A 111,157-nucleotide genomic window follows, 5' to 3' on the forward strand; every position below is an offset into this window, starting at 1 on the left:
CCGGTCATTGCGTTCGCCCGGGGCGGGGCGCTCGAAACGGTAGTGCCGGTCGGCGACCCGCACCCGACCGGCGTTTTCTTCGCGCGTCAGACGGCGGTGTCAATGCTCGACGCGATCGACCGCTTCGAGCGGCTGAGCGCGTACATCACGCCGGCGGCCTGTCGCGCGAATGCCGAGCGGTTTTCGCCTCAGGTGTTCCGGCGGGCGTTCATGGCCGAGGTCACGCGCACGATTGCGGCGGTCGCTCAGGGTCTGCCGGCGATGGAACTGGGGGAGCCGGTGAGGTGGGCGCAGCCCGATCTCGCGACCCGGGAACTCGGCATCGCCAGCGACACGGCGCCGAAAAGCAGGTGGAGGCAATGAGGTGAGGGTGTTTCGCCGTTCTCGCCTCGGGGAGTTTTCGATAGGAGAGAAAGAGGTTTTCGTCGTCATGCAGTGATTTCGCAACGGGCAGTAACGAGCCGTTCTGACCAACGCGTCCGGGCGGCTCTTGGTGTGGGCGCGTCCGCTTCGCGCTTTGTGTCGGCAGCGCGTATCGCGTATCGCGCGATAGGCGCCGCGGGTGCAAGGCCAGCCGCGGCGGGTCATTGTCAAGCAAGCAGTATTGGACTTCAAAAAACCACATCGGGGTGCGCGCCACGCGCTATGGGCGAGATATTCGCTGGCGCGGCATGCCTCGCGTGGCCATAACGACCTGAAGCAGACGTTCGCTATCGTGATCGCTGAATTTCCTCACTGCGAAGTTCGCCGTGCCGGCAATTCGGCGTGTCACGGCGATTCACTACAACAGGCAGTCGTCATTCGCGCGTCACCGATTAACGCGCCGACGGCTTTTGGACGAGGACGAATTAAAACTCATGAATGCCGATCGCCTTCCGGGACCCTTTCCCGACATCTCCGCAACGTGGGCTGCGCTGAAGAGCCAGTTGCCGATCACGCCGATTCGCACCGAAGAGGATTATCACCAGATGGTGCGAGTCGCCAATTCGCTGTCCGATCATCTAAGCGGCAACGACAACGATCCGCTCGCCGATCTGCACGCGATCGTGACGGAACTGGTCGGTCATTGGCAAGCGCGCAACCTGACGATTCCAAAAGCGGAGCCGCGCGAGGTCCTGCGCCATCTGCTGATCACGCATGGTCTCAAGCAGAAGGATCTGGCCGGCATCGCGTCGCCGACCGTGGTCAGCGATATTCTCGCGGGGCGCCGCGCGATCAGCAAGAAAGTCGCCAAGGCGCTCGCGGTACGGTTTCAGACCGATGTCAGCGCGTTCCTGTAGAGGCGGTGTCGCGCGGCGGACCCGTCCATGACGTGGTCCGTCGCGGCTGCTCATCTTGCGTCAACCACGGCGGCTGTCGATCGGGCCGCCGGCGTTGGCGCTTCTATTCGCAGCGGCGTGTACGCGTTGTTGCCCGGTTGGGTGTTTTTCTCGAATGGAACGCAGGCGCATTCCGGCGATCCTTCAGCGCACCGCCTTCAGTACCCGCACTTCGCATGCGCCGCAGTGCCGGCACGATGACCGACACTCCCGGATGCGATTGCCTCGATGGCGTGGTCAGAACGCGTTGCGGCCGACAAAGCCCTTGAAAATCGTGATGAAGACGATCTTCATGTCGAACCAGAACGACCAGTTCTGGATATAGAAGAGATCGAACTTCACGCGCGCTTCCATCTTCTCGACCTTGGTGGTCGCGCCGCGATAGCCGTTGACCTGGGCCCAGCCGGTGATGCCGGGCTTGATGCGGTAACGGTGCATGTAGCCGTATACCTGGTCCTTGTACAGATCATCGTGTTCGACCGCATGCGGACGCGGACCCACCACCGACATCTGACCGAGCAGCACGTTCAGAAACTGCGGCAGCTCGTCGAGACTCGTGCGACGCATGAAGCTGCCGAGCTTCGTCACGCGCAAGTCGTTGCGGGTCGCCTGCGTGATCTGGCCGTGCTCTTCCTGGTGCACGGTCATCGAGCGGAACTTGTAGATGCCGAACGGCTGGCCGTCGACGCCCTTGCGGATCTGCCGGAAAAACACCGGTCCCGGCGACGTGAGCTTGATGCCGATCGCGAGCACGGCGAACACCGGCGCGAGCACGATGAGCGCGAGCACGGCGAACAGGCGGTCGAACATCAGCTTGGGCCACATCTGCGGCGACGAGAATGGCGTCGCGCTCAGATTCAGCGTCGGCAAACCGACGACATCGACGATCGCTTGATTGAACAGCGACAGACTGCGCACGTCGGGAATGAAGCGCAGATTGACGAAGTCGTGTCTGAAGGTGCGCGTGAAGCGGTAGATCGTGTGTTCCTCGGAAAGCGGCAACGCGAGCCACACTTCGTTCACGCGGTCATTGCGTACCTTCGTCGCGAACGCTTCCAGATCCGTCAGCACGGGTAGGCGGGTCAGACGCGCGCCATACGCGTCGTGGCCTTGCACGCTGGTGTCGAACACGCACACCGGTTTGAAGCCCGCTTGCGGCGCATGCTCGAGATGCGCGAGCAGCGTGCGCGCAAACCCCGGTGCGCCGACGATCGCGACGGTGCGCGCGTTCATGCCGCGGCGACGTACGAAGCGCAGCACCACGTGCATGATGCAGCGTGTCGCGATGATCAACGCGCCGGAGATCAGCGTCGAGTAGCCGAGCCACAGGCGCGACACCGCATCCGTCCGATGCAGCGTGAACGCGAGCAGGAGCGCGGTCGCGACCACCGTGAGCCACGCGGCGGCGATTCGCGCGAGCACCGGCGCGAGCGCCTTGCCGCGCCACGTCTCATAGACCCCGAAGCCCGGAAACAGCAACAGAACCAGCACACACTTGAACGCGATCAGAAGACGCTCGGTATCGGCGAACGCGATCGGCGCGGAAAAGCGCATCCAGTGGGCGAGCAGACCGCCTGCAATCACGAACAGTGCGTCGAGACATCGAGCAGTAATCCTGAACATAGGCAAATCGACCCCGGTCATCGAGCCGCGTGCCGCTTATTCGACGGTCTCGGCCTGGCGCAGTCGCGGCAGCAGACGATCGAATTCGCGTTTCACGAGGCCGTAGCATTCGCACGCGCGGGCTTCGAGGCCCTTGCGGTCGAGCACCTTGATATGACCGCGGCTATGATGAATCAGGCCTTCGTCGTGCAGCTTGCCGGCCGCTTCGGTGATGCCTTCGCGGCGCACGCCGAGCATGTCGGCAATCAGCTGCTGCGTGACGATCAGATCGTTCGACGCCACGCGGTCCACCTCGATCAGCAGCCAGCGGCACAGTTGCTTGTTGAGCGAGTGATGGCGGTTGCACGCGGCGGTCTGCGCGACCTGGGTCAGAAGAGCGTGCATATACAGCAGCATCAGGCGGCGCAGAAAGTCGGAGCGCGCGAACTGCTGCTTGAGCGCCTGCGCGCTCATCCGGTAGGCGAAGCCCGCGCATTGCACCTGTACGCGGTTGGGCATGGTTTCGCCGCCCGTGAGGACCGGCACGCCGGTCATGCCTTCGCGGCCGACCGCGGCGATCTCGACGGAGCTGCCGTCTTCCATCGTCGAGAGCATCGAGATGATCGCGGTGGTGGGGAAGTACACATGATGGATCCGTTGACCCGAGTCGCATAGCAGTTGCTCGGTGCGCAGATGAACCAGTTCGAGGTGGGGAGCTAGTGCCTGCCATTCGTGCGACGGCATTGCGCCCAGCAGATGGTTACCGTGCAAATCGGATTGAAGTGTCAACATGATCGGTCCTCGCATGAAAGTCGCGCCTCGCGCGACTCTCTCCGTTTATTTGATCCGATGCCCGCATCCTCGGGAGTGGGCTGCCCGGCGAGCAGCCTGGATGAACACATCGGCCCCGTTTTAGGCCTGTCTGCCACCGCCTCTGTTGTTGCGCTCGTGTGCGGTGACACTCTGTTGCGTGGAGGTAGTAGCGAGGACCGTGCCAACGTTAGGGAAAACGCCTGCTGATGCGGCGCAGCGAAGAAACCCGGAGCGCGTCGGGAGAGTAAAAGCGGCTTTTTGTTTCAGTTCTGCACACCCCTGCCGGATGGGGAATGCATCGTATGAAAGCTTCGGGTTTGGGCGAATCCCTTGATATCAAAGGCTTCACGGCCAAAAACTGGGTGCTGTCGAAGCTGTCTCAGATTTGAACCTGGCGCCGCATGCACGTTTTGAAGCGCTCCTCGTGAAGTGCCGGAAATGATTCAGAAGTGTTAAATGGAGTGCGTGCGCTGTCGCACGTAAGGCCTCTCAAAGCAGGCAACAGTCGCGTTCGAGCCAACAGTGAGCGAGCCGGGCAGACAGTTCGAGACCTGCGAAGCGAGCTTTGGGGCGCTTCGCGTACGTGCGACTAGTTCGGAATGACCACTAGCCGTAGAAGATGGCGGATAGCGCATTGATCGCGCGGACTTCCCCCTGGGGTGCCCCGCATGTTTCATCCACTTTAAAGGCCGCGTTTGATGCAGGAGCAACGAGTTCTTGCGGCGACGCCGCGAAGGCGGTCGGCAGCAGCGGTTCGAGCGCATGCAGCGGCACGATACAGCGCCGGTTCGGCGCGAGATGGAACCAGTCGCGCACCGCGCGATAACGAGGGTCAATGATATGAACGAAGCGCGCAAAGCGCTTCGTTTCGATCGCAAGCTGCCAGCCGCTGCCGTCGTCACGACGTTCGACCTCGACGGTCATACCGAGGTCATCACGCGCGTGCACGCTACGCTCGGGCAGATGAAACGCTTCGGACACGATCTCGCCACTCGCGGCATCGTAGAGCGTTGCAATCGTGACATCGTGCGCGCGTGGGCCGAAGCGGTACGCATGCGTGAAATCGAAGAACTGGCCCAGATGCGCGGCCGCACTGATGCGTTGCAGGCTGCGCGGGGCAAGCGTCAGCGCGCGTCGCGCGGACGTGACCTTCACGCTGCCGTCGCGCAGACAGACCAGTTCGAGTTCGCCGCAAAACGTTTGTGCGCGCTCGTTGATCAGATGAATATCGAGGCCGTTCAGGCCTTCGTCGGTGAGCGTGATCTGCAACGGCTGCAGTGTCTGCGCGAAGCCGTGCAGCGCGCTTTTCGGCCGTCCCGTCGCGTCGATCACGCCCCAGCCCGCGCCCGCGCGCAGATCCTGCAACTGCCACACGAGGCCGCCGCCGCACGACGAGCCCGCGCGCCGCCACTCGGCGAACACGTCGCCGATCAGCTCGGCAACCACCGCGCGCGACAGATCGAGATAACGCGCCGCATCTTCATAGCGCAAGCGCGCCGGCTCGACGCCGTAAAGCGCCTGCAAATAATGATCGCGCACGTCGTCGAAATCCCAGCCTGCGCCAGGATCGCGCGGCACGGCGGCTTTCCAGCGCGGATCGTGCGTGTGGATCGTGCCGAGCGCGTCGTGCAGCGTCGCCTCGTCGGGGACGTTGGCGAATGCCAGGCATTCGGCCGCGAAGCGCACCTGCGCGCGGCGCACGTCGGCGAGCGGGCGCTGATACGCGCCGACGCCGTAGTAGTGCGTGACGCCCTCGTTGGTCGAGAACGGCCACGCGCCGCCCGATGGCGAATTGCTGACATAGGGCACGTCCTCACGTTCGCGCGCGACGAGCGCGGGCAGCAGCTCGGTAAACAACGCTTGCGCGCGCTGCGCCGCGGGCAGTCCGAACATCGCCGCCTGCTGGTCGACCTCGCTGCCGCCGCACAGCACCGCGAGCGAGGCAAAGCGACGCGTGCGGCTCAGGAACTGGCTCGCTTCGCGCTCGATCAATGCGCTGAACGCGGCATCGTTCGGGTAGTCGAAATTCGCCAGCGCGAAGTCCTGCCAGATCAACAGGCCGTACTCGTCGGCGAGCGCATAAAACAGATCGGACTCATAGAGCATCGTGCCGCCGACGCGCAGCATGTTCATGCCAGCGGCGCGCGCGAGCTCGAACGTATGGCGCAATTGCGTTTCGGTGCCTGCTAGCGTGACGAGATCGGCGCTGGTCCAGCATGCGCCGCGACAGAATACGGGCACTTCATTCACGCGCAAGGCGAAACCCGCAGCATCGGCGCCGCGGTCCACTTCGATACGACGAAAGCCGATCGAGCCCAGAGACTGAGAGATCACGTTGCCGTCGACGAGCTGCAACGTCAGAGGATATAAAGTGGGCTCTCCATGCGTATGCGGCCACCAGCGTTTCGCGTGGGGCACGCGCACGTCGCCGGTGAGTGTATATGCATCGTGCCATTGCAAAGACGAAACATGGTCGCCGCAAGAAAGTGTCGCGCGGCAGGCCGCGACGTCGTGGGGGCGTACGAAACGTAAAGTCAACGAAACAACCCCATCCTCTTGCTGGAGCCGGCTGGTCAGATCAATCGTGTCGAATGCGTGCGGCGCGTCGCCGAGCATTTCGATCGGACGCCACGGGCCGACCGTCTGAATCGACGGACACCAGCCGGGCATATGGCCGAGCAGCGTGGTGCGCACGCTGCGAAGCGTCGGCGGCGACACGAGCCGCGGCCGCCAGCGCGCACGCGAGCGTTTGGCCGCCAACGCTGGCGTCAGTGAGCGAAAGCACAGCACGAGCGTCGCGCGGCCATCGAGGTCGATATCCAGATCATGGGCGATGAACATCGATGCGGAATCGAGCCGCTTCACATCGTCGAGCCACACTTGCGCGAGCGTCGCGAGTCCATGAAAACGCAAGCGGCGCCGCCCCGTACCGATCAGCGTGACGCGATACCAGTGATCGTCGAATGCGAGCGGTGGCGGGTGATCGACATCGAGCAGACCGGCGGCGAGCCGCGCGCTCGCGACGGTGCCGGGCACCTGCGCGGCGAGCCAGCCTTGCGCGGGCAGATCGGCCGGCGACTCATAGGCGTGCGGCGGGGTGCTCAGACAGGCCCAGCCGGTGTCGAGCCGTTGCGGCCATAGCGAGGGCGCGGCGCGGGCAGTGCCTGCATCATGCGCTTGCGCGATCGCGCCGGTCGCGCGCGCACGGCCAGCATCGCCCTCGTCAGCGGGCGGATCGAGTGTCGATACATCCACGGTCAATTCCCGGAAAAACCGCGCGGCACGAAGTGCGCGCAACCACGCATCACCGTATTAGCGCACCAGAGCGGCCAGCGGTGGCAGCGTTTTTTCATAAGCGCTTTCAAGCACGTCGAAGCAGTCTTCGCAGGTATCGAGACGGCCGCGCGCGATCGCGCGAATGAGCCGGAACTGCATCACCATCGACTCCGACGCGATGCTTTGCGCGGCGGCCGGTATCGTCGGCGGGATCTCGAAGCCTTGCGCGAACAGCCACTGCAGATACTTCGACAGGAACTCGAAGTTCGCGCCGAGCTGCCGCATCAGATTGAACGAGTACAGATGGAAGTACGCCTCGTCGCGCTCGAACAGCGTATCGAGATGCGCGGGAAACGCGGCACGCCATTGCGAAATCGGATTGGTCAACGGACGCCGTTCCAGATGCGCGCACAGCAGTTCCGCCGACGCCTCCGCGAGCGCGGTGCCTTCGAGCGCGGGCCGCGCCTGCTTGGCGAACTCGACGTAGGGAAACAGCAGATCGGGCTGCGCGGTGAAATGCGGCAGCTTGCGAAACACGCCGTCGTAGTCGTCGCCCTCGAGCCGGTGGTAGCCGGTGTTGTGGAAATAGCCGAGGCGGCGCGCGGCGGTGTCGACGAAGTCGATGCCGATCGTGGTCTTCGGATGCTCGCGGCGATACGAGGTCGCGCGCGTATCGGGGAGGTAGTAGCCGTCGACCTCGACGAGCACGGTGTGGCCGCGCAGCGTCTGCGCGAGCACGCGTTCTTCGAGCGAGTCGTAGATCGCGAGCTCCTGCACCTGGGTGCCATACAGATGTTCGAGATCGTCGAGCGGAAACTTGAAGAACGTGAACTGATCGCCTTCGAAATCCTGCGTGACCGTGAACGCGAGCGCCGCACGCGGATCGAGCCCGAAGCCGTGCAGCAGCTCGATCCACAGATCGACATAGCAGTTGGTCTCCTGCCACACGCGTTCGCCTTGATGCAGCGCGTGCGCTACGTGCTCGCGCAACTGCGTGCCGGCACCGGGCACCGCGTGGGTCTGCTGATGCGTCGGCGGATCGCCTGCGCGTCGCGGCAACGACGAGTTGGCGAGCGCGCCGGCAAGCGCCGAAGTCGGCGATGGATTCATGCGCGCTCCCCGGCGACGGTCGCCGTTGGCGTCGCCTGCGTTGCCTGCAGCGCATCCGCGACGCGGGTCTCGGTATCGCCCCACAGCAGCGCGCGCACCTCGTCGGGCCACGCGTCGACGTCGAGCCCATGATGACGGAACAGCGCGAGCGTGATGCGTTCCATGCCGAAGCCGACACAGCCCGTATGCGCGGTCGCGCCGTCTTCGCAGGCGATCTTCCAGATCGCGCCGAAGTGGTCCATGTGATAGTTGAACGACAGGCAGGCCGTCTTGCCGCGCGGATCGGCGACCGCGATCAGCAACTCGAACTTGAGCGCCTGCGCGCGCTGACTATCGGCGACGATCTTGCCGCCGCGGCCGAAGAACGGATCGTTCGCGAGATCGACTTCGACCGGCAAGCCTAGCAGCTTCACAAGCAGCGAGCCGCGCTCGATCCACATCTGCCGGAACGCCATCACCTGCTCGGGGCTGCCGAGACGCACGTATTCCCGTTGACGGAACATCTGCATGCGGCCCGGATCGAGCGACGGCTCATGACGGAAGCAGTACGACAGCACGTCGACGGTGCGGCCGTCGGCGGGCAGCGCGCCGCGCCGCGCCATCACCGGATAGATCGGATAGCAGGCGGCCGGCGTCAGCACGACGCGCGTCGGTTTCTGTTGCGCGAGCCACGCGTCGCCGCGGTCGTCGTCGCTGTCGGCCATCGCATCGTCGAGCGCGCGCAGCAGACGGTGGTGGCCCATGTCGTCGCCGCAAAACGAATGGATGGTGCCCGCGAGATTCGGAAAGCTCTTCAGGTATTCGCTATCCTCGAAGTCGGTGCGGCGCATCGCGGGCGGAAAACGCAATACTTCGGCTTGCTGATCTTTACCCAGCTGCGTAATCGCGAGGTTCAGTCGCTCGATCACATCCTCGAAAACCTGGCTGCGGCCATACAGTCCGTTTTCACCGGTGTCGATCAGCAGGCCGGCGGCCAGCATCTCGTCGCGCAGCGTGAGCGAAGGCCCCACGTCCGTGGCGGCGGCGGCCGCGGCGATAGCGGCGGTATCGGTCATCAGCTTCATTCAGGGTCTCCCCGGCGCGGCAGGACGTTGCGCGAGCAGCAGACTCGCGGTGTTCTGCGCGATACGGTCGTTATTGATCATCAAGGGCGCCGAGTGCAGGTCGCGCAGATGGCGGCCGACGCTATAGGGCGTGCCGTTCTTGTAGCCCGCCATGCCGCAAATCATCAGCACTTCCTGTACCACCTGCAGCGCGGTGGTCGAAATGCTGGTCTTCAGCGTGTTCATGTCCGACGCGAAACCGAGCATCGCCGCGAGCGGGGCGTCCGCCTGGGTCGCGCCCTCGCGTGCCTGATGCGCGGCGCGCGCGGCCTCCAGCGCGACCGATAGACGCGCCTGCATCATCTGCAGCAGCCCGACCGCTTCGGCGAGCCGCAGGCCCGCCGGCGGCATCGTGCCGGGCTTCGCGCGCGCCTGCGCGCGGAAGAACGCTTTCGCGCGATTGACCGCGTCGACGGTGATGCCGGTCCATACCGAGGCCCACAGCGTGTGCGACACGGGCAGCATGGTCTGATCGGCGATGTCGGCGAACGGCGTCGCGAGGATCTGTTCGGCCAGTCCCGTCGCGACGAGCCGGAAGCCCTCGCTGCAGGTGCCGCGCATGCCCATCGCGTCCCAGCCGCCACGCCGCTCGAGCTGCGTATCGGCGCGCAGCGCGACGATCAGCACCTGGTCGGACGCGGCCGCGTCGGCGGTGCGCCGCGCGGTCACGAGGATGCCGTCGGCGTGCGCGCCGTACGAGATCGTCGGGGCGAGCTTTTCGATCCGAAAACGCGCGCCATCGAGCTCCACCGAGCACGCGCTCGTGCGCATGTTGCCGCCGATCGTCTCTTCCGACGTCGCCGACGCGAGCAGCCACTGCTGCTCGGCCAGTTGTGCAAGCAGGCTCGCTTGCCAGGCGGAGGCGCCGCGATGAGAGTCGATGCACGCGACCTGGATCTGATGCATCGCATAGATCATCGCGGTCGATGCGCAGCCCTGCGCGAGCGTTTCGCAGATCGCACCGATATCGGCAAGCGACAGGCCCGCGCCGCCGAAAGCGGTCGGCACCATCGCCGACAACAAACGCTCGGCCTTGAGCGCGTCGAACGCCTCGACCGGAAAGCGCGCCTCGCGGTCCACGGCGTCCGCGTACTGCGCGGCGATCGCCGCGCAACGATGCGCTGCAGCACGCCATTCGGGACCGGTATCGAGCGCGCTCAGCGTCCCGGTGGCAGCGCCCTGGCCAGCGCCGGTCCGTGCGTCGGTAGTCGAGTTCGAGGCCGCCCCGCAGGCCGCTGCGGCGGCCTGATCCAGCAGCGGCGCACTCATGCTGCCGCCTTGGCCTGCTGCAACTCCGTCATCGCGGCGGCCATCGAGTCGAGGCTCGAGAACAGACGGCGCGTCAGCATACGGTCAGGAATTTCGACGTTGAATTCGTCTTCCATGGCAAGCATCAGATGCACGGTCGCGAGCGATGAGAGTCCGGCAGCATAGAGGTCGGCGTCGTCGGCGAGGCTTTCCAGCGGGACATCCAGGCGTGCGGATTCGGAAAGGATGCGTCTCAATGCAGTTTTCATGCAGTGCTCCCTTATGGTCAAAGGTCTGCCGATGGGTGCCGAGGTCGAATGACGTCGGCACCTGATTTTCGTGTGTAGTTTCGTGCGGTGCGAAGACCGCGGCGTGCGTTCGCGATGGTGCAGTGCAGTGTTGCAGGCGGGCCTGCGTGAAGCCATCTGCGATACCGGGCGAACGTGGCAAGGCTGCGCTTCGTTGGCTCGTATTTAAGGATCGTCAACCCCGAGCGTCAGTGCGATGGCGCACGGAAGCACATCTTTAGCGCACGTTACCGTGTAGTCGATGATGAGGGACCGTCATGGATCGGCCTGCCGTCGCGCACGGCAGGCATCGCCGGGCCCGCCGAAAATTTTGACAGCCGGGGGCGTGATGAACTGGAAAACGCTGGAGTTCGATCAGCTATCTGCACGTGAGTTGTATGTCGTGCTGCGTGCGCGCAGTGCGGTATTCGTCGTCGAGCAGTCGCATGTGTGCCTCGACGCGGACGGTCGCGACGAGCAGGCCTTGCATGTGTTCGCGGTCGAAGACATGGCGCGGCCGATGCCGGTGCTCGCCTATGCGCGGGTGCAGCCCGGCGATTCCGAAGATCCGGAAGTGACGATCGACAAGGTGCTGACGAGTCCGCTGCGGCGCGGCGACGGCACCGCCGAGATGCTGATCGAGCGTGTGCTCGAAGCGGTCGCCCAACGCTGGCCGGGCCGCGCCACGCGCGTGAGCGCACCGCTTGACTTGCGCGGGTTCTACGAGCAGTTCGGCTTTCGCAAGACGGAGGGACCGTACCTCGAACACGGTATGCCGTTCATCGGTCTCACGCGTCAGGTGCGCGGCGCTCAGGCGCGCTTCGGTCCGAGGCGCCGCGAGCGCGACGGCGCACCGTTCGTCAATACGTTCGAACTGTTGTGATGCCGGGTCGGTTGGGTACGTGTTTTCAGCCTTGGCATCCAGGTCCACCGACCGTGAAGAAGCGGTGGACCGGCGTCATTGATTGCGCGCGCCGGGACTCAGCCTCGTGCCCGTCCGGACGACGGCGCGCAACGCAGCCAGAGCCTGTAAAGCGCGTCGCGCAACTCGCTCGACCCGCGCAGCGACATGCCGAAGTTCGCCGCGCTCAACGCGAGCGCGACGACGATCGCCAGCAGCAACGCGCTGATCGAATCCGCGAGCGCGAGCGCGACGAGCAGAAACGCGAGATGCGCGAGCATGTTGCGCACGATCGTCCATGCATGCAGCCCTGAGAACGCGAGCAACACCGAGTAATCGAGCAGCACCTTCAGCACGACGACGACCGCCGCGCCCATGATGCCGAACCAGTGGATGCCGCACCATAACGCGCCGGTAAAGAACGGCAACTGAAGCCAGCTGACGCTCGCCACTGCCACGGGATGGGTCTGCGCCTGCAACAGGCTGCCGAGGATGCTCGACTGGCCGCTCAGCCACACGCCGAGGATCAGCACGCTCGCGACCGGCGCCGCGGCGGCGAGCTGCGGTCCGAGCCACAGCAGCAAAAACGGCTTCAGGGCGAACAGCGCGATGATCACGCATGGCGTAAATGCTCCATTGAGAAACGCGAGCGCGTTGTGCGCGAGCGCATCCGCATCCTCGCGCGACGCCGCCGACAGTCGCGGAAACAGGGTGCGCACCATCGCGAGCGGCAGCAGGTTCAATCGATTGATCAGGTTTTGCGGCGTCGCGTAGTAAGTGACGAAGCGCGCGCCGAGCAGTCCGCCGATGAACACGCGGTCGAGCGTCGACGCGATCATGTTGGCGCCGGAAAACATCAGCAGCCAGCGGCCGTTGCGGAACAGCCCGATCATCAAGCGCCATTGCGGCATCCGCATACGGCGAATGCCGAGCGCGCGAATGGCGGCCACGCCCAGCATCAGGCCGCCGACGAAACGCGCGATCACGGCGGCTGGAATCGCGATCGCCAGTGACGGCGAAAAGCAGAGGACCGCCGCGATCGGCAGCAACTGGAACAGCGCGGTGCCGAGCGTCTGGTTGATGTTGTAGCTCGTGAAGCACTCGACGCCGGTAATCGCGCCCGCGAACACCCAGGTCACGTTCGCGATCGGCACAGCGACCGCGATCCACGGCAGGCTCGCCATCACTTCATGCTGGAACGTCGGCTCGATTTTCACGCCGTAGGTGATGTAGACAATGGCTCCGGCATAGATCAGCGCGCCGCCGATGATGCCGGTACCGAGATTCATGAACCACGCACTCCAGAAAATCGGTTCGATCGAATCGTCGCTGGCCGCGCGAGCCTTGGCGATCTGGTTTTCGGTCGCCAGACTGGTGCCCAGATCGAGGACGCTGAAGTAGCCGATCAGCGCCCACACCAGATTGATCACCCCGTAACGCTCGGCGCCCAGCAGATGAATGTAGGTGGGCACGGTCACGAGGGAAACGAAGGTCGGCGCGACGGCGCCGGCAAGGTTGATGAAGATGTTCCTGACGATGCTTCGTTCCATGTTCCATTGCCGGGCCGGTGAGAAGGGCCGCGCGGACATACGCGGCGGCATCAACGCGTCGCAGGTCTTGCATCTTGCCCCCGGGCGCCGCGTGACTGTGTGGGTGGCCGTACAGATAGCCGCGATCGGCAGGGGGTTAAATGGCAAAGCTCATAGGGTAGCGCAGTGGTTAGCCACGAGCCGGCCGCGCGCACCGCATTGCGGAGCATTCCTAAGCGCGCCCGCGCCGTCTCCATCACGTAATGCTCGCGGCACGCTGCACGCAGCCGCCGGCATCGACCACAGCGCATGACCGACGCGATCCGCCGCGCGTCGGTCCACGCGCGGGGCATGCTGCACTGCACAGCGCGCTCATCGACACACGCCAGCGCAGCGCGATTCGGAACCCAAACTAATGTGGCGCGACGCACATATGCGCGAGAGCACCTTTGTTGTAATCATTTGAAAAGGAAGAGTAAGGAGCGGACCGTGAGACCCATCGTCTTCGACGGCAAATTCGGCTGGTTGCATCCAGCGAACGGCCCGGATGGCGTTGTGATGTGTTCCCCGTTTGGCTACGACACGCTGTGCACGTATCGCGGCATGCGCCGGCTCGCCGAGCGCCTCGCCGCGCGCGGCATGCCGGTGCTGCGCTTCGACTACCCGGCGACCGGCGATTCAGCCGGCGACCCGACCGACGCCGGCCTGTGGCGCGCATGGATCGACAGCGTGAAGCAGGCGGTCGCGCAACTGCGCGAGGCGACCGGCGTCGAGCGTGTCAGCGTGTGCGGTCTGCGTCTCGGCGGCATGCTGGCCGCGCTTGCCGCGCAGGAACTTGGCGATGTGCACGGTCTCGTACTGATGTCGCCGGTGCTGTCGGGCAAGACTTACCAGCGCGAATTGCGCGCGCATTACCGGCAGTGGTTGAACGATCCGGCCGCGATGGATTGCGTGGTCGAGCCCGATACCGACGAGTTCGTCGAAGCGTATGGCTTCCGCATGTATCGCGACACGCTGCAAAGCCTGCACGCGGCGGATCTGTATCGCGCGACGAGCCGGCCGGCCGCGCGCGTGCTGCTGCTCGATTCACTGAACCCGGCTCGCGCCGGTGCGCTCGCCGCGCATTACAGCGAACATGGCGTCGAGCTCGAGCGTCACCCGTTCGACGAATACAGCCGCTTCATGATGGAACCGCTCGAAAGCGAAATACCGCACGCCGCGTTCGAGACCATCGAGAACTGGCTGCTGGCGGGGAGCGCGCAAACGGCCCAAACGGCCCAAACGGTGGCGCGCGTGCCCGAGCGAGGCGAAGAGCCGGCGGGCGGGCACTATGTCGCGCCGAGGCTGCACGAGACGCCGGTATGGCTGAACGAGGGCAAGGTGTTCGGCATCTACTGCCGGCCCGACGGCGCCGCGGCGGCGCGCGCCCCGGCGGTGCTGCTGCTCAATACCGGCGCGGTGTCGCGGATCGGCAATGGGCGTTTCGGCGTACATTTCGCGCGGCGTCTCGCACGCCAGGGGATCGCGTCGCTGCGCATCGACGTCCGAGGTGTCGGCGACAGCATGCCGTCGTGCGACACGTTGAGCCTCGACGCGCTGTACTCTCAGTCGAGTGTCGGCGACGCCGCGTACGCGGCGCGCTGGCTTGCCGCGCGCGGTCATGCGGGCGCGCTGCTGCTCGGCATCTGCTCGGGCGCCTACACCGGCCTGCATGCGGCGATGCGCGAAGCGGCGGTGATGGGCGCGGTGATCGTCAACGTGCAGAAGTTCAGATGGCGTAACGTCTGCGACGAACACGGCAAGCCGATGATCCCGGTGTCCGCGTTCGGCTCGACGCGCAACTACATGCGCTCGATGAAGCAGCCGGGCAAATGGCTGCGCGTGCTCAAGGGCGAGACGGGCGGCTGGGGCCTCGTGCGCGAGCTGGTGGTACGCCAGCTCGCGCGGACCGGCGAAACGCTGGCCGACCGGATCGAGCAACTGTGTGGCCTCGAATTCGGCGCGCGTGACGAGCGGCATCTGTTCGCGAACCTGGAAGCACGGGGCGTCGACACGCACCTCGTGTTCGGTGTGCTGGACGAAGGCGTCGAGGAACTCGAGCGCTACTTCGGCGTGCGCGGCACGCGGCTTGCGCGCTTCACGCGCATTCACGTGGCCTTCTGCAAGCACACCGATCACGCAATCCTGTCGTCGGTGGCGCAGGAAAACATCATGTCCTACGTCGAGAACGTCTATCGCGGCGGCTTCACGAAGCTGCGTCAGCCCGACAGCGCGGCGCTCGACGGCGAGCTGCACAGGCACGATGAGCATCGCGCCGCGGGGGCGTTGCGTCCGTTCGGAGAAGCATAGGGAGCACGCGGACAGACAGGGGCGCCCAGGCCGCAGTGTGTGTCGCGCGCATACGACTGAACACGCTTGCGACCACGAGGCACTTGCTGGCGTCATGCCGGCCCGTGAACAGGATCTGGATTCGACAGGATCGCAAATGAATCGAATGGTAGAACCAGGTAATTCGCCCGCGAATCCGCCCGCGCCGCAGGCTGGGACCGCCGCCGCGCTGCGCGAACTGACCGTGCAACCGGTGATTCTCGCGAGCGGCTCCGGTGCGAGGCTGTGGCCGCTGTCGCGCGAACGCAATCCGAAGCAGCGGATCGGGCTGATGGGCGACCAGTCGCTGCTCGAAGCGACGCTGCGCCGGCTCGACGACGCGTTCGACCCGGCCGCGCCCGACGCGGCCCGCACCACGCCGCCCGCCGCGCCGCTGGTGGTCTGCTGCGAGGCACTGCGGCTACCGACGCTCGAGCGCCTCGAGCAGTACCGCAAGCCGGTGCGCATACTGCTCGAACCGATGGCGCGCAACACCGCTCCGGCGCTGACCGTCGCGGCGCTCGCCGCGCGCGCATCGGCCGCGGCCGGCGACGATCCGATGCTGGTCGCGCTGCCCGCCGATCATCCGATCGCCGATCAAGCGGCGTTCGGCGCGGCGCTCAAGGAAGCGCTCGCGCATGCTTCGCGGGGCGCGATCGTCACGCTCGGCGTGCCGCCGCAGCGCGCGGCGACCGGCTACAGCTATATCCGCACCGCCGCGGCCTTGGGAAACCGGGGCGCGCGGACGATCGAGCGCTTCGTCGAGAAGCCCGATGCCGAGCTGGCCGAGCGCTACTTCGCGTCGGGCGAGTACTGGTGGAACAGTGGCATGTTCGTGGTGCGCGCGTCGGTGTGGCTCGACGCGATCGGCCTGTGCCGTCCGCTGATCGCGGCGGCCTGCAAGGACGCATTCGCGGGCGCGAGCATCGACGAGGCCGGCGCGCTGCATCTCGCGCGCGACGCGTTCGCCGCGTGTCCGTCCGACTCGGTCGACTATGCGGTGATGGAGCGCATCGGCACCGACGCGCGTCTCGTCGGCGTGACGGTGCCGCTCGACGCGGGCTGGTCGGACACCGGCGCCTGGGACTCGGTGTGGGACGCGTCGAGCAAGGACGGCGACGAGCGCTTCCTGCTGTCGGAGAATCAGTCGACGTTGATTCCGCTGGGCGTCAGGCATCGGCTCGAAAATGCTGGCAAGACGCCGCTGGAAATCATCGAGGTGCATTCGGACGGCGATCCCGGCGAAGACGACATCGTGCGCTTGCACGGCTGATGGACGCCGAGCTGTTCGGCGTCAGCGTGCTGTCGGAGGCGCAGGAGCCGATCTTTGTTGCGCCGGAACACGCAGGCGTCCGACCACGTCCGTGCAAATCAGACAATTTCATCACGCCAACGTGCGAATGCGCACAATTCAAACCCCACAACGCAGGCACGCTTTGACGAGCGAGCTTTGTGCCTGGCGAAACAGATGGCGTTACACGAACGAAACAAATCTTCAGAGGGATAACCCTGTCAGGAAGTGTCCCACTGGCGCATCCGTTTCGAAGCTTGCAACGTATCGGAAAACGATTCTATTGGCATAACAGATACGTACGGGCCCTTCAATCAACAGGCCACGCGGGGTCAACACCGCTTCGGGGATATGTCATGGAACACGCAAACAAGGATCGCTCGTTGGTGAGCAAAGTCATGGACGGGCTCGTCAGCGGCATCGTCGAGGAAAAATACGGCGCGATTCTGCCGCCGCAGGATGTGCTGTCGAAGGAATTCGATGTAAGTCGCACCGTGATGCGCGAGGCGCTATCGATGCTGCTCGCGCGCGACATGCTCGACGTGCGGCCGAAGATCGGCACGCGCATCCGGCCGATGAGCGACTGGCGCATGATCGACGAGGACGTCGTCAATTGGCGTTTCCGCGCAAAGCCCGATCCGATGTTTCTGCGTGACGTGATCGAGTTTCGCATGCTGATCGAACCGCGCGCGTCGGCGCAGGCGGCCGCGCGCGGCAGTGCCGCGGAAGTCGCGGCGATTCGCGAGGCGTTCGAGGCGTTTCGCATGATCCGTCCGGGCGAGGCCGGCTATCAGGAAGCCGACGAGCTGTTCCATACGCGCATCGTGATCGCGAGCGGCAACCAGTTCTTTAAGCAGATGGCGGCGATCATTCGCGGCGCGCTGTCGACCCTCAATCCGATCGTGCACGACCGGGAAGGGCTGTGGGAGAGTGCGATCGCATCGCATCAGCGCGTCATCGAAGCGATCGAGCGGCGCGATCCGAAGGAGGCCGAGATCGCTGCGCTCGCGATGATCGATTACGCGGCCGAGGAGGTCGGCGGGCGGTTTTCCGCGGAGCCGCCGGCGCGGGTTTGAGCGTGATTGCGAGCGCGGGCTGAGCGTATCTGTCAATGTCCGGCCGCGGGAGCGGCGGGGTGGGGTGTCGAAGGTCGGTGCGCGGCAGTGATGCCGCATGGTTCGATCGGCCGGGTTCGCCGCGTTCGCAAGCGGCATCGGTGACAATAGCGGCTGTTCCGAACCGCATGGACCTTTGCACACACGATGACAGATACGACAGCGGCACCGCACGCAGCCAGCACCCAACCGACCGATCGGGCAGCGCAGGGCACCGCTTCATCGCGCGAGATCCGCTGGGGGATCGTCGGCACCGGCCGGATTGCGCGCCGCTTCGCGCAAGGGCTCGCGTTCGTGCCGCGGACGCGGCTCGCGGCGCTGTGGTCGCGTCGCGTGGAACCGGCCCAGGCGTTCGCCGATGAATTCGGCGGCGCCGTCTGCGACAGTTTCGACACGCTGCTCGCGAGCGGCATCGACGCGCTCTATATCGCGACGCTGCAGGACAGTCACGCCGACTATGCGATCGCCGCGTTGCAAGCGGGGCTGCACGTGCTGTGCGAGAAACCCGCGTGTATCAATCGTCCGCAGCTCGAGCGCGTGCTCGACTCCGCGCGCGCTTCGCAACGGCTCTTCATGGAAGCGATGAAGCCGCCGTTCTATCCGCTCTACAGAAGGTTGCGCGAGCGCCTCGCGGCCGAGCCGATCGGCGAGGTCGGGCTCGTGCGCGCGGGCTGCTCGGTGCCGGGCGTGCCGGCCGATCATCCGTCGCTGTCGTTCGAGCATGCGGGCGGCGCGCTGCTCGATATCGGCATCTACGAGATGTTTCTCGCGGTCGACTGGCTCGGCGCGCCACGCGACGTGCAGACCTTCGGCCGGCTTGGCGCGACCGGCGTCGATACGTTCGCGAGTCTGAACAGCCAGCACGAGCGCGGTGGTATCGCGCAGCTATTCTGCGGGCTCGATCTGCATGGCAAGGGCGATGCGCTGCTGATGGCCCAAGGCGGTCACGTGACGCTGCACGAGCCGTGGTGGAACCCGTCGCGCGCGACGATCCGTTATGCGGATGGCCGCGTCGTCGAACTCGACGAACCGTTCGAAGGCGGCGGCTTGAACTACGAGACCGCGCACTTTTGCGAGCTGATCCGCGCGGGTGTGCTGGAGAGTCCGCTGATGCCGCACGACACGTCGCGACAGATGATCGCGATGGCCGACGCGGCGCGCGCGGCGTTGGGGCTCAAGTTCGCAGGGGAATGAGCCGCTGGGGGCAACGAAAAGGAGCGGGCGGCGCTCAGTGCCGCGTCGGCAGCGACAGCCGCCGCTCGTACCAGCGCTGCGCCCACTCGAGCACCTGACACAGCACCCAGTACACGGCCGCGGCCGCAAGATAAAGCGGCAGCGGCTGGTAGGTCGACGCGATGATTTCCTGCGCGCTGCGCAGCAACTCGGTCACCGTGATGACGGACACGAGCGAGGTGTCCTTGATCAGGCTGATCAGGCTGTTCGACAGACTCGGCACCGCGATGCGCAGCGCCTGCGGCGCGATCACGTAGCGCAGCGTCTGACGCCGCGACAGCCCGAGGCTGTACGAGGCGAGCCACTGGCCCTGGTGGATGCCCAGAATCGCGCCGCGCATGCTCTCGGACAGATACGCGGCGACGTTCGCCGACAGCGCGATCACGCCGGCCGGCGTCGGATCGAGCGAAATGCCGAAGCTCGGCAGACCGTAGTAAATCACGAAGATCTGCACGAGCAGCGGCGTGCCGCGCATCACGCTCACATAGACGCGCGCGATCCAGTTCAGCGGACGGCTGTGGCTGATGCCCATCAGCGCGAGCATGGCGCCGCCGATCAGGCCGAAGATCATCGACAGGATCGCGAACTTGATCGTCAGCAGCGCGCCTTGTGCGAGCACCGGCACCGATTGGAGCAGCAGGGATGTGATGGACATGGGCAGTGTTCTTATTGACGCACAAAGCGCACATCATAAACTTTGGCGCGCGTTCAGGCGCGGGCCGCGCGATGCGGCTCGGGGTATACGCGGCGCGCGGTTCGGCTCCCGCGGCTCCCGCAACTCGCGTGGGCCGCAAAAGCGCGAAGGGCGGCATCGTGATCGATGCCGCCCTTCGTTCGACTCCACGCGTGTTACTTGATCGGCTTGCTGACGTCGATGCCGAACCACTTGTCCGAGATCTTCGTGAAGGTGCCGTCCGCTTCGAGCTGGGTCATTGCGTCGTCGATCGCCTGCGCGAACTTCGGGTTGCCCTTTCTGAACGGAATGCCCGACGGGTTGCCCGGGCCGACGTTCGCGCCGGTGCGCAGCGGCAGGTTCGAGTTCTTCAGCAGGTACGCGAGCATCAGACGGTCGTTCAACGCCGCGTCGAGCCGGCCGGCGGCCAGATCACGCAGGTATTCGGGTGCGCCCGGGTAGGTCTTCACGTCGATGCCCGGCACTGCCTTCGCCATGTCCATGTAGTTCGTGCCGAGACCGACGCCGAGCTTCTTGCCCTTCAGGTCTTCGAGCGAGGTGAACTGGCGCGTGTCGTTCTTGCGCTGGATCAGTTGCGCCGCCGAGTACGTGTACGCCGGCGAGAAGTCGAGCGTCTGCTTGCGCGCGTCGGTGATGCCGACCTGGTTGACGATCACATCGAACTTGCCCGCCTGCAGACCGGCGATGATGCCGCTCCACTCGGTCGTGACGAACTCGGGCTTCACGCCGAGCCTGGCCGCGACCGCCTTGGCGATGTCGACGTCATAGCCGACCAGCTCGCCCGACGGCGCTTTCGAGTTGAACGGCGGGAAGGTGCCTTCGAGACCGATACGCAGCGTGCCGCGCTGCTTGACCTGGTCGAGCAGGTCTTCCGCGTGCGCGGTAACGGCGCTCAGCGACATGCCGATCAGCGCGGTGGCGAGGAGCTTCTTCAATAGGCCGAATTTCATCGTGTTCCTTGTACGTCTGATGTTTTGACGGTCGAGAGCATAGCAAACGAGCCTATCGCCACCTAAATACCGTTTGTTTATGTCTATATGCGGCGGCGCGGATGCCTAGCGCAACGCCTGCGCGCATTCGGCGACGAGCGCCGGACCGCGGTAGATGAAACCAGTATAAAGCTGCACCAGCGACGCGCCGGCCGCGAGCTTCGCGCGCGCGTCGTCGCCCGAGAAAATGCCGCCGACGCCGATGATCGGCACGGCCTCGCCGACTTCGGCGCGCAACTTGCGGATCACCTCGTTCGACGCGTCGAACACCGGCTTGCCCGACAGGCCGCCGGCTTCGTCAGCATGCTGCATGCCGGCGACGGCGGTGCGCGAGAGCGTAGTGTTGGTCGCGATGACGCCTTCGAATTTGTGGCGCAGCAAGGTGTCGGCGATCGACTTGACCTGCTCGTCGTCGAGGTCGGGCGCGATCTTCAGTGCGAGCGGCACGAGCTTGCCGTGCATGTCGGCGAGTCTTTGCTGCTTGTCCTTCAGCGCGGCGAGCAGCGCGTCGAGTTCGTCGGCGCCCTGCAGCTGGCGCAGGTTCTTCGTATTCGGCGACGAAATGTTGACCGTCACGTAGCTCGCGAACGGGTACACGCGCTCGAGGCAGTACAGATAGTCTTCAGCGGCGCGCTCGATCGGCGTGTCGGCGTTCTTGCCGATGTTAAGACCGAGGATGCCGCGATAGCGCGCGGCCTGGACGTTCTTCACGAACTGGTCGACGCCGGCGTTGTTAAAGCCCATCCGGTTGATCACCGCGTTCGCCTGCGGCAGCCGGAACATGCGCGGACGCGGATTGCCCGGCTGCGCGCGCGGCGTCACGGTGCCCACTTCGATGAAGCCGAAGCCGAGCGCCGCCAGACCGTCGATGCACGCGCCGTCTTTGTCGAGGCCCGCCGCGAGTCCGACCGGGTTTCGGAACGTCAGGCCCATCAGGGTGCGCGGCGAATCCGGCACGCGCGACGCGAGCGCGCCGGCGAGGCCGGTGCGACCGGCGGCGCCGAGCATGCGCAAAGTCAGATGGTGAGCGTCTTCCGCGTCCATGCGAAAGAGTTGGGCGCGAACGAGCGGATAAAGGGAGCTGAGCACGGGATGAAGCCGGACGGCCGGAAAATGGGAACCCGCTATTTTACCGGCTTTGGGCTTTGATGAGACTGGTGGGGGCGTTGCCGGCGACGCAGGACCCGGCAACGACTCGACGGACGGCGCCTCGACTACGGCCTGAGCGGCCCGCGTCGTCCATGCATCGCGAAATCGACCGGCGGCAGGTCGATGCTGGCCGGATCGAGCACGCGCCACGCGCCGTCGATCAAGCCTTCGAGCGGCCGGAAATTCGCCTTGTACGCCATTTTCGGGCTTTCGCGAATCCAGTAGCCGAGATACACGTAGGGCAGGTTCAGGCTGCGCGCCTGCTCGATCTGCCAGAAGATGTTGTAGGTGCCGAAGCTCGCGTGCGGCAGGCTCGGCTCGAAGAACGTGTACACCGACGACAACCCGTCGCCGAGGATATCGATCATGCTGATCATGCGCAGCGCGCCCCGCGCGTCAGGTCGCCCGTCAGGTCGCCCATCGGGCTGCAGCGGCGGTGGCTCACGAAACTCGACGAGCCGCGAGTTGATCCGGCTTTGCAGCAGGAACTGCTCGTACTGGTCGCGGCTGTCGCGATCCATGCCGCCGCCCGCGTGGCGCGCCGACTGGTAGCGCATATACAGCGCGTAATGCTCCTCGTCGTAGTGCAGCGGCGCGACGGTCGCAATCAGGTCGCCGTGCTTTCTCCATACACGCCGCTGCGTGCGGTTCGGCTGAAAACGCTCGACCGGCACGCGCACCGGCACGCACGCGCGGCAGCCGTCGCAATACGGGCGATACGTGAACACGCCCGAGCGCCGGAAGCCCGCCTTGACGAGGTCGGTGTAGACGTCCGAATTGATCAGGTGACTGGGTGTGGCGACCTGCGAGCGCGCGATGCGGCCGTCCAGGTAACTGCAGGGATAGGGCGCCGTTGCATAAAATTGCAGCGCGGAAAGCGGAGAAAGAGGCAGCTCGTTGGGATGAGTCACGTTGGCAGCTCTCGAAGCGTCTCTGGTAATGCAAACCCGGCACGCCCGGCGGTTGATGCCGCTATTCGATGGGCGGCGGACCGGATTCGGCCTGATTTTTCCTACGCCGCCTGCGCGAGGATGTCGAGCAGGGTGGTCTTGTCGAAGCGCCACGGGATAGCCGGCGCGCCGACAGACGCGCGAACATGCGCGACAAACGCCTTGCGCGCTATCTCGCGGCCGCCGAGCGACGCCAGATGCGACGTGTTCTGCTGGCAGTCTATCATTTCTATTTCGTGACGTCGCAAGTGGCCGACCAGCGCGGCCAGCGCCATTTTCGAGCCGTCGGTGACGTCGGTGTACATCGATTCGCCGAAGAACATCCGCCCGAGCGACACGCCATACAATCCCGCTACACGCTTGCCCTCGAGCCAGGTTTCGATGCTGTGCGCGTCGCCCAGGCGGTGCAGCGACGAATAGGCTTCGACGACGTCGGCGGTGATCCACGTGCCGCGCTGACCGTGGCGCGGCGCCTGCGCGCAGGCGCGCATCACGGCGGCGAAATCGTGATCGACGCGGATTTCCCACGCGTCGTCGCGCAACACGCGCTTGAGCGTCTTGCGCAGCGATGGCGACACCTTGAACTCGGCGGGGCGCAGGATCATGCGCGGATCGGGGCTCCACCACAACACCGGCTGGCCGTCCGAATACCATGGGAAGATGCCGCGCCGATACGCGTCGATGAGGCGCGACGGCAGCAGATCGCCGCTTGCCGCCAGCAGACCGGGCGCGCCGCTCGCGGCGCCGAGCGCGCGCTCGACGGGCGGAAACGGGTCGTCAGCTCCGAGCCAGGGAACCATGCGCGCCGCTCAGCCTTCGCGCAGGGAGCGGAAGATGTCGCCGGTATGCAGGCCGAAACTGCCGGCCGCGCGGTCGGCGAAAAAAAAGCGCAGCGTCTGGCCGACGGTCGGAAACGCGATCTCATCCCACGGAATCTCGTGCTCCTCGAACAGCTTCACTTCGAGGCTTTCGTCGCCGGCGACGACGTCGAGATCGAGCAGCCGCGCCATGTAGAACAGATGTACCTGATGCACGTGCGGCACATTCAGCAGCGAAAACAGGTTCTGCACCTCGACGCGGGCGCCGGCTTCCTCGAGCGTTTCGCGCGAGGCGGCTTCGGCCGTCGTTTCTCCCATTTCCATGAAGCCGGCGGGCAGTGTCCAGTAACCGTAGCGCGGCTCGATCGCGCGACGGCACAGCAGCACCTTGTCGTCCCACACGGGAACGGTGCCGACCACGTTACGCGGATTCTGATAATGCACGGTGCCGCAACTGCCGCATACGAAGCGCTCGCGATTGTCGCCCGGCGGAATGCTCAGACTGACGCCGTGGCCGCAGACAGAACAGAATTTCATTGGAAAGGGGACGAGAAAGGGTGATAGGAGTTTATCACCGGGGCGAGGGATTACTGAGGCGCCGACAGGGGCTGCGCGAGACGACGTCCAAGGCGGCGAGCGCCGTCGTGTCCGACATTGATTGACAGTCGATTTTTGGATGCGCTGATGGCATCGGTCCTGATGGTTGAGATGGAGGCCACCGCGTCCACCGCAGTCATCTTTTCTCTCTTGTACATTGCCCCGTAGCTTGGCGCGTCATTCAGTTGACGCGTTTTTTTCGCCTGAGGGAGGGGCGGTCAAGGGGATCACCAGACCAAGGCCACAAAAACAAAAAAGGGTTACACGCCGATGCGTTGTAACCCTTCAATGATTTCGGTTGGTTGCGGGGGTAGGATTTGAACCTACGACCTTCGGGTTATGAGCCCGACGAGCTGCCAGACTGCTCCACCCCGCGTCCGTCGAAGAAAAGATTATAGACCAGCCAGACGGCCAGCGCAATAGCCATGTAAGAATTGGCTTCATTGCGCTTCGCTCTGCCCGCGCGACGTCGCTTATCGGAAAGGCTCTGGAAAGCCGTGCGCGGACGCTGCGCTAGAATTCAGATTCTCCACGCGGCTCGCCGGATCTTCACGACGGCGGCCCCTTTGACTCTGATGCCCCGACCCGTTCTGAACCCCATGGATATCGCTCACGACCTGCAGGTCATCGCCATTCAGGAAAAAACCCTCGTGTTTCCCCGCTTCGATGCCGACCGCGCGTGGCAAGTCGGCGCGTATCTGCACGAAGTCGCGAAAGCGCGCGGCATTGCCGCTGCGATCGACGTGCGCACGTTCGGCCAGCCGCTGTTCTTCAGCCTGCTCGACGGCGCGACGCCCGACAACGTCGACTGGGCGCGCCGCAAGGGCAGCACCGTCGCGCAATTTCGCCGTAGCTCGTACGCGATCGGTCTGAAAATGCAGCTCGCGGGCGCGACGCTCGCCGACAAGCACGGACTGCCGGCCACCGAGTACGCGTCGCACGGCGGCGCGTTTCCGCTGGCGGTGGAAGGGGCGGGCGTGATCGGTTCGATCACGGTGTCCGGTCTGCCGCAGCGCGCCGATCATGAACTCGTGGTCGAAGCGCTGTGCGCGCATCTCGGTCACGACTACGGCAAGCTCGCGCTCGCGAAAAACTGACGCGATGCGCGTACCCCCGTATGCGCTGCTCGCGATCGCGATCGTCGCCGAAGTGATCGCGACTTCCGCGATGCGGGCCTCGGACGGCTTTTCACGGCTGCTGCCGTCGATGGTCGTCGTGCTCGGCTACGGCATCGCGTTCTATTGCCTGTCGTTGACGCTCCGAAGCATTCCAGTTGGCATCGTCTACGCGATCTGGTCCGGCGCGGGCATCGTGCTGATCACGCTGGTCGCGCTAGTGCTGTACCGGCAGGTACCCGACGTGCCGGCGATCATCGGGCTGGGATTGATCGTCGCTGGCGTCGCGGTGTTGAATCTCTTCTCGAAGATGCAGGCGCATTGAGCGCCCGCGCCAGCCGCCGCGATTGCCGCCAGGCACGTAAATCGGCTTACTTGCAGCGCACGATCATCGAGCGGCCCTTCACGTTCGCCGACGCCACGTTCGTGACGCTGCCGCCGGCAGTGCCGCCTTCGTCGTTGTCCTTCGACACGATGTCGTAGCCGGTCGCGCCGCAGGCCTTACCCGCTTGCACGTAGCACGAGGCCCAACTCGAGCCGGCGTCGGCGCCGCTGCAGTTGACCGCGAAGCCGGTCTGGCCGTTGGGCAGATTGATCAGCGTGGTCGTGTTCGACGACGCGCAGCCGCCCAGTCCCGCGGCGAGCAGCAGCGCGGCGGGCAAGGCGGCCGACAGCGACGCGCGACGCACGAGGGCAAGCGCGGCGCTGGATCGGAGGCGGTGGAATCGGCCGGCGCGTCGCGGTTGCGTCGTGAATTGCATCGTGTTGTGTCCTTTCATTCAGATAGAGGGGGCTGCCGGGTCGGGTCGGCCGCTGTGGAGCGCGAGGGCGCGCGTCACGGCTCAGGTCATTTCGACCGTGATGCCCGCTGCGTTGAGGAGCCGCCGGGCTTCCGCGCCTTCTTCAGTGGCTGCGTCTTCCCAGATGCCGATCGCTTTCGGGATGTCGATGCCGTGACTTTCGGCGTACTCGAACCAGCGGTTCGCCGCATCCGGCTCGGGCAGTTCATGATCCTGCAGAAAATATTTTCCCATATTGCGCTCGCTGGCCTCGAAATGGCGTCGTAACAGGTACCGTGCGACAGCATGGAGCATGCCGGTATGGACCGTTCGACCAGCGCGCGCGGCTGAAGTGCGGCGCGGTTCTTTGGCGCGGTTCTTTGGCGCGGATCTTTTGGCGCGGCGCGGGGGGCGCGTCTCGCGAGCAGAACTTATCGCGCTGCAACGCGCCTTATCGTTGTGGGACGGCTGCCCGCACACACCCAGTGCAGCGGCGCGCCGCATGCTGAAGCATCAGGGCGGCGCCGTTGCGACTGGCGCCAGCTCTGCAACCGCAACAGGAGGACGAAGATGGCTGAACGGGTCAGTGGCCCTTATCGCGGCTATTACATCAGCGCCGCCGCGCGCCTCGTGCCAGGGGGCAGCACGTCGGGCCCGTCGGGCGACGCGCACACCAAAGCGGACGGTACCTACGTCGGCACGGTCAGCCTCGCCGAGCTCGGCCCGGACGATCCGCACCGGATGGAAACGCTGCTCGAGCTCGGCGACCGGCAACGCTTCGACAGTGAAGAAGAGGCGCTCGCGTTCGTCGAACGGGCGGCCCGCGAGTATGTCGACCGATTGCTGGATGGGCCGTGAGCGTGTCGGCGATTTCCGTGCAAAGGGCTCGCCAAGGCAGCGCGCGATGCCCTGAATCAGGCGCCCGCGCGCGCTGGACCGTGATCCGGCGGCGCGAGTACCATAGCGGGACTTGCGAGGATCGGCGGCGCGCAGGGCCTTCCGCGCAAGCTACGTTCCCGCCGCCAACTTCTGACGAGGCGACCATGAAGATCCGTTTTCCCGAAGACGCGCCTGCTTACCGCGACTCCAACCTGACCGTCGTGTTTTCCGCGCTGGTGGACGGTGAGCCGGTGCCGTGCGCGATCTCGGTGGAAGCGCTCGAGGATCATTTCGGCGCTTACAGCGAGAACCTCGACGGCTGGCTGCGCGCGTTCGATGCGGGCCGGCCGCGCATCGAGGCCGTTGCGCGTGAGCATCTGCAGATCAGTAACGGCACACCCGTGCTGCTCAAGAGTGGCCACTTTCCGCCGGGGCAGATGGCAGGCTAAGCGGACCTGCCGACGGACCGTCGGCGCCAGAGGCCGGGTGCAGGTCCATCTCTGCGGTTTTCACTTCACCTACGCATCGCCAACGCCTTGCCGCTAATTCATGTCGCGTGCCGGCACTACCTCGCGCGCCGCTTCGAAGCACCGCCTGATCCCTTCCTGATACGACGTCTTCCTGAGCGGCCCGATCAACGTCGCGAGCGCCGAATCATCGAGCACGACCGGCTCGGTCATCAGATAGTTCATCTCGACCAACTCGCGCATCAGCGGATTGAATAGCCCGAGCACGCGCAGCATGCCCTTGCCGGCCACCATCAGCTTCGGCCCGGAGCCCGCAAGCGCGTAGGCCTCGCGAGCCACCTCGCGCTGCGTGATCGTGCCGGCGCCCGCGAGATGCCACCAGCGACCGTAGGCTTCGGGCGTGCGCGTAAGTCGTTCGATCACGGGACCGACATCCGGCAGATAGATGAATTCGTGCGGTACGTCGACGGGACCGAGCACCTGCGCGCGCTTGCCGGTAGCGGCGCCAACGAAGACACCGTGCAACAGGCTGCGCTCGACCCCCGGTCCGTAGAAATCGGGCAGTCGCAATACCAGCGTTTCGAGACCTTTCTGGCCATGCGCGGCCAGCACGAGCTTTTCCTGTTCAAGCCGCATGCGGCCCTTGAACGTGTGCGGCTCGCGCGGATGATCTTCGCGGACCGGGTTGCCGCGCGCGCGGCCATACGGATACACGGTGCCGATCAGAATGAAGCGCTCGACACCGGCGGCCGTCACGCCAGCCAGCGTTTTCTCCATCAACGGCGGGTGCTGCGCGAACTGGTCGTAGGGCACGCCGACGAGGTAGATCACGGTCTGAAGACCTGCGGCCGCGGCGCGGATCGAGGCGGGGTCGTCGGGGTTCCAGGTGACGATCTCCGCGTGCGGGTCGTCACCGAAAGTCCTTTGCAATACCTCGCGCGAGCGGCCGACCACCCGGTAATCGCGGCCCGCCGCGCCAAGCGCCGTCGCGATGCTTTGACCCGCAGCGCCCGCTGCACCGAATAAACCGACCTTTCCCGTGGCTTGCATGACGATTCCCTCAGATGGCGGCGCGACATCGTCGCGCGCTCGTGGCTGCTCGATTTGACAGATGAAAATTTACTGAACATTGTTCAGTAAACGATGTTCAGTTTAAATTGACTTTTCAGTTTGTCAATCTGAAAATTGCGAGTCATGGGAATCGCCGAACGAAAAAACCGCCAGAAGCAGGCACTGCGCGAACGCATCCTCGATGCCGCGCGGCGCATCGTCGTGGGCGAGGGCTTTGCCGCGCTGTCGATGCGCAAGATCGCTGACGCGATCGAATATTCGCCCGCCACGTTGTATCTGCATTTCGCGAGTCGCGACGACATCGCGCGGGCCTTGTGCGCCGAAGGCTACGCGCAGTTGCTCGCGACCTTCGTGCCGCTCGTGCAGATCGCGGACCCCGCCGAACGGCTGAAGGCGCTCGGGCGCGCGTACGTCGCGTTTGGCGTCGAGCATCCTGAAACGTACCGGCTGATTTTCATGGAGGACCCGAGCTATACCGGCGCGGCGCTCGGTGGCGGGGTGGGCACTGGCAAACACGACGGCAACACGGGCGACACAAGCGCGAACGCCGGGACCGCTGGTTCAATCGCCTCCCTGGGCAACGCCGCCGGCGGCGTTGCCGACGACGATCCCGGCGACGCCGCGCTGCACATCATGATCGACGCGCTCGACGAGTTGCGAGCAGCGGGGCGTCTGTCGGCGTCGGTCGCATCGATGGAGCCGGCCATCTGGGCCGAGGCGTTGTGGGCGAGTCTGCATGGCATCGTCGCGCTGAATCTCACGTGCCCGGTGTTTCCGAGCGTGCCGCTCGAGACGCTCGTCGGCGTGACGCTCGACGCATGGCTCGGTGTGCCGCAGGCCGTGGCGGCGGGCGCATCGAACAGCGCCGCAGTCCGCGGCAAAAAAACCGTCGCGCGGCGCCACGCCAAGTCGGCCGGCTCCACGGACCCGGCCCGCGAGCTCCCCACCAAACGCAAAGCGGCAGGCCCGTGATAACGTTCGGTTCCACCTCATGCCGCGCCGCCGCGCCCAGTTCTCCATGTCCACGTCCGCCTTGCCCGCCACTAGCGACGAAATCGCGACCCACGTAGCCAACCGCATCGGTCTCATCGAACTGGAGCGGCCGAAAGCGCTGAACGCGCTGTCGACCGGCATGATCCGCGCGATCCACGCGGCGCTCGACCAGTGGCGCGAGGACCCCGAGGTGCTGGCCGTCGTCGTGCGCAGCCGGCACGAGCGCGCGTTCTGCGCGGGCGGCGACATCCGCTTCATGTACGAAGCGGCGCAAACCGGCGACCAGGAGGCGCGCGATACGTTCTTCAGCGAGGAATACCGGCTCAATCACGCGATCTTCGTGTATCCGAAGCCGTATATCGCGTTGATGAACGGCATCGTGATGGGCGGCGGCGTGGGCATTTCGCAGGGCGCACATCGCACCGGCGGCCTGCGCGTCGTCACGCCATCGACGAAGATGGCGATGCCCGAAACCCGTATCGGCCTCTTTCCGGATGTCGGCGCGAGCTGGTTTCTCGCGCGCACGCCCGGCGCGATCGGCCGCTATCTGGCGGTGACCGGCGCGACGATCGGCGCGGCCGACGCGCTGTACGCGGGCCTCGCCGATGCCTACATCGACGACGCGGCGTTGCCCGCGCTCGTCGATAGGTTGAGCCGCGAACCGTTCGAGCGCGGTGCTGATGTGGTTGCGTGCGTCGAGCGCGAGACGCTCGCGTATCAGGTCGCGCCGCGGCCCGAGGAGAGCGCGCTCGCGAAGGCGCGGACGTTGATCGACCGGCATTTCGCGCTGCCCGACGTCGCGCGGATACTCAAGTCGCTCGAACAGGAACGCGAGCGCGGTGGCGACGCGGCGGAGTGGGCCGAGCAGACGATCGCGGTGCTGCGCGAGCGCTCGCCGCTGTCGATGGCGGTCTCGCTCGAAGTGGTCACGCGCGCGGAAGGGTCGATGGCCGACGTGCTGCGCACTGATCTCGATCTGACGCGCTCGAGCTTTCTGCGCGGCGATACGGTGGAAGGCATTCGCGCACGCATCATCGATAAGGACAACGCGCCGCGCTGGCGTTTCGCGCGCATCGAGGACGTCAACCGGGCCGATGTCGAGCAGATGTTCGACAGCCCGTGGCCGGCGAACGAGCACCCGCTGGGCGCTCTGCGCGGCTGAACGCGCGGCCTCGCGAACCCGCCCGCGCGAATCTACGCGTTGCGCGAATTCATGTTCGCCGCGCTTATTCCTCTGCCTCGCTCGCCATGAACGCGCGCATGAACACGAGCGCACCCCAGCCCCACATCGCGTTCGCCGTGAAGCCCACCGCGAGGCGCGGCAGCATATTGCCGCTCGGCCAGATGCCGCGCAGCGGATCGACGACGAACACGCTCGCCGCCGTCAGCACGATGCCGCCGAACACGAACGCGGGTACCCACGGCGCGCGCCGATGCGGCGCGACGCGCAGCAGCCAGGCCATCAGCACGGCCCAGCACGCGCTCCAGATTGCGTTCGCGATGAACTCAGGCAGGCCGAGCGGCAAAAACGGCGCGGTCGAAAAACCGCTGGGGTCGATCATGCCGGCAGCGTGCATCAGCGCCAGCGTCGATTCGCGAAAGAACAAAGAAGCCAGAAAACCGGCGACGAACGGCAGAATAATTTTTTGCATGCATTGCACCGGCAACGTACAGGCGACGCGACTCGCAAGACCTGTACCGGGTGATTGGAAACGAGCGCCATTATATCGACCGGGGTTCGGCGGCCGGGGCCGCGTGTATAAAGCGCAACAACTGTATGCGGTAGAACCGGGCTAATCACGAAAGCGGAAATCCTAAGCTCAATAAAATCGTTCAAAAGCCGCGGACCGCTCCATAGACTGTTTCCTCATGCAGACGGCTCGGGTGTCGCCGTCATCCGATAAATCGAGCGCATCACGCGCACGTTGGTCGAGGAAAGCCGTCGCAATGTCGAGCCTCACACCGAATCTCCGTTGTCGCAGGGCTCACGCGCGGTCGTGTTCGCGGTGTCGTCCGCCAGGCGCATAGCCTTCATCGATTTGACGCAGTTGCCGATGGCCTGAGTCCATCGTCCGTTTCTCAATCCTTCAACGCGTCGCAGCGCCTTGCCGGTTGCCGGCTCGATGCGCGCGGCCGGCGCTCGCGCTCACCGTTTTCATTACGTCAGGGACAGACAGGAGTAACAACATGAATGTGTTCTGGTTCATTCCGACTCACGGCGACAGCCGCTATCTCGGTACGTCCCACGGCGCACGCGCAGCCGACTACGACTACTTCCGGCAGATCGCCGTCGCCGCCGACACGCTCGGCTACGAGGGCGTGTTGCTGCCGACCGGCCGCTCGTGCGAGGACGCCTGGGTCGTCGCGTCGAGCCTGATTGCCGCGACGCAGCGGCTGAAGTTCCTCGTCGCGATTCGCCCGGGGCTGTCGTCGCCGGGACTCGCCGCGCGTATGGCGGCGACGTTCGACCGGCTGTCGAACGGGCGTCTGTTGATCAACGTGGTGACGGGCGGCGACGCGGCCGAACTGGCCGGCGACGGCGTGTTCGTCGATCACGACACGCGCTACGAAATCACCGACGAATTCCTGCATATCTGGCGCAAGCTGCTCGCCGCGTCGCACAGCAACGAAGCGATCGATTTCGACGGCAAGCATTTGCGGTCGAAGGGCGGCAAGGCGCTATATCCGCCGGTGCAAAACCCGCATCCGCCGCTGTGGTTCGGCGGCTCGTCGGCGGCCGCGCACGATATCGCGGCCGAGCACATCGACACCTATCTGACGTGGGGCGAGCCGCCCGAAGCGGTCGCGAAGAAGATCGCCGACATTCGCGCACGCGCCGCGGCGCGCGGCCGGCAGATCCGCTTCGGCATCCGTCTGCACGTGATCGTGCGCGAGACCGAGGAGGAAGCGTGGGCCGCGGCCGACAAGCTGATCAGCAAGCTCGACGACGACACGGTCGCGCGTGCGCAGGCGTCGTTCGCGAAGATGGATTCGGAAGGGCAGCGCCGTATGGCCGCGCTGCACGGCGGCAAGCGCGGCGGGCGCGAGCAGCTCGAGGTCTATCCGAACCTATGGGCGGGCGTGGGGCTCGTGCGCGGCGGCGCGGGCACCGCGCTGGTCGGCAGTCCGGAGCAGGTGGCCGCGCGTATGAAGGAGTACGCGGCGCTCGGCATCGAGACGTTCATCCTGTCGGGCTATCCGCATCTCGAGGAATCCTACCGCTTCGCCGAACTTGTGTTTCCGCTGCTGCCGCAACGCTTCAGCAAGATTGCCAACGGGCCGTTGTCGGGGCCGTTCGGCGAAATCGTCGGCACCAGCTATCTGCCGAAGGCGGCGAGCGCGAGTTGAGCGCGCGCATAGCGTGGGTCGCGCGGCTTGCGCGACACGCGCACGACGATCGACAGGCAAGGAGAAAAGCCAACATGAGTGATACCACTTTGAGCGCGGGAACGGCGGTAACCCCGCAGCCCGCGTCCACGGCGCGCGCTGCCGCGCTGCGCCGTTTCGGCGCGCATCTGCTGCCGTGGCTCGCGCCGATCGCGATCCTGCTCGCGTGGGAAATCGCCGCGCGCAGCGGAGCGCTGTCGACGCGCGTGCTGCCCGAGCCGCTCGCGGTTGTGAAGGCCGCATGGTCGCTGATCCAGTCCGGCGAAATGTGGGCCGACGTGAAGGTCAGCACCTGGCGCGCGGTGTCGGGCTTCGCGATCGGCGGCGGCATCGGTTTCGTGCTCGGACTGGCGACGGGTCTCTTCAAACCCGCGGAAATCGTGCTCGATTCGACCGTACAGATGATCCGCAACATTCCCGCGCTCGCGATGATTCCGCTCGTGATCCTGTGGTTCGGCATCGAGGAACAAGCGAAGGTGTTCCTCGTCGCGCTCGGCGTGTTCTTCCCGGTCTATGTGAACACGTTTCACGGCATCCGTTCGGTCGACGCGAACCTGATCGAGATGGCGCGCAGCTATGGCGTCAAAGGTTTCGCGCTGTACCGCCACGTGATTCTGCCGGGTGCGCTGCCGTCGATTCTGGTCGGCGTGCGTTTCGCGTTCGGTCTGATGTGGGTCACGCTGATCGTCGCCGAGACCATTTCCGCGCAATCGGGCATCGGCTACATGACGATGAACGCGCGCGAATTCCTGCAAACCGATGTGGTGGTGGTCGGCATTCTGCTGTACGCGGCGCTCGGCAAACTCGCGGACATGCTCGCGAAGAGCCTCGAGCGCGTGTCGCTGCGCTGGCATCCGGCCTATCAGCGAGGAGCAAAAGCATGAGCGCAACGACGCTATCGACGACGTTCGGCGGTATCGCGGGCAGCGATCTCGAGACCGAACTCGCGCAGCCGCGGCTCGCGGATCACGACGCGAACGAGGCTGCGCTGGTTGAGCGGGACGGGGCGGCGGTGGCGCATTGCGGCTCGCAACCGAGCTTGCAACCCGCCACCGCGCTGGCCCGCAGCGACGCGCGTCCCGCGAGCGACTACGCGGTGCAATTGCGCGGCGTCGGCAAGCGCTATGGCGAGCGCGAGGTGCTGTCGGGCTTCGATCTGTCGATCGAGCGGGGCAGCTTCGTCGCGATCGTCGGCCGCAGCGGTTGCGGCAAGTCGACCTTGTTGCGGCTCGTCGCGGGTCTCGAAGAAGCCAGCTCGGGTGTGCTCGAAAAGCGCGCCGGGAACGGCGGTCCGCTCGACACCCGCATCATGTTTCAGGATGCGCGTCTGCTGCCGTGGAAAAGCGTGCTGCAAAACGTGATGCTCGGCCTGGGCCGCGGCGCGCGCGACGATGCGCGCGCGGTGCTCGCCGAAGTCGGCCTGCTCGAACGCGCGAACGACTGGCCCGCGCAACTATCGGGCGGTCAGCGGCAGCGCGTCGCGCTCGCGCGGGCGCTCGTGCATCGTCCGCAATTGCTGCTGCTCGACGAGCCGCTCGGCGCGCTCGATGCGTTGACGCGCATCGAAATGCACGCGCTGATCGAAAGGCTGTGGCGCGAGCATCGCTTCACCGCGCTGCTCGTCACGCACGACGTGCACGAAGCCGTCGCGCTCGGCGAGCGGATTCTGCTGATCGAGGAAGGCCGCATCGCGCTCGATCAGCCGGTCGCGCTCGCACGTCCGCGCGCGCGGGCGTCGGCGGGCTTCGCCGCACTCGAAGACCACGTGCTGCAACGCGTGCTGAACAACGCGCCGAACGACGACACGCTGGCGCATCGCGCGTATCAGCCCTATGACCCGGATGGCTTGCCCGAACCCGGTCGTCTCACGCGGCCGACCGAAGTGCGCTGGGCCGTCTGAGTTTTCCTGGCAAATCGATCCGATTCCGTTATCAACTGCTTCTGTGGAGTGATCTGAAATGAGCATTTCCGCCATCAACGTGCGCAATCAGTTCAAAGGCAAGGTCAAGGAAATCATCCGCGGCTCGGTGGTGTCCGAGGTCGACGTAGAGACGCCGTTCGGCATCGTCACGTCGGTGATCACGACGCGCTCGGTCGACGAACTCGAACTGAAAGTCGGCTCGGAGGTGGTCGCGCTCGTGAAGTCGACCGAGGTGTCGATCGCGCGGCTTTGATGACGCTCCGCCAGTGCGAGCGGCGTGCGCAACGGCTATTTCGCGTTTGCGCCGCTTGCGGGCGGCTCGTGCGACATGTGGTCGTTGGTTGGCTTCGCCGGCCGCTTGATCGGCATGTTGTCCGGGTTGCTCGAACTGCCGGCGCCCGATGCCGCCTCGGGCGGTTTGGCCATCGGCGCATGGCTGTCCGGCGGCGCGCTGGGCGCCGTCTGCGCGACGGCGCTCGCGCCGCTCGCGAAGAGCGCTGCCAGCGCGGCGGCGGTGGCCGTCAACGTGGCCCAATTGCCTCGCTTCATGTCGTTCTCCTTCGATGTCGCGTGCCGTCTGCAGACACGCGGCTGTGTGCACAATTAGCTAGTAGCAGGCCGCGTTCCGGGGCCGCTGCTGGCGCGTTGAGGCGTGCTCCTAACGGTCATGCCGGTTTCAGACGCCAATTGCCGGGCTCGACGCTCCGGGGAGCGGGCTCGTCAGGCGCACACCTGCATCCGCCGATGAAACTTGCTACGATGAATTGAGCATTCCGACGGAGACGGCCATGTCGAAGTCCTTGAGTCCTGAAGCGGTGGAAGCGTTGCGGCGTCTGAACGACGTCGGCGTCGGACAGACGGCGCCCGAAGTCGCGCAGTCCGTTGCGGCGGAGTTGCTGGCATGCGACCTGGTTGCCGAAGCGGGCAGCGGTGGGGTCGAAATCAACTGCAACGGCCGGCAGTATCTTTCCGGCGATTGCAACTGATCCGCTGATCGGCGGCCGGCCGCACGGCCGGTGTGTAGAGCGAGGCGGCGCGTCGCGGCTGAGTCGCGAGCAGGTGATTGGCCAGCGCGACGCCAGCTGGACGCGCGCGTCCGCCTACCCGCGATCAGCGAAACCACGGAGACGAGCATGGAGCCGAAGGGCGTCGACATGGGCGACTATCAGGCGCGCTATGGCGACTACGACATCGAGGTGGCGGTGGAACAGGTACTGACCGGCGTCAAGGCGCATTTCCGGGTGCTGCGCGACGATTCGACGGTGGTCGACTGGCAGCTCGTGCATATCGATAGCTTGTGGTCCACCGAGCATGCGGCCGCCGAGGCGGCTTTTCGCGCGGCGCGCGAGTTGATCGATGCGGGGCTGGCGAGTTAGACGCGGATAGTCGCCTCGCGACGGAAGGGGACGTCGTGTTCGGATGAGGCAAGGAAGCGGCAGGCGCACGAGACAACGGTTGCAAACCGAAGGCTACCCGGGCAACGTACCGGGTACCACGGCTGCCGTAAATGCAACTGGGCGCCGGCATCGATACTGCATGCGCGGCGCCCAGTTTGATCGCTGCCTTCAGAGGCAGCGGATCTGACGGTACTGCTGGCGGCTTAGTGGCCGAAGAACACCGATTGCGGACCCGACGTGGGTTCGCTGCGCGTGCCCGATTGCGTCGACACGCTATTCACGCCGCCGTATGCATTCGATTGCGCGTTGGCGCGTTCGGCAGCGACGGTCTGCGCGTTCTGGCCTTGTTGCGAAGCCGGCGCGCCAACCGACGGACGGTAGTACGGTGCCGGACCATAGCCGCTGGCGAAAGCGGGAGCGGCGATAGAGGCGGAAGCGGCAACCAGCAGGGCGGCGATAAACTTGGTCTTCATGGTAGGACTCCGATAACGTTTCGACTGCATTTCAGGAAGATGTTGCAGGAGCCAGTGAACCAGGTGTCTGCAACGTCGATGGAAGCCAGTGTATACCCCTACTATTGAAAATTTGTGCCGATAATCTGAAATTACTATTCCCGACGAAGAAACAATCGTTCAGACGTACGCGCCGCAAGGCGGACCGGTGATCCGGCCCTGTTGGCCAAGCGGTTTTTGAGAGGCGGAAGAAGGCGGGAAGGGGTGATTGCGGTGCGGAAAACCGCACAGACATCATGGAAAATGCAGAAGGCCGTCAGCAAAACAAAAACGGCGTTGTGATTGCTCACAACGCCGTTTGCTTGAATTCTGTGGGGTGGCTGATGGGACTCGAACCCACGACGACAGGAATCACAATCCTGGACTCTACCAACTGAGCTACAGCCACCACTAACATCCGCTTGACTTACTCTAAAAACCTGTCTCGCCGACGAAGAAACGAGATTATAGGGACTAGGTGGTGGTTTGCCTAGTCCTTTATTCAAAAATTTCGATGGGCTCGCGCAGATGCTGTCTTGCTTCGTCGAAGATGGTCAGATCACGGGCCGCAAGTCGCTTGCTGTCGGACAAAACTCGACGCCAACCACGCGCACCCGCTTCGCCGCGATACAGCCCAAGCGCATGGCGCATGATCGCGCCGAGATAGGTGCCGCGCGCCATTTCGGTCGCGCAATACTCGATCAGTTTCGCTTCGACCTGCTCGCGCGTCAGCGGCGCCTGCGCGGAGTCGTAGAAGCGCGCGTCGACATCGGCGAGCAGGTAGGGGTTGTGATACGCCTCGCGCCCGAGCATCACGCCGTCGACGTGCTGAAGATGCGCGTCGACTTCGTCGAGCGTCTTGATACCGCCATTGATGACGATTTCCAGCTGCGGAAAATCGCGCTTCAACTGATACGCGTAGTCGTACTTGAGCGGCGGAATCTCGCGGTTTTCCTTCGGGCTCAGGCCCTTCAGTATCGCGTTGCGCGCATGAACGATGAAGACCTCACAGCCGGCTTGCGCGATCGTGCCGACAAAATCGCGGACGAAGCCGTATTCCTCGACCGTATCGACGCCGATGCGGTGCTTGACCGTGACTGGCACCGATACGACGTCGCGCATCGCCTTCACGCAATCGGCGACGAGTTGCGGCTCGTTCATCAGGCATGCGCCGAACGCGCCGCGTTGCACGCGCTCGGATGGGCAGCCGCAATTCAGGTTGATTTCGTCATAGCCCCATTGCTCGCCGAGCTTGGCCGAACGCGCGAGATCGTCGGGCTCGCTGCCGCCGAGTTGCAGCGCGACCGGCGCTTCGTCGGGCGTGAATGCGAGATGACGCGGCACGTCGCCGTGCAGCAGCGCGCCGGTCGTCACCATTTCCGTGTAAAGCCAGGTATGGCGCGAAATCATTCGATGCAGCGAGCGGCAATGACGATCCGTCCAGTCCATCATCGGGGCAACGGACACGCGGCGGGGGCTGGGAGTGCGAGGTAAAGACATGGAGCGGCCAGGCGGCTTGAATCAAAACAATAATTTTACCGCAAGGCCAGAAACCGCCGGGCGCTGGAGCCATATCACTGTCGCGACAGAGGCGGGCACCGGTTCGTCAATGCGTCAATGCGTGAATGCGTCAATGCTTTAATGTCCATGTCCCCCCGTCCCGCCGCCACTGCTCCACGAGCTGCTGCCGCCGTGCATGCCGCCGTATCCGCCACCGTGCCATCCGCCGTCCCCGCCATGCCATCCGCCGTGCCCGCCACCGCCATGCCATCCGCCGCGCCCGTGCCAATACCCATGTCCGTAATAGCAGCACGACCCTCCGAAACCGCCATAGATACCAACCGAGCCGTACGCCGGTCCGTAGTAAGGCGGTCCATACGCGTAGGGATAGTAGGGTTGCGCATAGCCGTAGTCCGCTGGCGGCGCGACGACGCATCCAGTGATGCTCGCTGCCGCGGCCGCTAGCAGCGTCATCGATGCAATGAGCCTGGTCACGATTTTCTCCTTCACGTAAACCTCAGAAAAACCGCGCGCAACTGAGTTCAGCCGCGTTTGTGTCCGAGCGTTACCCGCGCCGGCGCGGCGGTGCGCGCTCGGGGCTTCGACCACGCGAGCCGTTGCCGCGACGTTCGACCGTTTCGCCAATCTTCTCGCGTATTACCGAGCGGTGTTGCGGTAACACTTCGTTAACGATCTGATACGTTACTGACGGGCGTGGCTGCTAACTTCCATCGGACGATTCGTCGTTTAAGTCGGAAGCGATTCGCGTGCCCGCCCCGTTCGATCATCTGCTCAAAGGCAACGTGCTGTATCGCCAGGGCATGCGCGACAACGAGGCGGAATCGCTTGGCGCGCTCGCGCGCTTTGCCGACAAATACCCGTTCAACTTCATCAACGTCGGCCTCATTCATCTCGCGCTGCCGAACGCGCGCATCGATCATGGCCGCCACTCGCGATTACAGACCTGTCTATCGATTTTCTCGCGCATTTTTACGACGTGCCGTTCGGCTGCCACCTCGGCGAGCTGGGCCGCTGTCAGCGCGCGTACGATGCGTTGATAACGCGCTGGCGGCGCGTTCTACTCGCGGGCGTGATGATCGAGATCGAGCACGAGGAGCTGGTCGACGCTTGCGAAACGAACGTGCGTCGCATGCTCGCGCATTGCGGGCTCGAGTGAGACGAACGTTGCCTCGCATTTCGCGAGACGATGCGGCGTGTCAGTACCGCGAGTTCCGCACAGATGCGCCGACCGTTGTATCGAACGTCGATGCGGCGCTGGCAGCCGCGAGGCGGATTGCGTGAACCGCTATGGGAAGGTCTCGGACCCCACCTGGCGGCGGCCGACGCTCAACGCGCGATCACCGACACGTGATGCAGCCACGGGTACACGCCGGCAATGAACGCCGCGTAGATCGCGGCCATCGTCACGCCGGCGGCCGTGCCCCAAATGTCGCGCGAGGCCGCGCCCTGGCGAAAATGCACAGGCAGTCCGACCACGACGTAGCCGATCACGAAGAACAGGATGACCGCGCGCACCGGCGACAGATCGTGGCCGATGAATTCGAGCAACGCCGACAGGCTGAATTGCGACATGGATATGCAGGGAGTCACGAAGGCGGGGGATCGCACGGCGCCGGAACACATCGAAATTGTTCAGCGAATGACGACTGATCCGCTTCACTCTCGACGTTTCACAGCGCGACGACCTATGCCGATTAAAGGCCACGCAAACGCGATCCGCAAGAAAAAACCTGTATGAATTTGTACTGTCCTACATTGCTTGCAGTTTGCCTGCGCCGCGACTTTCAGCCGGCCTGGCAACGCTTTCACGGCGACGGTCTCAACGCTCCAGGGGCTTCGGTTTGCGCAAGGGATCGAGCAGCGGTTTCAAGCCGTTGTGATCGATCTCGTGCATCAACGCGAGCAGACGGCCAATCTCGCCGGGCGGAAAGCCCTGGCTCGCGAACCAGTTCAGATAGTGGCCGGGCAGGTCGGCGATCACGCGGCCTTTATATTTCCCGTAGGGCATCACGCGCGTGACCAGCAATTCGAGGTGTTCGTGATTCATGGCAACGAAGTCATGATGAAACGCGCATCGAGAGCGCAAAGCGCGCAACGCGCAAGCACCAGGCGGCGCGCTGCAACGCATGGCCCCGCATTCTAGCCTTGCTGCAGGTAATGCGTCGGCGTGGTAACGTCTGCGCTTTCCGTTCACCTCTTCAACAGGACAAGTTAGATGGAATACCGCAGACTCGGCGACTCCGACGTGCAGGTTAGCCTGATTGGTCTCGGCACGATGACGTGGGGCGAGCAGAACACCGAGCAGGAAGCGCACGCGCAGATCGACTACGCGCTCGATCACGGCGTGAACCTGATCGACACCGCGGAAATGTATCCGGTGCCGCCGCGCGCCGAAACGCAAGGCTCGACGGAGCGCTACATCGGCACGTGGCTCGCGCAGCACAAGAGCGCGCGCGAGAAGATCGTGCTCGCCACCAAGATCGCGGGCCCCGCGCGTCAGCCGCACAATCCGCGTCATATTCGCGGCGAGGGCAACCAGTTCGATCGCAAGAACCTGACCGAGGCGCTCAACGGCAGCCTCGAACGTCTGCAAACGGACTACGTCGATCTGTATCAGCTGCACTGGCCCGATCGCAGCACGATGACGTTCGGCCGTCCGTCGTATCCGTGGGTCGACGACGCGTACACGGTGCCGATCGAGGAAACGCTGACGGTACTCGCCGAATTCGTGAAGGCTGGCAAGGTGCGCCATATCGGCGTGTCGAACGAAACGCCGTGGGGCATCGCGCAGTTTCTGCGCGCGGCCGAAAGACTCGGCTTGCCGCGCATCGTCAGCATCCAGAATCCGTACAGCCTGTTGAACCGCACGTACGAAGTGGGTCTGTCCGAGTACGCGCATCGCGACAACATCGGTCTGCTCGCGTATTCACCGCTCGCGTTCGGCTGGCTGTCGGGCAAGTACGAAGGCGGCGCGCGTCCTGCGGGCGCGCGCATCACGCTGTTCGAGCGCTTCCAGCGCTATAGCAAGCCGCAAGCCGTGCAGGCGACCACGCGTTACGTCGAGCTCGCGAAGCGCCACGGCATGACCCCCGCGCAATTCGCGCTCGCGTTCGTCAATAGCCGGCCATTCGTGACCAGCAATCTGATCGGCGCGACCTCGCTCGAACAATTGAAGGAAAACATCGCCAGCGCGGACGTGAAGCTGTCGCCGGAAGTGCTGGCGGAAATCGACAGGCTGCACGAGCTGCAGCCGAATCCGGCGCCTTGATGTCGAGGTAAGCGCGACGCGCTTGCCGCGGTGGCCCCGGTCGATTGCCGGGGCGGCCGCGCAAGGCGCGGCGAATCACTCGGCGTCGGCCGAACTCAACCCGCGGCCTTTGTCGTATCCACCGTCTCGCGCTTCGCCGCAAGCGGCGAATTCTCGCCGAGATCCCAGAACAGTCCCGCCATCATCTGCAGGCCCTCGCGCACCACCGGAGCCAGAAGGTGCTCGTTCGGCGCATGCTGCGAGCAGGCCGGATAAGAATGCGGTACCCAGATCGTCGGCAGACCGAGCGTGTCGGCGAATACCTCGTTCGGCAGCGTGCCGCCGAGATTCGGCAGCAGCGCGGTCTTCTTGCCGGTGGTTGCTTCGAGCGACGCGATCGCCCACGTGACCCACGGATCGTCGGGATCCAGCCGCGTGGCTGGCGCGCCGCGTTCGACGTCGATTTCGACCAGCTGAAAACCGTGCGCATCGAGATGCGCGCGCAGGTGCTCGCCGAGGTTTTCCCAATCGGTGCCGACCACGAAACGCAACTGGCAGACCGCGAACGCCTTCGGCGGAATCGCGTTGACCGGGTTCTCCGGATTGCCCGCCTTGAAAGCCAGCACTTCGAAGCTGTTCCAGCCGAACACGCGCTCGGGCGCGGAAAGACCCGGCTCGCCCCAGTTATCGTCGACGGTGGGGTCGCCCGGACCGTTGCCCACCGTGATGTCGGCAAGTGCGCGGCGCACGGCCTCGGGGATCGGCGGCGGACGCAGGCCGTCGACTGCGATCACGCCGCGCGCATCGACGAGACTCGCGAGCGCGTTGGCGAGCATCGTCGCCGGATTGCGCAGCAAGCCGCCCCAGTTGCCCGAGTGATGCGCGCCGTCGCGCAGCTTCAGCGACAGCCTGAAATTGACCGCGCCGCGCGAGCCGAGAAACACGGTCGGACGACGCGCTGCGAGACGCGGACCGTCGGAGGCGATCAGCACGTCGGCGGCGAGTTCGTCGCGATGCGCATGGCAGATCGCGTCGAGCCCCGGCGAGCCGGTTTCCTCGCCCATCTCGATCAACAGCTTCGTGTTGAAGCCGAGTTTGCCGTCGCGCGCGGCGAGCGTGCTCGCGAGCGCGGCGAGGTTGATCGAGTGCTGGCCTTTGTTGTCGGCGGTGCCGCGACCGAACCAGCGCTCGCCTTCCACGGTCACCGCCCACGGCGTCAGCGGCGCGCGCCACTGGCTGTCGTAGCCGCGCACGACGTCGCCGTGGCCGTAGATCAGCACGGTCGGCAGATGATCGCCTTCGTGACGGTTGGCGATCAGGAACGGACCGAAGCCATCGACCGGGTTATCGACGATGCGCGTGCTGAAGCCGAGGCGCTCCGCTTCGGGCTGGATTTCGTCGGTCAGATAGGACAGCAGCAGTGCGCCGCGATCGCTTTCCTGGCTTTCGGTGCGAAAACCGACGCGACGGTTCAGATCGGCGAGAAAAGCGCCGGATTCGAAGTGCCGGGTGGCAAGCTCGATGGCCTGGTTGCGGCTCATGTCGATGTCTCCGATGCGGGGGATGGGTGAAGGGGCGGAGGGCCGCGAGGCTCGATGGCTCGATGCTCGGCGCGGCGTTCAGGCGAATCGTCTGCAACGTGATTGCGACCGATTCTAGAAGCGCGCCATTTTTGTCACAATGATCATGTTTCGAAGCTTGCCTTGCCGGAAAAGCAAAGCGTCGCGCGTCGGCTCGAACCGCGGCACCCGCCCACCCAGGGCACCGTTGCAACTGATTCGATCGAGGCGTCCAGGATGGCACGTTCACTGCATGGCATCGCGTTGCGTTATTTCGTCGAAGTCGCGCGCGGCGGCTCGCTGAGCGACGCGTCCGAGCGGCTGCACGTCGCGGTATCGGCGATCAGCCGGCAAATCGTGCGGCTCGAAAGCGAGCTCGGCGTGACGCTGTTCGAGCGGCGTCCGCGCGGCATGACGCTGTCCGAGGCCGGTGAGCGGCTGCTTGCGTACGCGCAACGCAGCCTGCTCGAAGCCGAGCACGTGATGAAAGAGATTAGCGGCCTCGCGAGCTTGCACGGCAGCCGGATCAAGATCGCGACCGCCGAGGGCTTTGCGGTCGACTTCCTGCCCGCCGCGATTGCGGATTTCCACGCCGAGCACCCCGGCATCGATTTCACGCTGACCGTGATGTCGCCGGCCGACGCCACTCGCCACGTGCGCGACGGCGACGTCGATATCGCGCTGTCGTTCAGCCTCGCGCCGGAGAAGGGCGTGAAGGTCGAGCACGCCGAACGCGCGCCGGTGTTCGTGCTGCTGCGCGCCGATCATCCCCTTGCGGCGCGCGCGAAACTGTCGCTCGCCGAGGTGAGTCGCTATCCGCTCGTGTTGTCGGAGACGGGCACCACGATTCGCCAGTTGATCGACATCACGTGCGCGCTCGAAGGCATCCTCCTCGAGCCGGACCTGATCTGCAACAACAGCGGCGCGAGTTATCGCTACGCGCAGCGATCCGGAGCGATCATGTTCACGGGGCTGCTATCGGTGCGCGACCGCTATGCCGACGACGGCTTCGTCGTGATTCCGCTCACCGACCCGCAGATGCGCCAGCGCAGCATCCAGGTGCAGACGATGGCGGGGCGCGAGTTGCCCCCGTCGGTGCGCACGTTTCGCGACCATCTGATCGCGCGGATCGCGGATGCGAAGCCGGCTGGGGCGCAGGCGTCGAAGCTCGCCGGTGGACGCGGTAAACGTACGCCGCGGCGCCCGCGAGCCGATGCATGAAATGCGACACATGCCACCCACTAAGTGGCAAATGTTCTCCCGGAATCCGAATCACGACCTAAACTGTGGTGGACGGCAAGGACGGCCCTGAGAAAACGACCCTGATGGTGCGCGCCACGATCAGGGGAAACGCGGAACAATGACAGTCGAACCGCGGACCTGCCGCCCAGCCCGCGATGCTGCAATGCACACAAGCGGCACTAGATGGACCCAAATAGAAACGCGGCGCGTCGTCCCGATGGCGCGTTGCCCACGACAGAGCGATAGGACCAACACAGCCATGGCGCAACAGAAAACCAATCCAAAACTCGAGCAGGCTCTCACGCGCGGTGATCTCGCGATCCGTCAGGCGAACTCGGCGCGAGCGACCGCCTTGTTGCGTGCGCTTGCCAAGATGATCGTCGATGCGTCGGCGACCATCGGCGTGGAAGCCTTCACGCTGATTCACGACGGCGACAAGATCTACGATCCCGCCGATGGTCTATGGCCACAGGCGCTGCTGATTTCGCTCGACGGTCCGGTCGAGGACGCCGATCCCGACGAATTGCGCACGGTGCGGCTGATCGCGGATGATCCGGTCACCGTGTTCCGGGTGGAATGGCAGCGCGCCGATGGCAAGATCGGGCGTCACGAGGGCGGCCCGTTCGCGACGGTCGCGTTCATCTCCGACGTCGATATTCCGTGGACCGATGACGAGGACTGAGCGCGCACAACGATAGCAAACACGCCGTGCGACGACCGACGCGGCGTCGTCTTGCGCGGGTGCAGGCGCAACGCGCCGCCCGCGCGTTCGGCTTACTTCATCATGCGACGCCGAAACAGGATCGCCGACACGATGAAGCCGCCGACTGCATAAGCGGCCAGCACGCTCACATGGAGCGCCGCGTGCTCCATCGGCCGACCGAGCATCGCCGGGCGCATCAGATCGACCGCATTGGCGAGCGGCAGCGCGACAGTCACCGCTTGCGCGGCGCCGGGCAGTTGCGAGATCGGAAAGAACACGCCGGAGAGCAGCAGCATCGGCGTGAGCACGAGCGTCTGATAGAACATGAAAAAGTCGTATGACGGCGCGAGCGCCGTCACGATCATCGCGAGGCTCGCGAACGCGAGACCGGCCAGCACGATGACCGGCAGCGCGAGCAGCATCGACGGAAAACTCGCATAGCCGAGTGCGCCCGCCACCAGCATGATCGCCACACCCGACAACACCGATTTGCTGGCGGCCCACACCACCTCGCCGAGCACGATATCGCCGAGCGTGAGCGGCGTATGCATGATCGCCTCCCACGTGCGCTGCACGTGCATGCGCGAAAAGCCCGAATACATCGACTCGAAGCTCGCCGACATCATCACGCTCGACGCCACCGTGCCCGCCGCGAGGAACGAGATATACGACACGCCGTCGACGTGCCCGACCATCAGCCCGAGTCCGAGGCCGAGACCGAACAGATAGATCATCGGATCGGCGAAGTTGCCGAACATCGACGCGATCGCGAGCTTTTTCCACACCAGGTAATTGCGGCGCCACACCGCGATCCAGTTCGTGGCATTGGCGGGGAAGGCACCGAACGGTTCTTGCGCCGATGGCGTGCCGTCGTGGGTTTCGTAAGTACGTGCGTCCATCAAGTGTCTCGCTATGGGTTCAGTCCTGCATTTCGCGACCGGTGAGCCGCAGAAACACATCCTCGAGATTCGCCGGCCGATGCAGATAGCGCAAATCGGCGCGCTGCTTGAGGCGCATATGCACGGGCTGCGCGTCGTTCACATAACAGAACAGCGTCTCGCCGCTGATCTCGGTGCGCTCGGCGAGCGGCGCGAGTTCGTCGCGCAACGCAAACGGATCGGGGCCGTAGATCTCGATCACGTCGCAGCCGATTTCGGACTCGATCAACTCGCGCGGCGCGCCTTCGGCGATCTTGCGGCCTTCCTCGATCACGCACAGGCGATGACAGAGCCGTTCGGCTTCTTCCATGAAGTGCGTGGTCAGCAGAATGGTCTTGCCGCGCGCGAGCAGCGAGCGCAGCCGCTCCCAGATCAGATGGCGTGCTTGCGGATCGAGACCGGTGGTCGGCTCGTCCATGATCAGCACGTCGGGATCGTTGATCAGCGCGCGCGCGAGCGTGAGGCGCCGCTTCATGCCGCCCGACAGTTCGCTCACGCGCGCGTCCGCCTTGTTCTCGAGGCGAGCGAATTCGAGCAGACCCGGCACCGCCGCGCGACACTGCGCGGCGCTCATACCGAAGTAGCGACCGAATACGAGCAGATTTTCGCGCACCGTGAAATCGGGATCGAGGTTGTCGAACTGCGGCACCACGCCGACGCGCGAGCGCGCGAGGCGCGCGCGGCCCGGGATCGGCTCGTCGCACAGCCGGATCGCGCCGGCGTCGGGCGCCGCAATGCCGAGCAGCATGCGCAATGTCGTGGTCTTACCGGCGCCGTTGGGGCCGAGCAGCCCGAAGCATTCGCCGGTGTTCACATGAAATGACAATCCGTCGACGACCGTTTTTTCGCCGTAGCTTTTCCTGACCTGATGGAATTCGATGGGGGCGGTGGGCATGGCTCGAGCAAGGCTCCGGAAAAAGACACAACGTACGCGCAAGACACAACATACCTGCGATGCACGCATTGCGCACGCGAAGCCGCTTACTCCAGGTATCGGATCGCTGATGCGAGCGGGTGTCCGGGAACGCGTCATGCGTGGGGTGCGATGCGCTCGTCGGTGTCGATTGGCGCCGCTGATTGGCCGTGGCACGACTGGCACGTCAACCGGTCCGCAGTGTGTCGACGCAGCGTTCGCAAACGAAGTTTTGCATTGCGGCATCCGTGTGCAAACGCTGCGTCGGGTCGCCCAACGCTTGTGCAGACTGGATCGGCATGCACCGAGTATGCACTTAGCGTTTTCCATCCCTTGCAAGCCGAATTGCGGCGCACCATGATTGATTCAGACCGCGCTTTCCGCGCGAATGGAGAAAACAGATGGCGAGCTACCAGAAAATCCTGTTGTGCTACGACGGCTCGCGCGAAGGCCGGAAAGCCCTGCGTTGCGGTGCCGATCTGGCGTTGGAACTGAAGGCGGAAACGCATCTGCTGTCGGTCGTCGACATGCGTTCGAGCATCGCGCAGAGCGCGGGCCTGTTGACGGACGTCGCCTGCAGCAGCTTCGAAAAAACGGCCCGCGAGATTCTGCAGGAGGGCGTGAACTGGCTGACCGAGCGAGGCGTGAGCGCGCAAGGGCATTTCGCATTCGGTCATCCGATCGACGAGATCGCCAATCTTGCCAACGAGTTGCAGGTCGACCTCGTGGTGGTGGGTCATCGCTGCAGGACTGGTTTGTCGCGGTGGTGGATGGGGGCGGGCAACACGCCGCTGCTCGACCGCGTGTCGTGCAGCATTCTGGTGGCGTGCTCGTCCGCGCAGGAGCAGCAGCAGGCGGCTGCGGCGTAATGGGCTAGTGAGGGACGCGAACTCGCGCGCCCCGTCATCTAGCCCAGATGTGAGTAGACCCTGTCGCGTGGCCGGCCCCGATGGCCAGCCACGCATCCCATCCGGCCAGGCTTCAATCTCACTCGTTCAGATTGATCGCCGCGAGTTTCCACGTGACCAGACCTTCGCGACGAAAGATTGCCGAATAATTCGCGTTACCTTCGCCACGCCGGTACGTGATGACAAACTCGTTGAGACTGCGATAGCCGGCCGTGCTTTGACGCCCGGGCGGCGGTGCGCTCGCCTGCGTGGTGGTGTCGCCCGCGGCTGGTGCGGCCGGCGCTTCGCCGCCCGCGGCTGGCGGCGCGGACGGTTGCTCGCCCGGCGTGCCACGCGGCGGCATGCCGTTCAGCAGCGCCGCGACGCCGTCGGGTGTCGCATAGGCATCGACGAGCGGGCCGATCAGCGTCACGCCGATCACCGCGCCGATCGTGGCCATCTTGTTGCCGGCATCCGCCTCGAGCCGGCGTGTCAGCATGGCGCCCACCTGTTGCTTCAAGCTATCGCGTAGCGCGGGAAAGTCCACGTACTGATTGACGGTTTGCACGTCGCGCGCATCGGCGGCGCGTTTGAGATTGTTCACCGCGAGATACGGTGACGCATAAATAAAGCCCAGCGCGGCAATCACGATCACCACGATCAGCGTGATCAGCAGCGGCCGGGTGGCGCTGCCCTGTATGCGTTTCCGAATTGTCATCGAATGGGACTCCACGTCAGTGATGATCTAACGTCGACCACGGCGAGGTCGGAACGATCCCATCCCACGCGAATCTCTGAACATCCGAAGTGCTTGTTGCATGCGTACTCAGGATTCGCTCAGGCTTCGAACACCGCGCCGTGCACGTTGGCTTCGTCGGCTATGCAGCGATCGATCATACGGCATACGGCGTCGACCGTGCCGACCATGATCAGTCGCGACGGTCCATGATAGACCCGCACCGGCGCGCGACGCGCGGGCTCGGCGATGTTCAGCGCCGAATTCAGCGACACGCGCGCGAACGCCGGCAACGACGACGGTAGACCGGAAGCTTCGGCAGCCGCGTCGAACAGCGACGGCGTGCGCGCAGCGGGCGCCTCGATTAGCGCGCAGGGCGTGAGCTTGCGCAGATGGCGCAGACGGCCGAACTGGCGAAAGGGCAACAGGCGGGCAAGGCGTTCCATGAGTCTCTCCAGGCGATTCGGCGTAGATGCGGGCGTAGATGCAGGCGTAAATGCGGCTTGGGTCGGACAAACCGGCGCAAGCGTTCTGGCGACAGCGAAAGATCAGAACTCGCTGGGGCGGATCAGCCCGACCGCGATCCCTTCGAGCGCGAAATCGGCGCTGCCGGTTTCCACGAAGATGTTGTCGTAATCGGGGTTTTCGGCGATCAGTTCGATGCCATTCGGCCGGCGCTTCAGACGCTTGACCGTCACGTCGTCGCCAAGCCGCGCAATGATGATCTGGCCGTCCTTCGCTTCGGTGCGCTTTTGCACCGCGAGCAGGTCGCCGTCGAGAATGCCCGCGTCGCGCATCGACAGGCCGCGCACCTTCAGCAGGTAGTCGGGCTTGCTCGAGAACAGCGCCGGGTCACACGCGTAGTGCTGCGAGATATGTTCCTGCGCGAGGATCGGGCTACCCGCCGCGACCCGGCCGATCAACGGCAACGACAACTGCATCAGGCCCGCATGCGGCAGGGTGAACTGATACGGCGCGTCCTCCTGCCCGGACAGCAGACGGATGCCGCGCGACGCGCCGGCCGCGAGTTCGATCACGCCCTTGCGCGCCAGCGCGCGCAGATGCTCTTCCGCGGAATTGGCCGAGCTGAACCCGAGTTCGGCGGCAATTTCCGCGCGAGTGGGCGGAAAGCCGGTGCGTTCGATCGCGCGGCGGATCAGATCGAAAACCTGCTGCTGTCGTGCGGTGAGTTTTGTCATGGCCACTGTATGTATGAACAGGTGACTGTATTTTTATACAGTATTCGGCGCATTTCAAGCTTTACTTTAAGTTCGGCGCAAGAGTCGCGCTGGGGCGTCGTTTGTCGGCGACATGGCGGCGTTGTCGGCGTCCCAACCGCCGGCGCATCTGTCGTTACCACTTTTAAGCATTAAAAAATGAAGAAACATTATTTTTAATCATGAAAGCGCTTCGATAGACTGGCCTCCGGTTGGCGCTCATGTGCACGTGACCGCGACGCAGAACAACACCAGACGCTCATCAGCGGACATCACGCGGAGAAAAATTGAAATGAACCATCGGCATATGGGGCTTGCGGCTCGAACCAGAAAATTGATCGCGGCGCTCGCCGTGGGCGCGGCGGGTGCGTTCGGCATGTTGGGCGCAAGCGGCGTCGCGCACGCCGACACCACGCTGTTGAACGTGTCCTACGATCCGACGCGCGAGCTGTATCAGGACATCAATCAGGTATTCGGCAAGGAATGGAAGGCCAGGACCGGCGAAGCCGTCACCTTCAGGCAGTCGCACGGCGGCTCGGGCGCGCAGGCTCGCTCGGTGCTCGACGGACTGCAGGCCGACGTCGTGACGCTTGCGCTCGCCTATGACATCGACGCGCTCGCGAACAAGGGGCTCGTCGACAGGAACTGGCAAAAGCGTCTGCCGGACAACGCATCGCCGTACACGTCGACGATCGTGTTTCTGGTGCGCAAGGGCAACCCGAAGCACATCAAGGATTGGGACGATCTGGTGAAACCGGGCGTGTCGATCGTGACGCCGAATCCGAAGACCTCGGGCGGCGCGCGCTGGAACTACCTGGCCGCGTGGGCGTACGCCGAGCATCAACCGGGCGGCAACGACCAGAAGGCCAGGGAGTTCGTCGGCAAGCTGTACAGGAACGCTGGCGTGCTCGATTCGGGCGCGCGCGGCGCGACCACGAGCTTCGTGCAGCGCGGTATCGGCGACGTGCTGATCGCGTGGGAAAACGAGGCGTTCCTGTCGCTGAAGGAGTTTGGTCCGGACAGGTTCGAGATCGTGGTGCCGTCGGTGAGCATTCTGGCCGAGCCGCCGGTCGCGGTGGTCGACAAGGTCGTCGACAAACACGGCACGCGCAAGCTGGCCGAAGCGTATCTGAACTTCCTGTATAGCGAGCAAGGTCAGGAGATCGCCGCGCGCAATTTCTATCGTCCGCGTTCCAGCAAGGTGCCCGCCGATCTGACCGCGAAGTTTCCGAAGCTGAAGCTCTACACGATCGACGATTCGTTCGGCGGTTGGACCAACGCGCAGAAGACCCATTTCGCGGACGGCGGCGTGTTCGATTCAATTTATCAGCCGCAGTAAGAACCACCGCCCGAATCACAGCCAGGGAAAAAGGGCGCGCCCAATGGGCGCGCTTTCGGCTAACCGGGGTCCGGTGGCCAGCGGTGCGGCAGTACCGCAGTACGGCAGCACGGCAAAACGAACAACCGCGCGAGCATCAACCATGAACGAGTATCCAGCATGACCACGTTGACCTTCCGCAAGCCGAGCGCATTGCCCGGTTTTGGCCTGACACTCGGCATCACGGTGGCTTATCTGAGCCTCGTGGTGCTGATTCCATTGGCGGCGACCTTTCTGAAAACCGCGACGCTCGACTGGGATCAGTTCGTGCGCGCGGTCACGTCGCCGCGTGTGCTCGCGTCGTATCGGCTGACGTTTTTCTCGGCGCTAGGCGGCGCGCTGATCAACGCGGTGTTCGGCTTTCTCGTCGCGTGGGTGCTGGTGCGCTACACGTTTCCGTTCAAGCGTATCGTCGATGCGGTCGTCGATCTGCCATTCGCGTTGCCCACCTCGGTGGCGGGCATTTCGCTCGCGGCCGTGTATGCGGGCAACGGCTGGATCGGCCAGTTCCTCGCGCCGCTCGGCATCAAGATCGCGTTCACGCCGGCGGGCGTGCTGGTCGCGCTGACGTTCATCGGCCTGCCGTTCGTCGTGCGCACCGTGCAACCGGTGCTCGAGGAGTTCGAGCGCGAGCAGGAGGAGGCGGCCGCGTGTCTCGGCGCGTCGCGCTGGCTCACGTTTCGCCGCGTCGTGCTGCCGGCCGTGTTGCCGGCACTGCTGACCGGCTTCGCGCTCGCCTTTGCGCGCGCGCTCGGCGAATACGGCTCGGTAATCTTCATCGCCGGCAATGTGCCGATGAAGTCGGAGATCACGTCGCTCCTGATCATCACGAAGCTCGAGCAATACGACTATGCGGGCGCGACGGCGCTCGCGGTCGTGATGCTGGTCGTGTCGTTCCTGATGCTGCTGTCGATCAACACGCTGCAGTGGTATCTGCAGCGGCGCACGAGCCGCGGCAAGACGGGATCGGCGCCAGTGGCCACGAGCGTCGCCGCTATCGGTGGGGGTGTGCAATGAGCCGCGTTCCGACCCACCCGGCGAGCGTGGCGCGTCGCCCCGATCCGGTCAGCGAGCCGGCGGTCGTGCGCTGGCTGCTGATCGGCCTCGCGCTGCTGTTTCTCGCGCTGTTTCTGGTCGTGCCGCTCGCCGCGGTGTTCTACCAGGCGCTGAACAAGGGGCTGCGTTTTTACTTCGAAGCGCTCGCCGATCCGGATGCGCTGTCGGCGATCAAACTGACGCTGCTCACCGCGGCGATCGCGGTGCCGCTGAACCTCGTGTTCGGCCTCGCGGCGTCGTGGTGTATCGCGAAGTTCGAATTCCGTGGCAAGGCGCTGCTGACCACGTTGATCGATCTGCCGTTTTCGGTGTCGCCGGTGATCTCCGGTCTGATCTACGTGCTGATGTTCGGCGCGCAGGGCTGGTTCGGCCCGTGGCTCGAAGATCACAACGTGCAGATCATCTTCGCGGTGCCGGGCATCGTGCTCGCGACGATCTTCGTCACGTTCCCGTTCGTCGCGCGCGAGCTGATTCCGCTGATGCAGGCGCAGGGCAACGACGAGGAAGAAGCCGCGCACGTGCTCGGCGCATCGGGCTGGCAGACGTTCCGTCGCGTCACGCTGCCGAACGTCAAGTGGGGTCTGCTGTACGGCGTGATTCTGTGCAATGCGCGCGCAATGGGCGAGTTCGGCGCGGTGTCGGTCGTGTCGGGCCATATTCGCGGGCAGACCGACACGATGCCGCTGCACGTCGAAATCCTCTACAACGAGTACAACTTCTCGGCCGCGTTCGCCGTGGCCTCGCTGCTCGCGCTGCTGGCGCTGGTTACGCTGGGGCTCAAGCTGCTGGCCGGGCGTCATATGTCGGCGGAACTGTCGGCGGCGCGCGAAGTGCCTGCGTATGCGGGGCACGTGTCGCCGTCCGGCGCTTCGCAGGCCAATAGCGCGCAGTCCGCTTCGCATTCGTTTTTCGTCAACGCCACGCCTGCGTCGCAGCGACATCCGCTCAAGCAAGGAGAGCTGTAAATGGGTATCACCGTTCGTAACCTGCAAAAGCGCTTCGGCGATTTCGTCGCGCTCGACAACGTGTCGCTCGACTTTCCGCCGGGCGAACTCGTCGCGCTGCTCGGGCCGTCGGGTTGCGGCAAGACGACGTTGCTGCGTGTGATCGCCGGCCTCGAATACGCGGACGGCGGCCGGGTCGAGCTGCAAGGCCAGGATGTCGCGGCGGTCGGCGCGCGTGAGCGCGAGGTGGGTTTCGTGTTCCAGCACTACGCGCTGTTCCGGCATATGACGGTGTTCGAAAACGTCGCGTTCGGGCTGCGCGTGAAGCCGCGCAAGGAACGTCCGTCCGAGAAGGTGATTCGTGAGAAGGTGCATGAGTTGCTGAAGCTCGTGCAGCTCGACTGGCTCGCGCAGCGCTATCCGTCGGAGCTGTCCGGCGGCCAGCGCCAGCGCATCGCGCTCGCACGTGCGTTGGCCGTGGAGCCGAAGGTGCTGTTGCTCGACGAGCCGTTCGGCGCGCTCGACGCGAAGGTGCGCAAGGAACTGCGCAGCTGGTTGCGTCGCCTGCACGACGATCTGCATATTTCGACGATCTTCGTCACGCACGATCAGGAAGAAGCGCTCGAAGTGGCGGACCGCATCGTCGTGCTCAATCGCGGGCATGTCGAGCAGGTCGGCAGCCCACAGGAGGTGTACGACCATCCGCAGACGCCGTTCGTCTACGAGTTTCTCGGCGCGGCGAACCGTCTGCACGGCAGCGTCGATGCGCAAGGCTTCGTCGTCGATGGCGCGGCGCTGCCGGTCGCTATCGCGGCGGGTTTTAGGGGCCCGGCGTTCGCCTATGTGCGGCCGCACGATCTGCAGTTGTATCCGCAGGCGGCGGGGCATCGCGAGGGCATTGTCGTCGACGTGCGGCGCGTGGTGACGCTCGGCGGTTCGGTGCGCGTCGAGCTCGCCGGTCGCGAGGGCAATCTGCTCGAAGCCGAACTCGATCGCGAAACGTGGCGTGATCTGCAACTCGCGGTCGGCGACGGCGTGACCGCGGTGCCGCGCGCGCTGCGGGTGTTTCCGGCGCAGTGAGATGGCGGCGCCGCTGTGCGGCGCTGTGGACAGGAGAGAACGTATCAGCCGTACCGCGTGGATCGCCTGGCATGTGCGGCTCCAATAACTCAACTCTGGCGGAACCGGAGACACAACGATGAATTTCCAGCAATTGCGCTTCGTGCGCGAAGCCGTGCGGCAGAACATGAACCTGACCGAAGCGGCGAACGTGCTCTACACGTCGCAGTCGGGCGTATCGAAGCAGATCAAGGATCTCGAGGACGAACTCGGGGTCGACATCTTCATCCGCCGCGGCAAGCGTCTGACCGGGCTCACCGAACCGGGCAAGGCCGTGCATCAGTTGATCGAGCGGATGCTGCTCGATGCGGAGAATCTGCGCCGCGTCGCGCGTCAGTACGCGGATCAGGACAGCGGCCACCTCGTCGTCGCGACCACCCACACGCAGGCACGCTACGCATTGCCGAAAGTGATTCGGCAGTTCACGTCGGTGTTCCCGAAAGTGCATCTGGCGCTGCGCCAGGGCAGCCCGCAGCAGATCGCGCAGATGATCATCAACGGCGAGGCGGATATCGGCATCTCGACCGAGGCGCTCGACCGTTTTCCCGACATCGTCACGTTCCCGTGCTATTCGTGGCATCACGTCGTGGTGGTGCCGAAGGATCATCCGCTCGTCGGCCGTGCGAATCTGACGCTCGACGAGATCGCCGAATTTCCGATCGTCACCTACGACCAGGACTTCACCGGCCGCTCGCATATCGATCAGGCGTTCGCGAAAGTGGGTGCGTTGCCCGACGTCGTGCTGACCGCGATCGACGCCGACGTGATCAAGACCTACGTCGAACTCGGCATGGGCATCGGCGTGGTCGCGGCAATGGCCTACGACCCGAAGCGCGACAGCGAACTCGTCGCGCTCGACACGCAGCATCTGTTCGAGGCGAGCACGACGCGTGTCGGCCTGCGCAAGGGGGCGTTCCTGCGCGCGTACGCCTATCGGTTGATCGAGATGTTCGCGCCGCAGTTGAGCGAGGCAGACATCGCGGCGCAGTTGCGCGAGGCGGCTTAGGGCTGCGAGCAGCTTAGGGTGGGACTTGCACCCGTCGTCAATACTTGTGGTGATGAGTGCAGTTGGGCACCGCATGAGATTTAAGCCCGCTCGCGCGTTGCGCACGCTCGCGCAAGCCGAACCCGCGTCCGGTCTTCCACGCATGGCGACGCGAAGCGCATCGCTTACAATCGCCGCCATGAATACCTCGACTTCTCCCTCTCTCCCGATTCCCCCCGGCCATAGCACCGCGTCGACGCTGCCGCGCATCGCGGTGCTCGCGACCGGCGGCACGATTGCCGGCGCGGCCCCGGATGCGGCCAATACGTCGGGCTATCAGGCGGGCGTCGTCGGCGTCGATCAACTGCTCGCGGCGGTGCCGGCGTTGTCTACGGTCGCGCGAATCGCGCCCGAGCAGATCGCCAGCGTCGACAGCAAGGACATGTCGCTGCCGCTGTGGACCACGCTCGCGCAACGCATCAACACGGTGCTCGCGACGGACGACGTAGACGGCGTGGTGGTCACGCACGGCACCGATACACTCGAGGAAACCGCCTATCTGCTGCATCTGACCGTCAAGTCGGACAAGCCGGTCGTGCTGACCGCGGCGATGCGCCCAGCGTCGGCGCTCTCCGCCGACGGTCCGCTGAACCTGCTAAATGCGGTGACGGTCGCCGCGCACGCGGCGGCACGCGGGCAGGGCGTGCTGGTCGCGTTCAACAACCGGATTCATAGCGCGCGCGACGTCGTGAAAACGAGCACCTATGCGGTCGATGCGTTCCAGTCGCCCGAAATCGGCGCGCTCGGCTGGGTGCAGGATGGCCGCGTCGAGTTCCAGCGCGGCGTGGTGCGCGCGCATACGGTCGCGAGCGAATTCGCAATCGATGCGGCGTGGCCGCAGGTGGAGATCGTCACGAGCTATGCGGGCGTGTCGCGGATCGCCATCGATGCGCTGGTCGCCGCGGATGTGCGCGGCATCGTCGTGGCGGGTACGGGCAATGGCTCGATCCACCAGTCGTTGCAGCAGGCACTGGCGGATGCCGCGTTGCGCGGCGTGGCGGTGGTGCGCTCGTCGCGCGTGGGTTCGGGGCATGTGATGCGCAACGGCGCGGCGGCCGACGATGCGCTCGGTTTCGTCAGCGCCGGTTCGCTGAATCCGTACAAGGCGAGGGTGCTGCTGATGCTGGCGCTGGCCGCGGGCCACACTGCGCCGGCGGCGTTGCAGAAGGTGTTCGATACGTATTGATTGGCGAATCCGACAGCCGGACACCCGACGACGACGTCTGACCGACCAAGGCTTCCCCGTCACCGACGGGTGCCGCTGCGGACCCCACTTGCCGCTCTCAGCCCAGAGCGGCGCGATTTGCCCGTTGCGCCGCGCCGGCAACCCAAGCTGCCGTGCAACGAACGGGCGCCCCACCTGTGTTCACCGTGAGCTCGCCGATGCCGAAGCGGCAACCGGCGGAATCAACGGCGAGCTGAACTGAAGAGGAAGCACGAAGACCTCAAGCCGCCTTCGCTTCTTCACTGTCCGGCGCCTGCGCGACCTCATGATTCGCCATGATTTCGAGCGCGCGCACCATCGCCGAGTGATCCCACGCCTTGCCGCCGTTCGCGGCGCAGACGCTGAACAGCTGCTGCGCGCTCGCGGTATGCGGCAGCGCGATGCCGAGCTTACGCGCGCCATCGAGCGCGAGATTCAAGTCCTTCTGATGCAGCTCGATGCGAAAGCCCGGATTGAACCTGCGCTTCGTCATGCGCTCGCCATGCACTTCGAGAATCCGCGACGACGCGAAGCCGCCCATCAGCGCGCGCCGCACGCGCTCTGGGTCGGCGCCCGAGCGCGACGCGAACAGCAGCGCTTCCGCGACCGCTTCGATGTTCAGCGCGACGATGATCTGGTTCGCGACCTTGCAGGTCTGACCCGCGCCGTTGTCGCCGATCAGCGAGATGTTCTTGCCCATCAGCTCGAACAACGGCTTGGCCAGCGCAAAGGCTTTCTCGGGGCCGCCGACCATGATCGTCAGCGACGCATCCCGCGCGCCGATTTCGCCGCCCGATACCGGCGCATCGAGATAGTCGACGCCGAGCGCGTTGATCTTTTTCGCGAACGCCTGGGTGTCGAGCGGCGAGATCGAGCTCATGTCGATGACGAGCTTGCCTTTGGTGAGGCCGGCGGCGACGCCGTCGTCGGCGAACAGCACGTTGGCGACGTCCGGCGTGTCCGGCACCATGATGATGACGATGTCGGCGGCCTGCGCGACCGCGGTCGAACTGGCGACCACGCTCGTGCTCTTCGCGATGTCGTCCGGGACCGGATACGCGCCGTTCACGAACAGCGAATGACCGCCCTTGATGAGGTTGCGCGCCATGTGCGCGCCCATGATGCCGAGTCCGATGAAGCCGATCTTTGCCATGTGTGTGAATCTCCAGGGTTATAGGGGGCGTGCGTTGAGGCTTCAGGGTTCCATCAGGAACCCCAAGGCGCCTCAAGCCGCCTCAAGCCGCCTCAAGCCGCCTCAAGCCGCCTCAAGCCGCCGCATGCGCCGCGCCACGCACCTGACCTGCCACGCTTTGCACCCAGCCGAGGCCGGCATCGGTCGTCGCGCGCGGCTTGTATTCGCAACCGACGTAGCCGTCGTAGCCGAGCGAGTCGAGCAGCGCGAACAGATACGGATAGTTGATCTCGCCGGTGCCCGGTTCGTGCCGCCCGGGGTTGTCCGCGAGCTGGATATGCGCGATCTGCGCGAGGTTCTTTTCGATCGTCGCCGCGAGTTCGCCTTCCATCCGCTGCATGTGATAGATGTCGTATTGCAGGAACAGATTGTCCGAGCCGACCTCGCGAATCACGTCGAGTCCATCGCGCGAACGGTTCAGCGCGAAGCCCGGAATGTCGTACGAGTTGCATGGCTCGACGAGCAGCCGGATGCCGGCCTTCTTGAGCTCGCGCGCGGCAAAGCGCAGGTTGTCGACGATCGTTGCGCGGGCGGTGTCGGCGTCGACGTTCGCGCCCGGAATGCCGACGAGGCAGTTCAGTTGCGGCACCTTCAACGCGCTTGCGTATTCGATCGCGCGGCCCACGCCTTCCTGAAACTCGGCGACCCGATCGGGCAGGCACGCGATGCCGCGTTCGCCGGCTTCCCAGTTGCCGGCCGGCAGGTTGTGCAGCACCAGCTTGAGGCGGTTCTGTTGCAGACGTGCGCTCAATTCGGCGATCGAATACGGATAGGGAAACAGGAATTCGACGGCATGAAAGCCGGCGTTGGCCGCTGCCGCGAAACGGTCGAGGAACGGCACTTCGTTGAACAGCATCGTCAGGTTCGCTGCGAATTTAGGCATGGTGCTTTTGTCTCTCAGGTCGGTCAGGGAGTGGCGCGCTGGTCGTGATGAGGCGAGGGCGCGGAGCATGAACTCAGCCCTCGCGCATCGAGCGCGCTGAATGCTGCGAATACCGCGAAGACGCAACGCTCAATCGAGCAGGCTGATCGCCGTCGGCGCGTCCTCGCGCTTTTCCGCGAGTTCCTCGAACTCGTTGATCGCGTCGATCTCGGTGCCCATCGAGATGTTGGTCACGCGTTCGAGAATCACTTCGACGATCACCGGCACGTTGAACTCGGCCAGCATCGACTGCGCTTTTTGCAGCGCTGGCTTCAGCTCTTCCGGCTTGAACACGCGAATCGCCTTGCAGCCGAGACCAACGGCCACCGCGACGTGATCGACGCCATAGCCGTTCATCTCCGGCGAGTTGATGTTCTCGAAGCCGAGCTGCACGCAGTAGTCCATTTCGAACGCGCGCTGCGCCTGGCGAATCAGCCCGAGGTACGAGTTGTTCACGACGACATGCACGTACGGCAGCTTGAATTGCGCGCCGGCCGCGAGCTCCTCGATCATGAACTGGAAGTCGTAGTCGCCTGAGAGCGCCACGATCGGCCGTTGCGGGTCGGCTGCGCGCACACCGAGCGCGGCCGGAATCGTCCAGCCGAGCGGGCCGGCCTGGCCGCAGTTGATCCAGTTGCGCGCCTTGTACACGTGCAGGAATTGCGCGGCGGCGATCTGCGACAGGCCGATCGTGCTCACGTAGCACGTGTCGCGGCCGAACACCTGGTTCATCTCTTCGTAGACGCGCTGCGGCTTCATCGGCACGTTGTCGAAGTGCGTCTTGCGCAGCATCGTGCGCTTGCGTTGCTGGCAATCGGCAACCCACGCGCTGCGATCCTTCAGCTTGCCCGCGGCCTTCCATTCGCTGGCGACTTCGACGAACAGTTCGAGCGCGGCCTTCGCGTCCGACACGATGCCGAGATCCGGGCCGAACACGCGGCCGATCTGCGTCGGTTCGATATCGACGTGCACGAACTTGCGCCCCTTCGTATAGACATCGACGCTGCCGGTGTGACGGTTGGCCCAGCGGTTGCCGATGCCGAGCACGAAGTCGGACGCGAGCATCGTCGCGTTGCCGTAGCGATGCGAGGTCTGCAGACCGACCATGCCGGCCATCAGCGGATGGTCGTCGGGAATCGCGCCCCACGACATCAGCGTCGGGATCACCGGCACGCCGAGCGTTTCGGCGAACTTCACGAGCAGGTCTTCGGCTACGGCGTTCAGCACGCCGCCGCCCGACACGATCAACGGCTTGTCGGCATCGTTGAGCAGCGTGAGCGCTGCCTCGATCTGCTTGCGGGTCGCCTTCGGCTTGTAGACCGTCAGCGGTTCGTACGTGTCGATGTCGAATTCGATTTCGGCGAGCTGCACGTCGATCGGCAGATCGACCAGCACCGGGCCCGGGCGGCCCGAGCGCATCAGATGGAACGCCTGCTGGAACACACGCGGCACCAGCGCCGGCTCGCGCACGGTCACGGCCCACTTGGTGACGGGCTTGGCGATCGATTCGATATCGACGGCCTGGAAGTCTTCCTTGTACAGACGCGCGCGCGGCGCCTGGCCTGTGATAGCCAGAATAGGAATCGAGTCGGCCTGCGCGGAGTACAAACCGGTGATCATGTCGGTGCCGGCGGGGCCCGAGGTGCCGATGCACACGCCGATGTTGCCCGGCTGCGCGCGGGTGTAGCCCTCGGCCATGTGCGATGCGCCCTCCACATGGCGCGCGAGCACGTGGCTGATGCCGCCGGCTTTGCGCATCGCCGAGTAGAACGGGTTGATCGCGGCGCCCGGCACGCCGAACGCGGTATCGATGCCTTCTTTTTCGAGCACCAGAACGGCGGCGTCGACGGCTCTCATTTTGGCCATGAATGTCTCCTCAAGGTCGGGAATTACGTCGGTTGAGGGACACTGTAGGCCTGCGCCAAAGGTTTGATAAGATCAGTCCGGGTCGCTTATTCCGAAACAAAAAGTATGGAATGACGTGAAGCCCGGCGCACGGCCGGCATCAGCCCGGCAAGAGACAGGTGGGAGACGAACATGGACCGCTTCAAACAGATCGAAACCTTCGTGCGGGTCGCCGATGCGGGCAGTCTCGCGGCGGCGGCGCTGGAGGAAGGGGTGTCGCCGGTGATTCTCGGGCGGCGCATCGATGCGCTCGAGAAGCGCCTCGGCGTGAAGCTGATGTATCGCACGACACGGCGGCTCGTCGTCAGCGAGGACGGCGCCGCGTTTCTCGAACGCTGCCGCGGGCTTCTCAGCGAATGGGATCAGGCGGAAAACGAACTGAGTGCGGGGCGCCGCGCGGTGAACGGCCATCTGATCGTATCGGCGCCCGCCGCGTTCGGGCGTAAGCACGTCGCGCCGCTCGCGCCTGCATTTCTGCACGACAAACCCGAGTTGCAGATGTCGTTCAATCTGACCGACCGGGTCGTCGATCTGGTGCGCGAGGGCTACGATCTGTCGATCCGCATCGGCGGCGCGGTCGATCCGAACTTCGTCGCGGTGAAGCTCGCGTCGAACCGGCGCGTGGTGTGCGGTACGCCCGACTATTTTCGCCGTCACGGCAAGCCGAAGACGCTCGAGGATCTGCCGGCCCACAACTGTCTCGCGTTCAATCTGCAAGGCGGGCAGAACCGCGGCTGGTATTTCCGCCGCAACGGCAAGCTCGCGACGGTGCGGGTGGGCGGCTCGCTCGACTGCAACGATGGCGAACTGCTGCATCGCTGGGTTTCGGAGGGGCTCGGACTCGGCTGGCGTTCGACGTGGGAAATCCAGCGGCAGCTCGCGCGCGGCGAGCTCGAAACCGTGCTCGACGATTATGCGCTGCCCGATTACGACATTCTTGCGGTCTATCCGCAGCAGCGCTTCGTGCCGGCGCGCGTGCGCTATTTCATCGACTATCTGAAAGACGTGTACGCGAGCGACGACTACTGGAACCGGCCATCGTACTAGCTGGCGAGCGGGGCGCGCAGGCGATCGCGGTCTTTCTTGCGAATGCTCGCCTGAGTCGGGAATAAACTCGGGCTATGGCCAGTTCTGCTGTGAAAGACACGTCAGGAACGACACCACGCGGGACGCGCGACAGCGACCCGCAGGACGCAGCCGCCATGCCCTTGGAGGGGCCCACGTGGTCCAGACCGATTCAGACGCCGATGCCGATGCAGCGAAAAGCCGCCGCTTCCAGCAGCTGGCGTTGCCGCATCTCGACGCCGCGTACAACCTCGCGCGCTGGCTGTGCGGCAATCCGAACGATGCCGAGGACGTCGTGCAGGAAGCGTTCATGCGCGCGTTCCGCTTCTTCGAGACGTTTCGCGGCGACTCTGCGCGGCCGTGGCTGCTCGCGATCGTGCGCCGCACCTGGTACACGGAATGGCGCCGTCGCGCGCCGTCGCACGACATGCTCGAATTCGACGAAACGATGGACGACGCGACCCTCGACGGCTGGAGCGCGGGCGGCGACGATCCGCAGACGCTGCTGATCCGCGACGAGGATGCACGCCAGGTACACGACGCGTTGGCGCGTTTGCCGGTCGAGTATCGCGAGGTGCTGATCTTGCGCGAGCTCGAGGAGATGGCATATCGGGACATCGCGGTGGTGGCCGATGTGCCGATCGGTACGGTGATGTCGCGGCTCGCGCGTGGGCGGCGCAAGCTGGCGGAGGTGTTGATGGCGCAGCAGCGAGGCGGGGGGGAGTCGGTTGGCGGGGGGCGCAAAGGCGGGCAGGGTGACCGGCGCGGGTCGACGCAAGCGCCGCTGGAGCAGGGGGCGCAGTCCGGGCGAGTCGTGCAGTCGGCGGCAGTCGCGCCCTCGGGGTCGTCCACGCCCTGCGCGCCGTCCGACCGGCCACCGCGAAGTTCCGGCGACGGCCGCGCGGCATCATCGGCGGTCGTGCCCGCCACCGCAACAGTGACGCAACTCCGGGCGTTTGCCGACGGCCGGCCCCTCAACATTCCCGGCGCTGCCGCCGACCCCGCTCAGGAGACGCCGGATGGACTGTAACGAAGCTCGGCCGCTCCTCGAGGCGAATGCCGATCACGAACTGCCGGCACCCGATGCGCGCCGGGTCCAGCAGCATATCGAGAGCTGCGACGACTGCCGGCGCGCGAGCGACAACCTGCGCGCGCTGAGCGGCGCGCTGCGCGCGGCGCCGTATCATCGGGCGCCGCAGTCGTTGCGGGCGCGGATCGTGGCGGGCTTGCCCGGCGCGGTCGAGGGAGGAACTGCGGGGTTGGCCACGACGGCGGCGCCTGAAGATGCGGAGGAGGAGTCTACCGGCAGCGCTAGCGCCGGGATGACCGACATGGCGACGTACGAACCTCAGCGTCAGCGTCGTTGGGCGCGGCGGCCCGCGTGGCTCGACCGGTGGCTCAGTGGCTTCAGCGGTCCGGGTCGCTCGGGCGATTCACGCGGCCGGCTAATCGGCGTCAACGGACCGCATGCCGCCGGCGGCGCCAACCGCGTGGTCGCGCGCGGCGGTCTCGCGGTGCTCGTGATCGCGCTGTGTGTGGCCACCGCTGTCCTGACGCTGACGCTGCGCCGTCCCGCCGAATTCACGCCATTCACCGACGAACTCATCGAAAGCCATGTGCGCGCGCAGGTTTCCGGCCGCGACATCGACGTAATTTCGACCGACCGTCACACGGTCAAGCCATGGTTCAACGGTCGGCTCGACTATTCGCCGCCGGTCGAGGACCTCGCGGCGGCCGGCTTCGCGCTGGAGGGGGGCCGGCTCGACTACCTCGCGCACCAGCGGGTCGCGGTGCTCGTGTACCGCTACGGCAAGCACGTGATCGACGTGTATGTGTTTCCGCAGTCCACGATGCGTGGCATTGACGGCGCGGCGCCGGCATCGCTCGCCCACGACGGCTATTCGATCGCGCACTGGGACGCGGCGGGCATGACCTGGTGGGCGATCTCGGACGCCGCACCCGATGCGCTCAAGGGACTCGAAGCGGCGCTCAGAGCGCGTTTGCAGAGCGGCAGCCAGCGCACGGAAGCGGGTTGAGGGGCAAGGACGGCCCGACTTCCGCGACCCCCCACCCTAAGCTCTTGAAAACACATCCGATTCCGCCGCCGAATCGGCGGAATTCCTTGCAACCCGTCCCCATTCGGGTTAGACTCTTGGGCTTCTCACTTGCCGCACCGGTTCCGACGCCCGGGCGGCTTCTATCCAAAAGTCAGCACAAGGAGTGTGTAATGCGTCATTACGAAATCGTCTTTATCGTGCATCCCGATCAAAGCGAGCAGGTGCCCGCCATGATCGAGCGTTACAAGGGCACGATCACGTCGCACGGTGGTCAGATCCACCGCGTCGAAGACTGGGGCCGTCGCCAACTGGCCTACATGATCGAGAAACTCGCGAAGGCTCACTACGTCTGCATGAACATCGAGTGCGACCAGACCACGCTCGACGAGCTGGAACACGCATTCAAGTTCAACGACGCCGTTCTGCGTCACCTCATCGTCAAGATGAAGAAGGCCGAAACCGGCCCGTCGCCGATGATGAAGGAAGTGCAGCGCGAAGAAGCCAAGAAGTCGGCAGCAGCTCAGCCGACCGAAGCGCAGGCTTAAGACTCGTTATTAAGCTGCCAGACACGCAGCGTCGCTCCGCTCACGTACACGAAGACATAAACAGGTACATGAACCGGCTGCAACTTACGGCGAGCGTCGTCGAACGCGAACCGGTGCGGTACACCCCCGCCGGCGTTCCGATTGCAAGCTGCACGTTGCACCACCGCACGGAAGTCGTCGAGGCGGGCATTGCCCGTCAGGTCGAACTGACCATGCAGGCGGTCGCCGCGGGCGAAGCGAGCGGTAAACTCGAAAACTGTCAGATGGGCGTCGAAACGCTCTTCACAGGTTTTCTGGCTAAAAAGCACCGTAACGCGCGAACTCTGGTATTTCACATCACAGCATTGCAGGACATTGGAAAGGACTAATCATGCCCCGCCCGACTGGTAAGAAATTCGACAAGCGTCGTCAGCAACAGAACCCGCTCTTCAAGCGCAAGAAGTTCTGCCGTTTCACGGCTGCTGGCGTCGAGTACATCGACTACAAAGACATCGAAACGCTGAAGGACTTCATCGGCGAGAACGGCAAGATCACGCCGGCACGTCTCACGGGTACCAAGGCGCATTATCAACGCCAGCTGGACACGGCTATCAAGCGCGCACGTTTCCTCGCGCTGGTGCCGTACACCGACCAGCACAAGGCCTAACCCGACGACGCGATAAGGAGCATCCGAATGCAAATCATTCTTCTGGAAAAAGTCGTCAATCTGGGTAACCTCGGCGACATCGTGAAGGTCAAGGACGGTTACGCACGTAACTTCCTGATCCCGAACAAGAAAGCTCGCCGTGCAACGAAGGAAGCCCTCGCTGAATTCGAAGTGCGCCGCGCAGAACTCGAAAAGCACGCCGCTGAAAAGCTGGCAGCCGCTCAGGCTCAAGGCGAAAAGCTGGCAGGCCAGACCGTTCAGATCAAACAGAAGGCTGGCGTCGACGGCCGTCTGTTCGGCTCGGTGACGAACGCTGACATCGCCGAAGCGCTCGGCAAGCAAGGCTTCGCAGTGGAAAAGGCGCAAGTGCGTCTGCCGGAAGGCCCGCTGAAGATGGTTGGCGAGCACCCGGTTCAGGTTTCGCTGCACACCGACGTTCTCGTCGATGTGACGGTGGCCGTGATCGGCGAGCACGTCTAAGCCGACCGCATCAAGCATCAGGCAGGATCAGCCAGCGTATTGCTGGTGAAGAGCAGGGGCCGGGAAACCGGCCCCTGCTTTTTTTGTGCCCGACTATCTCTCGTATATCACCGTATTTGCGTTTTTTCCGCTCGCAGCCGTCGCCGGATTGCCCGATAATTCCTCCCCATGAACGCACCGTCCAAAGATCCCCAACTCGAGTCGCTGAAAGTCCCGCCGCATTCGATCGAAGCCGAGCAATCGGTGCTGGGCGGCCTGCTGCTCGATAACGCGGCCTGGGACCGCATCGCCGACTTCCTCGCGAAAAGCGACTTCTACCGCTACGACCACCGCATCATCTTCGAGCACATCGGCAAGCTGATTGCGGCCACGCGGCCGGCCGACGTGGTCACCGTCTACGAAGCGCTCGGCACCTCGGGCAAGGCGGAAGAGGTCGGCGGCCTCGCTTACCTGAACGCGCTCGCGCAGAACACGCCGAGCGCGGCCAACATCCGCCGCTATGCGGAAATCGTGCGCGACCGCGCGGTGCTGCGCCGGCTCGTGTCGGTCGCCGATGAAATCTCCGCCGATGCGTTCAACCCGCAAGGCAAGGAAGTCCGGCAATTGCTGGACGAAGCGGAATCGAAGGTGTTCTCGATCGCCGAAGACGGCGCGCGCGGCACCCAGGGCTTTCTCGAGATCGGGCCGCTGCTGACCCAGGTGGTCGAGCGGATCGACACGCTCTATCACACCGCCAATCCGAGCGACGTGACCGGCACGCCGACCGGCTTCGTCGATCTGGATCGTATGACCTCGGGCATGCACGGAGGCGAGCTGATCATCGTCGCGGGCCGTCCGTCGATGGGTAAGACGGCGTTTTCGATGAACGTCGGCGAATACGTCGCGGTCGAGTACGGACTACCCGTCGCGGTGTTCTCGATGGAAATGCCGGGCACGCAGCTCACGATGCGTATGCTGGGCTCGGTCGGCCGGCTCGACCAGCATCGCATGCGAACCGGGCGCCTGACCGACGAGGATTGGCCGAAGCTCACGCATGCGGTGCAGAAAATGAGCGAGGCACAGATCTTCATCGACGAAACCGGCGGTCTGAACCCGATGGAACTGCGCTCGCGCGCGCGCCGGCTATCGCGCCAGTGCGGCAAGCTCGGACTGATCATCATCGACTATCTGCAGCTGATGAGCGGCTCGTCGTCGGGCGAAAACCGCGCGACCGAAATCTCGGAAATCTCGCGTTCGCTGAAGAGCCTCGCGAAGGAGCTCGACGTGCCGGTGATCGCGTTGTCGCAGCTGAACCGCGGTCTCGAGCAGCGGCCCAACAAGCGGCCAATCATGTCGGACCTGCGCGAATCGGGCGCTATCGAACAGGACGCCGACGTGATCCTGTTCATCTACCGCGACGAAGTGTACAACCCGGACAGCCCCGACAAGGGCACCGCGGAGATCATCATTGGCAAGCAGCGGAACGGTCCGATCGGTCCCGTTCGGCTCACGTTCCACGGCCAATACACGAAGTTCGATAACTTTGCGGGCGCGCAGAACTTCTACGGCGGCGAGTGACGCAAGGCGCCGTGGGCTGTTGTAACGGCGCTGTCGCGAGTGCGGCAATGATGGCGGAACGGTACAATATGGCGCTTTTATGTCAGCCATAACGTGACCCATTTCCAGGATCCCAATGTTCGGTCGATTCATGCCCACCGAGGGCAAGTTCTTTGAAATCTTCAATGCGCACGCAACGTGCATCATTTCGGCAAGCCGCGAACTCGAGCTCCTGATCGACAATCTGCAGGACGCCGAAACCCACAAGCAGAACGTACAAAAGGCCGAGAAAGCGGCCGACAAGCTCACGCACGAAGCCATCGACCTGCTGCACAAGACCTTCATCACGCCGCTCGACCGCGACGAGATCCACAAGCTGATCACGACGATGGACGACATCCTCGACCTGATGGAGGACGTCGCCACCGCGATCTCGCTGTATGACGTGCAAGCGGTCACGTCGGAGGCGAGCCAGCTCGCGCATATCTGCACGGCGACCTGCGAGCGCGTGCAGTTCGCGGTCAGCCTGCTGTCGGACATGAAGCAGGCGAGCCAGATCCTGAAGGCCTGCGAGGACATCGACCGGCTCGAATCGGAGGCCGACAGCGTGCTGCGCGCGGCGATGTCGAAGCTGTTCCGCGAGGAAGACGACGTCAAGGTCCTGATCAAGCTCAAGGCGATCTACGAGCTGCTCGAAACGATCACGGACAAGTGTGAGGATGTGGCCAACATCATCGAAGGCATCGTGCTGGAAAACGCATAATGCAATCGATACAACTCGCTATCTGGGTCGTCACCGGCCTGGTTGCCATTGCTTTGGTGTTCGACTTCATGAACGGTTTTCACGACGCGGCGAATTCGATCGCCACGGTCGTGTCGACCGGCGTGCTGAAGCCACAGCAGGCGGTGGCGTTCGCGGCGGCGTTCAACGTCATCGCGTATTTCGTGTTTCACCTGAAGGTGGCCACGACCGTCGGCAAGGGCACGATCGACCCGGACATCGTCGACCACTACGTGATCTTCGGCGCGTTGGTCGGCGCGATCGCGTGGAACGTGATCACCTGGGTCTACGGCATTCCGTCCAGTTCGTCGCACGCGTTGATCGGCGGCCTCGTGGGTGCGGCGCTCGCGAAGTCGGGCTGGGGATCGCTGAACTGGGATGGCCTGATGAAGACCGTCGCGTTCATCTTCATTTCACCGCTGCTCGGCTTCGTGCTCGGCTCGTTTTTCATGCTGCTGGTGTCGTGGCTGTATTTCCGCACGCCGCCTAGCAAGGTCGACCGTCGCTTCAGGCGTCTGCAATTGTTTTCCGCTGGCCTGTACAGCCTGGGTCACGGTGGCAACGACGCGCAGAAAACCATCGGCATCATCTGGATGCTACTGATCGCCACCGGCTTCGCGTCGATGAAGGCGGACGCACCGCCGCTGTGGGTGATCGGCGGCTGCTATCTGTCGATGGGTCTCGGTACGCTGTTCGGTGGCTGGCGCATCGTGCGCACGATGGGCCAGAAAATCACGAAGTTGAAGCCGGTCGGCGGCTTCTGCGCGGAGGCGGGCGGAGCGATCACGCTTTTTACCGCCTCGGCGCTTGGCATTCCCGTCTCTACCACGCATACGATCACCGGCGCGATCGTCGGAGTCGGCGCGACGCAGAAGCTGAGCGCGGTGCGCTGGGGTGTCGCCGGCAACATCGTCTGGGCCTGGATTCTGACGATCCCGGCTTCCGCGGTGCTGTCCGGCGGGGCCTGGTGGCTGGGCCACCACTTCCTGTAATCACCATGCGATGCATGGCCTGCGCTGCCGGGTTCGGCTGAGTTTGGCTGAACAGCACGCGCGGGCCTTCGGCTACATGCCGCCCATGGCATCGCACCGGTGTCCCTACGCAGTTCGACTAAAAAGCGCGTTGCACGACGCGTTCAGATCAGCGGCGCATTCGCACCATCCATCGGAATGATCGCGCCCGTCACATAGCTCGCGCGGCGGCTCGCGAGGAACAGCGCCACGTCGGCGATTTCCTCCGGCTTTGCATAGCGCCCGAGCGGCATCCGGGCCTGGCCGCGCGCCAGCGCTTCGTCATTGCCGATGCCTTGCTGCGCCGCTTCCAGCCGGACCGCTTCCTCGACGCGCTCGGTCAGCGTCGAGCCCGGATTGATCGCGTTGATGCGGATGCCATAGCGCGCGTAGTAGTGCGCGAGGCCGACGGTCGCGAGCATCAGCGCCGCGTTGGCCGCGCCGCCTGCGATATGGATGTCGCTCGCGACCTTGCCGCCCATACCGATGATATTGACGATCGTGCCCGGCTCGGCACCGCCGTTGGCTTTCGCGCGCTCGGCCATACGGCGCAGCACTTCCTGCTGCGGATAGATATACGGGAAATACTTCGCTTCCATCGTCGCGCGGAATGCGTCGGCATCGAGCGTCTCGGGGTCGTACCGGCGCGCTGCGCCGGCACTGTTGATCAGCACGTCGATCGGGCCCACGGCGGTGCTGACTTCCTCGACGATGTCGGCGGCGCTGTGCGCTTCGTGCAGGTCGGCGCGCGTGCGGTGCACGTGGAATCCTTCCTGTTTCAGCTGTTCGTAGGCGCGCGCAAGGTTGGCGGGGTCGCGCGACACGATCGCGACCTTCGCGCCTTCCTGTGCGAAGGCGCGCGCGCACGCGAAACCGATGCCTTTGCTGCCGCCGGTGATGAGCACTACCTTATTTCTGAGCCCGAGTTCCATGGTCGTTACCCGCCGTCGAAAGAATATCGATGACGATAGCAGATCACGGCGTCAGAAGTTGCCGTTCGCGAAACGGGCGATCGGGTCGTCGCTGCTTTGCGTGGGTGCGGGCACGCCGTGGGAAGCCGTCGACGCACGCATGAGCTGCACGGATCCAGTGCCTTCGGTCTGCTGCATCTGCCGGGCCTGGCGTTCCGCGATGGAGGCGGGTGGCGGCGGTTCGAATGCATCGGCGGCGGCGTCGATCGGGTCGGGCGAAGGTTGGGCAAGGGTGCGGGCGGTCGTCGCGGACTGCATCGGTTGAGCGGGCGAACGAGCGCCGCTTTCAAACGTGCTCGTCTGAGCCGCGGGGACCATCGTCGCTGCCACGGCGCCCGCTGAGCGTGCCTGCAGCTGCGCGGCGCCGAGGCCCGACGGCGGCGGCTCGAATTGATCGGCTTGCACGACGGGCGTGCCGCCGCCTGCACGGGTCGCCGGCGTCGCGCTCGCGACCGGCCGGGCGGTTGCCATCGACGCCGGGCTGGACAGCGCCGTCGGGCCCGCGTAGGTCGACGCTGCCGGAACTGCCACGGTTGTTGCCGTGCCCGTCGCCGCGGCCGCAGCACCTCGCTCGGTTTGCGGCGCCGCAGCCTGATAGCTCGGCGTATCGAACGGCGCCGGCGTTGCCGCCGGTCCCGCCATCCGGCGGATGCCGTCGAAGCGCTTCGCCCAGTAGGGATTGGTCAGATAGTCGAGCCGCACGGTGCCGCCCGTCGATGGCGCGTTGACGAAGCGCAGCTTGCCCACGTAGATGCCGACGTGCGAATGCGCGCGCCCCGTCGTGTTGAAAAAGATCAGATCGCCTGGCGCGATTTCGTCCGGTTCGATCGACTCGCCGCGCCCGCTCATCTCGGCCGTCGTGCGCGGCAGGTTCACCGACGCCGCGCGCAGCACGACGTACCGCACGAGCCCGCTGCAATCGAAGCCGCTGTCGGGCGTATTGCCGCCCCAACGGTAGGGCACGCCGACGAGACTCATCGCCTGAATGGAGATTTCCTCGCGGCCGATGCTGTGATCGACGAAGTGGGGAAAGCCGGGCGGCGGCGCGCGATAGGCGCCGTTCGCGACGACGCTGCCGCCTGGCCCGCGCGACGTCTTCTGCGGCGCGCCGGCACAGGCGGCGAGCAGCAGGACGGGCAGCAGCGATAAGGCGAGTCGGCGCATGAAGACGGCACGGGCGGTAAGCGCCCATTTACTCACTGAGGATGTCGGGATGGTAGCCGCCCAACAAGGCTGCGGCAAGAATTGTTGATAAATTACTTGAAGTTGGTGCGCTAAGTGTTGCCTGCGTGGAACGCCGGCGCAATAAAAAGGCCGCGTCCGGAACGAACCGGACGCGGCCTGCGATCAAAAGCCGGAAAAAAAACCGGCGAACGACGTCTAGAGAATCTCCGACGCGTAGTCAGCGAGGCGCGAGCGCTCGCCGCGCGCGAGCGTCACGTGTCCGCTGTGCGCCCAGCCCTTGAAGCGATCGACCACATAGGTCAGGCCCGAACTGCCCTCGGTCAGGTAAGGCGTATCGATCTGCGCGATGTTGCCAAGGCAGATGATCTTCGTGCCCGGACCCGCGCGCGTGACGAGCGTCTTCATCTGTTTTGGCGTCAGGTTCTGCGCCTCGTCGATGATCAGATACTTGTCGACGAACGTGCGGCCGCGCATGAAGTTCATGCTCTTGATCTTCAGGCGCGAGCGGATCAGCTCCTGGGTCGCGGCGCGGCCCCATTCGCCGGCGGCGTCGTCGGTTTTCTGCAGCACTTCGAGGTTGTCGTCGAACGCACCCATCCACGGCTGCATCTTTTCCTCTTCGGTGCCCGGCAGAAAGCCGATGTCTTCGCCGACCGGCACCGTCGCGCGCGTCACGATGATCTCGTTGTAGCGCTTGTCGTCGAGCACCTGCGCGAGGCCCGCCGCGAGTGCGACCAGCGTCTTGCCGGTGCCGGCCTGGCCGAGCAGCGTGACGAAGTCGATGTCCGGATTCATCAGCAGGTTCAGCGCGAAGTTCTGCTCGCGATTGCGCGCCGTGATGCCCCACACGTTGTTCTTGTGGTGGCCATAGTCACGCAGCGTTTGCAGCAGCGCGGTCTTGCCGTTCAGTTCGCGCACCAGCGCATGAAACGCGGGCTCGCCGTTCTGCGGCTCCAGATAAACGAACTCGTTGACCAGCATCGATGCGCACAGCGGACCCGTCACGCGGTAGTACGTGGTGCCGGTTTTCGTGTCCTGCCAGCTTTCCATGCCCTTCGCGTGCCTGGTCCAGAAGTCTTGCGGCAGCGCGCGGATGCCCGTGTACAGCAGGTCGCTGTCCTCGAGCACCTGGTCGTTGAAGTAGTCTTCGGCGGGCAGACCGAGCGCATGCGCCTTGATGCGCATGTTGATGTCTTTCGACACCAGCACGACCTGGCGATCCGCGCGATCGCGCTGCAGCGCGCGCACGACGCCGAGGATCTGGTTGTCGGCCTTGCCTTCGGGCAGACCTTCGACCGGCTCGATCGCGGTCAGCCGGGTCTGGAAGTACAGCCGCCCGGACGCCTCGCGGCTGCCCAGACGCGCGAGCGAAATGCCGTCGGCCATGTCGCCCGCGTTCGCGACGAGCGCGTCGAGCGTGCGGCTCACCTGACGCGCGTTACGCGCGACTTCCGACATTCCCTTCTTGTGGTTGTCGAGCTCTTCCAACGTCATCATCGGCAGATAGACGTCGTGCTCCTCGAAGCGGAACAGGCAGCTCGGATCGTGCATCAGCACGTTGGTGTCGAGCACGAAAAGCTTCTGCACCTCGGCTGGCGTGGCGCCCGTGCCACGTTTCTTGCGCGTGGCGGCAGGGCTCGCTGCGGCGGGCGCGGCGGCTGTTTCGTCCGTGCGCTGCTTCGCGGCGGGCGCGCGTGCGACGACCGGCTGCGCTTCTGTCGCGTCGGCTTCGAACTGCGGGCGTGCGGACGGAACCGGCTGCAACAGAGCGGCGGTCTGCCTGGTCTTGCGGCCGCGCGCGGGCGCGGGTTGCGCGGCGGGCGGCGACTCGACGGCGGGCACGGGCCACAACGTAGTGGCGGCGTTGGCAGCGTGCGCCATCGGTGTGGCGACATTGACGCGGCCGTAATCGGCCGACTCTGCGGATTCCCCTTCACGCGCCTGTTTTTTCGCGGCGGAGCGCGCGGGCGTGACGGCTTTGGCCTTGTATTCGTCAGGCGACAAAAGATTGCCGAGCTTGTTGGGGGGAGTAGGCAAAGGCATGGTTTCCCTCGAAATGATCGGGTCACATATCGTGCGCCGCCCGTCGCATTCTGACGATGCCCTCACGGGACATCGAGTCTGCGCGAGGAGGCGCGCATTCGGTCTAGAGATGCCGGTTCGCCTGGTTTTCGATAGGCTCCTTGACGGAAGCGCGCGAACCAATGAACGAACGGTCGCGCGCAATTAAAAAAGCCGCCGCCCCGGCATTCGGGGCAAGCGGCTCGACGATGATGCTCACGTTGCGCCTCACGCTCCGAACGGCACCGGTGGATCCGGTCAGGCGGCCGTCAGGGCTGGCGCAGCGGAGAACAATGTGGGGTGGACAGGCACTCATTGCGGGCCAATATAACGCGCATCAAAGCGCTTGTACAGCCTCCAGAATGTCGTCGACGTGGCCCGGCACTTTAACGCCGCGCCACTCGTGGCGCAGCACGCCATCGGCGTCGATGAGGAACGTGGAGCGCTCGATTCCCCGTACCTCTTTGCCATACATTTTCTTCATTTTAATGACGGCGAAGAGGGCGCACAGCGTTTCTTCCGGGTCGGAAATCAGCGGGAAGGGTAGTTCGAGCTTAGCCTTGAAGTTGTCATGCGAACGCAGGCTGTCGCGCGACACGCCGATCACTTCCGCGCCGGCTTTCTTGAACTTCGGATACAGATCGCGGAACTGCAACCCTTCGGTCGTGCAGCCCGGCGTGTTGTCCTTCGGATAGAAATACAGCACCACCTTCTTGCCCCGCAGCTTTGACAGCGTGATTTCGCCGCCCGTCGCGGCGGCGGTGAAGTCGGGGATGGGTTGGTCGACTGCGATGGACACGAGGTTCTCCGGTTATTGGGGCTGGCGTCGCTAGGTGCCGCGGCGTCGGCCGGTCTGTCGTCGAGGTTGTTGTTGTTCGGGGATACGGTCGGCGCGCGGTTGTCCGATCGTCAGACCCGGCAAGGAAGCGGGCAACAGGCGGGCAACGGGCGGGCAATGGGCGAGCAACAAGCGGCGCGCCTTCCAACGACTCCCGCGTCGCGGGCCTTCAGGGCTGGACGATCAGTTCGCCGGAGCGTCCCGGAATCTCGCCCCACGCGACAGGGTACGATGGCAGCGTGTCGCGGTCTAGCGTGGCGTAGTAATCGCCCATCGTCGCGAACGTGTGGCCCTGGGCGCGCCAGCCTTCGAGCAACTGTTCGAAAACCGGCGCGAGTTTCTGTCCTTCGAGTTCCGCGTGCAGCGTGAACACCTGGTCGTGCGGATTTTTTTCAGTTTGTTTCAGCATCCACGCGGCGACGTTGTGCGTATCGACACCATCGACACCGAGCACTTCGTCGAGCGTCGGGAGCGTGGTCGGCATCTGCACGTGCTTCAGCGTCCTGCCGTCGACCACCGGCAGATATGGCGAGTGGCCACGGCCGTCGGAAGCGTAGCGCATGCCCCACGCGTCGATCTGCTCGAACGCGTGGCCGTTCATCTGCCAGCCCGCGGCGCCGTGCGTGACGGGCGGCGCGCCGAATATCTCGATGAACCGCGCGTGGCTCCGCTGCATCTGCGCGACGGTCCACGCGCGATCTTTGGCGCGCACGTTGTCCTGCCAGTACACGTGATCCCACGTATGGATGCCGCACTCGAAGCCGGCTTCGTGGATCGCGCGCATCTCGACCGCGGCCTTCGCGCCGATGTCCGGACCGGGCAGCAGCACGCCGTACATCAACTGCCTGACGCCGTAATGCTCGACCACCGACGTGCGCGACACCTTCTTCAGAAAGCCCGGCCGCAGCACGCGGCGCATCGCCCAACCGGTGTGGTCGGGCCCGAGGCTGAACAGGAAGGTGGCGCGCGCCTTGAAGCGGTCGAAGATGCGCGCGAGATTCGGCACGCCTTCGCGGGTGCCGCGCAGCGTGTCGACGTCGATCTTCAGGACGATGCGAGCCAAGGACGCGCCCTTATTGCTGTTCGACGAGTGCGCGGGCTTCCGCGACGTGGCCGCGATACGCTTCGAAAATCTTGCGCAGCGCTTCGTCGAAAGTCGACGTGGGTGCCCAGCTGAGTTCCTGCTTCGTGTTGTCGATCTTCGGCACGCGGTTCTGCACGTCCTGATAGCCGTTGCCGTAGTACGCGCCCGACGACGTTTCGACCAGTTGCACCTTCCTGGCCAAGTCCGCGTATTCGGGGAATTCGGCCGCGAGTGCCAGCATCTTGTGCGCGAGCTCACGCACCGAGAAGTTGTTGATCGGGTTGCCGATGTTGTAGATCTTGCCGGTGGCGACGCCGTTCTTGTTCTCGATGATCTTCATCAGCGCGCTGATGCCGTCGTCGATGTCCGTGAACGCGCGCTTCTGCGCGCCGCCATCGACGAGGCTGATGTTCTCGCCGCGCACGATGTGGCCGAGGAACTGCGTGACCACGCGCGAGCTACCTTCCTTCGGCGTGTAGATCGAGTCGAGGCCCGGGCCGATCCAGTTGAACGGACGAAACAGCGTGAAGTTCAGGCCTTCCATGCCGTAGCCCCAGATCACGCGGTCCATCAGCTGCTTCGAGCACGCGTAGATCCAGCGCGGCTTGTTGATCGGGCCGTACGACAGCTGCGATTCTTCCGGATCGAACTGCTCGTCCGTGCACATCCCGTAGACCTCGGAGGTCGACGGAAACACCAGATGCTTGCCGTACTTGACGGCTGAACGCACGATCGGCAGGTTCGCCTCGAAGTCGAGTTCGAACACGCGCAGCGGCTGCTTCACATACGTTGCGGGCGTGGCGATCGCGACGAGCGGCAGAATCACATCGCACTTCTTGACGTGATATTCGACCCATTCCTTGTTGATCGTGATGTCGCCTTCGAAGAAGTGCATCCGCTCATGATTGACGAGGTCGCCGAGACGTTCGGTCTGCATGTCCATCCCGAACACTTCCCAGTCGGTGGTTTCGAGAATGCGTTTGGACAGGTGATGGCCGATGAAGCCATTCACACCCAGAATCAGGACTTTTTTCATGAATGAGATTGGATGAGCTGGGCGAATTCCGCCGGACTGACGGCAGACTCGCCGCCGTCGTGCTGGTGCCGCAATTCGTGGATGTTGATCGCGCGGCCGTCGCCGCAGATCGCGAAAACGGCATTATCGCTTACGTGCAGGCCCGGGGGCAAATCCGAGCGGAGCGCGCCGGGCGCGGCCAGACGCGCGCGCGCGACGATGAAACGGCGCCCGTTCAGCTCGGTGAAAGCGCCCGGATACGGCGGCGCGACCGCGCGGATCAGGTTGTAGACCTGTTGCGCGGACTGATTCCAGTCGATGCGGCCGTCTTCCGGTTTGCGCCCGCCGTAGTAGCTGCCATGCGCGAGATCGTTCGGCAGATGCGGCGCCTCGCCCGCGAGCAGCGCCGGCAGCACGCGCCACAGCGTTTGCTCGGCGGCGACCGTGACCTTGTCGAAGACCTGCGCGGCGGTGTCGTCGGGCAGGATCGGCACCGGTGTTTGCGCAATGATCGCGCCGGCGTCGGGCTTCGCGGCCATTTCGTGCAGCGTTGCGCCGGTTTCGCTTTCGCCGTTGAGCACCGCCCAGTTGGTCGGCACGCGGCCGCGATACTTCGGCAACAGCGAGCCGTGCATGTTGTAAGCGCCCCGTGCGGCGATCGCGAGCAGGTCGAGCGGCAACATGTGGCGGTAGTAGAACGAGAAGATGAAGTCCGGCCGCGCGGCGCTCACCGCGGCGCGCAGTTCGGGGCTCTTCGGATCGGCCGGCGTGACGACGGCAATGCCGTGCCCGGCTGCCACCGACGCGACGCTGCCGAACCAGATGTTCTCGCTCGGGTTGTCTTCGTGGGTCACGACGAGCGCGACCTCGACGCCGCGCGCGAGCAGCACCTGCAGGCAGCGCACGCCGACGTTGTGATACGCGAATACGACGGCGCGCGGCTTCATGGATGGTGTCCCTGGTCGGCGACCGGCACCGGCTGCACGCCTTGCACGACGGTCTGACGCGGCGCTTCGGCGACGGCCCCGCCGTCGCGTTGCTCGAGAATGGTCTGCACCAGATAACGCGGCCGCGCACGCACCTGCTGATAGATCCGGCCGATGTATTCACCGAGCAGGCCGAGCGCGAAGATGATCACGCCGAGCAGGAAGAACGTGATGGCGAACAGCGTGAACACACCTTGCACTTCCGCGCCGATGATGAAACGGCGAATCAGCAGCAGGACGAACAGCGCCGCGGACCCTAGCGACAGGATCACGCCGATGAACGACAGCCATTGCAGCGGCACCACCGAGAAGCCGGTGACGAGGTCGAAATTCAGACGGATCAGCGAGTACAGCGAGTACTTCGACTCACCGGCGAAGCGTTCCTCGTGCGCGACCTCGATTTCCACCGGATTCTGCGCGAACGTGTACGCGAGCGCCGGGATGAACGTGTTGATTTCGCCGCAGCGGTTGATCGTATCGACGATATGGCGGCTGTAGGCGCGCAGCATGCAGCCCTGGTCGGTCATCTTGATGCGCGTGATGCGCTCGCGCAGATGATTCATCGCGCGCGACGCCTTGCGGCGCCACAGGCTGTCCTGGCGCTGCCGACGGATCGTGCCGACGTAGTCGAAACCTTCGCGCATCTTCGCGACGAGCTTGCCGATTTCCTCGGGCGGATTCTGCAGGTCGGCGTCGAGCGTGATCACGATGTCGCCGCGCGACTGCTCGAAGCCCGCGAGAATCGCCATGTGCTGGCCGTAATTACCGTTCAGCAGGATCACGCGCGTGGTGTCGGGGCGCGCGCGGAACTGCCCGGCGAGCAGCGCCGCGGATTTGTCGCGGCTGCCGTCGTTGATGAAGATCACTTCATAACCGGTGCCGAGCGCGTCGAGCGCCGGATAGAGGCGCGCGAACAGCGCGGCCAGTCCGGCTTCCTCGTTGTACACCGGAATGATGATCGACACTTCCGGTGCGACGGCGCGATGTTCCGAATAAGTCATGTCCGCTTATTTTCCGTAGTGTTCGCAAATTTCGTTGACCGCGCGGCACACGCGCTCGACGTCGCCCTCGTTCATCAGCGTGAAGAGTGGCAGCGTGACGGTGGTGGCGCCGAAGCGCTCCGCGTGCGGGAACATGCCTTCCTTGAAGCCGCGCGCGCGGTACAGGGAAAACAGGTGCAGCGCCGGGTAGTGCACGCCCGAGCCGATGCCGCGCTCCTTCAGCTCGCCCATGAAGCCGGCGCGGTCGATCGACAGTTTTTCGAGCGGCAGCGTGATCTGGAACATGTGCCAGTTGCTGTTTTCGAAGTCCGCGGGCGGCAGGCCGACGCCGAGCTGAACGGCCGCGCCGCCTTCGAGTTGCGCGAAGTACGCGCGCACGAGCTTCTTGCGCTGCGCGATGAAGCGCTCGAGATGCGGCAGCTGGCCGAGGCCGACACGCGCGGCGACGTCGGTCAGGTTGTACTTGCCGCCGAGCACGTCGCAGTCCATGCCGTCGAAGCCGGTGCGCGTGATGCCCTGCAGCCGGTACTTCTGCGCGAGCACCGCTTCTTCCTCGTTGTTCAGCACCAGCGCGCCGCCTTCGACCGAGGTCAGGTTCTTGTTCGCGTGGAAGCTGAACGACACGATGTCGCCGAGCTTGCCGATGCGCTCGCCGTTCCAGGTGGAGCCGAATGCCTGCGCGGCGTCTTCGATCACGCGCAGCTCGTGCGCGCGGGCGATCCCGTACAGACGGTCCATGTCGACCGGCAGGCCCGACAGGAACACCGGCAGCAACGCCTTGGTGCGCGGCGTGATCGCTTTTTCGAGCAGGTCGAGATCGATGTTGCGCGTGATCGGGTCGATGTCGGCGAACACTGGCGTCGCGCCGGTTTCGAGGATCACGTTGCAGGTCGACACCCAGGTGGCCGGCGTCGTGATCACTTCGTCGCCGCGACCGACGCCGGCGATGCGCAGGCCGATTTCGAGCGTCGCGGTACCGGAATTGAAGGTGCGCACCGGGCGGCCGCCGCAGAACTCGGACAGCGCGGCCTCGAACTTCTGGTTCTGCGGGCCGGTGGTGATCCAGCCGGAACGCAGCACGTCGGCGACGCCCTGGATCGTTTCCTCGTCGATCTCGGGTTTGACAAACGGCAAAAACGGGACTTGTGACTGGCTCATGAATGCATCGCTCGATTGAAAGGGGCGCGGCCCGACGGGCGCGAAGTAAACCACAAACTACCCGCAAACCCAAGGCCGCGGCTTAAAAAACGCAACCGCTCAGCTTACCGCTGCCTACCTTACGTCACGCTTAGGCCGCGCGTGTGCCGCGCCGGTTCCTACGCGGGGCGCCGCGCCTAGCTGCGCGCGAGCACGACCACGCCGACGAGAATGATGCCGATGCCGACCAGCTTCTGCACCGACATCACTTCGCCAAACAGGTACCACGCGGCGATCGCGTTGACGACGTAGCCCAGTGACAGCATCGGATAGGCGATCGACACGTCCACGCGCGAGAGCCCGATGATCCACACCGCCACGCTGATCACGTAGCAGGCGAGCCCGCCGATGATCGGCGGCTGGGTTGCCAGCTTGAAGCCGATGGGCAGGATGTTCGCACGGGTGAATTCGAAGTGTCCAACGGCATTCGTGCCGGCCTTGAGCAGCAGCTGCGCGCCGGCATTCAGCGTGACGCCGGCCAGGATGCAGAACAGGGAAATCGGGTTCATCGAACGGTCTGGTTCTCGAAAGGGTTAGGGCTTTGCCGCGGGTGCGGAGACGGGGCCGGCGTGGCCGATGCCGCGGGCCTCACTTCCGCGACTGCCGAGGCGGCGTTAGCGGGGGTAGCGGGCGCTGCTGCCGCCGCTGCGGCCGGGGCGGCGGCGGGAGCCGCGTCGGCGAGCGGCTTCATCACCACCACGCGGCGCGGATCGCGCGCGATCACCTGCATCGGCACGCCTTGCTTGACGAGGCGGTCGTAGGTCGGCGGCGGGATCAGCGCGAGCGCGTAGCGATCGGCCTTCCAGCGCTCGATCCACGCGTCGACCGTCGGCACCCATTTTTGCGGCTCGACGGACACGCCGAATGCGAGCTCGTCCGGGTGCGCGACCATGATCATCGTGTGGCCGACGTAGAACGGCAGCGTGTGGTCGAGCACGCCGACCGAGTAGAACGGCGTGTCGGGCGGCAGCTTCGCGAGCTCGGCCTTGATCGCGGGCGCGAGCGGCGCGCCGGAACTCAGGCGCCCGAACACGTCGTGGCCGGTGCCCGCGATGGTGCCGAGCAGCAGCCAGCCCGCGCCGAACGCGGCGAGGCTGCCGAGACCGACTCGCGCGTTGGCGCCCACGCCGCCCTGGCCGCGGCGGTTCAGCCACAGCGCGAACAGCGTGAGCACGAACGCGACGGCTAGCGCGGCGAGCACCCACACGCGGTATTCGGCATACAGCTCGGCCGGATTGCGCGCAGTGCCGAAGCGCGGCAGGAACAGCGCCGCGAACGCGGCGACCACGAAAAACAGCGCGTAGCCCGCCAGATGCCGGCGCAGCTGCTCGCGCGTGACGAGCGGCAGATACATGCCGATCAGCATCGCGATCGGCGGCGCGATCGGCAGCGTGTAGGACAGCAGCTTCGAGTGCGACGCGCTGAAGAACAGGAAAATGAAGACGATCCACGTGAGCATCAGCGTGACCGGCGCGAAGCCGTTCGGCTGACGCGGCTGGCGCCACGCGTGGCGCACGCTTTGCACGGTTACCGACAGCCACGGCAGGAAGCCCACCAGCAGTACTGGCACGAAGTAGTAGAACGCGCCGGGGCGATTCTGCTCGGGCGTCAGATAGCGCTTGAACTGCTGAACGACGAAGAAGAAGTTCAGGAATTCCGGATTGCGCTGCTGCACGAGGACGAACCACGGCGTCACGATCGCGAGAAAAACGATCAGCCCGCTCACCAGATGCAGACGCTTCCACAGCGCCCAGTCGCGCGCGATCAGCGTGTAGAGCACCAGCACCGCGCCCGGCAGGATCAGCCCGACCAGGCCCTTCGAGAGCACCGCCAGCGCCATCGACGCCCAGCACACCCACATCCAGCCGCGCACGCATGGGGGCCGCAGATTCGGGCGCTGGGCGAGCAGCAGCGCGCACAGCGTAAGCGCCATCCAGAGCGACAGGCCCATGTCGAGCGTATTGAAGTGGCCCATCAGGTTCCAGTACGGCGAACAGGCGAGCACGAGTGCCGCGAACACGCCAGTCGCCGCGTTGAACACGCGGGCGCCGGTAAAGCCGATCAGCAGCACGCCGGCGAAGCCCGTCAGCGCGGTGTAGAGACGCGCCTGCCATTCGCCGATGCCGAACCACGCGAACGTCAGCGCGTTCGCCCAGGTTTGCAGCGGCGGCTTCTCGAAGTACTTGTAGCCGTTGTAGCGCGGCGTGATCCAGTCGCCGGTCAGGAACATTTCGCGCGCCATTTCGGCGTAGCGGCCTTCGTCGCTCGGCAGCAGATGGCGCCAGCCGAGCGGCACGAACCAGATCACGGCGAGAACCAGCACCAGCAACAGGATCGCGGTGCGATTGAGCGGTAGCCTCGACGGCGTATCGTTCATGAAATATCAACCCTTCTTGTTATCGACGGCGCGCACACGGGCGCGCCGCGGGGGGCCAGAACCGGGCCGGCCGGGTGCGCCGGCGCCGGGCACGCTCAGGCCTCGATCAGCAACGCGGCCGCGACCTTGCGGCCCTCGGCCATCAGAATGTTGTAGGTGCGGCAGGCGGCCTTGAAGTCCATCGTTTCTACGCCGATGCGTTTCGCGGTCAGCGCGGCGGTCAGGCGCGGGTGCGGAAAGCGCAGCCGCTCGCCGCTGCCGAACACGACCACTTCGGGCGCGGCGTCGACCAGCATCGCGAAATGCTCGGCGCTCAACTGCTCGAACGACGAGACGGGCCAGGGAATGACCGGCGCGTCCGGCAGCACGAGAATACTGCCCGCGTGACGCACCAGATTGATTTCGACGTAGTCGGCGCCGTAGCCGGTAACGGTATTGAGCGCGCCGCTGGAATCCTGATGTAATTTCAAATTGGTTTTCCGAAGTCGTCGTGAGACGTCATGCGTGTTGCCGGCCTGGCTGCACGTCGCACAGGCCGCGCGGTTCGACGCGTGTGGCACACGAGAAGGCCGAAAAGGCTTGCCGATGCGGGTGGTGCATTGCGGAAGTCGGCCAAAATCCGCTAAATTATAACTTTTTAGCCGCCTTGCGGCGCCCCTCGCTCAAGTGCCGCCACAAGCCGCGCTGGGCGCATCGCCGTGGCCCACCGGCCACCTGGGTTGGCATCGCCCGCTTTCGCTGCGTTTTTTTTCCACGCCGGAACCCGGAAAGCCGGGGCCGCTCGACAGTTCGACCCCATTTCGCGACTGGCCGCCGTTGCCGCCGTCGCGTCCGAATTCCCCGTAGCGGTGAATCCGAGCGGCCCGGCGTCGTCAGCCAGGCCCCGTTTGCCCAAGGTTTGCCCCAGCCATCAACCAGGATGAAGTGCCCGCCGTGAAACCAATTCTCAAATCCAACAAGTTGCTGAATGTCTGCTACGACATTCGCGGGCCCGTCCTCGAACATGCGAAGCGGCTCGAAGAAGAGGGTCACCGCATCATCAAGCTGAACATCGGCAATCTGGCACCGTTCGGCTTCGAGGCGCCGGACGAGATCATTCAGGACATGATCCTGAACCTGCCCAGCTCGTCGGGCTACTCCGACTCGAAGGGCGTGTTCGCCGCGCGCAAGGCGATCATGCACTACACGCAGAAAAAGGGCGTGCACGGCGTCGAACTGGACGACGTCTACCTCGGCAACGGCGCGTCCGAGCTGATCGTGATGGCGCTCCAGGGCCTCGTCAACGACGGCGACGAAGTGCTGCTGCCCGCGCCCGATTACCCGCTGTGGACCGCCGGCGTGAGCCTCGCGGGCGGCACGCCGGTGCACTACATCTGCGACGAGTCGAATAGCTGGATGCCCGACCTCGATGACATCCGCGCGAAAATCACGCCGAACACGCGCGCGCTGGTCGTGATCAACCCGAACAACCCGACCGGCGCGCTGTACTCGGACGAACTGCTGCTCGGCCTGATCGAGATCGCGCGCCAGCACGGCCTCGTGATCTTCGCCGACGAGGTGTACGACAAGATCGTCTACGACGGCAAGACGCACACGTCGCTGGCGTCGCTGTCCGAAGACGTGCTGACCGTCACGTTCAACAGCCTGTCGAAGAGCTACCGCTCGTGCGGCTATCGCGCCGGCTGGATGGCCATTTCGGGCCTGACCGGCGAGAACCGCCGGCTCGCGAAAGACTATCTGGAAGGGCTCGGCATCCTCGCGTCGATGCGGCTGTGCCCGAACGTGCCCGGCCAGTACGCGATCCAGACCGCGCTCGGCGGCTATCAGAGCATCAACGACCTGATCGTGCCGGGCGGGCGCCTGTACAAGCAGCGCGAGCTCGCCTACGACATGCTGACGGCGATCCCCGGCGTGAGCTGCGTGAAGCCCGAGGCGGCGCTGTACATGTTCCCGCGCCTCGACCCGAAGGTGTATCCGATCCAGAACGACCAGCAGTTCATCCTCGACCTGCTGCTCGAAGAGCGCGTGCTGCTCGTGCAGGGCACTGGCTTCAACTGGAAGACGCCGGATCACTTCCGTGTCGTGTTCCTGCCGAACGTCGACGACCTCGCGGATTCGATCAACCGGATCGCGCGCTTCCTCGACGGCTACCGCAAACGTCACACAGCCTGAGCCGGGGTCGCGTACGATGTGGCGCCTGATGTGTCAAATGAGGCGCGCCGCTCGTGCCACCCCCGACACCCTTTTCAAACCTCTACTAGAAACACACGCTGCATGGAACCGATCAAAGTTGGACTGCTGGGCTTCGGCACGGTAGGCAGCGGGACCTTCACGGTACTGCGCCGCAATCAGGAAGAAATCAAACGTCGCGCGGGTCGCGGCATCGAGATTGCGCGCATTGCCGTGCGCAACCCGGCCAAGGCGACCGCGGCGCTCGGCGGCGAAGCCGGCAGCGTGGCGCTGACCGATGACTTCAACGCGCTCGTCGACGATCCTTCGATCGCGATCGTCGCGGAAATGATCGGCGGCACCGGCATCGCGCGCGACCTCGTGCTGCGCGCGATCAACAACGGCAAGCACGTGGTCACCGCCAACAAGGCGCTGCTCGCGGTGCATGGCACGGAGATTTTCGAGGCGGCGCGCGCGAACGGCGTGATGGTCGCGTTCGAGTCGGCGGTGGCGGGTGGCATTCCGATCATCAAGGCACTGCGCGAAGGGCTGACGGCGAACCGCATCCAGTACATCGCGGGCATCATCAACGGCACGACGAACTACATCCTGTCGGAGATGCGTGACCGCGGGCTCGATTTCGCGACCGCGCTGAAGGCCGCGCAGGAGCTCGGCTACGCGGAAGCCGACCCGACCTTCGACATCGAGGGCGTCGACGCGGCGCACAAAGCGACGATCATGAGCGCGATCGCGTTCGGCGTGCCGGGTGCAGTTCGACCGCGCGTACGTCGAAGGCATCAGCAAGCTCGCCGCGATCGACATCAAATACGCCGAGGAGCTCGGCTACCGCATCAAGCTGCTCGGCATCACGCGACGCACCGACAAGGGCATCGAGCTGCGCGTGCACCCCACGTTGATTCCGGAAAAGCGCCTGCTCGCGAATGTGGAAGGCGCGATGAACGCGGTCGTCGTGCATGGCGACGCGGTCGGCACGACGCTGTACTACGGCAAGGGCGCGGGCGCCGAGCCGACGGCTTCCGCCGTGGTCGCCGATCTCGTCGACGTGACGCGTCTGCACACGGCCGACCCCGAGCACCGCGTGCCGCATCTGGCATTCCAGCCGGACAGCCTGTCGAACACCCCGATCCTGCCGATCGAAGAAGTCACGAGCGGCTACTACCTGCGCCTGCGCGTCGCCGACGTGACCGGCGTGCTCGCCGACATCACGCGCATTCTGGCGGACACCGGCATTTCGATCGACGCGCTGCTGCAAAAGGAATCGGAGCTCGTCGACGCGAACGGCAAGGGCGAAACCGACATCCTGCTGATCACGCACGAGACGGTCGAAAAGCAGGTCAATGCCGCGATCAGGTCGATCGAGGCGCTCGAGACCGTCGTCTCGCAAGTCACGAAGCTGCGCATGGAAGCGCTGAACTAGGCCGAACTATGAACTACCTCTCCACGCGCGGCGCCGGAGCCGGCGAGCGCCATACCTTCTCCGAGATCCTGCTCGGCGGTCTCGCGAAAGACGGCGGCCTGTATCTGCCGGCCGACTATCCGCGCGTCACCCCGGACGAACTCACGCGCTGGCGCACGCTGCCGTACGCGGATCTCGCCTTCGAGATCCTGTCGAAGTTCTGCGACGACATTCCCGCCGACGACCTGCGCGCACTGACGCGCAAGACCTACACGGCCGCGACCTACTGCAACGTGCGCGACGACGAAAGCGCCGCGCAGATCACGCCGCTGAAGACGCTCGGCGTCGAAGACGGCGCGCCGCTGTCGCTGCTCGAACTGTCGAACGGTCCGACGCTCGCGTTCAAGGACATGGCAATGCAGCTGATCGGCAACCTGTTCGAGTACGCGCTCGCGAAGCATGGCGAAACGCTGAACATTCTCGGCGCGACGTCGGGCGACACCGGCAGCGCCGCCGAATACGCGATGCGCGGCAAGAAGGGCATCCGCGTGTTCATGCTGTCGCCGCACAAAAAGATGAGCGCGTTCCAGACCGCGCAGATGTACAGCCTGCAAGACCCGAACATCTTCAACCTCGCGGTGCAAGGCGTGTTCGACGACGCGCAGGACATCGTGAAGGCGGTGTCGAACGATCACGCGTTCAAGGCGAAGTACAAGATCGGCACGGTCAACTCGATCAACTGGGCGCGGGTCGTCGCGCAGGTCGTCTATTACTTCAAGGGCTACTTTGCCGCGACGAAGTCGAACGCCGAGCGCGTGTCGTTCACGGTGCCGTCGGGCAACTTCGGCAACGTGTGCGCGGGTCATATCGCGCGCATGATGGGTCTGCCGATCGAGAAGCTCGTCGTCGCGACCAACGAGAACGACGTGCTCGACGAGTTCTTCCGCACTGGTATTTACCGCGTACGCAAGGCGGCCGAGACGTATCACACGAGCAGCCCGAGCATGGACATCTCGAAGGCATCGAACTTCGAGCGCTTCGTGTACGACCTGCTCGGCCGCGATCCGGCGCGCGTGCTGCAATTGTTCCGCGACGTCGAGGAGAAGGGCGGTTTCGATCTCGCGGCAAGTGGCGACTTCCCGCGCGTAAAGGAGTTCGGTTTCGTGTCGGGCAGCAGCAGCCACGACACCCGCGTCGACACGATCCGCGACGTGTTCCAGCGTTACGACACGATGATCGACACGCACACGGCCGACGGCGTGAAGGTCGCGCGCGAGCATCTGCAGCCCGGCATTCCGATGATCGTGCTCGAGACCGCGCAGCCGATCAAGTTCGGCGAGACGATCCGCGAGGCGCTGCTGCGCGAGCCGGAGCGGCCGGCGGCGTTCTCGGGGCTCGAGTCGCTGCCGCAGCGCTTCGAGGTCGTGCCCGCGGATGCGCAGCGGGTGAAGGACTTCATCGTCGCGAATACCGGCGAATAAGGGCGAGCGGGCCGCGTGAGCCGTTTTACGGCTCACGCGGGATGCCGCGTCGCTTCACGTTGATCGACGCCCACGCCCGCACTACGAGAAAACGCTGGCCGCACCCTCCGCGGCCACGCATCGAAAAACACCAAAAGTTCCCCATAACGCCCGGCCGCCCAGGCTAACGGCATCGGCCGCTACAATGTTCTTTTAACCTGCGGCTTCCACCCTCCAGATGTCCACACCCACGCCCCGCGCCCCGATGCTCGCCACTGCCGATGCGCTGGCGATCCTGCTCGACGCCGCGCGCGCGCTCGACGGTATCGAAACGCTGCCGACGCTCGACGCGCTGAATCGCGTGCTCGCCACCGACGTGACGTCGCCGCTCGACGTGCCGCCGATGAACACGAGCGCGATGGACGGCTACGCGGTCCGCATCGCCGATCTCGCGCACGGTAGCCGCCTGCCGGTCTCGCAACGCATTCCGGCCGGCCATGCGCCGACGCCGCTCGCGCCCAACAGCGCGGCACGCATCTTCACCGGCGCGACGGTGCCCGCCGGCGCGGACGCGGTCGTGATGCAGGAGCAGACCGAGGCGGCTGGCGACGAGGTGACGATCGTGCATCGTCCGCAGGCGGGCGAGTGGATCACCGCACAGGGCGCCGATATTCGCGCGGGCTCGGTGATCCTGCCGGCCGGCACGCGGCTCACGCCGCAGGCGTTGGGGCTTGCCGCGTCGGTCGGATGCGCGCGGCTCGAGGTGCGCCGCCGCGTGAAGGTCGCCGTATTCTTCACCGGCGACGAACTGACGATGCCCGGTGAGCCGCTGAAGCCCGGCGCGATCTACAACTCGAATCGATTCACGCTGCGCGGCCTGCTCGAGAAGCTCGGCTGCGACGTGACCGACTATGGCATCGTCGCCGATCAACTCGACGCGACCCGCGCGACGCTGCGCGAAGCCGCCGAGGCGCACGATCTGATTCTCACCTGCGGCGGCGTGTCGGTCGGCGAGGAGGATCACGTGAAGCCGGCGGTGGAGGCCGAAGGGCGTCTGTCGATGTGGCAGATCGCCATGAAGCCGGGCAAGCCGCTCGCGTTCGGCGCGGTGCGGCGTGGTGCGGGTGGTGCGGGTGGTGCAAATGGGGGCGAGCCGGCCGAAACGTTTTTCATCGGCCTGCCCGGCAATCCGGTGTCGAGCTTCGTGACGTTCCTGCTGTTCGTGCGTCCGTTCGTACTGCGGCTGGCCGGCGTGCAGGCGGTCGCGCCGCGCGCGCTGTCGCTGCGCGCGGACTTCACGCAGGGCAAGGCCGATCGCCGCAACGAGTTCCTGCGCGCGCGCGTCAACGTGGCGGGAGGGCTCGATCTGTTTGCCAATCAGAGTTCGGCCGTGTTGACGTCGACCGTGTGGGGTGACGGTCTGATCGACAATCCGCCGAACCACGCGATCAGCGCCGGCGAAACCGTGCGCTTCATTCCGTTTTCCGAACTGTTGAACTGAGGCCGGTCGTGCGCGGCATGCGCGGCGTAGACCGGCGGTATCCCGATGAAGATCGAACTCCGATATTTTGCGAGCGTGCGTGAAGCGCTCAATACGTCCGACGAAAGCGTCGAGGTGCCCGACGGCATCGCGACCGTCGGCGATGTGCGCGCGTGGCTGCGCGTGCGTGGCGGCATCTGGGCCGAGACGCTCGCCGAAGGCCGCGCGCTGCGCATGGCCTGCAACCACGTGATGACCGGCGCGAGCACCCGCATCACCGAGGGCTGCGAGGTCGCGTTCTTTCCGCCCGTCACCGGCGGCTGAACCGCGCTCTCGCACATCACGTTCACGCCAGCGACAAAAGCCCTCAGGAGCCGTCCATGCCCGTTCGCGTCCAGACCGAAGACTTCGACCTCAGCGCCGAGGTGGCCGCGCTGCGCGCGCGCAATCCGAGGATCGGCGCGCTCGCGTGCTTCGTCGGCACCGTGCGCGATCTCAACGAGGGCAGCGCGGTCGAGACGATGGAGCTCGAGCATTATCCGGGCATGACGGAGAAGTCGCTCGAGGCGATCGTCGAGCGTGCGCGCGAACGCTGGCCGGGCATCGAGGTGCTGATCGTGCATCGCGTCGGCAAGCTGTATCCGCTCGATCAGATCGTGCTCGTTGCGACGACGGCCGCGCATCGCGGCGACGCGTTTGCGTCGTGTGAATTCGTGATGGACTATCTGAAGACCGAAGCGCCATTCTGGAAGAAGGAGAAAACCGACGCGGGCGAGCGCTGGGTCGACGCGCGCGTGACCGACGATGCCGCGCTCGCGCGCTGGGGAATCGATTCGGGAAATCGGACTCCGGAGTAAACGAGTCGCGGGCCGCGGAGTTGCGACGGCGCACGCGGCGTCTTTGTGTGAGGGGCGTCGGCGCCGGCCGACGTTCACTCGTCCCGCGAGCGTCCGATGATCGGCACCGGGAACGGCTCCCCAGCCGGCCGCGACGGATGCTCGCCATCGTCGTCAACGTCGCCAACTCGCGGCCGACGCTTCGGCGCCACCCGCTCGAGCAGCGCCTGCTGCTCCGGCGGGATCTTGTAATCCCAGCCGAAACGGCTCAGTTGCAGACTCTGCGCGATCCGCAGCGCCGGCTCCATGAAACGGACCGCCGCGGCCGGCTGATAGCGCGATTCGACCGTATCGAGGAACAGATACAGCCAGCGGCTGAAATGCTGCGGCTCGATGCCTTCGAGCGGCTGATGCGCCTGCTGCACGTTGCCGCGATACTGCTTCGCGCCGAGCACGAGGCTGCTCCAGAATGCGCACATCTTCGGCAGATGGTCGTCCCAGCGGCCCGCGAGCTTCGCGTCGAAGACCGGACCGAGCAGCGGGTCGGCACGCACGCGATCGTAAAAGCCATAGACGAGGTCGCGGATATTGGCGTCGGTGGGTTCGGCCGCGCGTTCGACCGGCGGCGCGGCGGGGAAAGACGGATTCATGCGGATTCCAGAAAATTGCGGTTGCCGATGACGGCTGAACTGAACCTTGACCCCCCCGTTTTTCTAACAAACGGTTGATGCGGAAAAAGCTACTATTGCTATCCGAAACAGTATTGCAGCGCGATTCGGGGAACGACGCCCGCCGGCCAGTCATGCCAGCCAGTCATGCTAGGGCGTAGCGCTCGTTCCCGGCAACCCTTGCCTCGACGCGGTTATCGGGACGTTCAAGGCGCTTGCTCGCAGCCTTTCAAGCTATACCGGGAGCTATGAGACTTACCGACTATACGGATTACGCGCTGCGCGTGCTGCTGTACCTCGCGGTGCGGGGCGACGGATTATCGACGATTCAGGACATTTCGCAAGCCTACGGCATCTCGAAGAACCATCTGATGAAGGTCGTGCAGCAGCTGGGCGAGCTCGGCTGGGTCGAAACCGTGCGCGGCCGCAACGGCGGCTTGCGGCTTGGCGCGCAATCGCTATCGCTGAGCGTCGGCGACGTGGTGCGGGTCACGGAAAGCGACTTTGCGCTGGTCGGCTGTCTGCCGGACCGGCAGGGCCAACAGCGGCCTTGCGTCATCACGACGCAGTGCCGGCTGCGTGGCGCGTTGCAGGCGGCGAACCTCGCTTTTCTCGCCGAGCTCGATCGTTTTACGATCGGCGAAGTCGCGCAACCGAAAAGTCCGCTCGCGGCGTTGCTCGGGTTAGGCTCCACGATTCAGATGGTGCCGCTGCCGATTACGGTGGTATCGGATAGCACGCGCGGCGGCAGTCCGGCGACGCTGGGCCACAAGAACTAGAACATCCGGCCGGCTCCCGGGTGCGCAAACCCGCCCGGCCGCGCCACTGGGGAAGGATCGCGGCAGTTCTTGCGCTCAAATGTTAAATAGTTGCGACCGAGGCCAAAAAAGCGCTTGAAACCCTAATAAAACGCCTCATTTTGGTGGTAATCGAAATTGGAGGTCTCTTGATGAGAATCGACAAACTCACCACTAAATTCCAGGAAGCGCTCGCGGACGCCCAGAGTCTGGCGGTTGGCCACGACAATCAGTACATCGAACCCGTCCACGTGCTCGCGGCACTCGTCGCGCAGCAGGACGGCTCCGCTCGCTCGCTGCTGTCGCGCGCCGGCGTGCATGTACAACCTCTACAAACCGCACTGAACGACGCGGTCACGCGGCTGCCCCAAGTGCAAGGCACCGATGGCAACGTGCAGATCGGCCGCGAACTGACCGGTCTGTTGAACCAGGCCGACAAGGAAGCGCAGAAGCTCAACGACACGTTTGTCGCGAGCGAAATGTTCCTGCTCGCGGTCGCCGACGACAAAGGCGAGGCCGGCCGTCTCGCGCGCGAGCATGGGTTGTCGCGCAAGGCGCTCGAAACCGCGATCGCCGCGGTGCGCGGCGGCTCGCAGGTGCATAGCCAGGACGCCGAAAGCCAGCGCGAAGCGCTGAAGAAATACACGATCGACCTGACCGAGCGCGCCCGCGCAGGCAAGCTCGACCCCGTGATCGGCCGCGACGACGAAATCCGCCGTTCCATTCAGATCCTGCAGCGCCGCACCAAGAACAACCCGGTGCTGATCGGCGAGCCGGGCGTCGGCAAGACCGCGATCGTCGAGGGGCTCGCGCAGCGCATCGTCAACGGCGAAGTGCCGGAAACGCTGAAGAACAAGCGCGTGCTGTCGCTCGACATGGCCGCGCTGCTCGCGGGCGCCAAGTATCGTGGCGAGTTCGAGGAGCGCCTGAAGGCGGTTCTCAACGACATCGCGAAGGACGAAGGGCAAACCATCGTCTTCATCGACGAGATTCACACGATGGTCGGCGCCGGCAAGGCCGAAGGCGCGATGGACGCGGGCAACATGCTGAAGCCGGCGCTCTCGCGCGGCGAGCTGCATTGCGTCGGCGCGACCACGCTCGACGAATACCGCAAGTACATCGAAAAAGATGCCGCGCTCGAGCGCCGTTTCCAGAAGGTGCTGGTGGACGAGCCGTCGGTCGAGGCGACCATCGCGATCCTGCGCGGTCTGCAGGAGCGCTATGAGCTGCACCACGGCGTCGACATCACCGACCCGGCGATCGTCGCGGCCGCCGAGCTGTCGCATCGCTACATCACGGACCGCTTCCTGCCCGACAAGGCGATCGATCTGATCGACGAAGCCGCGTCGAAGATCAAGATGGAAATCGACTCGAAGCCGGAGGAGATGGATCGGCTCGACCGTCGTCTGATCCAGCTGAAGATCGAACGCGAAGCGGTGAAGAAGGAGAAGGACGAAGCGTCGCAGAAGCGTCTGCAGCTGATCGAAGAGGAAATCGAGCGGCTCAACCGCGAATATTCGGACCTCGATGAAATCTGGACCGCGGAAAAAGCGGCGGTGCAGGGCAGCGCGCAGCTGAAGGAAGAGATCGAGAAGACGCGTGCGGAAATCGTGCGTCTGCAGCGTGAGGGCAAGCTCGAGAAGGTGGCCGAGTTGCAGTACGGCAAGCTGCCGGGTCTCGAGGCGCAGCTGAAGGAAGTCACGCGCGCCGAAGCCGAGGAGCAGAACAGTCCGAAGCGTCCGCGTCTGTTGCGCACGCAGGTCGGCGCGGAAGAAATCGCCGAGGTCGTGTCGCGGGCCACCGGCATTCCGGTGTCGCGCATGATGCAGGGCGAGCGCGAAAAGCTGCTGCAGATCGAGTCGAAGCTGCATGAGCGCGTGGTCGGCCAGGACGAGGCGATCAGCGCGGTCGCCGATGCGATTCGCCGCTCGCGCGCGGGTCTGTCGGACCCGAACCGTCCGTATGGCTCGTTCCTGTTCCTCGGGCCGACCGGCGTCGGCAAGACCGAGCTGTGCAAGGCGTTGGCGTCGTTCCTGTTCGATTCGGAAGAGCATCTCATCCGTATCGACATGAGCGAGTTCATGGAGAAGCACAGCGTCGCGCGTCTGATCGGCGCGCCGCCGGGTTACGTCGGCTACGAGGAGGGCGGTTATCTGACCGAGGCCGTGCGCCGCAAGCCGTATAGCGTGATCCTGCTCGACGAAATCGAGAAGGCGCATCCGGACGTGTTCAACGTGCTGCTGCAGGTGCTCGACGACGGCCGCATGACCGATGGCCAGGGCCGCACCGTCGACTTCAAGAACACGGTGATCGTGATGACCTCGAACCTCGGTTCGCAGGTCATCCAGGCGATGGTCGGCGAGCCGCAGGAAGCCGTGAAGGACGCCGTGTGGGAAGAGGTGAAGCTGCACTTCCGGCCCGAGTTCCTGAACCGGATCGACGACGTCGTCGTGTTCCATGCGCTCGATCGCTCGAACATCCAGTCGATCGCGCGGATCCAGCTGCAGCGTCTGCACGAGCGGCTCGCGAAGCTCGACATGCAGCTGGTGGTATCGGACGCGGCGCTCGAGCACATCGGCAAGGTCGGCTACGACCCGCTGTTCGGTGCGCGGCCGCTGAAGCGCGCGATCCAGCAGGAGATCGAGAACCCGATCGCGAAGCTGATTCTGGCCGGCAAGTTCGGTCCGAAGGATGTAATTCCGGTCGAAGTGGACGACGGCAAGCTGCTGTTCGAGCGCGTCGTGCACTGAAGGCGATGGCTTGATGATGCGAAGGGACGACGGCAGGCGAGTCGTTCCCACCAACGTTAAGAAACCGGCAACGAAGGTGACTTCGTTGCCGGTTTTCTTTTGCCCGCCGATTTCAAACCGGTGGCATCACCGTGGAGCGAAGGTCTCTGCAAGCCGCCAGCGCATGGCGCACAGCGTGCTCAAGCGTTGCCCTTGTTGCCGAGCAGCGCCGACAGGCCGCCGAGCGCGCCGAGCACCGTGGTCGCGTTCAGCTTGCCATCGGCCGGCACTTCGCCTTCCGGCGTGGCCGCGTTGACGACGTGCGGCAGGATCTGCGACAGCAGACCCGTCACCTGATCCGGCTGGACGCCGGCCTTGGCGGCGAGACCGGTCACGGCTTCCGAGCCCAGCACGTTATGCAGCGCGTCGGGTGCGATCGGCTGGTTTTCGCCATTGCCGACCCACGACGACACGACGTCGCCGAGGCCCTTTTCCTGGAAGCGCTGGATCAGGCCGTTCAGGCCACCAGGCTGGTTGTTGACGAATTCGAGCGCGGCGGCGATCAGCGCTTGCTGGCCGCCGCCTTCTGGCGATTTGCCAAGCAGGGAACCGATGGTGTCGAGTAGGCTCATGGCGGTCTCTCTTCAATGCCGGCGCGTATGACGGCCGGGCGGGTGACGTCGACGCGCGGTTGCGCGTCGCGGTGAAACGCAAGGGCGGCAGCCCCGCCGGGCTCAAGCGCCGGACGCAGCCGCGGCGGATGCCGCCTTGCTCTTCTTCGCTTTCTTCTTCGAAGCCTTGGTGCCGGACGCGTCGGCCGGTGCGCTAGCCGCGACGGCCGGAGCCGAAGCGGCTGCCGCTTCGGATGCTGCGGCCTTGTCCTTCTTCTTCGACTTCGACGGCTTCGCGGCCGAGGCGGGGGCAGCCGCGGCCGGCGCTGCCGTCGTGGCAGCGGGCGCGGCGGCGGTGGTTGCCGCGGGAGCCGCCGGTGTGGTCTTCGTGGCCGGCTTGGTGGACGTCTTCGCGCCGGTCGGCGGTGCCGACGAGCCGTTGATCGTGAGTCCGGCCGCTTCGAGGTTCTCGACCGATTTCTGGCCGATGCCCTTCACACGCGCGGCGAGATCGTCGGCGTTCTTGAACGGGCCGTTTTTGGCGCGTTCGTCGACAATCGCTTTCGCATGCACGGGGCCGATGCCCTTGACCGATTCGAGCGCGGCCTGATCGGCGGTATTCACTTCCACGGCCGCGGCAAATCCGGCCGACAGCGACAAAGCCACAGCGACGCAAAGCATGAAAAGCTTCTTCAGCATGGCAAGCACTCCATTGAGGGCAAAAAGTTAGCCGGGAACGGACGACCTATCCTGTCAGCGGGCGCTGCGTTTAAGCATAGGACAAATCGCAGGCCCGATTTGAGATAGCGGACGATTTATACCGATCGATTGATGACAAGTAAATCCACCACACAATATTTAAAGCTTTTGGCGGCATGCAGTGCCGGTGAATTTATCGGTCGATATCGATCGCGATAACTCGTCTGCGATAAACAATGAGCAACGCAAAGGAATGACAGCGTCCGACGCTTGACTTAGAGTGCACTCGAAGTCCTAACCTGAGTCCGTCATGTCGAAACACTCAACCGCGCTCACCATCGGTCAGGTCGCCGGAACGATCGGCGTGTCCACGCACACGCTGCGCTATTACGAACAGGCCGGCCTGATCCGGCCGGTCGGACGCACGCAGACGGGGCACCGGCTGTACTCGCCGGCCGATCTCGACTGGTTGCGCTTCGTGATGCGTCTGAAGGCAACGGGCATGTCGATCTCCGGCATGCAGCAGATCGCCGCGCTGCGCGCGCAAGGCCATCCGACGATGCGCGCACGCCGCGACCTGCTGGTTGCGCATCGCACCGCGCTGCTCGCGCGGATCGCCGATCTGCAGAGCAACCTCGGCGCGATCGACGACAAGATCGCGTACTACGAGGCGGCCACGAGCGGCGCGCTTGAGCCCGATCCGGCACGACAGGACGACGAAGCCTCGTCGCCCTCACATCCCGATAAGGACTCGCAATGGACTACGCACACAACGACCGCTACGCGCGGGGCTGGGACAAGCTCAGGGAAATCGACGGTTCGGCGGGCGAGCAGGTAATCGCCGCGCTCGCGCCCGTCGCGCCGGAATTCGGACGCCTGTTGATTGAATTCGGCTTCGGCGACATCTACAGCCGGCCGCAGCTCGATCTGCGCACGCGTGAGATTGCGACGATCGCGTCGCTCGCGACCCTCGGCTGCGCGCAGCCGCAGCTGAAGGTACATATCGAGGCGGCGCTGAACGTCGGCTGCACGCGCGAGCAGATCGTCGAGGTGTTCATGCAGATGGCGCTTTATGCGGGCTTTCCGGCCGCGCTCAATGCGCTGTTCGCGGCGCGGGAAATTTTCGAGGCCAAGGATCGGGAGGGGCAGGCCGCATACGCGGCGTGAGCGGGCTGAGCTGCGTGGAAAAGGAAAGGCGGATGCAGAACAGGTCGTCTCTCACCCCGGCTTGGGCGCAACTGACGGTCCGGTCGGTGCTATTCGTGGCCTTCCCAACCCTCCATCCCCTCAAACAGCCGAATCAACCAGCGCCGCCGCGGCCTCGCGCAAATAGCGCTGGCTCACGATTCGCCAGTACACGAGCAAGCCGAGCCCGGCAATCGCGAGACTTGCGGTATTCGCGACCCAGAAGCCGCGCGCGCCGGTCAGCCAGGGCGGCGTGAGGCCGGTCGTATCGAAGCCGAGCGCATAGCCGCCGCCGAGCCCGACTCCCCACAGCGCCACCGCATAGATGATGGTCGGCACGACCGCGACCTTGTAGGCGCGCAGCACGAACGCGGTCGAGATCTGCAACGCGTCGAACAGGTGGTAGCAGGCGACGATCAGCACCAGCGGCAACGCCTTCGCCGCCACCTGCGCGTTCGTCGTATAGCCGTCGACGATATATGGCCGCAGCACGAGCACGAGCGCGCCGTAGCAGCACGCGATCGCAACCGCCATCGCGATGCCGTGACGCGACAGCGTGCGCGCCGCCTGCGGCCGATGCGCGCCGAGCGCCTGCGCGACCAGCGTCGACGACGCGATGCCGATCGACAGTGGCGTCATATAGAGCACCGCGCCGACGTTGCCGGCGATCTGGTGCCCGGCGAGTGTCGTCGTGCCGAAACGCGCGATGAAAAGCGCCATGAAGGTGTACGACGTGACCTCGATCAGATACGACAGCCCCATTGGAATACCGAGCCGCAGTTGCGCGGCCTGGCGCTTCCAGACCGGCCAGCAGAAGTGCGTGAAGATGCCGAGTGCCTTGAAATCGTCGACGCGCGCGAGCAGCAGCATGCCGAGCGCCGCGAGTGCCCAGTTGAGCAGCGTGCTCGCGAGCGCGCAGCCCGGACCGCCCAGCGCGGGCACGCCGAGGCCGCCGAAAATGAACCAGGTATTGAGCGGAATTTTCAGCAGCAGCGCGGCGACCTGCAGGAACATCACGAGCCGCGGTTTGGCGAGCGCATTGGCAACGGAGCCGTAGACCCGGAAGGCGAGGCCGGCGGGCAGCCCGAACGCGAGAATCCGCAGGTACGCGAGCGTGCGCTCGTGCAGCGCGTCGGGCACCCGCGACAACGCCAGCAGCGGTCCGGGGAAGAACAGGATCAGAAAGCCGATCACGGTCAGCGCGGCGGCAAGCCACCATGACTGGCGGACCTCTTCGCCGATCTCGCCGTAGCGACGCGCGCCGTACAGCTGCGCGGTGATCGGCTGCAGCGCGGTCAGGATGCCGGTCAGGCCGATATAGACCGAGACGTAGATCGACGAGCCGAGGCCGAGCGCGGCCAGATCGACGGCCGAGTAGCGCCCGACCATCGCCGTGTCGATCACGCCGAACGCGATGATGGCCAACTGGCCGATCAATACGGGCCACGCGAGCGCGGCGATCTTCCGTACGTCGGCGAACATGGTCAGTCGCGCTTCTTGTGCCAGTTGCGGCGCTTGCCGGGCGGCGGCTTGGGACGGTCGATGCGCACGTACAGGCGGAAGCGCTCGTCGCGGTCGGCGGCGCGGCGGCCTTCCCACACGAGCTTCCAGATGTAGTCGGGCATCGCGCTCGGGTTGCCGTAGTCCTGCGAGTCCTGACGCAGGATTACGTCGCAGTCCTGGTCGAACGAGAAATGCATGTCGCCGAAATACGCGAATGTCGCGATCTGCGCATTGCCGAGACGGACCGGCGCGATGCACGTGTAGTCATCGGGCAAATGGGCGGCGATCTGCTGCGCGACGTCGCGATAGGTCCGGCTGTAGTTGACGACCGGCAGCCACAGCGTCATCAGCAACACCCACATCAGCGTGGTGCCGGCGCTCGACAGCACGACGCTGCGCCACAGCACCTTCGGATGACGCGCGAGGCGCCAGCGCACCAGCAGGAACCAGCACACGGTCACCGCGACCGCGCACACGAACGACAGAATCTTGAACTGCGGCACGAAGCCGGGCGCGAGTCGCGCGAGATTGCGCGCGAGCGGATGCGGGAAGCCGGTCAGGCCTGCCACATACACGAGCCATACGAAGCTGCCGAGGATCGTGAAGCTCAGCAGCGCGAACCAGTCGATCGCGTTGATCGCGCCGCGCTTGAGCGTCGGCAGCGCGAAAGTGGCGAGCACCGCGAGCGGCGGCAGCAGCAGCATGTAGAGTCGGTTCGACTGATGGCTTTGCAGCACGACGAGCACGAACAGCGGCCCGATCACCGACAGCGGAATCGCCACGTGCGGCGCGCGCCGCAGTCCCTGCCAACTGAACCACGACCACAGCGCGAGTGGCCAGGCGGGCCATGTGAAGAGCGGCAGGTTTTTCAGCGCATACGCGGCGACCGAGCCGGGCGGGCCCGCGAACGAACTCAGGCTCACGTGCAGCCACTGGTTCAGATACCAGACAGCGTCGTCCGGGAACGCGGTGAGCGCGATGATCGGCCACGACACCGCGAGCACGAGCGCCACGGGCAGACCCGCGAGCAGCAGCCAGCGCGATCGCGTTTCGCGTACGATCAGCGTCATCGCGAGCGTGCCGAGCAGCAGCGCGCCGACCAGCACCGGGCTGCTCGCGAGTGTGACGAGGCCGATCGCGAGACCCCAGATCAGCGCGCCCTGAATCGGCTTGTCGACCATGCGCACGAGGCCGTACACGAGCATCGCGATGCAGACGAACTGCGCGAGCTGCGGCGTGGTCTCGTGACCGCGCTCGGCGAGGCCGAAGCACGCGAGCAGGATCAGCAGTGCGCCATCGGCGAGCGTGCGGCCATAGTCGCGCGGTTCCGGCTCGCCGCCGAACGCATATTTGAATGGCTGCACTTCAGCACGGCGGCCGAGCAGATACGCCGCGTACCAGACGAACGCACAGCCCGCGCAGAACAGCAGGCCCGTGAACACGCGCGACGCGTTGCTCGCGTCGACCCACGGTGCGAGGACGCGGATCGCGCTCGCGCCGAGCCAGTAGCCGAGCGGGCCGTCCTCGGTCAGATATTTGCCGACCAGATTTGGCAGTAGCCAGTCGTGCGCGCCGCCGTTCGCCATCGTCCACATCACACCAAAGCCGGCTGCGTCCTCGTTCTTCCACGGATCGCGGCCGAACAGGCCGAACGAGGCGTAGACGATACAGATGGCCAGCAGCAGCCAGCGCGGCAACGCACTGGTCGCAGAGGCGGTGAGGCGAACGACAGGTCTCATGCGGTGTGTGGAGTCTGGATAAACGATGCAGCCGGAGCGGCCCGGCAGGTCAGGGCGCGAGGGCCCGTTTCGAGCATCCGGCATTGTAGTCGTGCCGTGCGATGCACGTCACGGCCGGTAACGCCCGGCAACGTCAATGGACAAGCTGTAACACAGTGTCGCGAAAGCGCGGCGTGCTCCTTCCGGCTGAAGGCTTCGCGCGGCGTGCGACCCAGCGGGCGCACAAGCGCAGGCGACAAAAAAGGGCAGCTCGCGCTGCCCTTTCTGTTTGCTCCGTTGCCGGCCGGCAGCCGGCAACGTTGCGGTATTACTTTACTGCCTTGCCCGAAGCACGTGCGCCGAACTTCTTGTTGAACTTCTCGACGCGGCCGGCCGTGTCCATGATCTTTTGCTGGCCGGTGTAGAACGGATGTGATTCCGACGACACTTCGATCTTCGCGAGCGGGTAGGTCTTGCCGTTGAATTCCGCGGTTTCGCGCGTCTGGATGGTCGAGCGCGTCACGAACCTGAAGTCGTTCGACATGTCGACGAACAGGACTTCGCGGTAATTCGGGTGAATGCCTTCTTTCATGGTCTTTCCTTTAATCTGGCGGTAGCCAACCCGCGTGCAGCCTCGAATGGGACTGCCTTCAGGCGCGAGCCACTTGCCTACGGTCGAAAAACCGCGATTATGCCAGAAAATCAGTCGCTTGGCGATTTTTCTGCCAGCGGATTCTATTGCGGCGCAAGCGGCGCCCACATTCGCGGCGTCTCAAATGGGCGTGAACGTCAAACCGACGCGCGCTGGATCTTGCCGGTAGTAGCGCGCGAGCAGTCGGTACAGTTCCGGATACTCCGCCTCGAACGCTTGGGGCCGCACGAACAGCGCCTCGCTGCATACAGCAAAAAATTCCGACGGATGGTCCGCCGCATACGGATCGATCAGCGACTCGCGTTCGAAACGCGCCCAGCGTCGCTCGGGCACCGCGTCGACTTTCGCACAGAAGTGATCGTATGCATGGTCGAACACATCGGCCCATGCCTGCGCATCGAGCGGCGCGTGCCAGCGGCGCATCAGCGGCGGGTGGCCATCCGCTTCGCCGTTGAGCATGTCGATTTTGTGCGCGAACTCGTGGATCACGACGTTGTATGCGTCGCTGCCATCGGTCATCTGCGCGTCTTCCCATGACAGCACCACCGGGCCGCCTTCCCACGCCTCGCCGCTGGCGTCGTGCTCGATCTCGTGCACGACGCCATCTTCGTCCTCAACGGTCTTGCGGATCACGAACTCGCCCGGATAGACGATCACGCCGACCCAGCCGCGATACAGATCGAGGCTCAGGTTCAGCACCGGCAGGCACGCCTGCGCGGCGATGCCGACCGTCATCGCATCGGTCAGCTCGAGTTCGTGCGCGGTCGAGAACTCCTTCTGCGCGAGGAAGAGAGTCGTCAGCTCGCGCAGCCGCGCGAGATCGGGCGCTTCCAGATGCGTGAGAAAGGGTAGGCCGGCGAGTGTCGCCTGCCACAAGGAATCGTCGATCGCGTAGTCGCGCAGCGCGCGCTCGCGACGCCGTGCGCCCAGCCAGTTCGTGAGTTTCGACAGCATGCTTGGAGCCCACCTTCAGTCGATCTGTTTTTGCTACGCGGCGAACGGGCCGCCGCATATCGCGACGCCGATCAGAAAATAGAAACAGTCGAACGACGCGAGCAAACTGGCCTGCTGCGCAATCGACCGGCTGATCGACGCGATCGCGAGCGCGTGCGCTTCGCTCGCCGCATGACCGGCGGCGGCGGAGCCGCGCGCCAGCGTCGCGAGCGTGTTCTGGTAGACCGGATTGTACGGATTCACGGACTCCGCGAGGCGACTTTGATGCAGCGCGAGCCGGTGCTGCTCGACGATGATCACCGAGGCGGTCGCGAAGGAGATGGTCAACTGCCGGACGGTGTTTTTCAGCCGGTAGCCGTGCGTGAACTCTTCCTCGATCAAGAAGATGCGGCACGTCAGATTCGCGACCGGCGGCACGATGAACAGCAACAGCAGGCCCCGCAGCAGCAGCGGCGGCAGGGCGAGCGCCGCCTCGCCGACGTCCGGTGACATGCGTGTGATCCACCCGGCGGCGAACGCGGCCACCCCGAAGCCCGGCACGATGATCCACTTCTTGCGCGGCAGCAGCTTCGCAAAACGCAGATAGACGAACAGCGCGCTCGCCGAAATCAGCGACGTGGCGCCGACGAGCCGCCCGGTGTTCTCGACGGGATAGCCGAGGCCCCTCCGAGAAACCGCGTGTACGTTCACGCTGATGTTGAGGCGGCGCATTGTCTCTGCGGACGATGGACGAAAAAAAACCGCTCGCAGTTTGCGAGCGGTTTTTCATGCGTTGCAGTTGCCGACTAATACGGCCAGCACGAACGTCGCGCGTTAGCTGCCGCCGCCACGACGCATCATGTCGAAGAACTCGGAATTGCTCTTCGTCTGGCGGATCTTGTCGAGCAGGAATTCCATCGACTCGACTTCGTCCATGTCATGAATGAACTTGCGCAGTACCCAGATCTTCTGCAGCGCTTCGGGCTTGATCAGCAGCTCTTCGCGGCGCGTGCCCGACTTGTTCAGGTTGATTGACGGGTAGACGCGCTTCTCGGCGAGACGGCGCTCGAGGTGCACTTCCATGTTGCCGGTGCCCTTGAACTCTTCGTAGATCACATCATCCATGCGGCTGCCGGTTTCGATCAGCGCCGTGCCGATGATGGTCAGCGATCCGCCTTCCTCGATGTTGCGCGCCGCGCCGAAGAACCGCTTCGGGCGCTGCAGCGCGTTCGCGTCGACACCACCCGTCAGCACCTTGCCCGAGGCCGGTACCACCGTGTTGTAAGCGCGCGCGAGACGCGTGATCGAGTCGAGCAGAATCACGACGTCGTTCTTCATTTCGACGAGGCGCTTGGCCTTCTCGATCACCATTTCGGCGACCTGCACGTGACGCGCGGCGGGTTCGTCGAACGTTGAGGCGATCACTTCGCCGGCCACCGAACGCTGCATTTCCGTCACTTCCTCCGGACGCTCGTCGATCAGCAGCACGAACAGCACGACGTCGGGATGGTTCTGCTTGATCGCGTGCGCGATGTGCTGAAGCATCACGGTCTTGCCCGACTTCGGCGACGCGACGAGCAGGCCGCGCTGGCCCTTGCCGATCGGCGCGATCATGTCGATGATGCGGCCGGTCACGTTCTCTTCGCCACGCATTTCACGTTCGAGCAGCAGCACCTTGTTCGGGTGCAGCGGCGTCAGGTTTTCGAACATGATCTTGTGCTTCGAGGCCTCCGGCGGCTGGCCGTTGACCTTGTCCACCTTCACCAGCGCGAAATAGCGTTCGCCGTCTTTCGGCGTGCGCACTTCGCCTTCGATCGTGTCGCCCGTATGCAGATTGAAGCGGCGGATTTGCGACGGGCTGATGTAGATGTCATCCGTGCTGGCGAGGTAGGAGGTTTCCGGCGAACGCAGGAAGCCGAAACCGTCCGGCAGCACTTCGAGGGTGCCGTCGCCGAAGATCGTGTCGCCCGCTTTGGCTCGTTTTTTTAGAATGGCGAACATCAATTCCTGCTTGCGCAGGCGGTTCGCGCTTTCGATCTCGAGGCCATTGGCCATCTCGATCAATTGGGACACGTGCAGAGTCTTAAGCTCGGATAAATGCATACGGAGAACCCGCAGGAGAAGGTGCGACGAAATGAAATCTGGGAGGAGGGTGAGCGGAACCGCTCAAAGACTTACACGTCTTTTCGACGTTTTGTGGATTCTAGCATAGCACACGCCAATTTAAGCCAGTGCGGCAGCGTGGCATCTTTGTTGCAAAGCGTGTTGCCAGCTGACAACACGCTTGACCGGCGGGCGCTGTGGTTTGCTCACCCGATGCGCCCGATTCTCCAACTGCCTGCGGCGCGCGATGGACCCGCGAGCGCCGCGGCGTACTGCTTGCTTTACAGGTTGCCGTCGAGGAACGCGGTGAGTTGCGACTTCGACAGAGCTCCGACCTTCTGAGCGGCAACGGCGCCGTTCTTGAACAGGATCAATGTGGGGATGCCGCGCACGCCAAACTTGACCGGCGTGGACTGATGCTCGTCGACATTGATCTTCGCGACTTGCAGGCGATCGGCGTAGTCCTTCGCGACCTCGTCGAGGATCGGCGCGATCATCTTGCACGGACCGCACCATTCGGCCCAGAAATCGAGCAGCACGGGTTTATCGGATTTCACGACGTCCTGTTCGAACGATGCGTCGCTAATATGCTTGATTTGTTCGCTCATTTATGAATACCTCTGTCGGTTCGAGGCCCGCCTGAATTGCTCGCCACGATACGTCAAAAACTGGGAAAACTTCTGTTCGCTTTGCCGCATCCGGGAGCCTCGCCGCGCATGCCTGTGAAAATCAGAAAAACCGCCGGATTTTCACGCAATGCACGGAAAGAGTCGCGTATGCGGGTCTTTCAACTGGCAGTGTAGCTTAATTCGCTATGCGTTGCCGATGGCGATAGTACTCATCAAGGCAGTGGGGCTAATAGGCCGCCGCCGCAGCGTCGGCCGGTTTCTGCGGCTCACGGCGACCGCGTTGCAATCTAAATGGAGTCGCGCGCGGCGAACTCAAGTGCCGCGCGTGGCGGGCGTCGCCGCGGTGGCCGGGAGGGTGTCTGGCGGCGTGCAGAAAGCGGCCGCAAACCGCGCGAAGCCGTTCGAAGCGGAGCGTCGTTCGCGCTTTGCCCGTGTCAACAGTCGCACAATGCGCGCGGCAATGATAGAATCCTTCGTGACGGGCCTCCTCGCATGGAGGGATGGTCAACCTGGTCAGGTCGGGAACGAAGCAGCCACAGCCGTTTTCCACCAGTGCCGAGGGTCGGGCTCGTCACCTTTCCTTGCTTTTTTCTCCGCGGCCGTGCTCACGGCTTCTGCGCAGTTTCTCCTCAGTCATTCCCAGCTTTTGTATTGATCGTTCGCCGTCTTCGGATGGAGCGTCGTCGTGGCCGTTTCGCGCATTTCACGCGTCTTCCCGAATCGGTTTTGCGCGCCATTGTTACTGATACAATTTCCGGATGACCTATCAAGTTCTCGCACGCAAATGGCGGCCGAAGGATTTCGCTTCGCTCGTCGGACAGGAGCACGTGGTGCGCGCGCTCACCCATGCGCTCGACGGCGGCCGTCTGCACCATGCCTATTTGTTTACAGGTACGCGCGGCGTCGGCAAGACCACGCTGTCGCGCATCTTCGCGAAGGCGCTCAATTGCGAGACCGGCGTGACGTCGACGCCGTGCGGCGTATGCCGTGCGTGTCGCGAGATCGACGAAGGGCGCTTTGTCGATTACGTCGAAATGGACGCGGCGAGTAATCGTGGCGTCGATGAAATGGCCGCGCTGCTCGAGCGCGCGGTGTACGCGCCCGTCGATGCGCGCTTCAAGGTCTACATGATCGACGAAGTGCACATGCTGACGAACCACGCGTTCAACGCGATGCTGAAGACGCTCGAAGAGCCCCCACCGCACGTCAAGTTCATCCTCGCGACCACCGACCCGCAGAAGATTCCGGTCACCGTGCTGTCGCGCTGTCTGCAGTTCAATCTGAAGCAGATGCCGGCCGGCCATATCGTGTCGCATCTCGAACGCATTCTCGGCGAAGAGAGCGTGCCTCACGAGGCGCAGGCGTTGCGCCTGCTCGCGCGCGCGGCCGACGGTTCGATGCGCGACGCGCTATCGCTGACCGATCAGGCGATCGCCTATTCGGCGAACCAGGTCAGTGAAGACGCGGTGCGCGGCATGCTCGGCGCGCTCGACCAAAGCTATCTGATCCGCCTGCTCGACGCGCTCGGGCAGGGCGACGGCGCGGCGGTGCTGGCGGTCGCCGACGAGATGGCCTTGCGCAGCCTGTCGTTCTCGACGGCGCTGCAAGATCTGGCGAGCCTGCTGCATCGGATCGCGTGGGCGCAGTTCGCGCCTTCGTCGGTGCTCGACGAATGGCCGGAGGCGGCCGACTTGCGCCGTTTCGCCGACGCGTTGAGCGCCGAGCAGGTGCAACTGTTCTATCAGATCGCGACGATCGGCCGAAGCGAACTGGGCCTCGCGCCCGACGAATACGCGGGCTTCACGATGACGCTGCTGCGCATGCTAGCATTCGAGCCGGCGCCGACAGGCGGCGGTGGCGGAGCGGCGGGAGCCGCTGGCACGCAGAGCGATGCGGGCGGCGCCGGCGCCGGTGCGCAGCGCTCGGGTGCACCGACGGTTGCCGCGCTGCGCGCGCTGTCACCGTCGTCCGCGACGGCCATGGCAGCTGCTGCGCCCGTTCGTGGACCTCAGGTAGGCGTTGCCGGCGAGGAGCAGGGCGACGCGATGAAATCGACCGCGCCGACTGCAAAGCCGATCGCGAAGCCCGCAGCCGACTCCGCGCAATCTGAAGAAGCACCGCAATCGCCCAACGCCGAAATCGCCCGCGTGACAGAAGCGCCTGCCATTACGGCAGCCCCGCTGGCGCCGTGGGAAGACGCGCCCGCGAATGCCGTCGCCACGATCGCCAGCTCCAGCGCGCCGGTCTCGAACGAAGTTTCCGACATCGCACCTTCGTCCGCACCGAGCGCGCTTGCAACTACCGTGCCTGGTCGCGCGGAAGAGGCCACGTCACCGGAACCGGAAGCGCGGCCGGAATTGGCGGCGCCCGCTTCAACGGCGGCACCGGCGGCCGCAGCCGACTCCGCGCCGCGCCGCGCGGGCGGCGCCAGCGCCGCGCTCGACGTGCTGCGCAACGCCGGCATGAAAGTATCGTCCGACCGTGGCCGTGCTAACACGGACGTGTCCGCGAAGCTGGCCGCACCCGCCACACCGAAGCCGGCCGCGCCGCGTGTGGTCGTGCCGGTGCCGACGCCCGGTGCGTCACACCGCGTGTCGCAGGACACCGCCGCGCAGGCTGCACCCGCTCGCGACGCAAACAGCGGCGCGAGCAGCAATGCGCAGCAGAACAGCCCGTCGATCTCACCATGGGACGACATGCCGCCCGACGACTACCTGCCGTTGTCGGCCGCGGACGACGCGTACTTCATTCCGCCAGACGACGACTTCGTGCCGGTGTTCGACCGCGGCCCCGACGACGTCCGCATGGACGGCGCGGCCGCGCAGGCCGCCGCGCCGGCGCCGGTCGCCGATACGCGCCCGCTGCCGCCTGCCGTGCCGCTCGATCCGCTAGGTTTCACCGGCGACTGGCCGGCGCTCGCCGTCGATCTGCCGCTGAAGGGCATCTCGTATCAGCTTGCGTTCAACAGCGAACTGATGGCGCTCGACGGCAGCACGCTGAAGCTCAACGTGCCGGTGCCGCAATACGCAGAAGCGTCGCAGGTCGCTAAACTGAAGGCAGCGCTCGTCGAGCGGCTCGGCCAGAACGTCGACGTGCAGGTCGAAGTCGGCCCGGCGCGCCGTACCGCCGCCGCGCACGACGCGAAGCTGCGCGCGCAGCGCCAGCAGGAAGCCGAGCGCGAGATCAGCGCCGATCCGTTCGTGCAGTCGCTGATTCGCGAGTTCGGCGCGAGCATCGTGCCGGGCTCGATCCGCCCGATTACCCCGGACGCCGCCCCCAACGGCGCGTCGCCGGCCCACTGATCCATCGTTCGCGGCGTCGTCGCAGCGCGGCGCCGGAATGCCAGATTCCACGCTATCTAGAAGGAGCACGTCCATGATGAAAGGCCAACTCGCCGGGCTGATGAAGCAAGCCCAGCAGATGCAGGAAAACATGAAGAAGATGCAGGAGCAACTCGCGCAGATCGAAGTCGAGGGGCAGTCGGGTGCCGGTCTCGTCAAGGTGACGATGACCTGCAAGAACGACGTGCGCCGCGTGTCGATCGACCCGAGCCTGCTCGCCGACGACAAGGACATGCTGGAAGATCTCGTCGCCGCCGCGTTCAACGACGCCGTGCGCAAGGCCGAGGCGACCGCGCAGGAAAAGATGGGCGGCATGACCGCCGGCCTGCCGCTGCCGCCGGGTTTCAAGCTGCCGTTCTGAACCTGTTCTGATTGAGAACGGGCTGAAGCGGGTGAGCGACGCGGCGGTTCATTGCCGCGGTGCGAACGCAGACGCTCGCCGCCGCGCGCCGCGTGCAGGCTGGAAACATCGAACCTGCAGCCGCGCGTGAAAGCGTCGTCACGGCGTGAAAGCGCGGCCCGGTTCGAGCAACACCCCCGCATCCCAATTCGCCCACCCGAGCACCACCCACGTCGACGCCGATCCGCATGAAACAACCTTCCGCCCTGTCGGCGCTCGTCGAAGCGCTGCGCGCGCTGCCCGGTGTCGGGCCGAAGTCCGCGCAGCGCATGGCGTATCACCTGATGCAGCACGATCGCGAAGGCGCCGAAAAGCTCGGGCGCTCGCTGTTGTTCGCGACCGAGCATCTGCGTCACTGCGAAAAGTGCAACACATTTACCGAAGCGCAGATCTGCGAGGTGTGCCTCGACGAGGAGCGCGATCCGTCGCTGCTGTGCGTCGTCGAAACGCCGGCCGACCAGATCATGCTCGAACAGACGATGACCTATCGCGGCCTCTATTTCGTGCTGATGGGGCGGTTGAGTCCGCTCGACGGCATCGGCCCGAAGGAAATCCATTTCGACCGGCTCGTGAAGCGCGCATCGGATGGCGTCGTCAAGGAAGTCGTGCTGGCCACCAATTTCACCAACGAGGGTGAGGCCACCGCACATTATCTCGGACAGACGCTGAAGGCGCGCGGCCTTGCCGTGACGCGTCTCGCGCGCGGCGTGCCGGTGGGCGGCGAGCTCGAGTATGTCGACGCGGGCACGATCGCGCGCGCGATGCTCGACCGTCGTTCGATGTAGCCACGCGGCTTTCGTTGGCCGCCGCCATATCCGTCCAGGCACGCATCGTCGCAAGTCGTTGCAAACCAGACAGACCGGGTACACAACGATGCAGAACCAAGGAGACTCATGAGCGCCACCCCCGAATCAGGCGCGAGCGCCGCACCGCATGACGCGTGCGGTCCGCTCGCCGGCGTCAAGGTGCTGGAACTCGGCACGCTGATCGCCGGGCCGTTCGCCGCGCGTTTTCTCGGCGAATTCGGCGCCGACGTCGTCAAGATCGAAGACCCCAAAGGCGGCGACCCGCTGCGCAAATGGCGCAAGCTGTACCCGGAAGTCGGCGGTACGTCGCTGTGGTGGGCCGTGCAGGCGCGCAACAAGAAGTCCGTCACGATCAACCTGAAAGCCGAAGAGGGCAAGGAGATCGTGCGGCGCCTCGCGAAAGAGGCCGATATCGTCGTCGAGAATTTCCGGCCCGGTCTGCTCGAAAAGCTCGGGCTCGGCTACGACGTGCTGTCCGCCGAGAACCCCGGCCTCGTGATGGTGCGTCTGTCGGGCTACGGCCAGACGGGCCCGTATCGCGACCGGCCCGGCTTCGGCGCGATCGCCGAGTCGATGGGCGGTCTGCGCCATATCACCGGCTATCCGGATCTGCCGCCGCCGCGCATCGGCATTTCGATCGGCGATTCGATCGCCGCGCTGCACGGTGTGATCGGCGCGCTGATGGCGCTGCATCACAAGCAGATGAACGGCGGCAAGGGGCAGGTCGTCGACGTCGCGCTGTACGAGGCCGTCTTCAACATGATGGAAAGCGTGGTGCCGGAATACGGCGTCTACGGCATGGTGCGCGAGCGTACCGGCGCGTCGCTGCCGGGCATCGTGCCGTCGAATACGTATCCGTGCCGCGACGGCAGCATCGTGATCGGCGGCAATAGCGATCCGATATTCAGGCGCCTGATGATCGCGATCGAACGCGACGATCTCGCCAACGATCCGGCGCTCGCGCATAACGATGGCCGCGTGCTGCGCACGCAGGAAATCGACGCCGCGATCGGTGCGTGGCTGTCCACGCGCACGATCGACGAAGCGCTCGCGGTGCTGAACGCGGCCGACGTGCCGGTGGGCCGCATCTACAGCGTAGCCGACATGTTCACCGATCCGCAGTTCATCGCGCGGCAGATGATCCAGCGGTTCAAGTGGCAGGACGGCAAGGAAATCACGCTGCCCACGGTTACGCCGAAGCTGTCGGCGACGCCCGGTGAGACGCGCTGGCTGGGGCCGGAACTGGGTGAACATACCGATGAAGTCCTGCAATCGCTAGGTTATGATGCTGACGGCATCGCGCGGTTGCGGGCGCAACAGATCGTCTGATGCGCACAGCGCGACGCATAGAGAAAGGCGCGTAAAGCGCGGCGCTGACGCACGATTCGCGCCTTGCGACCGGCAGCCCCACACCGTGGCCAAGCGCTTGCGCAACGCGCACACGGGCGGTCAAAAAGCCGGACGACAAAAAATCTGGAGACAACGGACCATGCAACGCAGAACCTTCCTCGCCGGCGGTGCGGCGCTCGCGGGCGCCTCGCTCGCTGCCACGCCGTTCGCTTTCGCGCAGGGCAAGCCCGAGACCACCAAGGTCGCCATCGCGGTCGGCGGCAAGAACCTGTTCTACTACCTGCCGCTGACGATCGCCGAGCGCCGCAACTACTTCAAGGACGAGGGGCTCGAAGTCGAGATTTCCGACTTCGCGGGCGGCTCGCAGGCGTTGAAGGCGGCAGTCGGCGGAAGCGCCGACGTGGTCTCCGGCGCGTTCGAACACACGCTGCTGTTGCAGGCGCAAAAGCAGATGTTCCGCGAATTCGTGCTGCAGGGCCGCGCGCCGCAGATCGTGCTGGCGGTGTCGAAGAAGACGATGCCGAACTACAAGTCGATCGCCGATCTGAAGGGCAAGAAGATCGGCGTGACCGCGCCGGGTTCGTCGACGTCGATCATGGCGAGCTTCGTCCTCGCGAAAGCGGGGCTCAGTCCGAAGGACGTCGCGTTCATCGGCGTGGGCGCCGGTGCCGGCGCGATCGCCGCGCTGCAGTCCGGGCAGATCGACGCGATCGCCAATCTCGATCCGGTCGTCACGCGCCTCGAGCGCGCCGGCGACGTGCGCGTCGTGTCGGATACCCGCACGCTCACCGATACGCGCATCGTGTTCGGCGGCGACATGCCGGCGGGCTGCCTGTACGCATCGCAGTCGTTCATCACGAAGAACCCGAACACCACGCAGGCGCTGACCAATGCGATGGTGCGCGCGCTCAAGTGGCTGCAGAACGCGAGCGGCAGCGAACTGATCAACACGGTGCCGGAGAGCTATCTGCTCGGCGACCGCGCGCTCTATCTCGACGCGTGGCAGCACGTGCGCGAAGCGATGTCGCCCGACGGCCTGATGCCCGCCGACGGTCCCGCGACGTCGCTGAAGACGCTGAAAGCGTTCGATCCGGTGATCCAGAACGCGCAGATCGATCTGTCGAAGACGTGGACCAACGACTTCGTGAAGAAGGCGCTCGCGACCGTCAAGGCATAAACGACGCGGCGCGCGCACAGGCGCATCGAATGGGACGTGGACAGGGCGATTCGCCGCGTCCACAGCCGTCGCCCCAGCGTCGCCGCGACAACTCCCCGCTAACCCGATTCCCGAAGCGAGCCGTACGATGACCGTTGCTGCCCTGGCGCTCGAAAACATCACCTGCACGTTCGCCGCGCGTGACAACCGCGCACAGCGCTACACAGCAGTTAAGGACACGACGCTGCGTATCGAGCCCGGCGAGTTCGTGTCGGTCGTCGGGCCGACTGGCTGCGGCAAGTCCACGCTGCTGAACATCGGCGCGGGGCTGCTCCAGCCGTCGTCGGGCGGCGTCAGCGTGTTCGGCGAACAGCTCAGTGGCCTGAATCGCCGTGCGGGCTATATGTTCCAGGCAGATGCGCTGATGCCGTGGCGCTCGGCGCTCGACAACGTGATGGCCGGCCTGTCGTTTCACCGCGTGCCGGCCTCGGAAGCGCGCGCGAAGGCCGAAGAGTGGTTGAAGCGTGTCGGTCTCGGCGGCTTCGGCGACCGCTATCCGCATCAGCTGTCGGGCGGCATGCGCAAGCGCGTCGCGATGGCGCAGACGCTGATCCTCGACCCCGACATCATCCTCATGGACGAGCCGTTTTCCGCGCTGGATATTCAAACGCGGCAGCTGATGGAAAACGAGCTGCTCGATCTCTGGGCCGCGAAGCGCAAGGCCGTGCTGTTCATTACGCACGATCTCGACGAAGCGATCGCGATGTCGGACCGCGTGGTGGTACTGTCGGCCGGGCCTGCGACGCATCCGATCGGCGAGTTCCGGATCGATCTGCCGCGGCCGCGCGATGTCGCCGAAATCCGTTCGCATCCGCGCTTCGTCGAGTTGCATGCGCAGCTCTGGGGTGTGCTGCGCGATGAGGTGCTCAAGGGTTATCAGCAGCAACTGACCGCTGTTTAAATGTGCCGCGCATCCCCGCCTGCGCATCGAAAAGAAGACGTGTTCAATAATCGTCCAAGGCAAACCAAGTCATGTGGAAGACGTTGCGCCCGAGCCGGGC

At 64.9% G+C, this 111,157-nt stretch carries 112 protein-coding genes, 2 tRNA genes, 1 other RNA gene and 2 pseudogenes (2 of these 117 running past the window's edge); 59 read left to right on the forward strand and 58 right to left on the reverse strand.

The genetic code is table 11. The features are described 5' to 3' along the window. Together OKW26_RS23740 and OKW26_RS23745 are read left to right on the forward strand one after the other, a co-directional pair. On the forward strand, positions 1-363 hold the 3' end of the coding sequence (locus OKW26_RS23740; RefSeq protein ID WP_429355418.1) for a glycosyltransferase family 4 protein. 867 nt of this gene lie to the left of the window's left edge; only the last 363 of its 1,230 coding nucleotides appear in the window; the start codon falls outside the window, past its left edge; the stop codon is at positions 361-363. 494 nt (positions 364-857) lie between these two features. After that, complete coding sequence (locus tag OKW26_RS23745) at positions 858-1,280, forward strand: helix-turn-helix domain-containing protein (protein WP_026225425.1); 423 nt, start codon at positions 858-860, stop codon at positions 1,278-1,280. Positions 1,281-1,556: 276 nt separating this feature from the next. Here the strand turns inward: OKW26_RS23745 and OKW26_RS23750 are convergent, their stop codons facing one another. The 7 genes from OKW26_RS23750 to OKW26_RS23780 all read right to left on the reverse strand — a co-directional run bounded on the left by OKW26_RS23750 (position 1,557) and on the right by OKW26_RS23780 (position 10,740). After that, the gene (locus OKW26_RS23750) at positions 1,557-2,942 is read right to left on the reverse strand and encodes an undecaprenyl-phosphate glucose phosphotransferase (protein WP_429355419.1); all 1,386 of its coding nucleotides are present in this window, start codon (positions 2,940-2,942) and stop codon (positions 1,557-1,559) included. Between the two features lie 36 nt (positions 2,943-2,978). Next, entirely contained in the window at positions 2,979-3,713 is a 735-nt protein-coding gene (locus OKW26_RS23755) for a Crp/Fnr family transcriptional regulator (RefSeq protein WP_184068676.1), read from the reverse strand. 627 nt (positions 3,714-4,340) lie between these two features. Then, positions 4,341-7,031, reverse strand: a complete 2,691-nt coding sequence (locus tag OKW26_RS23760; protein ID WP_429355420.1) for a glycosyl hydrolase 2 galactose-binding domain-containing protein — start codon at positions 7,029-7,031, stop codon at positions 4,341-4,343. Positions 7,032-7,046: 15 nt separating this feature from the next. After that, complete coding sequence (locus OKW26_RS23765) at positions 7,047-8,120, reverse strand: DUF1839 family protein (RefSeq protein WP_429355421.1); 1,074 nt, start codon at positions 8,118-8,120, stop codon at positions 7,047-7,049. Beyond that, on the reverse strand, positions 8,117-9,184 hold the full coding sequence (locus OKW26_RS23770) for an amino acid--[acyl-carrier-protein] ligase (RefSeq protein ID WP_429355422.1): 1,068 nt from the start codon (positions 9,182-9,184) through the stop codon (positions 8,117-8,119). Before OKW26_RS23770 ends, OKW26_RS23765 begins: the two co-directional genes overlap by 4 nt. Next, the gene (locus tag OKW26_RS23775) at positions 9,185-10,492 is read right to left on the reverse strand and encodes an acyl-CoA dehydrogenase family protein (RefSeq protein WP_429355423.1); all 1,308 of its coding nucleotides are present in this window, start codon (positions 10,490-10,492) and stop codon (positions 9,185-9,187) included. Continuing rightward, a complete protein-coding gene (locus tag OKW26_RS23780) occupies positions 10,489-10,740 on the reverse strand; it encodes an acyl carrier protein (protein ID WP_429355424.1) in 252 nt (83 codons plus the stop codon). Before OKW26_RS23780 ends, OKW26_RS23775 begins: the two co-directional genes overlap by 4 nt. A 367-nt stretch (positions 10,741-11,107) precedes the next feature. Here OKW26_RS23780 and OKW26_RS23785 point away from each other — a divergent pair, with 367 nt between their 5' ends. Beyond that, on the forward strand, positions 11,108-11,641 hold the full coding sequence (locus tag OKW26_RS23785) for a GNAT family N-acetyltransferase (RefSeq protein ID WP_184044011.1): 534 nt from the start codon (positions 11,108-11,110) through the stop codon (positions 11,639-11,641). 98 nt (positions 11,642-11,739) lie between these two features. Here OKW26_RS23785 and OKW26_RS23790 read toward each other — a convergent pair whose 3' ends face one another. After that, positions 11,740-13,209, reverse strand: a complete 1,470-nt coding sequence (locus OKW26_RS23790; RefSeq protein ID WP_184068658.1) for an oligosaccharide flippase family protein — start codon at positions 13,207-13,209, stop codon at positions 11,740-11,742. Positions 13,210-13,677: 468 nt separating this feature from the next. On the opposite strand from OKW26_RS23790, the gene OKW26_RS23795 reads away from it, so the two are divergent. The 4 genes from OKW26_RS23795 to OKW26_RS23810 all read left to right on the forward strand — a co-directional run bounded on the left by OKW26_RS23795 (position 13,678) and on the right by OKW26_RS23810 (position 19,155). Further along, on the forward strand, positions 13,678-15,537 hold the full coding sequence (locus tag OKW26_RS23795) for an alpha/beta hydrolase (RefSeq protein WP_429355425.1): 1,860 nt from the start codon (positions 13,678-13,680) through the stop codon (positions 15,535-15,537). Between the two features lie 136 nt (positions 15,538-15,673). Continuing rightward, positions 15,674-16,828: a mannose-1-phosphate guanylyltransferase gene (locus tag OKW26_RS23800; protein ID WP_429355426.1), complete on the forward strand. Its 1,155-nt coding sequence runs from the start codon at positions 15,674-15,676 to the stop codon at positions 16,826-16,828. Positions 16,829-17,202: 374 nt separating this feature from the next. Next, positions 17,203-17,922 (forward strand): FadR/GntR family transcriptional regulator, encoded by a 720-nt coding sequence (locus OKW26_RS23805; protein WP_184068648.1) that lies wholly within the window; start codon positions 17,203-17,205, stop codon positions 17,920-17,922. A gap of 186 nt (positions 17,923-18,108) precedes the next feature. Further along, positions 18,109-19,155 carry a Gfo/Idh/MocA family protein gene (locus OKW26_RS23810; protein WP_429355427.1) on the forward strand — a complete coding sequence of 349 codons (1,047 nt, stop codon included), beginning with the start codon at positions 18,109-18,111 and terminating at the stop codon, positions 19,153-19,155. Positions 19,156-19,189: 34 nt separating this feature from the next. Here OKW26_RS23810 and OKW26_RS23815 read toward each other — a convergent pair whose 3' ends face one another. The 7 genes from OKW26_RS23815 to OKW26_RS23845 form a co-directional block, all read right to left on the reverse strand. After that, positions 19,190-19,849, reverse strand: coding sequence for an amino acid ABC transporter permease (locus OKW26_RS23815; protein ID WP_090804344.1), 660 nt, complete (start codon positions 19,847-19,849; stop codon positions 19,190-19,192). A gap of 194 nt (positions 19,850-20,043) precedes the next feature. Further along, entirely contained in the window at positions 20,044-20,838 is a 795-nt protein-coding gene (locus tag OKW26_RS23820; RefSeq protein ID WP_429355428.1) for a cystine ABC transporter substrate-binding protein, read from the reverse strand. A gap of 105 nt (positions 20,839-20,943) precedes the next feature. Next, positions 20,944-21,966, reverse strand: coding sequence for a quinone-dependent dihydroorotate dehydrogenase (locus tag OKW26_RS23825; protein ID WP_429355429.1), 1,023 nt, complete (start codon positions 21,964-21,966; stop codon positions 20,944-20,946). A 125-nt stretch (positions 21,967-22,091) separates the two neighbouring features. Beyond that, entirely contained in the window at positions 22,092-22,937 is an 846-nt protein-coding gene (locus OKW26_RS23830) for an arginyltransferase (RefSeq protein ID WP_429355430.1), read from the reverse strand. 101 nt (positions 22,938-23,038) lie between these two features. Next, positions 23,039-23,776, reverse strand: a complete 738-nt coding sequence (gene aat / locus OKW26_RS23835; RefSeq protein ID WP_429355431.1) for a leucyl/phenylalanyl-tRNA--protein transferase — start codon at positions 23,774-23,776, stop codon at positions 23,039-23,041. A gap of 9 nt (positions 23,777-23,785) precedes the next feature. Next, positions 23,786-24,331, reverse strand: coding sequence for an NUDIX hydrolase (locus OKW26_RS23840; protein WP_429355432.1), 546 nt, complete (start codon positions 24,329-24,331; stop codon positions 23,786-23,788). Positions 24,332-24,690: 359 nt separating this feature from the next. Next, positions 24,691-24,767, reverse strand: a tRNA-Met gene (locus OKW26_RS23845). 223 nt (positions 24,768-24,990) lie between these two features. On the opposite strand from OKW26_RS23845, the gene OKW26_RS23850 reads away from it, so the two are divergent. Both OKW26_RS23850 and OKW26_RS23855 read left to right on the forward strand, forming a co-directional pair. Further along, complete coding sequence (locus OKW26_RS23850) at positions 24,991-25,488, forward strand: heme-degrading domain-containing protein (protein ID WP_429355433.1); 498 nt, start codon at positions 24,991-24,993, stop codon at positions 25,486-25,488. A 4-nt stretch (positions 25,489-25,492) separates the two neighbouring features. Next, a complete protein-coding gene (locus OKW26_RS23855; protein ID WP_184068636.1) occupies positions 25,493-25,831 on the forward strand; it encodes a DMT family transporter in 339 nt (112 codons plus the stop codon). 46 nt (positions 25,832-25,877) lie between these two features. Here OKW26_RS23855 and OKW26_RS23860 read toward each other — a convergent pair whose 3' ends face one another. Together OKW26_RS23860 and OKW26_RS23865 are read right to left on the reverse strand one after the other, a co-directional pair. Then, positions 25,878-26,267: a hypothetical protein gene (locus OKW26_RS23860; RefSeq protein WP_090805720.1), complete on the reverse strand. Its 390-nt coding sequence runs from the start codon at positions 26,265-26,267 to the stop codon at positions 25,878-25,880. An 81-nt stretch (positions 26,268-26,348) separates the two neighbouring features. Beyond that, complete coding sequence (locus tag OKW26_RS23865; RefSeq protein WP_184029291.1) at positions 26,349-26,540, reverse strand: hypothetical protein; 192 nt, start codon at positions 26,538-26,540, stop codon at positions 26,349-26,351. A gap of 315 nt (positions 26,541-26,855) precedes the next feature. Between OKW26_RS23865 and OKW26_RS23870 the strand changes: the two genes are divergently transcribed. Continuing rightward, positions 26,856-27,143, forward strand: coding sequence for a hypothetical protein (locus tag OKW26_RS23870; protein WP_090804360.1), 288 nt, complete (start codon positions 26,856-26,858; stop codon positions 27,141-27,143). A 185-nt stretch (positions 27,144-27,328) separates the two neighbouring features. Further along, the gene (locus OKW26_RS23875) at positions 27,329-27,613 is read left to right on the forward strand and encodes a DUF1488 domain-containing protein (protein WP_090804362.1); all 285 of its coding nucleotides are present in this window, start codon (positions 27,329-27,331) and stop codon (positions 27,611-27,613) included. 93 nt (positions 27,614-27,706) lie between these two features. Here OKW26_RS23875 and OKW26_RS23880 read toward each other — a convergent pair whose 3' ends face one another. Further along, positions 27,707-28,681 (reverse strand): NAD-dependent epimerase/dehydratase family protein, encoded by a 975-nt coding sequence (locus OKW26_RS23880; protein ID WP_090804364.1) that lies wholly within the window; start codon positions 28,679-28,681, stop codon positions 27,707-27,709. A gap of 144 nt (positions 28,682-28,825) precedes the next feature. Here OKW26_RS23880 and OKW26_RS23885 point away from each other — a divergent pair, with 144 nt between their 5' ends. Beyond that, the gene (locus OKW26_RS23885; protein ID WP_429355434.1) at positions 28,826-29,674 is read left to right on the forward strand and encodes a TetR/AcrR family transcriptional regulator; all 849 of its coding nucleotides are present in this window, start codon (positions 28,826-28,828) and stop codon (positions 29,672-29,674) included. Between the two features lie 46 nt (positions 29,675-29,720). Beyond that, positions 29,721-30,857: an enoyl-CoA hydratase/isomerase family protein gene (locus tag OKW26_RS23890; protein WP_429355435.1), complete on the forward strand. Its 1,137-nt coding sequence runs from the start codon at positions 29,721-29,723 to the stop codon at positions 30,855-30,857. A 64-nt stretch (positions 30,858-30,921) separates the two neighbouring features. On the opposite strand, the gene OKW26_RS23895 is transcribed toward OKW26_RS23890, so the two are convergent. Then, the gene (locus OKW26_RS23895) at positions 30,922-31,347 is read right to left on the reverse strand and encodes a hypothetical protein (RefSeq protein WP_090805723.1); all 426 of its coding nucleotides are present in this window, start codon (positions 31,345-31,347) and stop codon (positions 30,922-30,924) included. Positions 31,348-31,882: 535 nt separating this feature from the next. On the opposite strand from OKW26_RS23895, the gene ssuD reads away from it, so the two are divergent. The 4 genes from ssuD to OKW26_RS23915 all read left to right on the forward strand — a co-directional run bounded on the left by ssuD (position 31,883) and on the right by OKW26_RS23915 (position 35,256). Continuing rightward, a complete protein-coding gene (gene ssuD, locus OKW26_RS23900; protein WP_429355436.1) occupies positions 31,883-33,043 on the forward strand; it encodes an FMNH2-dependent alkanesulfonate monooxygenase in 1,161 nt (386 codons plus the stop codon). A gap of 74 nt (positions 33,044-33,117) precedes the next feature. Then, positions 33,118-33,966, forward strand: a complete 849-nt coding sequence (gene ssuC / locus OKW26_RS23905; RefSeq protein WP_429355437.1) for an aliphatic sulfonate ABC transporter permease SsuC — start codon at positions 33,118-33,120, stop codon at positions 33,964-33,966. Next, positions 33,963-34,982, forward strand: coding sequence for an ATP-binding cassette domain-containing protein (locus OKW26_RS23910; RefSeq protein ID WP_429355438.1), 1,020 nt, complete (start codon positions 33,963-33,965; stop codon positions 34,980-34,982). The genes ssuC and OKW26_RS23910 overlap by 4 nt, the downstream gene beginning before the upstream one ends. 58 nt (positions 34,983-35,040) lie before the next feature. Then, entirely contained in the window at positions 35,041-35,256 is a 216-nt protein-coding gene (locus tag OKW26_RS23915) for a TOBE domain-containing protein (protein ID WP_008922916.1), read from the forward strand. Between the two features lie 35 nt (positions 35,257-35,291). Here the strand turns inward: OKW26_RS23915 and OKW26_RS23920 are convergent, their stop codons facing one another. Then, on the reverse strand, positions 35,292-35,552 hold the full coding sequence (locus tag OKW26_RS23920; RefSeq protein WP_090804375.1) for a hypothetical protein: 261 nt from the start codon (positions 35,550-35,552) through the stop codon (positions 35,292-35,294). A gap of 239 nt (positions 35,553-35,791) precedes the next feature. On the opposite strand from OKW26_RS23920, the gene OKW26_RS23925 reads away from it, so the two are divergent. Further along, positions 35,792-35,989 carry a hypothetical protein gene (locus tag OKW26_RS23925; RefSeq protein ID WP_013089281.1) on the forward strand — a complete coding sequence of 66 codons (198 nt, stop codon included), beginning with the start codon at positions 35,792-35,794 and terminating at the stop codon, positions 35,987-35,989. A 147-nt stretch (positions 35,990-36,136) separates the two neighbouring features. Then, on the forward strand, positions 36,137-36,379 hold the full coding sequence (locus tag OKW26_RS23930) for a DUF6566 family protein (RefSeq protein WP_018418205.1): 243 nt from the start codon (positions 36,137-36,139) through the stop codon (positions 36,377-36,379). A 224-nt stretch (positions 36,380-36,603) separates the two neighbouring features. Here the strand turns inward: OKW26_RS23930 and OKW26_RS23935 are convergent, their stop codons facing one another. The 4 genes from OKW26_RS23935 to OKW26_RS23950 form a co-directional block, all read right to left on the reverse strand. Continuing rightward, positions 36,604-36,873: a hypothetical protein gene (locus tag OKW26_RS23935; protein ID WP_018418204.1), complete on the reverse strand. Its 270-nt coding sequence runs from the start codon at positions 36,871-36,873 to the stop codon at positions 36,604-36,606. Between the two features lie 351 nt (positions 36,874-37,224). Beyond that, positions 37,225-37,300, reverse strand: a tRNA-His gene (locus OKW26_RS23940). A gap of 89 nt (positions 37,301-37,389) precedes the next feature. After that, positions 37,390-38,391 carry a tRNA dihydrouridine(20/20a) synthase DusA gene (gene dusA / locus OKW26_RS23945; protein ID WP_429336352.1) on the reverse strand — a complete coding sequence of 334 codons (1,002 nt, stop codon included), beginning with the start codon at positions 38,389-38,391 and terminating at the stop codon, positions 37,390-37,392. Positions 38,392-38,529: 138 nt separating this feature from the next. Beyond that, positions 38,530-38,886, reverse strand: coding sequence for a hypothetical protein (locus OKW26_RS23950; RefSeq protein ID WP_429355439.1), 357 nt, complete (start codon positions 38,884-38,886; stop codon positions 38,530-38,532). 272 nt (positions 38,887-39,158) lie between these two features. Between OKW26_RS23950 and OKW26_RS23955 the strand changes: the two genes are divergently transcribed. Both OKW26_RS23955 and OKW26_RS23960 read left to right on the forward strand, forming a co-directional pair. Then, entirely contained in the window at positions 39,159-39,449 is a 291-nt protein-coding gene (locus OKW26_RS23955) for a hypothetical protein (RefSeq protein WP_429355440.1), read from the forward strand. Continuing rightward, the gene (locus OKW26_RS23960) at positions 39,446-39,568 is read left to right on the forward strand and encodes a hypothetical protein (protein WP_429355441.1); all 123 of its coding nucleotides are present in this window, start codon (positions 39,446-39,448) and stop codon (positions 39,566-39,568) included. Before OKW26_RS23955 ends, OKW26_RS23960 begins: the two co-directional genes overlap by 4 nt. 170 nt (positions 39,569-39,738) lie before the next feature. On the opposite strand, the gene OKW26_RS23965 is transcribed toward OKW26_RS23960, so the two are convergent. Together OKW26_RS23965 and OKW26_RS23970 are read right to left on the reverse strand one after the other, a co-directional pair. Further along, entirely contained in the window at positions 39,739-39,984 is a 246-nt protein-coding gene (locus OKW26_RS23965) for a hypothetical protein (RefSeq protein WP_018418199.1), read from the reverse strand. Between the two features lie 247 nt (positions 39,985-40,231). Further along, the gene (locus OKW26_RS23970) at positions 40,232-40,459 is read right to left on the reverse strand and encodes a DUF3820 family protein (RefSeq protein ID WP_018418198.1); all 228 of its coding nucleotides are present in this window, start codon (positions 40,457-40,459) and stop codon (positions 40,232-40,234) included. A gap of 168 nt (positions 40,460-40,627) precedes the next feature. On the opposite strand from OKW26_RS23970, the gene OKW26_RS23975 reads away from it, so the two are divergent. Then, a complete protein-coding gene (locus OKW26_RS23975; RefSeq protein WP_429355442.1) occupies positions 40,628-41,680 on the forward strand; it encodes an NADP(H)-dependent aldo-keto reductase in 1,053 nt (350 codons plus the stop codon). A gap of 95 nt (positions 41,681-41,775) precedes the next feature. Here the strand turns inward: OKW26_RS23975 and OKW26_RS23980 are convergent, their stop codons facing one another. After that, positions 41,776-43,200, reverse strand: coding sequence for a M20 family metallopeptidase (locus OKW26_RS23980; protein ID WP_429355443.1), 1,425 nt, complete (start codon positions 43,198-43,200; stop codon positions 41,776-41,778). Between the two features lie 255 nt (positions 43,201-43,455). Between OKW26_RS23980 and OKW26_RS23985 the strand changes: the two genes are divergently transcribed. Both OKW26_RS23985 and OKW26_RS23990 read left to right on the forward strand, forming a co-directional pair. Then, complete coding sequence (locus tag OKW26_RS23985; protein WP_429355444.1) at positions 43,456-44,439, forward strand: LysR family transcriptional regulator; 984 nt, start codon at positions 43,456-43,458, stop codon at positions 44,437-44,439. 280 nt (positions 44,440-44,719) lie between these two features. Continuing rightward, entirely contained in the window at positions 44,720-45,142 is a 423-nt protein-coding gene (locus tag OKW26_RS23990; protein ID WP_090804526.1) for a hypothetical protein, read from the forward strand. A gap of 92 nt (positions 45,143-45,234) precedes the next feature. Here OKW26_RS23990 and OKW26_RS23995 read toward each other — a convergent pair whose 3' ends face one another. Beyond that, the gene (locus OKW26_RS23995) at positions 45,235-46,062 is read right to left on the reverse strand and encodes an ABC transporter permease (protein WP_429355445.1); all 828 of its coding nucleotides are present in this window, start codon (positions 46,060-46,062) and stop codon (positions 45,235-45,237) included. A gap of 19 nt (positions 46,063-46,081) precedes the next feature. Then, positions 46,082-46,996 carry a nodulation factor ABC transporter ATP-binding protein NodI gene (gene nodI, locus OKW26_RS24000; RefSeq protein ID WP_187613683.1) on the reverse strand — a complete coding sequence of 305 codons (915 nt, stop codon included), beginning with the start codon at positions 46,994-46,996 and terminating at the stop codon, positions 46,082-46,084. A 419-nt stretch (positions 46,997-47,415) separates the two neighbouring features. Here nodI and OKW26_RS24005 point away from each other — a divergent pair, with 419 nt between their 5' ends. Then, positions 47,416-47,883 carry a universal stress protein gene (locus OKW26_RS24005; protein ID WP_090804531.1) on the forward strand — a complete coding sequence of 156 codons (468 nt, stop codon included), beginning with the start codon at positions 47,416-47,418 and terminating at the stop codon, positions 47,881-47,883. Positions 47,884-48,001: 118 nt separating this feature from the next. Here the strand turns inward: OKW26_RS24005 and OKW26_RS24010 are convergent, their stop codons facing one another. From OKW26_RS24010 to lexA, 3 genes are all read right to left on the reverse strand, one after another. Further along, the gene (locus tag OKW26_RS24010; RefSeq protein ID WP_184043954.1) at positions 48,002-48,619 is read right to left on the reverse strand and encodes a DUF2939 domain-containing protein; all 618 of its coding nucleotides are present in this window, start codon (positions 48,617-48,619) and stop codon (positions 48,002-48,004) included. 119 nt (positions 48,620-48,738) lie between these two features. Further along, a complete protein-coding gene (locus OKW26_RS24015) occupies positions 48,739-49,083 on the reverse strand; it encodes a hypothetical protein (protein ID WP_184043952.1) in 345 nt (114 codons plus the stop codon). Between the two features lie 102 nt (positions 49,084-49,185). Then, complete coding sequence (gene lexA / locus OKW26_RS24020) at positions 49,186-49,836, reverse strand: transcriptional repressor LexA (RefSeq protein WP_026225415.1); 651 nt, start codon at positions 49,834-49,836, stop codon at positions 49,186-49,188. Positions 49,837-50,146: 310 nt separating this feature from the next. Between lexA and OKW26_RS24025 the strand changes: the two genes are divergently transcribed. From OKW26_RS24025 to OKW26_RS24050, 6 genes are all read left to right on the forward strand, one after another. Next, complete coding sequence (locus OKW26_RS24025) at positions 50,147-51,193, forward strand: sulfate ABC transporter substrate-binding protein (RefSeq protein WP_429355446.1); 1,047 nt, start codon at positions 50,147-50,149, stop codon at positions 51,191-51,193. Between the two features lie 159 nt (positions 51,194-51,352). Continuing rightward, entirely contained in the window at positions 51,353-52,249 is an 897-nt protein-coding gene (gene cysT, locus OKW26_RS24030; RefSeq protein WP_184029216.1) for a sulfate ABC transporter permease subunit CysT, read from the forward strand. Then, positions 52,246-53,253 carry a sulfate ABC transporter permease subunit CysW gene (gene cysW / locus OKW26_RS24035; protein WP_429355447.1) on the forward strand — a complete coding sequence of 336 codons (1,008 nt, stop codon included), beginning with the start codon at positions 52,246-52,248 and terminating at the stop codon, positions 53,251-53,253. The genes cysT and cysW overlap by 4 nt, the downstream gene beginning before the upstream one ends. After that, complete coding sequence (locus OKW26_RS24040; protein ID WP_184064820.1) at positions 53,254-54,312, forward strand: sulfate/molybdate ABC transporter ATP-binding protein; 1,059 nt, start codon at positions 53,254-53,256, stop codon at positions 54,310-54,312. A 118-nt stretch (positions 54,313-54,430) separates the two neighbouring features. Beyond that, positions 54,431-55,357: a CysB family HTH-type transcriptional regulator gene (locus OKW26_RS24045; RefSeq protein ID WP_429355448.1), complete on the forward strand. Its 927-nt coding sequence runs from the start codon at positions 54,431-54,433 to the stop codon at positions 55,355-55,357. 178 nt (positions 55,358-55,535) lie between these two features. Further along, on the forward strand, positions 55,536-56,582 hold the full coding sequence (locus tag OKW26_RS24050; RefSeq protein ID WP_429355449.1) for an asparaginase: 1,047 nt from the start codon (positions 55,536-55,538) through the stop codon (positions 56,580-56,582). A gap of 259 nt (positions 56,583-56,841) precedes the next feature. Here OKW26_RS24050 and OKW26_RS24055 read toward each other — a convergent pair whose 3' ends face one another. The 3 genes from OKW26_RS24055 to gcl all read right to left on the reverse strand — a co-directional run bounded on the left by OKW26_RS24055 (position 56,842) and on the right by gcl (position 60,580). Beyond that, positions 56,842-57,753: a 2-hydroxy-3-oxopropionate reductase gene (locus tag OKW26_RS24055; RefSeq protein WP_184064829.1), complete on the reverse strand. Its 912-nt coding sequence runs from the start codon at positions 57,751-57,753 to the stop codon at positions 56,842-56,844. 112 nt (positions 57,754-57,865) lie between these two features. Beyond that, positions 57,866-58,675 (reverse strand): 2-oxo-tetronate isomerase, encoded by an 810-nt coding sequence (otnI, locus tag OKW26_RS24060; RefSeq protein WP_429355450.1) that lies wholly within the window; start codon positions 58,673-58,675, stop codon positions 57,866-57,868. A gap of 129 nt (positions 58,676-58,804) precedes the next feature. Further along, complete coding sequence (gcl, locus tag OKW26_RS24065) at positions 58,805-60,580, reverse strand: glyoxylate carboligase (protein ID WP_429355451.1); 1,776 nt, start codon at positions 60,578-60,580, stop codon at positions 58,805-58,807. A 171-nt stretch (positions 60,581-60,751) separates the two neighbouring features. Here gcl and OKW26_RS24070 point away from each other — a divergent pair, with 171 nt between their 5' ends. From OKW26_RS24070 to OKW26_RS24115, 10 genes are all read left to right on the forward strand, one after another. Then, positions 60,752-61,666, forward strand: coding sequence for a LysR family transcriptional regulator (locus OKW26_RS24070; RefSeq protein ID WP_429355452.1), 915 nt, complete (start codon positions 60,752-60,754; stop codon positions 61,664-61,666). Positions 61,667-61,841: 175 nt separating this feature from the next. Next, complete coding sequence (locus OKW26_RS24075) at positions 61,842-62,714, forward strand: RNA polymerase sigma factor (RefSeq protein WP_429355453.1); 873 nt, start codon at positions 61,842-61,844, stop codon at positions 62,712-62,714. Then, complete coding sequence (locus OKW26_RS24080; RefSeq protein ID WP_429355454.1) at positions 62,704-63,720, forward strand: anti-sigma factor family protein; 1,017 nt, start codon at positions 62,704-62,706, stop codon at positions 63,718-63,720. Before OKW26_RS24075 ends, OKW26_RS24080 begins: the two co-directional genes overlap by 11 nt. 191 nt (positions 63,721-63,911) lie before the next feature. Next, positions 63,912-64,286 carry a 30S ribosomal protein S6 gene (gene rpsF / locus OKW26_RS24085; protein WP_090804556.1) on the forward strand — a complete coding sequence of 125 codons (375 nt, stop codon included), beginning with the start codon at positions 63,912-63,914 and terminating at the stop codon, positions 64,284-64,286. A 68-nt stretch (positions 64,287-64,354) separates the two neighbouring features. Then, positions 64,355-64,654, forward strand: a complete 300-nt coding sequence (gene priB, locus OKW26_RS24090; RefSeq protein WP_008922420.1) for a primosomal replication protein N — start codon at positions 64,355-64,357, stop codon at positions 64,652-64,654. Between the two features lie 2 nt (positions 64,655-64,656). After that, positions 64,657-64,932 carry a 30S ribosomal protein S18 gene (rpsR, locus tag OKW26_RS24095; RefSeq protein ID WP_013588504.1) on the forward strand — a complete coding sequence of 92 codons (276 nt, stop codon included), beginning with the start codon at positions 64,657-64,659 and terminating at the stop codon, positions 64,930-64,932. 27 nt (positions 64,933-64,959) lie between these two features. Beyond that, positions 64,960-65,412 carry a 50S ribosomal protein L9 gene (rplI, locus tag OKW26_RS24100; RefSeq protein WP_090804561.1) on the forward strand — a complete coding sequence of 151 codons (453 nt, stop codon included), beginning with the start codon at positions 64,960-64,962 and terminating at the stop codon, positions 65,410-65,412. Between the two features lie 168 nt (positions 65,413-65,580). Then, the gene (locus tag OKW26_RS24105; RefSeq protein WP_184064847.1) at positions 65,581-66,969 is read left to right on the forward strand and encodes a replicative DNA helicase; all 1,389 of its coding nucleotides are present in this window, start codon (positions 65,581-65,583) and stop codon (positions 66,967-66,969) included. Between the two features lie 115 nt (positions 66,970-67,084). Then, entirely contained in the window at positions 67,085-67,711 is a 627-nt protein-coding gene (locus OKW26_RS24110; protein ID WP_184043927.1) for a DUF47 domain-containing protein, read from the forward strand. Next, positions 67,711-68,721: an inorganic phosphate transporter gene (locus tag OKW26_RS24115; protein WP_184029113.1), complete on the forward strand. Its 1,011-nt coding sequence runs from the start codon at positions 67,711-67,713 to the stop codon at positions 68,719-68,721. The genes OKW26_RS24110 and OKW26_RS24115 overlap by 1 nt, the downstream gene beginning before the upstream one ends. Before the next feature lie 143 nt (positions 68,722-68,864). Here OKW26_RS24115 and OKW26_RS24120 read toward each other — a convergent pair whose 3' ends face one another. From OKW26_RS24120 to OKW26_RS24180, 13 genes are all read right to left on the reverse strand, one after another. Next, positions 68,865-69,671, reverse strand: coding sequence for an SDR family oxidoreductase (locus tag OKW26_RS24120; RefSeq protein WP_090804571.1), 807 nt, complete (start codon positions 69,669-69,671; stop codon positions 68,865-68,867). Between the two features lie 51 nt (positions 69,672-69,722). After that, entirely contained in the window at positions 69,723-70,874 is a 1,152-nt protein-coding gene (locus OKW26_RS24125; protein ID WP_429355455.1) for an NlpC/P60 family protein, read from the reverse strand. Positions 70,875-71,090: 216 nt separating this feature from the next. Continuing rightward, positions 71,091-72,938 carry a PhoH family protein gene (locus tag OKW26_RS24130; RefSeq protein WP_429355456.1) on the reverse strand — a complete coding sequence of 616 codons (1,848 nt, stop codon included), beginning with the start codon at positions 72,936-72,938 and terminating at the stop codon, positions 71,091-71,093. A gap of 103 nt (positions 72,939-73,041) precedes the next feature. Next, positions 73,042-73,176: a hypothetical protein gene (locus OKW26_RS24135; protein WP_260321379.1), complete on the reverse strand. Its 135-nt coding sequence runs from the start codon at positions 73,174-73,176 to the stop codon at positions 73,042-73,044. A 117-nt stretch (positions 73,177-73,293) separates the two neighbouring features. Then, a complete protein-coding gene (locus OKW26_RS24140; RefSeq protein WP_090804577.1) occupies positions 73,294-73,755 on the reverse strand; it encodes a peroxiredoxin in 462 nt (153 codons plus the stop codon). A 208-nt stretch (positions 73,756-73,963) separates the two neighbouring features. Beyond that, the gene (locus tag OKW26_RS24145; RefSeq protein ID WP_429355457.1) at positions 73,964-74,857 is read right to left on the reverse strand and encodes a polysaccharide deacetylase family protein; all 894 of its coding nucleotides are present in this window, start codon (positions 74,855-74,857) and stop codon (positions 73,964-73,966) included. A gap of 10 nt (positions 74,858-74,867) precedes the next feature. Further along, positions 74,868-75,914, reverse strand: coding sequence for a bifunctional UDP-4-keto-pentose/UDP-xylose synthase (locus OKW26_RS24150; protein ID WP_090804581.1), 1,047 nt, complete (start codon positions 75,912-75,914; stop codon positions 74,868-74,870). Further along, complete coding sequence (locus OKW26_RS24155; protein ID WP_187618797.1) at positions 75,911-76,840, reverse strand: formyltransferase; 930 nt, start codon at positions 76,838-76,840, stop codon at positions 75,911-75,913. Before OKW26_RS24155 ends, OKW26_RS24150 begins: the two co-directional genes overlap by 4 nt. Continuing rightward, entirely contained in the window at positions 76,837-77,880 is a 1,044-nt protein-coding gene (locus tag OKW26_RS24160; protein ID WP_184029067.1) for a glycosyltransferase, read from the reverse strand. The genes OKW26_RS24155 and OKW26_RS24160 overlap by 4 nt, the downstream gene beginning before the upstream one ends. Before the next feature lie 6 nt (positions 77,881-77,886). Then, positions 77,887-79,038, reverse strand: a complete 1,152-nt coding sequence (locus OKW26_RS24165) for a DegT/DnrJ/EryC1/StrS family aminotransferase (protein ID WP_429355458.1) — start codon at positions 79,036-79,038, stop codon at positions 77,887-77,889. A 176-nt stretch (positions 79,039-79,214) separates the two neighbouring features. After that, positions 79,215-79,586, reverse strand: coding sequence for an SMR family transporter (locus OKW26_RS24170; RefSeq protein ID WP_013089326.1), 372 nt, complete (start codon positions 79,584-79,586; stop codon positions 79,215-79,217). After that, entirely contained in the window at positions 79,583-81,454 is a 1,872-nt protein-coding gene (locus tag OKW26_RS24175) for a glycosyltransferase family 39 protein (RefSeq protein WP_429355459.1), read from the reverse strand. Before OKW26_RS24175 ends, OKW26_RS24170 begins: the two co-directional genes overlap by 4 nt. A 95-nt stretch (positions 81,455-81,549) precedes the next feature. Then, entirely contained in the window at positions 81,550-81,924 is a 375-nt protein-coding gene (locus tag OKW26_RS24180; RefSeq protein ID WP_090804589.1) for an Mth938-like domain-containing protein, read from the reverse strand. Positions 81,925-82,378: 454 nt separating this feature from the next. On the opposite strand from OKW26_RS24180, the gene OKW26_RS24185 reads away from it, so the two are divergent. The 6 genes and pseudogenes from OKW26_RS24185 (at position 82,379) to OKW26_RS24210 (ending at position 88,837) form a co-directional block, all read left to right on the forward strand. After that, the gene (locus OKW26_RS24185) at positions 82,379-83,626 is read left to right on the forward strand and encodes a pyridoxal phosphate-dependent aminotransferase (protein ID WP_090804591.1); all 1,248 of its coding nucleotides are present in this window, start codon (positions 82,379-82,381) and stop codon (positions 83,624-83,626) included. Positions 83,627-83,728: 102 nt separating this feature from the next. Then, positions 83,729-85,061, forward strand: a pseudogene (locus OKW26_RS24190) (homoserine dehydrogenase). 8 nt (positions 85,062-85,069) lie between these two features. Beyond that, the gene (thrC, locus tag OKW26_RS24195) at positions 85,070-86,521 is read left to right on the forward strand and encodes a threonine synthase (protein ID WP_429355460.1); all 1,452 of its coding nucleotides are present in this window, start codon (positions 85,070-85,072) and stop codon (positions 86,519-86,521) included. A 244-nt stretch (positions 86,522-86,765) separates the two neighbouring features. Next, positions 86,766-88,001 carry a molybdopterin molybdotransferase MoeA gene (locus OKW26_RS24200; RefSeq protein WP_184028988.1) on the forward strand — a complete coding sequence of 412 codons (1,236 nt, stop codon included), beginning with the start codon at positions 86,766-86,768 and terminating at the stop codon, positions 87,999-88,001. Between the two features lie 45 nt (positions 88,002-88,046). Continuing rightward, entirely contained in the window at positions 88,047-88,304 is a 258-nt protein-coding gene (gene moaD / locus OKW26_RS24205; RefSeq protein WP_090804599.1) for a molybdopterin converting factor subunit 1, read from the forward strand. A gap of 56 nt (positions 88,305-88,360) precedes the next feature. After that, positions 88,361-88,837, forward strand: a complete 477-nt coding sequence (locus tag OKW26_RS24210) for a molybdenum cofactor biosynthesis protein MoaE (protein WP_090804601.1) — start codon at positions 88,361-88,363, stop codon at positions 88,835-88,837. 74 nt (positions 88,838-88,911) lie between these two features. Here the strand turns inward: OKW26_RS24210 and OKW26_RS24215 are convergent, their stop codons facing one another. Further along, positions 88,912-89,466: a group III truncated hemoglobin gene (locus OKW26_RS24215; protein WP_429355461.1), complete on the reverse strand. Its 555-nt coding sequence runs from the start codon at positions 89,464-89,466 to the stop codon at positions 88,912-88,914. Positions 89,467-89,732: 266 nt separating this feature from the next. Between OKW26_RS24215 and OKW26_RS24220 the strand changes: the two genes are divergently transcribed. Then, positions 89,733-90,263: an Rrf2 family transcriptional regulator gene (locus OKW26_RS24220; RefSeq protein WP_184064880.1), complete on the forward strand. Its 531-nt coding sequence runs from the start codon at positions 89,733-89,735 to the stop codon at positions 90,261-90,263. A 170-nt stretch (positions 90,264-90,433) separates the two neighbouring features. Continuing rightward, complete coding sequence (clpB, locus tag OKW26_RS24225; protein ID WP_090804607.1) at positions 90,434-93,031, forward strand: ATP-dependent chaperone ClpB; 2,598 nt, start codon at positions 90,434-90,436, stop codon at positions 93,029-93,031. Positions 93,032-93,210: 179 nt separating this feature from the next. Here clpB and OKW26_RS24230 read toward each other — a convergent pair whose 3' ends face one another. Both OKW26_RS24230 and OKW26_RS24235 read right to left on the reverse strand, forming a co-directional pair. After that, positions 93,211-93,642 carry a YidB family protein gene (locus OKW26_RS24230; RefSeq protein ID WP_018418148.1) on the reverse strand — a complete coding sequence of 144 codons (432 nt, stop codon included), beginning with the start codon at positions 93,640-93,642 and terminating at the stop codon, positions 93,211-93,213. A gap of 102 nt (positions 93,643-93,744) precedes the next feature. Next, a complete protein-coding gene (locus OKW26_RS24235) occupies positions 93,745-94,320 on the reverse strand; it encodes a ComEA family DNA-binding protein (RefSeq protein ID WP_184064883.1) in 576 nt (191 codons plus the stop codon). A gap of 310 nt (positions 94,321-94,630) precedes the next feature. Here OKW26_RS24235 and OKW26_RS24240 point away from each other — a divergent pair, with 310 nt between their 5' ends. Both OKW26_RS24240 and OKW26_RS24245 read left to right on the forward strand, forming a co-directional pair. Continuing rightward, on the forward strand, positions 94,631-95,158 hold the full coding sequence (locus OKW26_RS24240; RefSeq protein ID WP_184028972.1) for a MerR family transcriptional regulator: 528 nt from the start codon (positions 94,631-94,633) through the stop codon (positions 95,156-95,158). Next, entirely contained in the window at positions 95,077-95,487 is a 411-nt protein-coding gene (locus tag OKW26_RS24245) for a carboxymuconolactone decarboxylase family protein (RefSeq protein WP_090804613.1), read from the forward strand. The genes OKW26_RS24240 and OKW26_RS24245 overlap by 82 nt, the downstream gene beginning before the upstream one ends. Before the next feature lie 120 nt (positions 95,488-95,607). Here the strand turns inward: OKW26_RS24245 and OKW26_RS24250 are convergent, their stop codons facing one another. The 7 genes and pseudogenes from OKW26_RS24250 to trxA all read right to left on the reverse strand — a co-directional run bounded on the left by OKW26_RS24250 (position 95,608) and on the right by trxA (position 103,022). Further along, positions 95,608-96,987 carry an MATE family efflux transporter gene (locus OKW26_RS24250; RefSeq protein WP_429355462.1) on the reverse strand — a complete coding sequence of 460 codons (1,380 nt, stop codon included), beginning with the start codon at positions 96,985-96,987 and terminating at the stop codon, positions 95,608-95,610. 2 nt (positions 96,988-96,989) lie between these two features. After that, a complete protein-coding gene (locus OKW26_RS24255; RefSeq protein WP_429355463.1) occupies positions 96,990-98,747 on the reverse strand; it encodes an ArnT family glycosyltransferase in 1,758 nt (585 codons plus the stop codon). 307 nt (positions 98,748-99,054) lie between these two features. Continuing rightward, on the reverse strand, positions 99,055-99,318 hold the full coding sequence (locus OKW26_RS24260; protein ID WP_090804621.1) for a type B 50S ribosomal protein L31: 264 nt from the start codon (positions 99,316-99,318) through the stop codon (positions 99,055-99,057). Between the two features lie 180 nt (positions 99,319-99,498). Next, entirely contained in the window at positions 99,499-100,332 is an 834-nt protein-coding gene (locus tag OKW26_RS24265) for a zinc-dependent peptidase (protein ID WP_429355464.1), read from the reverse strand. Between the two features lie 33 nt (positions 100,333-100,365). Continuing rightward, positions 100,366-100,995, reverse strand: a pseudogene (locus OKW26_RS24270) (MFS transporter); the annotation flags it as partial. A 150-nt stretch (positions 100,996-101,145) separates the two neighbouring features. After that, positions 101,146-102,414 (reverse strand): transcription termination factor Rho, encoded by a 1,269-nt coding sequence (rho, locus tag OKW26_RS24275; RefSeq protein ID WP_026225411.1) that lies wholly within the window; start codon positions 102,412-102,414, stop codon positions 101,146-101,148. Between the two features lie 281 nt (positions 102,415-102,695). After that, positions 102,696-103,022 (reverse strand): thioredoxin TrxA, encoded by a 327-nt coding sequence (gene trxA / locus OKW26_RS24280; protein ID WP_013089343.1) that lies wholly within the window; start codon positions 103,020-103,022, stop codon positions 102,696-102,698. A 498-nt stretch (positions 103,023-103,520) separates the two neighbouring features. Between trxA and ffs the strand changes: the two genes are divergently transcribed. The 8 genes from ffs to OKW26_RS24320 form a co-directional block, all read left to right on the forward strand. Beyond that, positions 103,521-103,619, forward strand: an RNA gene (gene ffs, locus OKW26_RS24285) — signal recognition particle sRNA small type. 182 nt (positions 103,620-103,801) lie between these two features. Further along, a complete protein-coding gene (locus OKW26_RS24290) occupies positions 103,802-106,345 on the forward strand; it encodes a DNA polymerase III subunit gamma/tau (RefSeq protein ID WP_429355465.1) in 2,544 nt (847 codons plus the stop codon). 73 nt (positions 106,346-106,418) lie between these two features. Continuing rightward, the gene (locus OKW26_RS24295) at positions 106,419-106,745 is read left to right on the forward strand and encodes a YbaB/EbfC family nucleoid-associated protein (RefSeq protein WP_008923976.1); all 327 of its coding nucleotides are present in this window, start codon (positions 106,419-106,421) and stop codon (positions 106,743-106,745) included. A gap of 227 nt (positions 106,746-106,972) precedes the next feature. Then, positions 106,973-107,569, forward strand: a complete 597-nt coding sequence (recR, locus tag OKW26_RS24300; RefSeq protein ID WP_018418135.1) for a recombination mediator RecR — start codon at positions 106,973-106,975, stop codon at positions 107,567-107,569. Positions 107,570-107,677: 108 nt separating this feature from the next. After that, positions 107,678-108,919, forward strand: coding sequence for a CaiB/BaiF CoA transferase family protein (locus OKW26_RS24305; RefSeq protein ID WP_090804628.1), 1,242 nt, complete (start codon positions 107,678-107,680; stop codon positions 108,917-108,919). A gap of 160 nt (positions 108,920-109,079) precedes the next feature. Beyond that, positions 109,080-110,117: an ABC transporter substrate-binding protein gene (locus OKW26_RS24310; RefSeq protein ID WP_429355466.1), complete on the forward strand. Its 1,038-nt coding sequence runs from the start codon at positions 109,080-109,082 to the stop codon at positions 110,115-110,117. Between the two features lie 127 nt (positions 110,118-110,244). Further along, positions 110,245-111,057 (forward strand): ABC transporter ATP-binding protein, encoded by an 813-nt coding sequence (locus tag OKW26_RS24315; protein WP_429355467.1) that lies wholly within the window; start codon positions 110,245-110,247, stop codon positions 111,055-111,057. Between the two features lie 71 nt (positions 111,058-111,128). After that, positions 111,129-111,157, forward strand: partial view of an ABC transporter permease gene (locus tag OKW26_RS24320; protein ID WP_090804632.1) — the 5' portion only. It continues 796 nt past the right edge of the window; only the first 29 of its 825 coding nucleotides appear in the window; its start codon is at positions 111,129-111,131; its stop codon lies off the right edge, out of view.

The organism is Paraburkholderia sp. 32, from assembly GCF_050435345.1.
GTDB lineage: Bacteria > Pseudomonadota > Gammaproteobacteria > Burkholderiales > Burkholderiaceae > Paraburkholderia > Paraburkholderia tuberum.

Excerpts from the sequence above, each read along its gene's own strand:
- OKW26_RS23745 (WP_026225425.1), top strand. The coding sequence starts at position 858 with ATGAATGCCGATCGCCTTCCGGGACCCTTTCCCGACATCTCCGCAACG.
- OKW26_RS23750 (WP_429355419.1), bottom strand. The coding sequence starts at position 2,942 with ATGTTCAGGATTACTGCTCGATGTCTCGACGCACTGTTCGTGATTGCA.
- OKW26_RS23755 (WP_184068676.1), bottom strand. The coding sequence starts at position 3,713 with ATGTTGACACTTCAATCCGATTTGCACGGTAACCATCTGCTGGGCGCA.
- OKW26_RS23765 (WP_429355421.1), bottom strand. The coding sequence starts at position 8,120 with ATGAATCCATCGCCGACTTCGGCGCTTGCCGGCGCGCTCGCCAACTCG.
- OKW26_RS23770 (WP_429355422.1), bottom strand. The coding sequence starts at position 9,184 with ATGAAGCTGATGACCGATACCGCCGCTATCGCCGCGGCCGCCGCCGCC.
- OKW26_RS23775 (WP_429355423.1), bottom strand. The coding sequence starts at position 10,492 with ATGAGTGCGCCGCTGCTGGATCAGGCCGCCGCAGCGGCCTGCGGGGCG.
- OKW26_RS23780 (WP_429355424.1), bottom strand. The coding sequence starts at position 10,740 with ATGAAAACTGCATTGAGACGCATCCTTTCCGAATCCGCACGCCTGGAT.
- OKW26_RS23785 (WP_184044011.1), top strand. The coding sequence starts at position 11,108 with ATGAACTGGAAAACGCTGGAGTTCGATCAGCTATCTGCACGTGAGTTG.
- OKW26_RS23790 (WP_184068658.1), bottom strand. The coding sequence starts at position 13,209 with ATGGAACGAAGCATCGTCAGGAACATCTTCATCAACCTTGCCGGCGCC.
- OKW26_RS23800 (WP_429355426.1), top strand. The coding sequence starts at position 15,674 with ATGAATCGAATGGTAGAACCAGGTAATTCGCCCGCGAATCCGCCCGCG.
- OKW26_RS23805 (WP_184068648.1), top strand. The coding sequence starts at position 17,203 with ATGGAACACGCAAACAAGGATCGCTCGTTGGTGAGCAAAGTCATGGAC.
- OKW26_RS23810 (WP_429355427.1), top strand. The coding sequence starts at position 18,109 with ATGACAGATACGACAGCGGCACCGCACGCAGCCAGCACCCAACCGACC.
- OKW26_RS23815 (WP_090804344.1), bottom strand. The coding sequence starts at position 19,849 with ATGTCCATCACATCCCTGCTGCTCCAATCGGTGCCGGTGCTCGCACAA.
- OKW26_RS23820 (WP_429355428.1), bottom strand. The coding sequence starts at position 20,838 with ATGAAATTCGGCCTATTGAAGAAGCTCCTCGCCACCGCGCTGATCGGC.
- aat (WP_429355431.1), bottom strand. The coding sequence starts at position 23,776 with ATGGTTCCCTGGCTCGGAGCTGACGACCCGTTTCCGCCCGTCGAGCGC.
- OKW26_RS23840 (WP_429355432.1), bottom strand. The coding sequence starts at position 24,331 with ATGAAATTCTGTTCTGTCTGCGGCCACGGCGTCAGTCTGAGCATTCCG.
- OKW26_RS23850 (WP_429355433.1), top strand. The coding sequence starts at position 24,991 with ATGGATATCGCTCACGACCTGCAGGTCATCGCCATTCAGGAAAAAACC.
- OKW26_RS23855 (WP_184068636.1), top strand. The coding sequence starts at position 25,493 with ATGCGCGTACCCCCGTATGCGCTGCTCGCGATCGCGATCGTCGCCGAA.
- OKW26_RS23860 (WP_090805720.1), bottom strand. The coding sequence starts at position 26,267 with ATGCAATTCACGACGCAACCGCGACGCGCCGGCCGATTCCACCGCCTC.
- OKW26_RS23865 (WP_184029291.1), bottom strand. The coding sequence starts at position 26,540 with ATGGGAAAATATTTTCTGCAGGATCATGAACTGCCCGAGCCGGATGCG.
- OKW26_RS23870 (WP_090804360.1), top strand. The coding sequence starts at position 26,856 with ATGGCTGAACGGGTCAGTGGCCCTTATCGCGGCTATTACATCAGCGCC.
- OKW26_RS23875 (WP_090804362.1), top strand. The coding sequence starts at position 27,329 with ATGAAGATCCGTTTTCCCGAAGACGCGCCTGCTTACCGCGACTCCAAC.
- OKW26_RS23880 (WP_090804364.1), bottom strand. The coding sequence starts at position 28,681 with ATGCAAGCCACGGGAAAGGTCGGTTTATTCGGTGCAGCGGGCGCTGCG.
- OKW26_RS23885 (WP_429355434.1), top strand. The coding sequence starts at position 28,826 with ATGGGAATCGCCGAACGAAAAAACCGCCAGAAGCAGGCACTGCGCGAA.
- OKW26_RS23890 (WP_429355435.1), top strand. The coding sequence starts at position 29,721 with ATGTCCACGTCCGCCTTGCCCGCCACTAGCGACGAAATCGCGACCCAC.
- OKW26_RS23895 (WP_090805723.1), bottom strand. The coding sequence starts at position 31,347 with ATGCAAAAAATTATTCTGCCGTTCGTCGCCGGTTTTCTGGCTTCTTTG.
- ssuD (WP_429355436.1), top strand. The coding sequence starts at position 31,883 with ATGAATGTGTTCTGGTTCATTCCGACTCACGGCGACAGCCGCTATCTC.
- ssuC (WP_429355437.1), top strand. The coding sequence starts at position 33,118 with ATGAGTGATACCACTTTGAGCGCGGGAACGGCGGTAACCCCGCAGCCC.
- OKW26_RS23910 (WP_429355438.1), top strand. The coding sequence starts at position 33,963 with ATGAGCGCAACGACGCTATCGACGACGTTCGGCGGTATCGCGGGCAGC.
- OKW26_RS23915 (WP_008922916.1), top strand. The coding sequence starts at position 35,041 with ATGAGCATTTCCGCCATCAACGTGCGCAATCAGTTCAAAGGCAAGGTC.
- OKW26_RS23920 (WP_090804375.1), bottom strand. The coding sequence starts at position 35,552 with ATGAAGCGAGGCAATTGGGCCACGTTGACGGCCACCGCCGCCGCGCTG.
- OKW26_RS23925 (WP_013089281.1), top strand. The coding sequence starts at position 35,792 with ATGTCGAAGTCCTTGAGTCCTGAAGCGGTGGAAGCGTTGCGGCGTCTG.
- OKW26_RS23930 (WP_018418205.1), top strand. The coding sequence starts at position 36,137 with ATGGAGCCGAAGGGCGTCGACATGGGCGACTATCAGGCGCGCTATGGC.
- OKW26_RS23935 (WP_018418204.1), bottom strand. The coding sequence starts at position 36,873 with ATGAAGACCAAGTTTATCGCCGCCCTGCTGGTTGCCGCTTCCGCCTCT.
- dusA (WP_429336352.1), bottom strand. The coding sequence starts at position 38,391 with ATGTCTTTACCTCGCACTCCCAGCCCCCGCCGCGTGTCCGTTGCCCCG.
- OKW26_RS23965 (WP_018418199.1), bottom strand. The coding sequence starts at position 39,984 with ATGTCGCAATTCAGCCTGTCGGCGTTGCTCGAATTCATCGGCCACGAT.
- OKW26_RS23970 (WP_018418198.1), bottom strand. The coding sequence starts at position 40,459 with ATGAATCACGAACACCTCGAATTGCTGGTCACGCGCGTGATGCCCTAC.
- OKW26_RS23975 (WP_429355442.1), top strand. The coding sequence starts at position 40,628 with ATGGAATACCGCAGACTCGGCGACTCCGACGTGCAGGTTAGCCTGATT.
- OKW26_RS23980 (WP_429355443.1), bottom strand. The coding sequence starts at position 43,200 with ATGAGCCGCAACCAGGCCATCGAGCTTGCCACCCGGCACTTCGAATCC.
- OKW26_RS23985 (WP_429355444.1), top strand. The coding sequence starts at position 43,456 with ATGGCACGTTCACTGCATGGCATCGCGTTGCGTTATTTCGTCGAAGTC.
- OKW26_RS23990 (WP_090804526.1), top strand. The coding sequence starts at position 44,720 with ATGGCGCAACAGAAAACCAATCCAAAACTCGAGCAGGCTCTCACGCGC.
- OKW26_RS23995 (WP_429355445.1), bottom strand. The coding sequence starts at position 46,062 with ATGGACGCACGTACTTACGAAACCCACGACGGCACGCCATCGGCGCAA.
- nodI (WP_187613683.1), bottom strand. The coding sequence starts at position 46,996 with ATGCCCACCGCCCCCATCGAATTCCATCAGGTCAGGAAAAGCTACGGC.
- OKW26_RS24005 (WP_090804531.1), top strand. The coding sequence starts at position 47,416 with ATGGCGAGCTACCAGAAAATCCTGTTGTGCTACGACGGCTCGCGCGAA.
- OKW26_RS24010 (WP_184043954.1), bottom strand. The coding sequence starts at position 48,619 with ATGACAATTCGGAAACGCATACAGGGCAGCGCCACCCGGCCGCTGCTG.
- OKW26_RS24015 (WP_184043952.1), bottom strand. The coding sequence starts at position 49,083 with ATGGAACGCCTTGCCCGCCTGTTGCCCTTTCGCCAGTTCGGCCGTCTG.
- lexA (WP_026225415.1), bottom strand. The coding sequence starts at position 49,836 with ATGACAAAACTCACCGCACGACAGCAGCAGGTTTTCGATCTGATCCGC.
- OKW26_RS24025 (WP_429355446.1), top strand. The coding sequence starts at position 50,147 with ATGAACCATCGGCATATGGGGCTTGCGGCTCGAACCAGAAAATTGATC.
- cysT (WP_184029216.1), top strand. The coding sequence starts at position 51,353 with ATGACCACGTTGACCTTCCGCAAGCCGAGCGCATTGCCCGGTTTTGGC.
- cysW (WP_429355447.1), top strand. The coding sequence starts at position 52,246 with ATGAGCCGCGTTCCGACCCACCCGGCGAGCGTGGCGCGTCGCCCCGAT.
- OKW26_RS24040 (WP_184064820.1), top strand. The coding sequence starts at position 53,254 with ATGGGTATCACCGTTCGTAACCTGCAAAAGCGCTTCGGCGATTTCGTC.
- OKW26_RS24045 (WP_429355448.1), top strand. The coding sequence starts at position 54,431 with ATGAATTTCCAGCAATTGCGCTTCGTGCGCGAAGCCGTGCGGCAGAAC.
- OKW26_RS24050 (WP_429355449.1), top strand. The coding sequence starts at position 55,536 with ATGAATACCTCGACTTCTCCCTCTCTCCCGATTCCCCCCGGCCATAGC.
- OKW26_RS24055 (WP_184064829.1), bottom strand. The coding sequence starts at position 57,753 with ATGGCAAAGATCGGCTTCATCGGACTCGGCATCATGGGCGCGCACATG.
- otnI (WP_429355450.1), bottom strand. The coding sequence starts at position 58,675 with ATGCCTAAATTCGCAGCGAACCTGACGATGCTGTTCAACGAAGTGCCG.
- gcl (WP_429355451.1), bottom strand. The coding sequence starts at position 60,580 with ATGGCCAAAATGAGAGCCGTCGACGCCGCCGTTCTGGTGCTCGAAAAA.
- OKW26_RS24070 (WP_429355452.1), top strand. The coding sequence starts at position 60,752 with ATGGACCGCTTCAAACAGATCGAAACCTTCGTGCGGGTCGCCGATGCG.
- OKW26_RS24080 (WP_429355454.1), top strand. The coding sequence starts at position 62,704 with ATGGACTGTAACGAAGCTCGGCCGCTCCTCGAGGCGAATGCCGATCAC.
- rpsF (WP_090804556.1), top strand. The coding sequence starts at position 63,912 with ATGCGTCATTACGAAATCGTCTTTATCGTGCATCCCGATCAAAGCGAG.
- priB (WP_008922420.1), top strand. The coding sequence starts at position 64,355 with ATGAACCGGCTGCAACTTACGGCGAGCGTCGTCGAACGCGAACCGGTG.
- rpsR (WP_013588504.1), top strand. The coding sequence starts at position 64,657 with ATGCCCCGCCCGACTGGTAAGAAATTCGACAAGCGTCGTCAGCAACAG.
- rplI (WP_090804561.1), top strand. The coding sequence starts at position 64,960 with ATGCAAATCATTCTTCTGGAAAAAGTCGTCAATCTGGGTAACCTCGGC.
- OKW26_RS24105 (WP_184064847.1), top strand. The coding sequence starts at position 65,581 with ATGAACGCACCGTCCAAAGATCCCCAACTCGAGTCGCTGAAAGTCCCG.
- OKW26_RS24110 (WP_184043927.1), top strand. The coding sequence starts at position 67,085 with ATGTTCGGTCGATTCATGCCCACCGAGGGCAAGTTCTTTGAAATCTTC.
- OKW26_RS24115 (WP_184029113.1), top strand. The coding sequence starts at position 67,711 with ATGCAATCGATACAACTCGCTATCTGGGTCGTCACCGGCCTGGTTGCC.
- OKW26_RS24120 (WP_090804571.1), bottom strand. The coding sequence starts at position 69,671 with ATGGAACTCGGGCTCAGAAATAAGGTAGTGCTCATCACCGGCGGCAGC.
- OKW26_RS24125 (WP_429355455.1), bottom strand. The coding sequence starts at position 70,874 with ATGCGCCGACTCGCCTTATCGCTGCTGCCCGTCCTGCTGCTCGCCGCC.
- OKW26_RS24130 (WP_429355456.1), bottom strand. The coding sequence starts at position 72,938 with ATGCCTTTGCCTACTCCCCCCAACAAGCTCGGCAATCTTTTGTCGCCT.
- OKW26_RS24150 (WP_090804581.1), bottom strand. The coding sequence starts at position 75,914 with ATGAAAAAAGTCCTGATTCTGGGTGTGAATGGCTTCATCGGCCATCAC.
- OKW26_RS24155 (WP_187618797.1), bottom strand. The coding sequence starts at position 76,840 with ATGAAGCCGCGCGCCGTCGTATTCGCGTATCACAACGTCGGCGTGCGC.
- OKW26_RS24160 (WP_184029067.1), bottom strand. The coding sequence starts at position 77,880 with ATGACTTATTCGGAACATCGCGCCGTCGCACCGGAAGTGTCGATCATC.
- OKW26_RS24165 (WP_429355458.1), bottom strand. The coding sequence starts at position 79,038 with ATGAGCCAGTCACAAGTCCCGTTTTTGCCGTTTGTCAAACCCGAGATC.
- OKW26_RS24170 (WP_013089326.1), bottom strand. The coding sequence starts at position 79,586 with ATGAACCCGATTTCCCTGTTCTGCATCCTGGCCGGCGTCACGCTGAAT.
- OKW26_RS24175 (WP_429355459.1), bottom strand. The coding sequence starts at position 81,454 with ATGAACGATACGCCGTCGAGGCTACCGCTCAATCGCACCGCGATCCTG.
- thrC (WP_429355460.1), top strand. The coding sequence starts at position 85,070 with ATGAACTACCTCTCCACGCGCGGCGCCGGAGCCGGCGAGCGCCATACC.
- OKW26_RS24200 (WP_184028988.1), top strand. The coding sequence starts at position 86,766 with ATGCTCGCCACTGCCGATGCGCTGGCGATCCTGCTCGACGCCGCGCGC.
- moaD (WP_090804599.1), top strand. The coding sequence starts at position 88,047 with ATGAAGATCGAACTCCGATATTTTGCGAGCGTGCGTGAAGCGCTCAAT.
- OKW26_RS24210 (WP_090804601.1), top strand. The coding sequence starts at position 88,361 with ATGCCCGTTCGCGTCCAGACCGAAGACTTCGACCTCAGCGCCGAGGTG.
- OKW26_RS24215 (WP_429355461.1), bottom strand. The coding sequence starts at position 89,466 with ATGAATCCGTCTTTCCCCGCCGCGCCGCCGGTCGAACGCGCGGCCGAA.
- OKW26_RS24220 (WP_184064880.1), top strand. The coding sequence starts at position 89,733 with ATGAGACTTACCGACTATACGGATTACGCGCTGCGCGTGCTGCTGTAC.
- clpB (WP_090804607.1), top strand. The coding sequence starts at position 90,434 with ATGAGAATCGACAAACTCACCACTAAATTCCAGGAAGCGCTCGCGGAC.
- OKW26_RS24230 (WP_018418148.1), bottom strand. The coding sequence starts at position 93,642 with ATGAGCCTACTCGACACCATCGGTTCCCTGCTTGGCAAATCGCCAGAA.
- OKW26_RS24235 (WP_184064883.1), bottom strand. The coding sequence starts at position 94,320 with ATGCTGAAGAAGCTTTTCATGCTTTGCGTCGCTGTGGCTTTGTCGCTG.
- OKW26_RS24240 (WP_184028972.1), top strand. The coding sequence starts at position 94,631 with ATGTCGAAACACTCAACCGCGCTCACCATCGGTCAGGTCGCCGGAACG.
- OKW26_RS24245 (WP_090804613.1), top strand. The coding sequence starts at position 95,077 with ATGGACTACGCACACAACGACCGCTACGCGCGGGGCTGGGACAAGCTC.
- OKW26_RS24250 (WP_429355462.1), bottom strand. The coding sequence starts at position 96,987 with ATGTTCGCCGACGTACGGAAGATCGCCGCGCTCGCGTGGCCCGTATTG.
- OKW26_RS24255 (WP_429355463.1), bottom strand. The coding sequence starts at position 98,747 with ATGAGACCTGTCGTTCGCCTCACCGCCTCTGCGACCAGTGCGTTGCCG.
- OKW26_RS24260 (WP_090804621.1), bottom strand. The coding sequence starts at position 99,318 with ATGAAAGAAGGCATTCACCCGAATTACCGCGAAGTCCTGTTCGTCGAC.
- OKW26_RS24265 (WP_429355464.1), bottom strand. The coding sequence starts at position 100,332 with ATGCTGTCGAAACTCACGAACTGGCTGGGCGCACGGCGTCGCGAGCGC.
- rho (WP_026225411.1), bottom strand. The coding sequence starts at position 102,414 with ATGCATTTATCCGAGCTTAAGACTCTGCACGTGTCCCAATTGATCGAG.
- trxA (WP_013089343.1), bottom strand. The coding sequence starts at position 103,022 with ATGAGCGAACAAATCAAGCATATTAGCGACGCATCGTTCGAACAGGAC.
- OKW26_RS24290 (WP_429355465.1), top strand. The coding sequence starts at position 103,802 with ATGACCTATCAAGTTCTCGCACGCAAATGGCGGCCGAAGGATTTCGCT.
- OKW26_RS24295 (WP_008923976.1), top strand. The coding sequence starts at position 106,419 with ATGATGAAAGGCCAACTCGCCGGGCTGATGAAGCAAGCCCAGCAGATG.
- recR (WP_018418135.1), top strand. The coding sequence starts at position 106,973 with ATGAAACAACCTTCCGCCCTGTCGGCGCTCGTCGAAGCGCTGCGCGCG.
- OKW26_RS24305 (WP_090804628.1), top strand. The coding sequence starts at position 107,678 with ATGAGCGCCACCCCCGAATCAGGCGCGAGCGCCGCACCGCATGACGCG.
- OKW26_RS24310 (WP_429355466.1), top strand. The coding sequence starts at position 109,080 with ATGCAACGCAGAACCTTCCTCGCCGGCGGTGCGGCGCTCGCGGGCGCC.
- OKW26_RS24315 (WP_429355467.1), top strand. The coding sequence starts at position 110,245 with ATGACCGTTGCTGCCCTGGCGCTCGAAAACATCACCTGCACGTTCGCC.